Genomic DNA, 110,552 nt, shown 5'->3' on the forward strand with positions numbered 1-110,552 from the left:
TCGAACAGCCGGCATTGGTGGAAATCCCCGAGGCGCCCGCAGCGGCATAACGCTCGCGCTGAATGTCGCGGGCTCGCGCAACGCGTCTTGCGACATCCGCGCTCGTTTCCGCCGTTGTCGGCCGGATGAGGTCGGCGGCAGAAACGGCCGGCACGTCAATGCGGATATCGATGCGGTCCATCAATGGTCCGGAGATGCGGGCCTGATAGTCGGTCATGCAACGCGGCCCGCGGGCGCAGGTATGGCCAGGCTCGCCCGCCATGCCGCAACGGCACGGGTTCATGGCCGCAACGAGCTGAATGCGTGCCGGATAGGAGACGCGGTGATTGGCCCGCGCGATGATGCATTCGCCGCTCTCCAGCGGTTGGCGCAGAGCATCAAGCACCTGGGGCGCAAATTCCGGAAACTCGTCGAGGAAGAGCACGCCGTGGTGAGCAAGCGAGGCTTCGCCTGGTCGGGCACGCAGCCCGCCCCCGATGAGGGCTGCCATGGTCGCCGAATGGTGCGGTGTTCGAAACGGCCGGCGATCCGAGAGCTTGCCGCCGGACAGTTGGCCGGCGATGGATTGGATCATCGAGACTTCGAGTAACTCGGCTGCTGAAAGCGGCGGCAGGATAGACGGCAGCCTAGAGGCCAGCATCGACTTGCCGGAACCGGGCGGCCCAACCATCAGAAGATTATGGCCGCCGGCGGCGGCTACTTCGAGCGCCCGCTTCGCGCTTTCCTGTCCTTTGATCTCGGAAAGGTCGGGCAGGTTTGCCGCGTTGGGACGAATGGATGGTTCCGGACGCGAGAGGATCTGCGTACCGCGGAAATGATTGGCAAGCGCAATCAGGCTGCGCGGCGCCAGGATATCGACCTCAGGACCCGCCCAAGCGGCTTCCGCACCGCTTTCAGCTGGACAGATCAAGCCCTTTCCGGTGGCGTTCGCTCCAATGGCAGCCGGAAGCGCGCCAGCGATCGCGGCAATCGTGCCATCGAGATTGAGTTCGCCGACAACGACATAATCAGACAAGGCATCCGCTGGAATGGCGCCGAGTGCTGCCATCAGGCCGAGTGCGATGGCCAAATCGAAATGACTGCCTTCTTTTGGAAGATCGGCAGGCGCGAGATTGACTGTCACGCGCTTTGCTGGCAGTGCGAGACCCGAGGCATGCAAGGCTGCCTGTACCCGCTCGCGGCTTTCGGCCACCGCCTTGTCCGGCAGGCCGACGATCTGGATTCCCATTTTGCCGGGAGCAACCATCACCTGGACTTCGACCGGCACACCTTCAATACCCTGAAACGCCACCGTACTGACGCGCGCGACCATGCCCCTGCCCCGTATTATTTACACCCCGCCTATGAAGGCGGTCACAACTTGGCATGGAACTCAGAATAAAACAAGAACGATGAGCGAACGGATTCGCCTATCAACTGCAATCAAATTGCGACGGGTTGTAAAGTTGGAACGAAGGCGATCAAACGCGGAACGCCTTTTTCGGGCACAAACTGCTGTGCTCTGTTGCTTGAGTTTCCCTTTTTCGCGCAATTCCAAACACAAAATAGCTCGAGACTTTTGCCGGAATTGCTTCAGGCGCGCTTACGCTCGATGGCATCCCAAAGCAGGCTTGCGATATCGGCGCCGCCGAATTTTTTCACTTCGCGGATGCCGGTCGGAGACGTCACGTTAATCTCGGTCATGTAATCGCCGATCACATCGATGCCGACGAGCAGGAAGCCCCGTGCGCGGAGAGCCGGACCAATGCGCTCGCAGATTTCCTTCTCGCGCGCCGTCAGTTCGGTCGGCTCGGCGCGGCCGCCGACATGCATGTTGGAGCGGCTGTCATGCTCTGCCGGGACGCGGTTGATAGCGCCGGCAAATTCACCGTCGACAAGAATGATGCGTTTGTCGCCCTTGCGCACATCAGGCAGATACTGCTGGGCGATAAAGGGCTCGCGGAAGAGCTGGCCGAACATCTCGAGCAGCGAGGACAGGTTGCGGTCGTCCCTGGTGGAATGGAAAACGCCGGCGCCGCCATTGCCGTAGAGTGGCTTCAGGATGATATCGCCCAGTTCGTCGCGGAAGCGGCGGATCTCAGCGGGATCCTTGGTGATCAGCGTCTTCGGCATCAGGTCGGAAAATTCGGTGACGAAGATCTTTTCCGGCGAATTGCGCACCCAGGCCGGATCGTTGACGACGAGCGTCTTCGGATGGATGCGCTCCAGAAGATGAGTCGAGGTGATATAGGCCATGTCGAAGGGTGGGTCCTGGCGCAGCAGGACGACATCCATGGTCGACAGGTCGACACGCTCCGGCGCGCCCAGCTCATAGTGGTCGCCCTTTACATCGCGCAGCACCATCGGCTCGACGGACGCATAGAGCTTGCCGTCGCGGAAGCTCAGGCGCTCTGGCGTGTAATGGAAGAGTTTGTAGCCGCGCGCCTGCGCCTCAATACTCATGGCGAAGGTGGAATCGCCAGCGATATTGATGCCGGCGACATGGTCCATCTGGACCGCTACATTCTTGATCTTGGCCATTTCCATCCCTTGAGCTGATGCCGCCCAGATGTAGGTCGGTCAGGCATCAAACGCAACGGCAATCAAACGCCTCGGGAAACTTCAGCGCGCGCTATTTTCAGGCCGCGATGCCATTGCCGCCGTTGTTGCGCAAAAGGTTGCGCAGCCGGTAAGCGATGGCGAGCGGCTTCGGGAAAGGCTTGCGCAGGAAGGCGACCTTACGGACGTAATTGTCCACCCGCCAGCTCGCCCAGGTGCCACCGGCAAAGAAGGCGACATCGCCGGCCTGCAGCGTGCGCTCTATGCCGTCTTCGGTTGTGACATGCACCTCGCCTTCGAGGATCATCACGGTCTCGTCCCAGCCGAAACGCCAGCGGAATTCACCTGATGTGCAGTCCCAGATCGCCGTCAGCGATGCCTCGTCATGGCCGCGGGAATGTTCTGCGGTACGCGCCTGCGGATTGCCGCTGATGATCCAGTCGGGATTGATCGGCGTCGACTTCAGCACCATGCCGTCACTTGCCTGCGCGACGAAAGATTTGCCAGATGGCTTCAACGCGGCATAAGGCACCGACCGCGCAGCCGCAGCGGCGGCGGTTGCAAGCATCATCTTCCAGGCCATGGAACACCCCCAATTTGCTACCCCTAGCTGCGCCGTGGATAGCAAAAGAGTCGTAAAAGCCCGTTCAAGCAGACGCTAAAATCTTAATGAAAGCTGACTCATCCATGTGTTGGAGGGGCACGGTCACTGACGGCTTCATGCGCGCACCTAGAAAGCATCCGGGAAGTGCCGGGGGAGCTTTCCCGGTAATACCGCAACGATATCATACCGTTGAGAGAGAATGGCATAGTCGCGTTGGCGGGCGAGCCAGAGATCGCTGGCGGCCCTGATGCGATTTTGCGAGGCATAGGAGACGGCATTTACCGCGCCCATCTCGTCGGCGCGCGCCTTGACCTCAACGAAGACAGCAAGATCCCCCTTGCGGGCGATGATATCGACCTCGCCGAGCTTCGTTTTGTAGCGTAGGGCGAGGATGCGATAGCCCTTCAGCATCAAAAAAACGGCGGCGATATATTCCGCCGCCCAGCCGCGGCGCAGCGCCTTTCTCCTGCGGAACGTGACCTCGCCGTCAGCCATCCGCAGCCTTCATATCGAGAAGCTTCTGATAGAGCACCTTGCGCGGCAGGCCGGTCAGGCGCGCCGCCTCCGTCGCGGCCTTGGCCGTCGGCAGGGATTTTGAAAGATCCGCGAGAACCGCGTCGACATCCGCCTCGGTCGCCGGCTCGTCCTTTGACGGACCGATGACGAGCACGATCTCACCCTTCACATTGTCATGCTCTTTATAATAGCCGGCCAGTTCGGAGAGCGTGCCGCGGCGGAACTCCTCATAGGTCTTGGTCAGCTCGCGGCAGACAGATGCCTGGCGCGTACCGCCGAGCACATCGGCTGCGGCAAGCAGCGTCGCGCCGATGCGATGAGGCGATTCAAAGAAGATCAGCGTGGCCGGCGCACTCATGAATTCCGCGAGCCGGTCGCGGCGCGCCTTGTCCTTGGTCGGCAGGAAACCGGCAAAGAGAAAGGCGTCGTTCGGAAGGCCCGAGCCGACGAGGGCGGTAAGTGGCGCGGAGGCACCAGGAATGGGAATGACACGGTAGCCAGCCTCGATCGCCTGCTGTGCCAGACGATAGCCGGGGTCGGAGACGAGCGGTGTTCCGGCATCGGAGACCAGCGCCACCGACTTGCCGGCTTCAAGTGCCTGCAGGAGCCGCGGCCCGGCCTCATCGGCATTATGCTCGTGATAGGCGAAAGGGCGGTTCTGGATGCCGTAACGATCAAGCAAAACGCGGGTGACCCGCGTGTCCTCGCATGCCAGGACATCGGCACCCGCAAGCGTTTCCAGTGCGCGCAGGGTAATGTCGCCGAGATTGCCGATTGGTGTGGCGACGAGATAGAGAGCTTGTTCAAGCGGGCGCGCCGGCACCGCAATATTGTGCACGCGAAAGCCGCGCCGGGCGCCGGTTTCCGCTGTCGTCTCTTCCGTCATGTCACTCGCTTTCGTCCCGCCGGCCTCTTCTCTTTATGGGCGAGCGGCGCTGCTTCGACAAGGGGCCGCAATTTCTGTGAGCATTGCACTGCAAAACGGCATTTGCGGACCTGCGGGCAGCCATGCCTCTTGCAATCGCTGGCAAAGTTCTGCCATTTTGCCTGTCCACTCCCCTCTCCCAAGGGGAAAGCAGTGACGCGGCGCTTGCAGGCGCCCGGACAATGAAGGTCGAAAGCGGTAGCATCCCATGCGTATTACTATTGAGCGGTCAAACCTTTTGAAGTCGCTGAACCACGTCCACCGCGTGGTCGAACGCCGCAACACGATCCCGATCCTGTCCAACGTTCTCTTGAAGGCGGACGGCCAGAGCCTCGACATGAAGGCGACCGACCTCGATCTGGAAATCACCGAAGCGACGCCTGCCAATGTCGAGCAGGCTGGCGCCACGACCGTTCCCGCCCATCTTCTTTACGACATCGTGCGCAAGCTTCCCGATGGCGCGGAAGTGCTGCTCGCCACCACGCAGGATGGCGGCTCCATGAACGTGCAGTCGGGCCGTTCGAAATTCTCGCTGCAGTGCCTGCCAGAATCCGATTTCCCGGATCTGACCGCCGGTACCTTCACGCATTCCTTCAAGCTGAAGGCGAGCGACCTGAAGATGCTGATCGACCGCACGCAGTTTGCGATCTCGACCGAAGAAACCCGCTATTATCTGAACGGCATCTTCTTCCATACGATCGAAAGCGGCGGCGACCTGAAGCTGCGCGCCGTCGCTACCGACGGCCATCGCCTGGCCCGCGCCGATGTGGACGCACCCTCCGGGTCGGAAGGCATGCCGGGCATCATCATTCCGCGCAAGACGGTCGGCGAATTGCAAAAGCTCGTCGACGCGCCGGACGCGATCGTCACCGTCGAAGTCTCCGATGCCAAAATCCGCATCACCATCGGCTCTATCGTGATGACGTCGAAGCTGATCGACGGCACCTTCCCTGACTACCAGCGCGTCATTCCGACCAATAACGACAAGGAAATGCGCGTCGACTGCACAAGCTTCGCCCAGGCCGTCGACCGCGTCTCGACCATCTCGTCGGAACGTGGCCGCGCAGTGAAGCTCGCGCTATCCGATGGTCAGCTCCTCCTCACCGTCAACAATCCGGATTCCGGTAGCGCTACGGAAGAAGTTGCCGTCGGCTACGATACGGATCCGATGGAGATCGGCTTCAACGCCAAGTATCTGCTCGACATCACAGCGCAGCTTTCCGGCGACGAGGCGATCTTCCTGCTGGCCGATGCCGGCTCGCCGACACTCGTGCGCGACACCGCCGGCGACGACGCCCTCTACGTGCTGATGCCGATGCGCGTTTAAACGCGCGTCGTTTTTGGCTTCAAAACTTTCCTGATTGCGACGTCGCCTCTTGTTTTTGCTTCACCCTCCTGCAATTAAGGGCGGGGTGAACAGCAAGCATGGGAGGACGGCATGGCATTGCGGCTCAAGGAAAGGCTCGGCAGAAAGTTTGACGAAGAGATCCGCTTCTTCAAAGGCATGATGCAGGGGCCAAAGACAGTCGGTTCCATCGTTCCGACCTCCTCGATCACCGCCCGCAAGATGGCGAGCGTCGCAAATCCGTACTCCGATCTGCCCATTCTCGAGCTCGGCCCCGGCACCGGAGCCATCACCAAGGCGATCCTCGCCCATGGCGTGAAGCCGGAGAAGCTCGTTGCTGTCGAATATTCGACGGACTTTTACGAGCATCTCCTGCGCCTTTACCCGGGCGTGAATTTCATCAATGGCGACGCCTTCGATCTCGACAGGACGCTCGGGTCGTTCAAGGATCAAAAATTCGATTGCGTTGTCTCGGGCATACCGCTCCTGAACTTCCCGATGCAGGCGCGCATCGCACTGCTGGAAAATCTGCTGGACCGTATGCCGGCCGGGCGGCCGATGGTGCAGATCTCCTATGGCGCGGTCTCACCAATCATTGCCAATCCCGATCGTTACAGCATTCATCATTTTGATTTCATTGTGCGCAATATTCCGCCGGCTCAACTCTGGATCTATCGGCGCGGATAAATGTTTGGATTTTATATTACCCACCCGCAGGTCAAGATCGACCCTGCGGTTCCCGTTCCCCAATGGGGCCTTTCAGACGTTGGCGTCGAGCGCGCCCGTAAGGCTGCTGCGAGCGACTGGGCGAAGCGGCTCGCCCGCATCGTCTCCAGCGATGAGACAAAGGCGATCGAAACGGCGGAAATCCTTGCCGCGGCTACAGGCGTAAAAATCGAGATCATGCATGGCATGCATGAGAACGACCGCTCTGCTACAGGTTTCCTGCCGCCGGACAGGTTCGAAGAGGCCGTCAACTGGTTCTTCGCCCATCCGCAGGAGAGCTTCAAGGGCTGGGAGCGGGCCGCGGATGCGCAAGCTCGCATCGTCTCTGCGGTCGAAGCGATCCTCTGTTCGCACGATCCGAATGCACCGATTGCTTTCATCGGCCACGGCGGCGTCGGAACGCTGCTGAAATGCCATTTGATGGGCGCACCGATCGCGCGTGATCGTGACCAGCCGGTCGGTGGCGGCAATCTCTATGCTTTCGGCCTTGCGGATCGGCGCTTATCATGCGACTGGACACCCATCGAAGACTGGCGGGGGTGATTTGAGATGGACGCACGCGAGCGGTTGATCGTCGGACTGGATGTTCCAACGATTGGCGAAGCGGAAAGATTGGTTTCCACGCTCGGCGACGACATTCTCTTCTACAAGATCGGCTACCAGCTCGTCTTTGCGGGCGGGCTCGAATTTGCTCGCGACCTTGCCGCAAGCGGCAAGAAGATCTTTCTCGACATGAAGCTGCTCGACATCGACAACACGGTCGCGTCCGGCGTTGAAAACATCGCCAAGATGGGCATGTCGATGCTGACGCTGCATGCCTATCCGAAAGCGATGAAAGCGGCGGTAGAAGCTGCAAAGGGCTCCGGCCTCTGTCTGCTCGGCGTCACCGTACTGACATCCATGGATGCGGAAGACCTCATCGAGGCAGGCTACCAATATGATCCGAAGGCACTCGTCGCGCGCCGCGCCGAACAGGCGCATGCGGCCGGCATGGGCGGTATCGTCTGCTCGGCCGAGGAATCGACCAGCGTGCGCGAAATCATCGGGCCGGATATGGCGATCGTCACACCCGGGATCCGCCCGACCGGCGCCGAAAAGGGCGACCAGAAGCGGGTGATGACGCCTTCGGATGCGCTGAAGGCCGGCTCCACCCACCTCGTCGTCGCCCGCCCGATCGTCAAGGCGCCGGAACCGCGGGAAGCGGCACGGGCAATCCTCAATGAAATGGTCGCCGCGCTCTGGCCGGCAAACCGATGAAAGGGAGAGAATAATGGGCAAGGGATATTGGATCGCCCGCGTCGACGTGCGCGACCCAGAGCGTTACAAGGACTACGTGGCAACCGCAAAGCCCGCCTTCGAGAAATACGGTGCAAACTTCCTTGCCCGTGGCGGCGCATTCACCGAACTCGAAGGCAAGGCGCGCGCCCGCAATGTCGTCATCGAATTCCCCTCGATGCAGCATGCCGTCGACTGCTACAATTCGCCGGAATATCAAGCCGCCGCGAAAATCCGCCAGGAAGTAGCCGATGCCGAAATGGTTGTCGTCGAAGGTATCTAAGCCAGTTTCGACGGGTGAAAACTGCGGCGCGATGGCCCTTTTCGTCGCGCCGGGATTCGGCTAAGACGAAATCCATCACAGCATTCCAAAGCCTTTCGAGGAGCCTGCCATGACCCTTGCCAACCTGCCGCCGCTCGTCACCGTGTTCGGAGGGTCCGGCTTCATCGGCAGACACGTCGTGCGTGCGCTGGCAAAGCGCGGTTACCGCATCCGCGTTGCAGTGCGTCGCCCGGATCTCGCCGGCTTTCTGCAGCCGCTCGGCAATGTCGGTCAGATCTCCTTCGTTCAGGCCAACCTGCGCTACCGCAACTCGATCGATCGCGCCGTCGAAGGTGCTGACCACGTCATCAACTGCGTCGGCATCCTCTTCGAGAGCGGCCGAAACACGTTTGATGCCGTGCAGGAATTCGGCGGCCGTGCCGTGGCTGAAGCGGCCCGCAACGCCGGTGCGACGCTCACTCATATCTCCGCCATCGGCGCCAACTCCGGTTCCCATTCCAGTTACGGCCGCACCAAGGGCCGTGCGGAAGCCGCGATCTTGTCGATCAAGCCGGACGCGGTGATCTTCCGCCCGTCTATCGTCTTTGGCCCGGAAGACAGCTTTTTCAACAAGTTTGCCGACATGGCGCGCCTGTTCCCGGTTCTGCCGCTCGTCGGCGGCGGCAAGACGAAGTTTCAGCCTGTTTATGTCGAGGATATCGCCGAGGCCGTTGCCCGTGCCGTCGATGGCAAAGTCGAAGGCGGCAAGATCTACGAGCTTGGTGGCCCTGAAGTTCTGAGCTTCCGCGAATGTCTCGAGACAATGCTCAAGGTCACGGCCCGCAAGAACCGACTCGTTTCGCTGCCCTTCGGCATCGCATCACTGATCGGCAGCATTGCGTCGCTCGTGCCATTCATTGCACCGCCAATCACGCCGGATCAGGTCAAGCTGCTTAAGCAAGATAATGTCGTTTCGAAGGAGGCCGAAGCTGAAGGCCGTACCCTGAAAGGCCTTGGCATCACGCCGACGATGGTGACTTCGGTGCTCGGCTCCTATCTCGTGCAATACCGCCCGCACGGCCAATATACCGGATCCGGCAAGGCTGCCTGATAATCGATAGCCGACAGCGCAAGCGCCGCTCGTGAACCTTCGCGGGCGGCGCTTCTTTTTTGCAATGGTAAATCCGGCGCAAGTCTGGCGTGTTAAGACGCGTTCCATAGTGTGTGACGTTGCAGAAAAGACGCATAGGAAATTTAGTGGAATTAACATCAAATTTAGCAGGAACATTTATTGCTATTTGCCATTCCACTGACTAAACACCCCGCGCGTCTCCACAAAGACTCAAAGCGCCTCGCAGGCGTGCGGCAATCACTGTGAAAGGCTATTTCTGATGGGTAAGTCAATCGCGCTTCTTTTTGCGTGTGCGGCACTGGTAATCCTCGCAGGCTCCTTCATTGCGCCGGGCTCGGTCGCAGCGGTGAAGGGCGGTTGCTCGCCGGCTTACGGCGTCGATCCCTGCTCGACGGCCTCCATTACCCACTAAAGCGTTTGCGATATTTCAAATCCGCTTACGCTTCAAATCTTGTTCCACGCATGTCATTGTCGCCAAACCGCTGCATAGTTTTGCGCGATATGTTCTAAAAAAGCCGGTCCTTTCGAACCGGCTTTCATCTTTATCCTGGCGTGAGCGGCCCTATTCGAGCGCTCGGAGGTTCAGCGACCTCAGGCAATCATGCCGGCCATCGCCATGCCGAGCAGCACGACACCCAAAATGATGCGATAGATCGCAAAGACCGTGAAACGGTTGCTCCTGATATAGGCAAGCAGCCATTTGACGGCGATGAATGCGACAGCAGTGGAAACGACGAAGGCAATGCCGAGCGCGGTCCAATCCTCGTTTGCCGCACCACCATCCTTGAGGGTTTTCAGCAGCGAGAAGGCACTTGCCGCATACATGGTCGGAATGCCGACGAGAAAGGCGAATTCGGTCGCCGCAGCGCGGTTACCGGTGCCGGCCAGCATGGCGACGAAAATCGTGGCGCCGGAGCGGGATGTACCAGGGAAGACGCCGGCCACGATCTGGGCGATACCCACAAGAATGGCGACGAGCCAGGTGATGTGAGAGCTTGGCGGCCGGCGGGCGGCAGCCCATTCGGCAAAAATCATCCAGATACCGCCGATGATGAGCGCCCAGGCAACCGGTGTGGCGTTTTCAGGCAGTTCGAAACCGAGCTTCTTGACGATAAGCCCGAGAACCGCCGTGATCAGAAAGGCGCCGATCAGCTTGAAGGCGTAGTCCCGATTCTTGGGATCGCGCCAGCCGAGCAGCAGATCGAGCAGACGGCGCCAGTAGATGATCGTGACGGCGAGGATCGCGCCTGCCTGAATGACGATATTGAACGTCTCACTACGAGCGCCGAACCATTGTTCCGCAATGATCAAGTGGCCGGTGCTCGAGATCGGCAGGAACTCGGTAATCCCTTCTATAATGCCCAGAATTATAGAGCTTAGATAGTCCATAAAGTGTCTCCGGTTTGGGGTTCGGTCGGACTGGAATTGCGATCAGATTTATATTGCACTGCACCATCATCATTCGCCAGAGCGGGGAAAGAAAAGGCGAGCGGAAGTTGCGATGGTTCATGCAGCCGTGTTTTGTCCCTTGTTAGGCAGGTACGGCCCGATTCGCTTGTATTGGAGGGGCCAAGCTCCTATAGCTTCAACCAATGAGTCATGACTAGGGCGGTATAATCGGCGCGCCCTTTAGCCCATTTACCGCAATTAAAGTCCGAGTATCGATGCCCACGCTTTATCATCATCCCATGTCGTCCGCATCCCGCTTCGTCAGGCTCATCCTGGCGGAATACGGCTATCAGGCGGAACTGATCGAGGAACAGACTTGGGAGAAGCGCCGCGACTTCCTGGCGCTCAATCCGGCCGGCACGCTGCCTGTCTATGTCGATGACAGCATGCGAGCGCTTTGTGGCGCGACCGTCATTTCCGAATATCTCGACGAGACGCACGGCGTGCTGAAACGCGACCGCCGGTTGCTCGCCGAAGATCCGTTCCAGCGCGCGGAAATCCGCCGCCTGACGGAATGGTTCATGCAAAAGATGGAAAATGACGTTACCAAGCCGCTGGCGCGTGAACGCGTCTATAAGCTGCAGATGACGGCTGACCAGGGCGGCGGAGCCCCGGATTCCAAGATATTGCGCACGGCGCGCGCCAATATCCGCCAGCATATGCGTTATCTCACCTGGCTTGCGGGCTCGCGTCAGTGGCTCGCCGGCGACCGGATGAGCTATGCCGACCTTGCGGCGGCGGCCTCCATCTCGATCCTTGATTATCTTGGCGAGATCGACTGGTCGGAATCGCCGCTCGCAAAGGACTGGTACCAGCGGCTGAAATCGCGCCCCTCATTCCGCCCGCTTCTGACCGAGCGCGTACGCGGTCTGACGCCGGTGTCCCATTATGCCGATCTGGATTTCTGACGAGGGCTTTTCATGCCCGACGCAAGAACCGATGATATAAAAGAGCGCAAGCGCCGCGACAATTTGACCACCTTCCTGAAGGCGGAATCTGTCGCCCTCGGCTTTGATCTCTGCCGCATCACCCGTCCGGATTCCATTCCGGAGGCAAAGGAACGACTCGGCCAGTTCATCGATGCAGGCCGGCACGGGACGATGGAATGGATGGCGGAGACACAGGAGCGCCGCGGCGATCCGCGGACGCTTTGGAGCGACGTGCGCTCCGTCGCCGTCTTCGGCCTCAACTACGGGCCGGACGAGGATCCACGCAGCATTCTTGGCAAGAGGGACAAGGCGGCGATTTCCGTCTATGCCCGCAATCGTGATTATCATGATATCATCAAAGGCCGGCTGAAAGAGATTGCGACACGTTTTGCCGCCAAGGCCGGTGCGGATGTGAAGGTCTTCGTTGATACCGCACCCGTCATGGAAAAGCCGCTTGCGGCGGCGGCCGGTCTCGGCTGGCAGGGCAAACACACCAATCTCCTGAGCCGGGAGCATGGCTCCTGGCTGTTCCTCGGCTCCATGTTCACCACAGCCGATCTCAATATAGATATGCCGGAGGCGGATCATTGCGGCTCCTGCCGCGCCTGCCTCGATGCCTGCCCGACGGCTGCATTTCCGGCGCCATACCAGATCGATGCGCGGCGCTGCATCTCGTATCTGACCATAGAGCACAAGGGACCGATCGATCCCGAATTCCGGCCGTTGATCGGCAATCGCATCTATGGCTGCGATGATTGTCTTGCCGCCTGTCCGTGGAATAAGTTTGCAAGCGAAGCCTCGGAAATGAAGCTCAAAGCGCGCCAGGACCTGAAGGAGCCTTCCATCGCCTTCCTTCTAACGCTCGACGATCCGACTTTCCGTACCTTCTTCAGCGGCTCGCCGGTCAAGCGCATCGGCCGTGACCGCTTCATCCGTAACGTGCTGATCGCTGCCGGCAATTCCGGCGAACGAAACCTCATCGAGCGATGTCGCCTGCTCGCCGCCGATGCCTCGCCTATCGTTCGCGGCATGGCGGTCTGGGCATTGTCGCGACTCATGGAGGCTGGCGAATTTGGCATCTTTGCCGCACAAAGGGACAATGAGTCGGACGAGGACGTCCTCGGAGAATGGCGATTGGCGGGAGTAAGGTGATGCACGTGATGATCTTTGGCTGCGGCTATTCCGGCACTGCCATCGCCAAGGCCTTTGGCGAGAGCGGCACGCGCGTCTCCGGCACGACGCGGTCGCAGGAGAAAGCCGAAGAACTGCGTAACGCCGGGATCGAAGCCTCCATCTTCGATGGCGAGACCTTGAGCGATGAGCTGCAAGCGGCGATGGCAGACGTCACCCATCTCGTCCAGTCAATCGCGCCGCGCGATGTCGATCCGCTGCTTACATTACTCGGCCAGGATGGAACGTTCCTTCTGCCGAAGCTGCAATGGATCGGCTATCTTTCCACTGTCGGCGTTTATGGAGACCATAAGGGCGGCTGGGTGACGGAAGAAACTCGTTGCGTTCCGGTCTCGGGCCGCTCAAAGGAACGACTGGAGGCGGAGCAGGGCTGGCTGGCACTCGGACGCGCGCGCGGCGTGCCGGCGGCGATATTGCGTCTCTCGGGCATCTATGGGCCAGGACGCAATGCCTTCGTCAATCTGAACCGTGGCACGGCGCGTCGCATCATCAAGAAAGACCAGGTCTTCAACCGCATCCGCGTGGAGGATATCGGTGCTTCCGCCCGCTTCCTCTCAGAGCACGCGCTGAACGGCATCTATAATGTTACCGACGATCAGCCCGGCCCGGCGCAGGACGTCATCGTCGAAGCGGCCCGCCTGATGGGTGTCGAGCCGCCGCCGGAACAGGCTTTCGAAACGGCCGAGATGACGCCGATGGCTCGCTCCTTCTATGGTGAGAACAAGCGGGTTTCCAACGCAAAATTAAAGGCTGCAGGCTTTCATTTTGCCTTCCCGAATTATCCGATGTCGCTCGCCCAACTCTGGCAAAACGGCCGCTGGAAGGGCTGATGAAGCCCTCTCGTTCGGGTGAACGGGCTATAACCCGTAAAGAGTAGAAAATTCCTACTTTCTAATTTTCGCGAGCCGAATTTCGCTTCGTATTATGGTTAACGGCCCCTAAATTTGCGCAAATGTGGCGTCAAATATGACAGCATGAGTAAAAAATTTTTGTGATTTGTAGAAGCTATAGGATGTTTACCGTTTCTTCGAAAAAATCATTCGGATTTTAACTGATTTCATTAGGTTTTTTCCAAAAATCGCCGAAGCGGTGTTCTGCTACCGCAATGTTATTGGAATTACAATTATTACAGATTGTTACATTCCGTGATCAGCGTCGGCACTTTTTCGCCACTTTTCGGCGGATTTAAGCCCCGCCGCCCCAAAGGCGTGAGTTCAATAGTTGAGGGACAATCCGTTTTGAAGAAAATCTGCCGTTCTCTAATCACCGTCGTAGCGATTGCAGCCTGTTCTTCCATCCTTCCGGCGGAAGTATTTGCTGCAAACGGATGCGGCGGTGCTTCGTGGTACGCACTTCGCTCCAAAACTGCTTCCGGGGAACGCATGAACCCGGCCATCTATACTGCCGCACATCGCTCGCTGGCGTTCGGCACCAAGGTGAAGGTCACCAACCGCAACAACGGCCGCAGCGTCGTCGTTCGCATCAATGATCGTGGTCCGTTTATCCGCGGTCGCGTGCTCGATCTGTCGCGCGCTGCCGCACAGAACATCGGCATGGTCTCCACAGGCACTGCGAAGGTCTGCTACGAAGTCATCAGCTGAGGCCAGGTCCTCCGCGAAATCCCTGCGCCGGATGCGGCGCTTGCTCTTGCCGTCAATCGCGGGTAACCACGCGGTTGGGACTTGTGAACAATCCGCCCGGCCAATCAGCTTTGCTGGGGGTTCATTCTTGCGCGGATCGTTTACCAGCCAAGGCAACAGGAGAAGTTTGAATGCGTTTGGGCGGCCGCCTCGAAGGGGCGATTTCGGTTCTGGCTGATATCGACGCCCGCAAAAGGCCTGTCGCCGATGCGCTCAAGGACTGGGGTCTCGCCCACCGTTTTGCCGGCTCCGGCGACCGGGCGGCGATCGGCAACATCGTCTACGACGCTCTGCGCATGCGGCTCTCCCATGCCTATCTGATGGACGACGACAGCGCCGTCGCTATTGCGCATGCCGTCATGTTCCGCCAGTGGGGCTTCACGCCGGAAACGCTGGCCGCCGAACTTGCCGACGACAAGTTTGCGCCGACGCCACTCTCGACTGAAGCGCTTGCGGCTTTCACGAGCCGCTCACTTTCCGATGCGCCCCTACATGTGCAGGGCGACATTCCCGAATGGGTCCAATCCTCCTTCGAACAGGCTTTCGGCGAAAACTGGCTTCCCGAAGCGCAGGCGCTTGCCGGGCGCCCGACGCTCGATCTGCGGGCCAATATTTTGAAGGCCACTCGCGAAAAGGCCCTCAAGGCGCTGGAACGCACCGGCGCAAATGAGGCGAAGATCGCACGCTACGGCATCCGGATTCCCGCCGGCGAAGGAGCCTCACGTCTTCCGAACGTCACCGCCGAACTTTCGTTCCAAAAAGGCTGGTTTGAGGTTCAGGACGAGGGATCGCAGATCGTTGCCGACCTCGTTCTGCCGAATGATGGCGAACAGGTGCTGGATTACTGCGCCGGCGGTGGCGGCAAGACGCTCGCCATGGCGGCGGCCATGCACAATAAGGGTCAGGTCCACGCCTATGACGCCGATCGCAAGCGGCTTGCGCCGATCATCGAACGGCTGAGGCGCGCCGGTACACGCAATGTCCAGGTCCATGACGATGCCAGGAGCTTGTCCAATCTGCGCGACCGCTGCGACAAGGTTCTGGTCGATGCGCCCTGTACCGGTACGGGGACATGGCGTCGCCGGCCTGATACGAAATGGCGGCTGACCGCCAAGAACCTTGATGAGCGTACAGCCCAGCAGCAGGACGCACTAAAGCAGGCGAGTAGCTTCGTGCGCGCCGGCGGCGAGCTCATCTATATCACCTGCTCAGTGCTGCCGCAGGAGAATGAAGAACAGGTAAGGCGCTTTGTTGCGGACAACAGCGACTTCGAGATCGTCAGCGCCCTACCCGCCTGGGACAGCCTGTTCGGCAGGGAGGGAACGCGTCCGCGTTCTTCCGACGGCAAGACGATCACGCTGACACCGGCCTCGACGGATACGGACGGTTTCTTCTTCTGCCGTCTCAAGAGAAATGGCTGATCCACATCGTGCTCCGTCTCGCTGAAGGCGAGTGAAAGGTTAACAGCGCAGTCATCCTGGATTTGCGAACAAATGCATTTCAACCGGCAGGCTGATCTCGGAAATCTATCCTTAAAACAATTCCAAACTAGAGTGTTTGACACCAGTTTGCTTTTGCGCGAAGAGACGGCAGCCGGATTCAGACGGAAATCCGTCACAGGAGAGGATTATGAAGCTCAACCGCACATTCCGCGCAGCCGCACTGGCGATCGCCCCCGCCGCCCTGCTCGCCCTTCCCGCCCATGCGGAAACGGACGCAGCCGCTGTCGTAAAGCATTATGCCGAAATCGCTCACGCCAAATACGAGGACTCGCTGACGACAGCCAAGGCGCTCGATGTGGCCATCGACGCGTTTCTGAAGACGCCCAACGATACGACGCTGAAGGCTGCCAAAGATGCATGGATCAAGGCGCGCGTTCCCTATCAGCAGACGGAAGTCTATCGTTTCGGCAATCCGGTTGTCGACGACTGGGAAGGCAAGGTCAACGCATGGCCGCTCGATGAAGGCCTGATCGATTACGTCGATCCCTCCTACGGCACGGAAAGCGATGAGAACTCGCTTTATGTCGCCAACGTCATCGCTAATAAGACGATCAAGATCGACGGCAAGGACGTTGACGCTTCCAAGCTGACGCCGGAATTCCTCTCCGGCACGCTCGCTGAAGCCGGTGGTATCGAAGCCAATGTTGCAACCGGCTACCACGCCATCGAATTCCTGCTTTGGGGCCAGGATCTGCACGGCACCGGACCTGGCGCCGGCGAGCGTCCCGCCAGCGATTACGATCTCAAGAATTGCACGCACGGCAATTGCGACCGCCGCGCCGAATACCTGAAGTCGGCCTCCACGCTGCTCGTTTCCGATCTGCAGGAAATGACCGACAATTGGGCGGCGGATGGCGAAGCCACCAAGCATGTTGAAGCCGATCCGAAGGCTGGCCTCGTCGCCATCCTGACAGGCATGGGTTCGCTCTCCTACGGCGAGCTCGCCGGCGAACGCATGAAGCTCGGCCTGCTGCTGCACGATCCGGAAGAAGAGCATGATTGCTTCTCCGACAATACCTATAACTCGCACCTGAACGACGCGATCGGCATCGCGGCCGCCTATACGGGCGACTATACCCGGGTCGACGGCACCAAGATGACCGGCCCGTCGCTGCACGACCTCGTCGCAGCCAAGGACAAGGCTCTGGATGCCGAGATGACCGGCAAACTCAACACGACGCTGGACGCCATGCACGCCATGGCCAAGCGCGGTGAAACGGTCGAGAAGTATGACCAGATGATCGGCGAAGGCAACAAGGAAGGCAATGCTGTCGTCCAGGCAGCCATCGACGGCCTCATCGACCAGACGAAGTCGGTGCAGCGCGTTATTGCCGCACTCGACCTCGGCACTGTCGAGCTTGAAGGTTCCGACAGCCTGGATAATCCTAACGCCGTCTTTAAATGAGCAAAGGCGGGCCGCTCCGAAGCCGGAGCGGCCCGGACCCTTGAAATGTCGCATAACCCGGCCCGACGTCTTCTCATCAGTGCAGTCATCTGCGCTTCCGTTGCGGGGCTTCCTGTCGCCTTTGCCGGCGCCTTCAACCTTCCGAACAGACGGACCGATCTTTCTGAGGCCGACGTCAAGCGTGTCGCAGACATCGTCAGACCAACGCAGGATTTCAGCAAGGCTGAGCAATACGAGGCCATGCAGGCGGGTGCGGCGACCTCAATCGATTCGGTCACCGAAGACAGTTTCTCGCATATTTCTGCCAATATCCCCTTCGAAGAAGAGCAGAATTTCCGGCTTGGCAATGCGCTCTTCCGCAAGCTCTGGGTTTCCGCACCCTCCTCCACACAGGCGTCCGACGGGCTCGGCCCGCTTTTCAACGCCCGCTCCTGCATGAGCTGCCACCTCAACGATGGCCGTGGCAAACCTCCCGAGGGCGGACCGAGCGCCACCTCTATGTTCCTGCGCCTTGCCCGGGCCGCGAAGGCGCCGGAGGAAGAAAAGGCGCTCACCGATGCTGATATCGTCACTTTCCCCGATCCGGTTTACGGCTATCAGCTTCAGGATCTCGCCGTTCCCGGACTTGCCGCCGAGGGCAAGCTTACCGTTGCCTATAGCGAAGAGATCGCCCAGCTGGCCGACGGCGAGACGGTAAGGCTCCGTAAGCCTGTTTATACCGTCAAAGATCTCGCCTATGGCCCGCTCGACCCGGCGACGACGATTTCGGCGCGCGTCGCTCCGCCGATGATCGGCCTCGGTCTTATCCAGGCAATTCCCGAGGCCGATATTCTCGCACATGCCGATCCTGATGACCTCGACCACGACGGCATTTCCGGCAAGGCGGCCATCGTTCGCGACCACCGCACCGGCGAGATCAGTCTCGGTCGCTTCGGCTGGAAGGCGCAGAACGCCACTGTGCGCGACCAGAGCGCCGATGCCTTCTCTAACGATATCGGCATTTCGACACCGGACAGACCCGATGCCCATGGAGACTGCACCGCGACTGAGACAAAGTGCCTCGTCATGCCGGACGGGGTGCAAAAACGGCTCGGCAACGAGGAAGCGCCTGGCCCGGTTCTCGATCTCGTCACCTTCTATTCAGAGAACCTCGCGGTGCCGGCGCGCCGCAAGGCAAGCTTTACCGACACGTTGCGTGGCAAGCAGCTTTTCTACGACTCCGGCTGCATTTCCTGCCATGTTCCGAAGTTTGTCACCCGCCGCGATATTGCAGAGAAGGCGCAATCCTTTCAGCTTATCTGGCCTTATTCCGATTTTCTGCTGCATGACATGGGCGACGGTCTTGCAGACGGACAGCAAGTGGGACTCGCAAATGGACGTGAATGGCGCACGCCGCCGCTATGGGGTATAGGTCTGACCCGGATTGTCAGCGGGCGCAGCTTCTTTCTGCACGATGGCCGCGCCAGAAATCTCACCGAAGCAATCCTCTGGCATGGCGGCGAAGCTAAAAAAGCCCGCAACGCATTCTCCTCGCTGTCAAAAGACGATAGAGAAGCCCTGATTACATTCCTGGAGTCACTTTGATGCGCCCCTGGCACACCCTCCTTTGCCTCGCCTTGACCGGCCTTGCCACACCGGCTGCCGCCCAGAGCGCCGCGCCGCCCGCCGCGGGCCTCAACGAGGATGCTGTGCCTTCCGTCATGCAGCGCGCCGTCGACGAAGTCATTCGCCCCGGCTATCGCAATATGCAACAATCGGCCGCGCGTCTGACGACTGCCATGAACGATCTCTGCGCCGCGGGCACACAGCAGACGCTCGATCGCGCCAAGTCCGCTTTCGACGACACGATCCGCTATTGGTCGACGATCGAGATCGTGCAGACCGGGCCGGTCATCCAGGACAATCTCTTCGAGCACATCCTCTTCTATCCCGACCGCAAGGGTGTCGGCCTCAAGCAGGTGCAGGCGCTGATCGCTAAGGCGGATCCGAAGGACGCGACTGTCGACGCGATCGCCGGCAAGAGTGTCGCCCTGCAGGGACTGACTGCGCTCGAATATATTCTCTATGGTAGCGGCTCCGAAGACCTCATCAATCAAAAGGGCGGCTTCCGCTGCCTCTATGGCCAGGCGGTGGCGGGCAATATCCAGCGCGAGGCCGGCGAAGTGGTCGCCGCCTGGGAGAAGCCTGACGGCGTGCAGGCAAGCTGGAAGCATCCCGGGCCGCAAAGCAATGATTTCATGGACAACAAGGAAGCCGTTACCGCTCTGCTCGGCATCCTCGTTCATGGCGCGGAGAATGTCCGAGACCAGCGGCTCGAACAGTTCTACAAGGGTAAGGACACGCCTGCCCGTCCTCGCATGGCGATCTACTGGCGTTCGAAGAATACCTGGAAATCCATGGCCGCCAATCTCGAGGGCATCCGCACGCTCTGGCAGAAAGCCGGTATGGCCGAGCTGCTGCCGCCGGAAAAGAAGCAGGTTGCCGATGCGATCGATACCAAGCTGAAGACGATCATCGACAGTATCTCGAAGCTGAACCCGGATATGGAAGTTGCCATCAGTGACGCGGAAAAAGCAAAGCTTGATACGCTGCTGACGGAGACCCGCGATCTAATCACCACGATCAGCGACCAGTATGGCGCGGCAATCGGCCTTTCTGCCGGCTTCTCCTTCTCGGACGGAGATTGAGCCGATGTGGCGCAGTGCGGCCATCGACCGCCGAGGCTTCATCAAAGCTGCCGGCATCGGCTTTCTGGCAGCGTTGAAACCTGAGGCGCTGCTGGCTCTCGACCGCGCCGATGCCGTCTATGCCTCCGGTATCCGCACCGCCAACGGCTCCTTTGCCGTGGCGACAGTCACCGAACGCGGCGAGATCGTCGATAAGGTGGCGCTGCCTGCCCGCGCCCATGGTATGGCCTATAGCACTGCCACCGGCCGCACGGTCGCATTCGCCCGTCGCCCCGGCACGTTTGCGATGATCTTCGATCCTTGGAACAAGAGTGAACCTATCGTGATCGCCTCGCCGGAGGGCCGGCATTTCTATGGACATGGCGCCTTTTCGCCAAACGGCCGGCTGCTCTATGCCAGCGAGAACGACTTCGACAATAACCGAGGCATGATCGGCCTCTACGATGCGGCGAACCGTTTTGCCCGCATCGGCGAATATGAGACCTATGGCGTCGGCCCGCATGACATGACGGTCTCCGATGATGGCCGCATACTGATCATTGCCAATGGCGGCATCGAAACCCACCCGGATTTTGGCCGCACCAAGCTCAATCTCGGCAATATGCAGCCTTCTCTAACGCTTATCGATGCGGCAAGCGGCGCACTGATCGAAAAGCACACGCTGCCGCCGCGATGGTCATCGGTCTCGACACGGCATGTCGATCTCGATGCCAGCGGTCGCATCTGGTTTGCCTGCCAGTATGAAGGCCATCGCAGGGACCTGCCACCGCTCGTCGGCCATTTCCGCCGGGGTGACGATCTTGCTTTCATCGACCTGCCCGAGGAGACGACCCGGCGGCTTGCCAACTATGTCGGGGCGATCGCAGTCAACCGGAAGGAAGGGTTGGTCGGTGTCACCTCGCCGATCGGCGGCGCGTCTGTCACCATCGATGCGAAAACGGGCAAGGTGCTGCGCGAGAAAAGCGTGCGTGATGCCGCTGGTATAGCGCCTGCGTCTGGCGGCTTTGCCGTTTCTTCTTATGACGGCGACTTCCTGTCGAACCACAGCGATGTCGCCTGGGACCAGCATATCGTGCGGATCGCTCACCCGCCGCTGATACGATAATCCTTCCATTCCTTTTCAGTGAATTCGGCCGCCGCCTGTGCCGCCTCGTAGAGCCAATCCTCGCCGCGTGCGAGCAGATCGCTATGGATCGCCGCAACGGCTGCCGCATCGTCAGAGTGGCAGTTGGCGATCTCAAAACCCATCAGCTCCAGCATCGTGCCGTTCAACAGGGTCTTTGCATCCGTCTCGATTTCGATCTTGCGGCTGTTCGGCGAAAGCCGACGCACGAGGATGCGGCCCGTCACCGCGAAATGCGGATCGGGGCTGCGCATCCGACCCCCTGCAATGACAGCGGTTCTGATCACACGATCTGAGGACCTTGCCAGCGACCAGGCGGAAGGCACAAGCGCCTTGGCTTCGCGCAGCACGGGTCCGCCGCGCCATTCCTTCACATAGGCGATGAAACGCGGCCGCCCCAGGCTGCCCGTTCCCTTTTTCAGCACAGGTACGGGCGTAAAATTTCCCGAGCCCTTCGGCAGGGCGTTTCTCAGCGCGTCGACGAAACGGCCAGGAGCCGGCTTTTCACCGGGCTTGCGCTTGTCTGCCTTTCTCCAGAAATCTTCCCGCTCATCTTCCGAAAGGAGCAGCTTGTCGCGCAGCCAGGGATGATCGCGCTCCAGGATGATCGGCGTCGAATGTTCAAGGCCGCGTACATATCCAGCGAGAATGAGCTCGGCCATCGCCTTGCCGGAGATTCCCTTATCCGGCTGAGCCAGAATGGCGCTTGCCACGAGCCGCACGAGATCCAGCCCGTAGGGCATGATCGCCGCGTCGTCGAAATCGTTGGCGCCCCAGACGAGCCGCCCCTCGATATCCCGCCAAGTGCCGAAATTCTCCAGGTGCGTATCGCCGATCGAAAGCACTTGCGGCATCTCGGCAAGCTCCGGCTTGACGTTATAAATAACCTCGGCCCAGCGCCAATAGGTGGCACGCAGGAAGGAGAAAGCCTCCTCGCGCATCTTCCGGTGCTTTTCGTCGATGCCCTCCTGCACGAGCTCGCCTTGCAACTCATGGGCCAACCACGCCTCGTAATCGCTCATAGATTGAGAAAATGCCTTCATTGGCTCGCCTCAGGTTTGATTGATCATAATCCTGTTAAGCGTTGTTCAGAAGAGAACCCGTGGCAAAACAAGCAAAAGCAATTCTCAACCGCGAGGAATTGCAGGGACAAACACCCGAAGGCCCCGTGATCGAAAAGCCTTGGTTCAAGACAAAAACATCGTGAGCCGGATTGCAACTTGTCGAATCCGGCCGGCCATGCCACTTTCGCGGTCGCGAGAGGGCTGCGATGAACGAGACCAATAGAGGCGATTTCCGGGAGCGGATCCGCCAGAATTTTGCACGACAGGCGGCCATGCACACGATCGGCGCGGAGCTGACGCGTGTCGAGCACGGCATGGTGGAAATCGAGCTTCCCTTCGACGTCAAACTGACACAGCAGCACGGCATTTTGCACGCGGGCATCATTTCCGCAGCGCTCGATTCGGCCTGTGGTTTTGCCGCCTACAGCGTTATCGATGCCGAAGCCTCGATCCTCACGATCGAGTTCAAGGTCAACCTCATGTCGCCTGGGCGGGGCGAGCGCTTCCTCTTCAGGGGCGAGATCACCAAGCCCGGCTCCAACATCATCGTTGCCGATGGGCGAGGTTATGCGATCAGCGACGGGCCGGCCAAGCTCATCGCGTCCATGACCGGGACGATGATGGTTATCCGCGGAAGAGAGGGAATTACGGGATGAAATTCGAACTGAAATCGGTTGCAGGCAAGTCCATCCTGTTCGTCATGGCCGCGGAGGCCGAGTATGGCCCCTTTCTGCGCTCGCGCATCGAACCGCTGATGACCGGCGTCGGCCCGGTCGAGGCAGCGATCGCGCTTACCAAGTCCCTCTCTCGTCTCGATGGCTCCGACGATCTGCCCGATCTCGTCGTCTCGCTCGGCTCGGCCGGCTCGGCGCGCCTGCAACAGACCGAAGTCTATCAGGTGACCTCCGTTTCCTATCGTGACATGGATGCCTCGCCGCTCGGGTTCGAAAGAGGCAAGACGCCTTTCCTCGACCTGCCGGCCGATCTTGAACTGCCGCTGCGTATTCCGGGCATTCCCGAAGCCACGCTTTCGACAGGCGGCAATGTCGTCTCGGGTGCTGCCTATGCCAATATCACAGCCGATATGGTCGATATGGAAACCTATGCGGTGCTGCGCGCCTGCCAAGGCTACAAGCTGCCGCTGATCGGCCTCCGCGGCATTTCGGATGGTGCTGTCGAGCTGCAGCATATTTCAGGCTGGACGGAATATCTGCATATCGTCGACCGCAAGCTTTCCTACGCCGTCGACAGCCTGTTTACGGCTCTGGAGGATGGCGTTTTCTGGTTCTGAGGGCTTGGAAACAGGGACAATCGGGACAATAAAAGCCTGCTGCAGCTGAATTCCCGGATTGCAAGAAGAGGCGCTTTTCATTAAAGGCTCGCCATGACCCAGACAGCACATCCCGACAGCGTTCTCATCGTCGATTTCGGCAGCCAGGTGACCCAGCTCATCGCACGTCGCGTGCGCGAAGCCGGCGTCTATTGCGAGATCGTTCCCTTCCAGTCCGCCGAAGAAGGCTTCAGGCGCCTTCAGCCGAAAGCCGTGATCCTATCCGGCAGCCCGGCCTCGACGGTCGATGAGGGTTCGCCCCGAGCGCCGCAGGTCATCTTCGACAGCGGCCTTCCGGTCTTCGGTATCTGCTACGGCCAGCAGACAATGTGCATGCAGCTCGGCGGCCTGGTGGAAAGCGGTCATCACCGCGAATTCGGCCGTGCCTTCCTGGAGGTCGACGAGGACTGCGCCCTGTTCGAAGGCCTCTGGTCCAAGGGATCGCGCCATCAGGTCTGGATGAGCCATGGCGACCGCGTTACGAAATTGCCGGAAGGTTTCGAGGTCGTTGCGACCTCCTCCAACGCGCCCTACGCCTTCATCGCCGACGAAAAGCGCAAATACTACGGCGTGCAGTTCCATCCGGAAGTGGTGCATACGCCCGACGGCGCCAAGCTGATCGCAAACTTCATCCACAACATCGCCGGCATCCAGGGCGATTGGACAATGTCCGCCTACCGCCAAAAGGCGGTCGAAGACATCCGCAAGCAGGTGGGCGACAAGCGCGTCATCTGTGCGCTGTCTGGCGGCGTGGATTCGTCTGTCGCGGCCCTGCTCATCCATGAGGCCGTCGGTGACCAGCTTACCTGCATCCTCGTCGATCACGGCCTGATGCGCAAGGACGAGGCGGCCGGCGTCGTTGCCATGTTCCGGGAGCATTACAATCTGCACCTAATCCACGTGGACGCCTCCGACCGGTTCATCGGCGAACTCGAAGGGGTTTCCGACCCGGAAACCAAGCGCAAGATCATCGGTCGCCTGTTCATCGAGACCTTCGAGGACGAGGCCAAGAAGCTTGGCGGTGCCGATTTCCTCGGCCAAGGCACACTTTATCCCGATGTGATCGAGTCGGTCTCCTTCACCGGCGGCCCCTCCGTCACCATCAAGTCGCACCACAATGTCGGCGGCCTGCCGGAGCGCATGAAGATGCAGCTCGTCGAGCCGCTGCGCGAACTCTTCAAGGATGAGGTTCGTGTCCTCGGCAAGGAGCTCGGCCTGCCGGACAGTTTCATCGGCCGCCATCCCTTCCCGGGCCCGGGCCTCGCCATCCGCTGCCCCGGCGGCATTACCCGCGAAAAGCTCGACATCCTGCGCGAGGCTGATGCGATCTATCTCGACGAGATCCGCAAGGCCGGCCTCTATGACGCAATCTGGCAGGCTTTCGCCGTGCTGCTGCCGGTCCAGACCGTCGGCGTCATGGGCGACGGCCGCACCTACGAGTTCGTTTGCGCGCTACGCGCCGTCACCTCGGTCGACGGCATGACTGCGGATTTCTACCATTACGACATGGAATTCCTTGGCCGCGCCGCGACCCGTATCATCAACGAAGTCCGCGGCATCAACCGTGTGGTCTACGATGTGACGAGCAAGCCCCCCGGCACGATCGAGTGGGAGTGAGCTTGGCTTTGGACTGTGGTGGCTGCGTCGCGGCCGCCGCGCAAGGCCGGCGAAGGCGTGCCAGCGACACCAGAACAACTCGCCTCGGCCTGACCGGCTGCGCGAATGCGCCGCGGCTGGAAGGGAGTTCGATCCGGCCGAGATTGCGCACTGCCGCGCCGAGGCGGCGCCGCTAATCTGGGTCGCGGTGTTGCCGCTTGCCGTGGTTGTTCTCGTGAATCTCAGCATGTCACTCTTGACGTCTCCCGAGCCTCGGCAACGGCGAACGCGCCTTATTCTCTGAGTGCCGAAAGCTGATCCGTGTCATACCGCGCACGCAGATCGGCGATTTTCGTCGGGTCCGCTGCGCCACCGCGTGCGACAATGTCTGCGAGCTCTTCAAAGTAATGCTCGTGGCCGGGCGGAGAGACCGTCATCAGCACGCGCGCCGGCTTTTCGCTGGCGTTGCCGATATTGTGCGGCACGCCGGGCGGCAGGAACAGGTAGGTGCCCGGTGTTGCGTGTATGCGCTCATCCCCGACCTGCCATTCGCACTCGCCTTCAAGCACATAGAAGGTCTCTTCCTGCGTCCGGTGCACGTGTAACCCGGTGGAGAAGCCGGCAGGAATTGTCCATTCGAACATCGAGGTGTGGCGCGTGTTGTCGCCAGTGACGAGAAACGCCATTGGCTGGCCACCGAGGTGCACTTTTTTGCCTTCGCCGGGCATTCGGATGATTGCCTTTGCGATCATTTGAAATCTCCGTAACACGAGGAATGTCTAACGCTTCCACCCTGCCCTTCCGATGGCCGAAAGTCGCAAATCCGATCCGAAATTGTTGCGAAATATCGCCGACAAGGCAGAATGCGTGGCATGTCAGAGATATTCAGATTTGGCCATTTTGCGCTCGATGCTGGCTCGGGCATGCTGTTCGATGGCAGCGAGCCGACGCTGCTTGGCCGGCGCGGCGTTGCCTTGCTGCGCTTGCTGCTCGAGCGCGCCGGATTGCCTGTCGGCAAAGACGCGCTGATTGAGGCGGCGTGGCCGGGGCTCGCGATTGAGGACAGCAATCTTACGGTGCAGATTGCAGCGTTACGCCGCGTACTCGAGCGGGGTAATGGTGTTGGCTGGATCGAGACGCTGCCGCGCCGCGGCTATCGCTATATCGGCCCACCGGTGGCACGCGCGAACGAAGCGGCACCGTCGATCGCCTTGCCGGTTCCCGAGAAACCGTCGATCGCTGTGCTGCCATTCTCGAATTTGAGCGGTGAGCCGGAACAGGACTATTTCATCGATGGGATGGTCGATGACATCATTACCGGCTTGTCGCGCATCAACTGGCTATTTGTCATCGCGCGAAACTCAAGTTTTGCCTACAAAGGTCGGATGGTGGACGTGAAGCAGGTCGGGCGCGAGCTCGGCGTGCGCTACGTGCTCGAAGGCAGCGCCCGTAAGCTGCTTGATCGTGTGCGCATCACCGGCCAGTTGATCGATGCGTCAACAGGAGCGCATGTGTGGGCCGAGCGATATGACCATAGGTCTGATGACATTTTCGCCCTTCAGGATGAAGTCGCCTTGTCGGTTGTCGGCGCCATAGCGCCGAGCCTGCGTCGTGCCGAAGTCAACAGGGTCAAGCGGAAACGGCCCGATAGCCTCGATGCCTACGACCTGGTGCTTCGGGCTCAGCCCGACGTCGATTCAGGGATGCCGGATCAGGTCACGCAGGCGCTCTCGCTACTCGAACGCGCCATCGATCTCGATCCCGCTTATGCGCTGGCGCATGGCAACGCGGCGATGTGCCACCACTGCCTCTTCCTTCGCGCCGGCTTGCAGGAGATCAACCGTGCCGCTTCAATCCGCCACGCGCGCTTGGCCATTATTCATGGACAGGACGACGCGCTTGCATTGACCTGGGCCGGATTTTCCATCGGCATGGATGGGCACGATCGCACCGCCGCATTCATAGCATTGGAAGCTGCACTCGCCATCAGTCCGTCATCCGCGCTGACGTACATCCTCGGCAGCGTCATCCTCGGGTGGGGCGGAGAAGCCGAGCGCGCGATAGAATGGAGCGAGCGGGGTGTACGGCTCAGCCCGTTCGATTCTTGGGCCTGGGCCGCTTTTGACGCACAGGCGATGGGTCATTTCCGCTGCGGCCGCTACGAAGAAGCGGCGCGTGCGGCTTATCGGTCGGTTCAGGCCAATCCTGCGCATAGCATCACTTATGTGCAGTTGAGTGCGGCGCTCGTCAAACTTGGGCGGCTTGAGGAGGCCAGGTCGGCAGCGGCCAGGGTGCTGGAACTGCACCCCGCGTTTCGCTACAGCCGCCAATTTCTGGGCGTGAACTGTGCTCCTGAGCTTGCGGCACCTCTTGGCGATGCTCTGCGAGCAGCCGGTTTGCCGGAGTAGCTGGGATTGAACCGGTCCGAGGGACCCTACCGCCCGCCAATTAATTGCACACAAAAATCAACCTCGGACATCGGGCTAAAACAGCGCCACGCAAGGTTGCTGTTTGACCTTTTCGCCTCATCACTGCGAAAGACGCCGTTCCTTAAAGCTCGAGACGCGCCTCTTGCAGGATGACCGCCGCCAAACACTTCAACCCGAGGTAATCGATGCCAACACTTACATTTGCGAATACGAAAGGAGGGGCCGGCAAGACGACGGTCGCTCTCGTTCTTGCCACAGAATTGGCTCGCCGTGGCCATCGCGTTTCCGTTCTGGACGCGGATCCGCAGCAGTGGGCCAGCCGCTGGCATCGTCTGTCCGGTGAAGCAGCCGAATTCGCCGTCATCAACAATGTCGCAGAAGAGACGATCGAACAGCAGATCAAGGACCTCAAGAAGCACAGCGGTTATATCATCGTCGATCTGCCGGCAGGCATGAGCCCGCTGATGGCGAAGGCTATCGGCTTTTCCGATCACGTGATGGTTCCGGTGCAGGGTTGCGCAATGGATGCCGTCGGCGGCGCCCAAGTGTTGGAGATCATGAAGCAGCTTGCTGCTCAGCATAATATCCGCATCCCGCACTCAGTCGTGCTGACCCGCATCAGCTCGATCATCACCACCCGCGCGCTGCTCGCCGTCAGGGGCTTGCTGGCGCAGCAGCAGGTGAACGTGGTCAACACGGCACTGGTCGAGCGCGCCGCGTATCGCGACATGTTCGTTTCCGGCGGCAGCCTCTATACGATGGATCCATCCCGCGTCAGCAATCTCGACAAGGCGCAGGAGAATGCCCGCATGCTGACAGATGACATTCTTCGTCTCGTGCCGCCGAAGGCAGCACGCGCCAGGTCAGCCAAGAAGGTGACTGAAGCCGTCAAGGATGCTGCTTGAGGCGCGCATTCATCGGTTGATGCGAAGTCAGCAACGGCTGCCTCTGGGCAGCCGTTGCTGTTCTAATCGTAACTTTCATGACTAATGTTCCTGTTTTGTTCTTGACGAGAATTGCAACTCTGATAAGCTCCTCCTTGTAAAACAAGGAGGCGGGCGATGTAGTCCGTAGTTCGAATGCCTCACTTTCCACTCGATCCGAATGGCTCAGATCCCCGGAAGAAATCCAGCCCAGCCGGCGAACCTCACCACAGGCTTTTCTTCATGCTTCGCCCGACTACTGAAGCTGCAGACGAAGCGCTGGAGATCGCTCAAACCTACCGAACAATCCATTCCCTGATCAGCCCAATCCGGCCTCGTGAGCTGCTCCACATAACGCTCAATGGCGTTGGCGCCTATCGAAAGCTTCCACAGGATATCGTGTTCGGCGCGGAACAGATCGCTGCGACAGTGTGCGCCCGGCCGTTCGATCTTGTGCTCGATGAAGTCATGAGCTTCCGCCACCAGGGCAAATCGCAAGCCTTCGTCATCTGCAGCAGGCAGGAAAACGAGGAGCTGACGGACCTTCGCCGCCAGATCCAGGAAGGCTTGTACCAGGCTGGATTGCCCTACAACCTCGGCGGCCACCTGACGCCGCACATGACGCTGCTCTATGATCGCAAGACCATTCTGCCCGAAAAGCTCAGCCGGCCGGTGCAGTGGAATATCCGGGAGTTCCTGCTGATCCACAGTATCTATGGAAAGAGCGAGCATAATGTACTTGGCCGCTGGCCGCTGCTAGGCTGATCCAAGCTTGCGCCGCGGGTGGGGAGTCGCATAAAACTCCCACCCAATATGCAATGCGGAGCAAGACAGTGGACGTTTCAGAGATCATCATCCCCGGCGATACGCCCGGCATCGAATGGCGGTTACCGGTCATCCGTTTCAAGGGGAGCGATCCTGCTGCCCCCAAAGTCTATATCCAGGCCGCATTGCACGCCAACGAGTTGCCGGGGACGGCGCTGGCGCATTTTTTCTGCGGCAAGTTACGGCAAGCCGAGAGCGAGGGCCGGATCGCCGGTGATATCACGGTCGTGCCGCAGGCAAATCCAATCGGAGCGGCGCAATCGCATTTCGGCGAGCTGCAAGGCAGGTTCGATCTCGGTTCGAGGACCAATTTCAACCGCGACTTTCCGCTGATTGCCGTCGGTGATCGCGCAGAGCTGGTCGACGAACTTGATAAGTGCTCAGCCGCCAATCGTCTGAAGCGGCAGCTGATCCACATGGCATTAGGCGCCGATCTGGTGCTCGACCTGCATTGTGACGATGAATCGTTGCAATATGCCTATATCGACGAAGCCTTCTGGCCGGAAGCGGCAGACCTTGCGACCGCGCTCGACATGGAGGCGGTGCTGCTTTCGGATGGCGAAAGCTCCGCCTTCGAGGAAGCTGTCGGCTTTGCCTGGAAGTACGAGGTACCGGGCGAGCGCAAAGCCAAGCTTCCGGGCAAGCTGTCGGTGACGGTGGAACTGCGCGGCCGGCGCGATGTCTATCCCGACATGGCCGCGAAAGATGCCGAAGGCCTGCTGCAGTTCCTGATAGGACGCGGTGTCGTCGGTGGCAGGGCGGCGGGAGATGCGGCCTTCTCCGGGCCGGCCGTACCGCTCGACAATGTTGAAATCATACGCGCGCCGGAGGGCGGCACCGTGCTCTTCCATCGCAATATCGGCGAGCATGTCGCGGAAGGAGACCTTCTGGCGACGATCGTTACCCGACCCGGGTTTGTGGAAGGCGATATCGACATCAGGGCGCCGCAGGACGGGTTGCTGCTGACCCGCATTTCCGACCGGCTCGTGCGCCGGCGCGGCGACCTGATGAAGATTGCGGCCGACCGGCCAAGCAAGGCAGCGCGAAAGGCCGGTACGCTGGAAGACTGAACCGGCGTTCTTTTCTACACGCGAATGTAAGGCTCCGCGCAACTGTCACACAGGCTTCAAGAAAATCCGCCAAGCCGTTGCAGACATGTTGCGAAGGAGCTTTCATGGCGCATTACGATATTGCGATTGTCGGCGCGGGCATTGTCGGGCTGGCGCATGCGCTGGCGGCGGCAAAACGCAGCAAGCGCGTAGTGGTCATCGACCGTGACGCACAGGCAAACGGTGCTTCGGTGCGCAATTTCGGCTTTGTGACTGTGACCGGCCAGCAAGCCGGTGACTGCTGGGACAAGGCACGGCGCGCTTGCGATATCTGGGCCGAGATTGTCGACGATGCCGGCATCGATGTCCTGCAGCGCGGACTGCTACTTGCAGCAAGGCTCGACGAATCCGAAGCTGTGATCGACGCGTTCCTGCGCACCGCGATGGGCGAGAGTTGCGAAAGACTAACAGTCGACGAGGCACGGCGGCTGGTGCCGGCGCTGCGGCCGGAGGCGGCGCGTTTCACGCTTTACAGCCCGCATGAGCTGCGCGTGGAATCCCGCACGGCCATTCCGCTGCTCGCTCGCTATCTCGAAGCCAAATATGGCATCGAGTTCCGCCGCTCGACGGCGGTGAGCGCCGCGGAACCACCGCGGATCGAGACTTCAGCCGGCCTGATCGAAGCAGAGACTGTGGTTGTCTGCCCCGGCGATGATTTCAAGAGCCTATTTGCTGACCGGATTGCTGCCTATAACCTGACACGCTGCAAGCTGCAGATGATGCGTGTCGTGCCGGCTCAGCGGGTCTCGCTCAGCACGGCCGTCATGTCCGATCTCGGGCTCGGGCGTTATCTCGGTTATGCTGAACTACCTGAAGCGACAGCATTGAAGGCGCGGCTCGACCGTGAGTTCAAGCCGGAGCGGGAAAATGGCATCCACCTCATCGTTACGCAATCGGAGGATGGCTCGCTGATCGTCGGCGACAGCCACCATTATTCCGAAACGCCCGACCCATTCGGTCTCGAGCGGGTCGACCGGCTGACCCTTGACGAGATGGACGCCGTGCTCAATCTGCCGGGACGCTTCATTACCGAGCGCTGGATCGGCACGTATGCCTCTGCACCGGACCGCTGGCGCTTCACGGACAAGCCTTCCGACGCATTGCGCATCGTCGTCGTCACGGCTGGCTGCGGTGCTTCGACCGCTTTCGGCATCGGCGAGGAAACCATCGAGGATCTTTTCGGGAGCGCAGCATGACTCAATTCAAGGCAGTGGTCTTCGACTGGGCCGGAACGATGATCGACTTCGGCTCTTTCGCGCCGATGGGCGCTTTTGTTGAAACGTTCGCCAAATTTGGCGTCGAGGTGACGATCGCCGATGCGCGCAAGCCAATGGGGCTTCCGAAGCGCGCGCATATTGCCGCGATGCTCGCCGAGCCGCATATCGCCGCCTGCTGGCAGGCGGCACAGGGTGCGCTTCCCGACGAGGCAGCAATCGATAAAGTGTATGAGCTCTTCGTGCCGCTGAACGAGTCTGTCGTGGCCGATTACTGCACGCTCGTGCCTGGCGCGATCAAGACGATCGAGTATCTGCGTGAGCGGCAGATGAGGATCGGCTCGACCACCGGTTACACGCGCTCGATCATGGAACGGGTATTGCCGCTCGCCGCCGCGCAGGGTTACGCGCCTGACAATCTCATCTGCGCCGACGACCTACCACTCGGCCGGCCTACACCGATCGGCATGTATAAGTGCTTCCTCGACCTGATGGTCTATCCGGCTTCCGCCGTCATCAAGGTTGATGACACCGAGCCCGGCATTGCCGAAGGCGCTGCCGCCGGCTGCGTCACAGTTGGCCTGACGCTCTCCGGCAACGAGGCCGGCCTGACGCCTGATGAGGTGGATGCGCTTTCGCCTGAGGCACGCGCCGAGCTGCACAAGCGGATCGGCGATAAGCTGATTGCAGTCGGGGCCGACTACATAATCGAGACGGTAGCCGATCTGCCGGCGCTCATCGAAGAGCTCGAGGGATAAGAACCAGACGGCGTTTGCAGCGCTCATCCGGCGTGTTATCTCGCTGACCAAACAGGGAGACTCACCGGCATGGCCGTTACCATTTACGGTATCAAGAACTGCGACACGATGAAGAAGGCCCGTAGCTGGCTGGATGGCCACGACGTCGCTTATGATTTTCACGATTACAAGGCGGTCGGCATTGACCGTGCGCATCTGGAACGCTGGATCGACGAGGCCGGGTGGGAAACAGTGCTGAACCGCGCTGGCACCACGTTCCGCAATCTGTCGGATGCGGCGCGCGAAGATCTCGATCGGGAAAAGGCAATCGCCCTGATGCTCGACCAGCCGTCGATGATCAGGCGGCCGGTGCTGGAAACCGGCGGCAAGCTGCTGATCGGCTTCAAGCCCGAAATTTACGCACAGACGTTCAAGGGCTGAGCCATGTCCAAAACCACGCGCGCGACCCAGGTTCTTGCACAGACGGGCGTCATCTTTACGCTTCATACCTATGATTATGATCCGAACGCCGAGCGTGTCGGGCTGCAGGCGGCGGAGGCGCTCGGTGAGGATCCGCATCGCGTGCTCAAGACGCTGATGGCGGAGGTGGATGGAAAGCCGGTCTGCGTTGTCGTGCCGTCTGACCGCGAGGTCAGCATGAAGAAACTCGCCAGTGCCTTTCGCGGCAAATCCGCCAATATGATGAAGCCAGCCGATGCCGAGCGGCTGACGGGCTATCATGTCGGTGGCATCAGCCCATTCGGACAGAAGAAGATCGTGCCGACGGCGATCGAGGAAACCGCACTCGCCGAGCCGCTGGTCTACATCAATGGCGGGCAGCGCGGATTGCAGGTTCGGCTCGATCCGAAAGAGGCGTTGAAGGCACTGAAGGCCACTACTGCGCCACTGATCGCCTGATCAGAGGAAGCGATCCAAAAGGCCGGCAAGCATCTTCGCCTCGCCTTCGGCAAGCTTGCAGCCGACGTGTGTTTCGATCGCTTTGCCATAGACGGTCCACATTCGCTCCCGAAGCTGCCGCCCAGCATCAGTGATCACCACCCAGCGGCCGCGCCCATCCTGTTCAAAGACCTCGCGACCGACCAGACCCTCTTTTTCCAGCCGATCGATCAAGCGGGAAAGATTATACTGTGCCAACAGCGTCCGCTCCTCGATCTCATAGGGGCGCAGCCTGCCGGATTGCGAGCGCGCCAGTTCCCAAAGCACGTCATACCATGCAAGCGGCGGCATGCCGGCCGCCTTCAGATCGGCTTCGATCAGGCCAAGCAGCCGCTCGCGGGCGCGCATGAGGCGCGTCCAGGCAGAGACAACGGCGTCGTTCGGCTTCGGAATATTCTCAGGCATAAATGTAATTACATCTACCTTGAATCCTATCGCAAGCGATATTATATGCATTTGCATACACGCCAACCGACCAATCCCTTGCGAACCACTCGGAGACTTTCATGAGCAGGCTCACCCTCATCAGTCATCATCTCTGCCCCTACGTGCAGCGCGCAGCGATCACACTCCTCGAAAAGGGCGTGCCGTTCGAACGCATCAATATCGATCTTGCCGACAAGCCGGATTGGTTCCGAAAAATTTCGCCCCTCGGCAAGGTGCCCTTGCTCCGGATACAGGAGGACGATGGCCGCGAAGAGGTGTTATTCGAAAGCAGCGTCATCTGCGAATATCTGGAGGAAACGCAGGCGGGTGCTGCCCTACATCCAACCGATGCTTTGAGCCGCGCCCGCCATCGCGGATGGATGGAATTCGGCTCTTCGGTGCTTTCCGATCTCTGGGGCTACGAGACGGCACAGGATGCTGCGCAACTGGAAGTCAAGCACAAGGCACTTGTCGCCAAATTCACAACGATCGAGGGCGCGCTGACGGATGGACCCTATTTCGCCGGGGCCGGCTTCAGCCTCGTCGACGCGGTCTTTGGTCCAATCTTTCGGTACTTCGATCTCTTCGATACCCTCGGTGATAGCCCGATCTTCGACGGGCTCGAGCGGGTCAAACGCTGGCGCAAAGCGTTGTCCGAGCGAGCAAGCGTTCGGGACGCCGTTGGCGAAGACTATGCGCAACGCCTGATGGAATTCCTCGATAAGCATAACTCGATACTGCTTAAACTGCCCGCCGCCGCTTGACTCGCAAAGGCGGCCGGATATGCATTCGGCCGCCCTTCAAATCGAATGCGGACGCTTCAATTTCGCCTTAAAGGGGTCTAAATCTCTACCCGTCGCAGATTATAGAAGGCAGGTTGACCCATGACGTTCATGCCCCAGAGCCACAGCGCCGTTGATCCCGTCAAACTCGAGAAGCTCGCGGAAGTCGCCATCAAGGTGGGCCTGCGGCTTCGGCAGGGGCAGGATCTCGTCATTACCGCTCCTGTCGTGGCACTGCCGCTGGTTCGGCTCATCACCAAACACGCTTACCTCGCCGGCGCCGGACTGGTTTCTACCTTCTACTCCGACGAGGAGACGACACTGGCGCGCTATCAATATGGCAGCGACGAGAGCTTTGACCGGGCTTCCGGCTGGCTATACGATGGGATGGCGAAGGCTTATGAGAACGGTGCCGCCCGTCTGGCCGTCGCCGGCGACAACCCCATGCTGCTGGCGGAGCAGGATCCGAGCAAGGTCGGCCGCGCCAACCGCGCCAACTCCACGGCCTATAAGCCGGCTCTGGAGAAGATCTCCAACTTCGACATCAACTGGAACATCGTCTCCTATCCCAACCCTTCCTGGGCAAAGGTTGTATTTCCCGATGACCCGGAAGCGATCGCCGTTGCCAGGCTCGCCAAGGCGATCTTTGCGGCCTCGCGCGTCGATCTCGACGACCCGATCGCAGCTTGGGCCGAGTACAATGCCAATCTTGCCAAGCGTTCGTCCTGGCTGAACGGCGAGCGTTTCGCCGCGCTGCATTTCACCGGACCGGGCACGGATCTCACTGTCGGCCTGGCAGACGGCCATGAATGGCATGGTGGTGCCTCCACGGCCAAGAACGGCATCACCTGCAATCCGAATATCCCGACCGAGGAGGTCTTCACCACGCCGCATGCGTTGCGCGTCGAGGGCCATGTGTCGAGCACCAAGCCGCTCTCGCATCAGGGCACACTGATCGACAATATCAGGGTTCGTTTCGAGGATGGCCGCATCGTCGAAGCCAAAGCCTCGCGCGGCGAGGAGGTCCTGAATAAGGTGCTGGATACGGATGAAGGTGCACGCCGGCTCGGCGAAGTGGCGCTGGTGCCGCATTCCTCGCCGATCTCGGCAAGCGGCATCCTCTTCTACAACACTCTGTTCGACGAGAACGCCTCGTGCCATATCGCGCTCGGCCAGTGCTATTCGAAGTGCTTCCTCGATGGCGCTTCGCTGAGCCAGGAGAAGATCAAGGCGCAAGGCGGCAATTCCAGCCTGATCCATATCGACTGGATGATCGGCTCCGACAAGGTCGATATCGACGGCATCAAACCTGACGGATCGCGGGTGCCGGTGATGCGCCATGGGGAATGGGCGTAACAACACCCGCCTTCGGCATCAGGTTGTGCTGGCTCAGCCAGACGCTGACAAGAACCATGGCAAATCCGGCAAGCTGCGTCGGCGTCAGGCTCTGGCCGAGCGCCAGCCATCCGAGCAGGGTTGCGACGACGGGGCTTAGAAAACCGAGCGATGCTGCGGCGGAAGGCTCGATTCGTGACAGGCCGCGAAACCAGAGCAGATAGGTGAAAGCCGCGCCGACAAGTCCGAGCCAGGCGATGCCGAGAATATTGGCCATTGTCGGCACCGGAAACGCTGGCTCCAGGAAAAGGGCCACAGGTACGAGCAGGATGCCGCCTGCAGTCAATTGCCATGAGGTAAACGTCAGGCTGGAGACCGGCGGCTGCCAGCGGCGGGTCAATACCGTGCCGAAGGCCATCGACACTGCACCGGCGAGACCTGCGGCGACACCAACGGGATCAAGCGCCGCGCTCGGCGTCAGCACTAGAAGCCCGACCCCCGCCATGCCGATCAGGCCTGCAATGACGGCGAGGGAGCGGATCGGCTTGCCAAGGACAAGGCGCGACAGTGCAATAACGATCAATGGCTGGACGGCGCCGACCGTGGCGGCAACACCGCCTGGCAGGCGATAGGCCGACACGAAGAGCATTGCCCAGAAGAGCGAGAAGTTCAGTGCGCCGAGAATGAAGGCACGGCCCCACCAGATGCCCGTGGGCAGTTTCCGGACAATCAGCAGCAGAAGCAGGCCGGCTGGTAACGCGCGCAGCATGGCAACCGTCAGCGGATACCCCGGCGGCAGGAAAGATGTCGTGACGAAATAGGTGCTGCCCCATATTGCAGGGGCGATCGCGGTTGTCAGCACATCGGCCACATAGCGGGAATTTTTCTTCATATCAAGAATCTCTACATCAAGATAAATCCAGAATAACACATTTTATCTTGACGTCAAGAGATCTGCTGATATCGATGCAGCATGAGCAAAACCAACGAAGATCACGTAGACAGGATCTTGGCGCAATGGCGGCGCGAACGGCCGGAGCTGGATGTCGAACCCATGGGCATCTTCGGCCGGCTGAAACGGCTGACGACGCATATCAGCCGCGAGGTGGAGGCGGTGCTTCTCCAGCACGGTCTGTCGACCTCCGCCTTCGATGTGCTGGCAACGCTTCGCCGCTCCGGCGCCCCCTATCGGCTGTCACCCGGAGAATTGCTCGGCATGACCATGGTCAGTTCCGGCACGATGACAAACCGGATCGATCAGTTGGAAAAGGCCGGATTCGTGGAGCGTCTGTTCAACCCAGAAGACCGACGCAGTGTGCTGATCGCGCTGACGGACAAGGGGCTTGCGACTGTGGAAGCAGCAGTCGGCGCTCATGTTGCTAACCAGCAGCGGCTGGCGCGCAATCTGTCGACCGATGAGAAGGCGGAGCTCAACCGGCTGCTTAAGAAATTCCTATCGGATTTCGAATAATTAGATGGCAGCGAGCGCTTTGCGGATACGCTCCAGATGCGCCTTGCGCCTAGCTTCAGAAGCACGATCCATATCGTGCAAACTCATCATGCGAAAGATCAGCTTTTTCGAGCAAAAATTGGCGATGCCGCGCTTCAGCAGGCGACGAACCGGATTGCCCATATACACATGCACCAGCCACCAGGGCGAACCTGTCGTCGTCAGTGCATAGAGCAACCGGATATTGGTGAGCTGCGGTACGATGCGACCGCCGGCGGCATCATGAGTGAAGGCCACACCCGGCGTAAAAATGCGATCGAAGAAGCCCTTCAGGATGGCCGGAAAATTGAACCACCATTGCGGAAAGACCAGGACAAGCCCCTCGGCCGCCTTCAGCCGATCGACGAAGCCGGCAACGGCTGACGTATCGTAGGGCGTGTCAAAATAACCGCGTCGCTCCGCTTCCGACAGGCGCGGATCGAAATCCTCGACATAGAGATCAAGCAGATCGACGACATGGCCTGAGGCTTCCAGCGCTTCGCGGGCGGTGCGCGCCACCGCGGTGGCAAAGCTTTCCGGTAGCGGATGGGCAAGCACGAGCAGGATTCGCATCGCTAGAACAGGCTTCCCTGTTTCGGAGGCGGCTCGCTGGCTTTGGTCGCGCGCTTCTTCGATCCGGTCGGCGGCGCGCTGCCTTCCGTCGTTACGGCGCCGACGCGGCCATCTGCGAATTCGATAGCAATGCCCATGCCGGCGGAAAGTGCGGCGGCTTGCGAGACAGGCCTGTTATCCTCGTCGCGGATGACGGCGTAGCCGCGCTTCAACACGTTCTTGTAAGACAGCGATTGCAGCACGCGGTCCTGTGCGGAAAGTTCTGCACGTGCGCGGGTCAGTTGATGACGGATTGCCGTATCGGCATGGCGCGAGAGATTGCCGAGACGCTCTCGGCTGCGGTCGGTCTGGGTCTTCAACCGCGCAGGCAAAGAGGCAAGGATCGCCTCGGCGCGCTCGATACGGGACTTCGACTGGTCGAGCAGGCGCTCGACCCTGCGTTCCGCGCGGGCCATGCGCTCGCTGAGAAGCTGGCGACGCTCGGTGATGCGATTGGACAGTACGTCTGGGCGCAGATGCGACGCGACGCGCTCGAAGCCACGGCGTTTGTTGATCGTGTTGAGCTCCAGCCCGCGGCCAAGGCCAGCAGCTGCCTCATCATAGCGGCGGCGAGGCAGTGCCAGCAGCTGGTCGAGCGAAGGCAAGGCGCGCATCAGGGAGCGGACGGACTGACGGCGTTGGTCCATCTGGCGGCTCATGCAGCCCTGCAGGCGGGCAGTAAGCGCGGCGACCTGCGCTTCCAGCTCGGCCTTGACCGGCACAGCCATTTCGGCGGCACCCGTCGGCGTTGGCGCGCGGACATCGGCGGCGTAATCGATCAGCGTCCAATCCGTTTCGTGGCCGACGGCAGAGATCAATGGAATCCGGCTATCGGCTGCAGCACGCACGACGATTTCGTCGTTGAAGCTCCAGAGATCTTCGAGGCTGCCGCCACCGCGGGCAACGATCAACACATCCGGACGCGGGATCTCCCCTGTGGGTTCCAGGGCATTGAAGCCTTTGATGGCGTTCGCCACCTCCTCGCCGGAGCCCTCCCCCTGCACCTTAACCGGCCAGACGATGACATGGACAGGGAAACGATCGGAGATGCGATGCAGGATATCGCGGATGACGGCGCCGGTGGGCGAGGTGACGACACCGATCACAGCAGGCATGAAGGGCAGGCGCTTCTTGCGGGCGGGATCGAAGAGGCCCTCCGCGCCGAGCCTGCGCTTGCGCTCCTCGATCAATGCCATCAGCGCGCCGGCGCCGGCAGGCTCCAGCGTCTCGATAACGATCTGGTATTTGGAAGAGCCGGGGAAGGTCGTGACCTTGCCAGTCGCGATCACTTCCATGCCCTCCTCCGGGCGGAATTTCAGGCGGGAAAAGGTGCCCTTCCAGATGACCGCATCGATGCGAGCCCGGTCGTCCTTCAGCGAGAAGTAGGCATGGCCGGAAGAATGGGGACCCCGGTAGCCGGAAATCTCGCCGCGCACGCGCACCTGGTCGAACGCCGTCTCGACGGTCCGCTTGATGGAACCGGACAGCTCAGAGACCGAATATTCCGCAAGATTGGTGGGCGAATCGCCATCAAAGACATTGCTCATCTCCTCTTTCTATTTTGATAGCCCCCAAACGGGAAGGTCGAGGCCGGCGAAGGGTGAATTTTTATCCAAAAATCGGTGGAGGACCCAAGAAATAGGGATATCGCAACTTGTAAAAAAAACTTAGTATTACTCATGTTCGTAGGGAGTGGCGAACACCCGACCCGAAAAATGAGCATGCTTGGCAGTGAAAATTCCCCACCGATGAACGGTGTGGGAACAGTCTCTTTTATTACCGTCGCTATGCTCAATACCCTTTAGAGGGTTTCGGCTCGCTCTCTTTCCGAACAACCAGTCGATCAGGCATCGATCGAATTGTCAGCATGACGCTGCTTCGTCTCAACGCTGTGGCCCAGCTGGAAAGTTCCGTTTACGTAAGAGAAATAGTCACGGAACTTTTCAGCCTGTAACAGAGTTGACCTGGATCGAAACATATACCCGGCGCAAGCCGGGGGAAATGCCGTCAGGTGAACGCATCCGTAACCATGGCTGCAATTCAAGCTTTCATGGAGGATGCCCAATAAACTTTTGTTAGCGGAGGGCCCCTAGGCTCCTGCAAACGACCTGAAGAAGAGGTGACGACATGATCATCCTGACAGCAACCACACTGGGCCTCACCGTGGGCCTGATGCGCTCGGCCGGCGCTATTGCACTGGTCGCCATGTTCATCGGCTTGACTTTTGCCCTCGCCGCGATCGCCTCCGGCGGCGCGGTATCATTCCTGGCGCTTCTCTACACGATCATCGGTTACAATGCCGGTCTGCTGCTTTATCTCGGCGGTCTCTTTGCCACCGATCGTCTACGTGCGGTCCTCGCCCATTCCTGAAAGATAGGGGGTCAGTCCGACGTCGGCCAGTAACGGAAGAACTGGACGCCGCTGTCGGCGGCCTTCGGCAGCGGATCGAGATAGGGCGGAATATTACCCTTGCGGAGCTGCGCATAGAGCCCGTCGGGCTTCAATCTGGCGATTTCACTCGTCTGCAGATCATCGGGGCAAAACGCAAACGTCGTAACGCCCGCTCCTCTTAGAAATGCTTCGGCCTCCTTTGGCTCGGCCAGACCGATGTGCATTTCGGTCAGCATGCCACCCTGGTTACGGTGATAGGGCGCCGACAGGACACGATTGGATGTGTAGCGCAAGATCGGCACGCCCATTTCCGACGGCGCCGAGATCATGCCGGGCGGCAGAGCGGCAAGCGGAGCGAGCGCCTGCTTCGATGAGCAGGAGAGCCGGTCTGGGTTCCTCGCATTCTTCGTCTTGTTGACTTGCATTTCGACAAGTGCGCCACCAACCGCCCACACCGCCGGCACACTTGCCAGAACCGTCAGGATATAGACAAGAGCTGCCGCGGCATTCTCGCTATCGCCATTCGATATGCGGCGCACTTCGATGATCAGCAAGGTGAGCGGCAGGATAGACAGCAGATTTGCAAAGACAGCGCCCCGAACCTGAACCAGGGCGACGGCCCAGCTGACACTCAAAAGCGCCAAAAGCACGAGATGGACCTGCACGCGATCACCTCTAACCGAGCGGAAGATGCAGACGGCTATCGCGAGCAGGCCAGGCGCGTAGAATGCCCCGATGGAAAAGGGATCTGTCCGGCTGAGCGCGAGAATGGACTGCGCTTCCGAGACATTGCGCAGCCAGAGCTCGACCAACATCGGATCAAGATTACCGAGCGGATTGCCCAGGCATTGCGGCGCGATGGCCAATGCCGAAGCAAGGACGGCGGCGCCGACGGCCGCGAGCGCGGCAAAACGCAGACCACGGCCGAGACGGCTGGCAAAGACCGCGGAAACCAACAGCAGGCCACCCCCAATAGTTGCAAGGCTATAAAAGCCGAGCGAGAGGTTGTCGCAGGTGACCGCCGAATATTGCCATGGCGGCACCGTTGCGAAGAAGAAGATGCTGATCGTGACAGCGAGGCTGAGGCCGAAAGCCTTGGTAGCGGCCTCGAACGGTTCGCCCTCCCAGGCCCAAAGCAGGGCCACCACCAAGCAATAGGTCGCGACGAAGGGCGTGGTTTCAGCGCCGATCGCGATCGCCAATGCAGCTGTTGCCCCGGCAACGACATAGTTCCAGACACGCTGTTTTTCATCGAAGAGCATCGCGGTCATGATTGCGACAAGCCCGAGCTGGACATTGTGATGATCGATGGCGCCAGGCGCGAAGCGATTGCCGGTATAGATTGCCATGCCGGCAAAACAGAAGGACAGGTGCATGCCGGCAAGGCCGCCGACACGCTGACCCGCGAGACCCATGGCAAACATGGGGGGAAAGACAAGCGACAGGGGCCAGACGACGAGTGCGGCGGCCTCCGCGGCGTCATGGCTAAGGAAGAGGCCGAATAAACGGATCAAACCGGCAATCGGAAGGTCGATCAGCCGCGACCAGTGCATAAGCGTACCCTCGCCGAGGCCGAGTCGATACTGCATCAGGTCGAACCAGCCCTGCCCGCTCAGGAAATCTCTGATTTCCACGAGGCGCATGCCGTCGTCATTATCGGGGCCGACATAATCGACCGGACCGCCGGCATATTTCATGACGGTGATGATGCCGATCAGGATAATGGTGTAGATGAGGGCCGATGGCAGCAGCTGTGTCAGCAGCTGCCGGATTCCGCTAATGAATCCAGTCCTGGCTGATGCTGATTGCGCCTTGGCGATCGGCTGCACTGCGTTCATCATCGTAGCCAGGTCGTTGCGTGATGGGCAAACCTTAGCCCTGGCTTATCAAGAAAGTGTAAACCACAGGAGATGCCTCTTTCATTTCCTCATAGGGGCTTGTTAACGCTGGATGCGGTAAATTCGCCCCGGTTTCTTTGTAATGAGTGTAACCCTATGGAGCGATCGCTCAGCGAAAGTCCTGATATTGCCGTTCTGCTTCCCTGCTATAACGAAGCGGCAACGATCGGCCCTGTCGTCAAGGGCTTCCGGGCGGCGCTGCCCGATGCGCATATCCACGTCTACGACAATAATTCCACCGACGGCACGGCGCTGCATGCCATGCTTGCCGGCGCGCATGTCGTGCGCGAGCGGCGGCAAGGCAAGGGCCACGTCGTGCGTCGAATGTTCGCCGACATCGATGCAGATATCTATATCATCGCCGACGGCGACGGAACCTATGCGCCTGAGGATGCCGAGGAGCTGGTACGTACACTGCTGACAGAGCGGGCCGATATGGTGGTCGGCACGCGGCGCGGCGTGCGTGACGACGCCGGCCGGCAGGGACATGCCCTCGGCAACCGGCTGTTCAACATACTCTATCGCATCATCTTCGGATCTGACTTCACCGACATCTTCTCCGGCTACCGGGCCTTCTCGCGCCGTTTCGTCAAGAGCTTCCCGGCGGTTTCCGGCGGCTTCGAGATCGAGACGGAAATGTCGGTGCACGCTTCGCGGCTGAAGCTGCCGGTAAGCGAACTGGAACTGCACTACGGCAGACGCCCGGAAGGATCGCACTCGAAGCTTTCAACCTTCGGCGACGGCGGCAAGATCCTCTGGATGTTCGCCATGCTGATGAAGGAGACGCGGCCCTTTGCCTTCTTCGGCACGATCAGCGCGCTTTTCATGCTGACAAGCTTCGGCTTCATGGGGCCGGTGCTGGCGGAATATTTCGAAACAGGACTCGTCAGCCGCATGCCGACCTGGGTGCTCGCGACAGCGCTCGCGATGATCTCCATCATGCTGTTTACGGCCGGCGTCATTCTCGATTCCGTCGCGCGGGCGCGGGCAGAGCAGTTGCGCATCCATTACATGAGCCTGGCAGCGCCGGTCTCCGCAAAGGACAAGACCTTGCCCACAACGCTTGATGGCAAAAAGGCGGACGCGGCATGAAGAAGCTCATTCGCTTCGCGATCGCCGGTGGGCTTGGCTTCGTCGTCGACGCGAGCGTACTTGCGCTGCTGCTGCAGCTGACGCCACTCGGTCCCTTCATTGCCCGGCTGATTGCCATTGCGCTCGCGATGGCAACGACGTGGGCATTCAACCGGACTTTCACTTTCGACCGCTCCGGCCACTCGCTAGCGGCGGAAGGTTTTCGCTACGGCTCCGTCGGCGTGACGGCCGCCCTTGTCAACTATGGGCTTTATTCGGCGCTGCTACTGTCACTACCGGCGCTGCAGCCGTTTGCAGCGATGGTGCTCGCGACCGCAGCGTCGATGTTCTTCAGCTTCTTCGGTTATTCCCGCTTCGTCTTTCGAGGAAACGCCGGGTAAGCATCAAACGGCTTCCCAGCCATCCTGTTCGCTGGCGCGGTAGATGGCATCGATGACCTTCTGATTGAGTTTGGAATCTTCCAGCGTGACGATCTCTTCCTTTTCCCCTGACGCAGCGCGTGCAAAGGCTTCAGCCTGGCATTTGTACTGACGGCTATCCTGGAAACGATAAATATAGGATTCGGAGTGGCCGCGATTGGTCACTTCGATCTCTTCGGGTCCCCAACGGTTGGCGTTGAAAGGCGACTTGACCTCGATATAGCCTTCGGTGCCGTGGAAGACCATGATCTGGCGCCCGGCCATCTGGGTGGAGATGTAGAAACTCAGCTCGAACTCGCCGAAATCCGCCTTCACGCTGGAATAGAAATCGGTGCCGAATTCCGGATCACGTTCTGTGGTCGCCTGGATCCTGAACGGTTCCTTGCCAGTGGAGAAGCGCGTGCTGATGACTGGATAGACGCCGATATCGGGCAGGCCGCCGCCGCCGAGCTCAGGAATGTTGCGCATGTTGCCGGGGTCGCGATTGAAATAGGTAAAGGCGCCCTGCACATGACGGAGTTCGCCGACCGCACCCTCCTGCAGCAACGAGCGAACCTTCCGCCAGACCGGCGAATAGGTCACCATGAAGGCTTCGCTGATGATGACATTGTTGCGGTCGCGGGCGGCAGTGAGATCGTCGATCTCGGATGCCTTGAGCGCGATCGGCTTTTCGCAGAGCACGTGCTTGCCGGCATCGGCGGCCTTGATCGACCATTCGACATGCTGGGAGGTTGGCAGCGGTATATAGACGGCGTCGATCGTATCGGACGCCAGCATCTCTTCATAGGAGCCGAAGGCGTGCGGCACGGAGAACCGGTCTGCCATGTCGCGGGCGCGGGCAAAATCGCGGCTGGCGATCGCTGTAATGACGCAGTTTTCTGCGTCCTGAATGGCGGGAACAACATTGTCGCGGCCGATCTTGGCCGTTGAAAGAATACCGAAACGCAACATGAGAAGTCCTCCTTAAATCGATTGGGCGCACCTTATTCAGCCCACTCATGTGGCGCAATGGCGCGACGGGTGATCACGGAAGTTTGGTTTCCTTCGAGGGTACTCCGCGCTAGGTTATTTGCGGACGGCGTTCTGCCGCTTCGCAGATTTCAATCACTTCAGCATTTTGGGAGAGCGCCATGGAAATGCGCCGGCTTGGAAAAACAGGTCTTTCGGTCTCGCCGATCGTCTTCGGCGGCAATGTATTCGGCTGGACGGCCGATGAGAAAACATCCTTCGACATTCTCGACGCATTTTTCGACGCTGGCCTCAACACCATCGATACGGCCGACGTCTATTCCGCCTGGGTGCCGGGCAACAAGGGCGGCGATTCCGAAGAGATCATCGGCAGGTGGCTGAAGAAGGGGAAGGTCTCCCGCGACAAGGCAATCATCATCACCAAGGTCGGCTCAGACATGGGCCAAGGCAAGACGCTGAAGGCGAACTATATCCTGAAGGCGGTCGAGGATTCACTGCGCCGCCTGCAGACCGACTATATCGACCTCTATCTTTCGCACTGGCCGGATGCCGATACGCCGCATGAGGAATCGCTTGGTGCCTATGCCAAGCTTCTCGAACAGGGCAAGATCCGCTCCGTCGGCTGCTCGAATTTTGATGCAAGCCAGTTGCAGGCCTCCTTTGACGCCGCAGACAAGACGGGCTTACCGCGCTATCAGGCGCTGCAGCCGGAATATAATCTCTATGCACGTTCGAGCTTCGAAGGCCCGCTTGCCGACCTCTGCCTGAAGGAAGATATCGGCGTTATCACCTATTTCAGCCTGGCAGCCGGCTTCCTTTCAGGCAAGTACCGCAGCAAGGCGGATACGGAGGGGCGCGCACGCGAGGGCCGGGTCGCGCAGTATCTCGATGACAAGGGCATGCGTATTCTTGCCGCCCTCGACAAGATCGCGGCGGAGACTGGCGCCAAGCCAGCAGAAATCTCGCTTGCCTGGCTCCTGCGCAAGAAGGGCGTGACGGCGCCGATCGCCAGTGCTACGAGCCTTTCCCAGCTTGAGAGCCTGGTGAAAGCCGCAACGCTCAAGCTTTCCGACGAGGCGATGGCGCTGCTTGATCAGGCAGGCGCCTGAAACGAGGTGACGGGATGACTGTGACGATCCGCGATGCGAAGCCTGAAGACGAGATGCGCTGGCGTGCGCTCTGGGCCGACTATCTCGCTTTCTACGAGGTCACCGTCGGTGCCGACATCACCGATTCCACCTGGCGCCGGGTTTTTGATCCGGCGTCGGCTATCTTCATGCGGGTGGCGGAACTCGACGGAGCGGTCGTCGGCTTCACGCTCTGCCTGACGCATGAGGGCACCTGGATCCGTGGCAAGGACTGCTATCTGGAAGACCTGTTCGTGTCGAGGGAAGCGCGCGGCAGGGGCGTCGGCCGGGCGCTGATGGACGACCTCGTCGATCTCTGCAAGAAGAATGGCTGGTCGCGGCTTTACTGGCATACGAGCGAGCAGAACAAGACAGCCCGCACGCTCTATGACTCCTATGTCGAAAGCGACGGACACATCCGCTATCGCATCAATTTCTGAGCGGCGGAAAGCCTTCATACCATTGCGAATGGTCGCCTTCCCAGTTTTCCATACCTGGCTTGGTGAGGATGCCGCGCGGGCGCACGTAACTCTGGATCACCCGTTTCGGCCGCTCATGCCACTGGATATTGAAGGCCCATAGTTTCGGGAAGAAGCAGAGCGACGCGTAAGGCAGATGGTCGTGGATCCACCATGCAAGCCTTTGCCAATCGCTTTCATCGCTGTAGCGATCGACAACCCAAGGCACGGCGATACAGACAGCGGCCCCCATGCAGCCCTCAAGGTCGAGCATATCCCAGATGTGATGAGCGGCTGTAGCAGCGTTGGTCGAACAGTTCAGCTTGTTCTCGTTGCCAAAACGGTTGACCGGCGGCGAACGGTAGCCGGAACGGATATGCAGGCGCCCGAAGGTTGCCTCCAACGGTTCCAGCAATTCCTCGCACAGGTGCCTGCCCGTCTCGATGGCGAGGTCGGGATCTTCGGGGATATTCGGGATGCGATAAAAATCGGCGATCTCGGAATGGAGAAAATCTCGGAAGAAGAAGTTCTTCGACAGACGTACCCGGCCAAGATCCTCAAGCCCCTTCATCGACCCCGGTCTCTTCATGCGCTCTCTCCTCGATTCTTTCTGACATCATCGCCCGGACGGCGATGCCGTTCCACCCGAAATACGGAGGGAACAATTAGCGCCGAGCACACTTTACGGAGTGTCGCCGCAAGCGCGTAAACTCCCAAACAAGGAACGGAAACAATGGCCAAGGAAAAGACGCTGGAAGATCTGTTTTACGATACGCTCAAGGACATTTACTATGCCGAACGCCAGATTGTGCGCGCTCTGCCGAAAATGGCGCGCGCTGCCCAGTCACAGGAGCTGAAGGCGGGGTTTGAGAAGCATCTTGAAGAAACTCAAGGCCATGTGGAACGGCTGCAGCAGGTCTTCGAGATCATCGGCAAGCGCGCCCAGGGCAAAACCTGCGAGGCAATCCAGGGCATCATCGCCGAAGGCGAGGAAATCATCGAGGAATTCAACGGCACGCCCGCGATCGACGCCGGTCTGATCTCCTCGGCCCAGGCCGTCGAGCACTACGAGATCGCCCGCTATGGCACGCTGAAGACCTGGGCGCAGACGCTCGGCTTCAAGCAAGCCGTCACGCTTCTCGACCAGACGCTGCAGGAAGAAGGCAAGACCGACCAGCTCCTGACCAAACTCGCGACGACTGCTGCAAACCAGAAGGCTTCGCGAGCAGCCTGATGTTGGATAGAAGAGCAGTCGTCACTGGCTGCTCTTCCTCCTCCGACCTTGTCTTCGCTCGCCACCCCGCTATCATCTCATTGGGAACATGGGCGAGGTGTCGATATGGCCGACAGGCAGGCAATCGAAGCAACGGTTCATCTCTACGTGGAGGGTATGGCCTTCGCCAACGAGGCGGCCCTGAAGAAAGCGTTCCACCCGAAGAGCTCAATCATCGGGCACTATCAGAATGCGGTTGAATGGCTTTCTCGTGATGAATTTATTGCCGCAATAATCGAGGAGGGGGCAGCACCGCCCGGCACCCAGCCCTACATGGATATCGGCAGCATCGATATATCAGGCGATGCGGCGACGGTGAAAGTCACCGACGAATTTGCCGGCATGCGCTTTACCGATTATCTTTCTTTGCTGAAGATTGAGGGCCGCTGGACCATCGTCAGCAAGCTCTATCACCTTCATATATGAGAAGACCGGCAGCTAACGCCGCCGGTCATCGATATCATGCCTGTAGCCGGCTCAGCTTCTCAGAACGCCGCCGGTGAACTTGGCAACGCTGGCGACGATCTTTTGGGTCAGCGCTTCGAAGTCCTCGTCGGTCAGCGTACGGTCAGCCGGCTGAATCTGGACTTCGATCGCGACCGACTTCTTGCCCTCGCCGACCGAGGCGCCCTCGAAGATATCGAAGACGTTCACGCCCGTGATAAGCTTGCGGTCGACACCAGCTGCCGCCTTGATGATGGCACCGGCTTCCACCGTCTTGTCGACGACGAAGGCGAAGTCGCGCTTGACAGCCTGGAAGGGCGAGAGGTCGAGGGCCGGCTTGGTGCGGGTTGCCTTCTTCTTCGGCTCTGCCATGGCGTCGAGATAAACTTCGAAGCCGCAGAGCGCGCCGGAGACATCGAGTTTTTCAAGCGTGGTCGGATGGAACTCGCCGAAATAGCCAAGGATCACCTTCGGACCCATCTTGATCGTGCCGGAGCGGCCGGGGTGATACCATTCGGGACCACCCGGCTCGATCTGGATGTTGGCCGTTGGCAGACCGCAAGCTTCGATAATGGCGAGTGCATCGGCTTTGGCGTCGAAAACATCGACCGGCTTGCCGCCGCCTTTTGAGGCGTTCGACCACATGCGGCCAGCACCGGCGAGCGACGCCGTGCCACGGCGGATGCCCCCGGCCACACGGCGTTGGCCCTCCGGCGTATCGTTCTCATACGTGCCCGAGACTTCGAAGATCGCGACGTCGCCATAGCCCTTGTCGGCATTACGCTGGGCAGCCGTCAGCAGGCCCGGCAGAAGCGAAGGCCGCATATCGGACATTTCGGCGGCGATCGGATTGGCGAGCTTGAGGGCTGCGGACCCGCCGCCGAAGAGTTTTGCCTGGTCTTCCGGAATGAAGGACCAGGTGACAGCTTCCAGCATACCACGCGAGGCGAGCGCGCGCTTGGCGGCGCGGGTGCGGATCTGCAGCACCGTCAGGATACGGCCGTTGACGGCGGCATGGCTTTCGAGCGGCGCCGGCTTGATCTTATCGACGCCATGGATGCGCATGATCTCTTCGACGAGATCGGCCTTGCCATCGATGTCAGGACGCCAGGAGGGAACGGAGACGGAAACGCGTTCGCCGGAGCCCGAAACCCTGAAGCCGAGACGGGTCAGGATCATATTGCTTTCCTCCGTCGAGACTTCGAGGCCGGTCAGTCGCTTGACCTCCGAATAGGGGAAGTCGACGACCCTCGGCTCGTAGCCTTTGTAACCGACAATCTCGGCCTTGGCCGGCATGCCGCCGCAAAGCTCGAGCACGAGTTCCGTCGTGCGCTCGAGCCCCGGAACCATATATTCCGGATCGACGCCGCGTTCGAAGCGGTAGCGGGCATCGGTGATGATGCCGAGCGTGCGACCGGACTTGGCGATGTTCATCGGATCCCAGAGAGCGGATTCGATCAGCACATCGACGGTGTTTTCGTCGCAGCCGGAATGTTCGCCGCCCATGATGCCGCCGATCGATTCAACGCCGTCCTCATCTGCGATGACGACGTTGTTCGGGCCGAGTTTGTACTCGCGCTGGTCGAGCGCCAGCACAGTTTCGCCTTCCCTTGCGCGGCGGACGGTCAGGTTGCCTCTGACCTTGGCGGCGTCGAAGACGTGCATCGGCCGCCCCTGATCGAAGGTCATGTAGTTTGTGATGTCGACCAGCGCATTGATCGGCCGCAGGCCGATGGCAAGAAGCCGCTGCTGCATCCAGCGCGGGCTCGGACCGTTCTTGACGCCGCGCACCAGCCTGAGGCCGAAGCCCGGGCAGAGCTTCGGATCGTCAAGATCGAGCGTCAGCTTGACCGGTGTTTCACCTTCGACGGTGAAGGAGGGAGCGGGGCGCGTCTTAAGGGTGCCGAGGCCAGAGGCTGCGAGATCGCGGGCAATGCCGTAGATCGAGGTGCAGTCCGGACGGTTCGGCGTCAGGTTGATCTCGATGACCGGGTCGTCGAGATGGGCGTAAGTGGCGTAGCTCGTGCCGACAGGCGCATCGTCAGGCAGATCGATGATGCCATCGTGATTGTCGGAAATCTGCAGTTCCTTTTCCGAGCACATCATGCCGCGGCTTTCGACACCGCGGATATTGCCGACCGACAGCGTTACGTCGATGCCGGGAACATAGGTGCCGGGCGCCGCAAATGCGCCGACGAGGCCAGCGCGCGCATTGGGTGCGCCGCAGACGACCTGCACCGGAGCGCCCTGGCCGATATCCACCATGAGCACCTTGAGGCGATCGGCCTGCGGATGCTTTTCAGCCGAGAGAACCTTGGCAATGACGAAGGGCTTGAAGGTGGCTTTGTCATCGACATCTTCCACTTCCAGTCCGATCTCGGTCAGCCGAGCGCAGATTTCATCAAGCGTGGCGTCCGTTTCCAGATGATCTTTAAGCCAGGAGAGCGTGAATTTCATAGTTCCAATCCTCCCTTAAACGCTGAGGCCGCCGAACAGCGTCGGCATGTCGAGCGGGCGGAAGCCGTAGTGGTTCATCCAACGGACATCGGCGTTGAAGAAGTCGCGCAGGTCCGGCATGCCGTATTTCAGCATGGCGATGCGGTCGAGGCCCATGCCCCAGGCAAAGCCCTGATACTCGTCCGGATCGAGACCGCCATAACGCAGCACGTTGGGGTGAACCATGCCGCAGCCAAGGATCTCCATCCAATCCGTGCCTTCGCCGAACTTGACGATCGGGCCGGAGCGATCGCACTGGATATCGACCTCGAAAGAGGGCTCGGTGAAGGGGAAGAAGGACGGGCGGAAACGCATCGTCACGCTGTCGACCTCGAAGAAGGCCTTGCAGAATTCTTCCAGCACCCAGCGGATATTGGCGACATTGGCCTTCTTGTCGATGACCAGACCTTCGACCTGATGGAACATCGGCGAATGCGTGGCATCGGAATCCTGGCGATAGGTCTTGCCGGGAATGATGATGCGGATCGGCGGCTTCTGCGATTCCATCGTGCGGATCTGCACCGGCGAGGTATGCGTGCGCAAAACTTTGCGCTCACTCTTCTCATCCGGATTGAAGAAGAAGGTGTCGTGCATTTCGCGGGCCGGGTGGCCCTCCGGGAAATTCAGAGCCGTAAAATTGTAGTAATCGGTCTCGATATCGGGACCTTCTGCAATCGAGAAGCCCATGTCGCCGAAGATCGCGGTGATCTCGTCGACGATCTGGCTGATCGGATGGATGCGGCCGCGCTCGGCCGGCGAGGAGCGTACCGGCAGGCTGACGTCGACGGTTTCGGCCTTGAGACGGGCGTTGACCGCCGCTTCCTTCAACACCGATTTGCGGTTGGCAAGGGCGTCGGTCACTTCGTTCTTCAGGGCATTGATCGCGGCACCACGGGTCTGCCGCTCTTCCGGAGTCATAGCACCGAGCGTCTTCAGGAGCTCGGAAATCGAGCCCTTCTTGCCGAGCGCGGAGACACGGACGGCTTCGAGCGCAGGCTCATCATTGGCGGCGGCAATTTCGGCAAGCAAGGAGGATTTGAGCTGGTCGATATCTGACATTGTCTTCTTTTCGTCCGGATCAGGCGGCGTTCGAAAGGCGGGCTCGGCAAGGCCGCGCCAGCACTATAGAGAAAGAAAAACCCGCGCTAGCCCAAACCAGCGCGGGTTTCCCAAAATTCAAAAAAGCGTCAAGCTTGGGAAGCGCTGGTTACCGAACCGCGCCTTCAAACTCGTTAGCCGTGCCGGTTTCCTTGAGGTACTCAAGGGCCTTCTTGGCCGCAGCAACCAGCGCGCCGAATGCTTCCGGCTCATGGATTGCCATGTCGGAGAGAACCTTGCGGTCGACTTCGATGCCAGCCTTGTTCAGACCGTCGATGAAGCGGCCATAGGTCAGGCCGAATTCGCGGACGGCAGCGTTGATACGCTGGATCCAGAGGGCGCGGAAATTGCGCTTGTTAACCTTGCGGTCGCGATATGCGTACTGCTTGGCGCGATCGACGGCAGCCTTGGCGGTACGGATGGTGTTCTTGCGGCGGCCATAGAAACCCTTGGCCTGCTTCAGAACCTTCTTGTGCTTGGCGTGGGCGGTGACGCCTCTCTTTACACGTGCCATTTCATGATCTCCTTAATCTAACGCGTTACCGGAATAGTCTCAGAGACCGTTCGGCAGATAGTTCTTCACGACCTTGCGGCCATCGGGTTCTGCCAGAACCATGGTGCCGCGTGCATCGCGAATGAACTTGTTCGTGCGCTTGATCATGCCATGGCGCTTGCCAGCGGCAGCCGCCTTGACCTTGCCGGAGGCGGTGATCTTGAACCGCTTCTTGGCAGAGGACTTCGTCTTCATCTTGGGCATTTTGCTACTCCATTCTGAGAGCTCCTCACCCGCTTCGTTAAAAGAAGCCCTTCTGCGAAAGCCCGGTATCCGGTCTTCGCCAAAGGCGCGCGGGAGCGTTTGTTGTTGATCTGCGGGTCCAGTGACGAAACCTGCCCGCAAGCATTCGAAACTGCCACGGCATGCCCTGCCGGTCAGTTCGGACGCGCGCTTATAACCGCAGCGCCATGAAAGTGCAACGGGGCGAATGACGAATCTTGCCGCCCCGGGAAACACAAAAGCCGCCCTGTCGGACGGCTTTGAGCGAAAGGATGCGGGCACCGGTTCACTTCGGCGCCAGCACCATCATCATCTGGCGGCCTTCGAGCTTGGGCTCGGCCTCAACCTTGGCGATCTCGAGCGTGTCCGCCTTGACCTGCTGGAGAAGCTTCATGCCGAGTTCCTGGTGGGCCATTTCGCGGCCACGGAACTTCAGCGTTACCTTCACCTTGTCGCCTTCGTCAAAGAAGCGGCCCATCGCCTTCATCTTCACCTCATAATCATGGGTGTCGATGTTCGGACGCATCTTGATTTCTTTGACTTCGACAATCTTCTGCTTCTTGCGCGCTTCGGCAGCCTTCTTCTGGTTGGCATATTTCAGCTTGCCCAGATCGAGAATCTTGCACACCGGCGGTTCGGCATTGGGGGAAATTTCGACGAGGTCGAGGCCGGCTTCTTCCGCCATTCTCAAGGCCTGGTCGGTGGGCACGATGCCCATATTCTGTCCGTCAGCCGCAATCAGCTGAACTTTGGGAATGCGGATCTCCCGGTTCGAGCGCGGCCCATCCTTTACGGGCGCGTCGGCTTTAAAGGGTCTGCGAATGGTCGTATTCTCCTCGCGTTGATCGGAACGTTGCAGCTTCGTGTCCCTAATCCAATGGGGGCACAAACGGGTCACGTCATCACTGCAACGGATTCAATAACATCCTTTAGCGGAAAAATCACCCGCTGTCAGCCCGTCAAGAATCTGTTTTATAGGCCAAAACAACAGGAGTTGAGCCCGATGTCCGATCAGATGCCCGTCCCCGAGCCCGAGTTCCTCGATGTCGGCGAACGCGAGCTTGCACGGCGGATCGCCATGCTGGTGCGTCCAGCTCAGGATGATACCGATCTTCCTGCGCTCGTTTGGCTATCCGGCTACCGATCGGACATGAGCGGCAGCAAGGCGGTCGAAATCGATCGGCTGGCCGCGGAACTGGGCGCAGCCTGCATCCGCCTCGATTATTCCGGCCACGGGCTTTCCGGTGGGGCCTTCACGGACGGTACGATTTCGCGCTGGCTGGAGGAAGCGCTCGCGGTGATCCGCCATAACACGCCGAAACGGATGATCCTGATCGGCTCTTCGATGGGTGGCTGGATTGCACTTCGGGTGGCGCAGGAGCTTGCCAAGCACGGCGGCCCGAAGCTTGAAGGCATGGTCCTGATCGCACCGGCGCCTGATTTCACTTCCGATCTCATCGAGCCGAACCTCAAGAAGAAGGAACGCACCTCTCTCGAACAGCGCGGCTATTTCGAAGAGCGCTCGCAATATAGTCCTGAGCCCAATATCTATACCCGGGCACTCATCGAAGACGGGCGCGAGAACCGGGTGCTGACGGGCATTATCGAAACGGGCTGTCCAATCCATATTCTACAGGGCATGAAGGACGCCGACGTTCCCTATCTGCACGCAATGAAGCTGGTCGAACATCTTCCTGCCGACGATGTGGTGCTGACCTTCATCCGCGATGGCGACCATAGGCTTTCACGTCCGCAGGATATCGAACGATTGCGCAACGTCGTTAAAAGCCTCATCCGTTAGGCGAAGGCCGACTGCTATAAAGTAATATGCAACCATCCGAACATAGGGAGGCGGTTGCACAGGTCATATGCAACTATCCTCAGGGTTACGTTGCATTTTAACCATGTCTACGAGTTGCAAAGCCCTCCCAAGAAGTAACGATTGACTCCTTTCCGCCCTCTCCGTTAACTGTTTGTTAATAAATAAAGGGCGATGCAGGGAAGTAGGGCGTGCGGATCAAGGGTTTCGTCGTGGCCATGATGGCCGTGTTTGCAATGGCGCCGGCCGCTATTCCGGCTCCGAGCAAGAATGCATCTATGGTAACCGGGAGTGCGACATCGCAACCGATCGGTCATTACGATTTCTGTCAGACGCATCGCGCAGAATGCGGTTCCAACCGCAATAGCGGTCCAGTGGCCATGACCGGCGCGAAATGGGCTACGGTTCGTACGGTAAACGCGACCGTCAATCGCACCATCACGCCGATGACCGACAAGGAAATTTACGGCAAGGACGAGGTCTGGGCCTATCCAACCACGGCCGGCGACTGCGAGGATTTCGCGCTCCTGAAGCGCCGTATCCTCATCCAGCGGGGCTTCTCGCCTGCCGACCTGCTGATGACCGTCGTGCGCAAGCCTGACGGTGAAGGCCACGCGGTGCTGACGCTGCGCACGGCCGAGGGGGACTTCGTGCTCGACAACCTCGCGACCGAGGTCAAGCCGTGGTTCTCGACGCCCTATACGTTCATCAAGCGCCAGTCGAGCTTCAATGCCGGCCGCTGGGTTACCATCGAGAATGGCCGCGACGTTCTGGTCGGCGCTTTGAAATAAAGAGTTTTGAGGGGGAGTGTGAAAAAGCCGGCTAAAGCCGGTTTTTTCATTTTCAGTATTCAGTATTTACCGCACCCGCGTCCGGCCCTTCGCTTTGGGCTCAGGGCGTTCGTCGCTGCAATCGATCCACCGGATCGATTGCTCGGATGCGCCGACCGCTCCTCACCCATTCCCGATCAGGATACCTGCCGCCAGCACGAGACTGCCGCCGACGACTACCTGGAAGGCGGCGCGCAGAAACGGGGTCTCCATGTATTTATTCTGGATAAAGGCGATCGCCCACAGTTCGAAGAAAACGATGATGGCAGCGGTGATGGTCGCGGTCCAGAACTGCGGGATGAGGTAGGGCAGCGCATGACCAAGGCCCCCGAGCGCCGTCATGATACCGCAAGCAAGGCCGCGCTTGATCGGTGAGCCCCGGCCGGAGATCTTGCCGTCGTCATGGGCGGCTTCCGTGAAACCCATCGAGATGCCGGCGCCGACCGAGGCCGAAAGTCCGACGAGGAAGGTTTGCCAGGTATCCTGCGTGGCAAAGGCGGCGGCAAAAATCGGCGCCAGCGTCGAGACGGAGCCATCCATGAGGCCGGCAAGGCCCGGCTGCACATAGGTCAGGACGAACTGTCGCCGCGCCGTCTCATCCTCCTCCTTCTTCACTTGTTCAGGCGTGTGCTTGTCGCCGAGCATACGGGCGATGTCCTCATGACCCTGTTCGGCAAGCGCGAGATCACCGAGCAGCTTGCGGGTCGAGGCATCGGAGGTCTGCTTAATCGCTTCGACATAGAAGCGGTAGGCCTGTGCTTCCATCTCTTCGGCTTCTTGCCTGATCGCATCGAGAGAGAGGTTGGCGCGCAGCCAGTCGGGTTTGCGCTCGTAAAAGCCTTCGACATGTTCTCGGCGGATCAGGGGAATGCGCTCGCCGAAGCGCTGGCGATGAATTTCGATCAGTGACTTGCGGTGCGTGTCTTCTACCTCAGCCATATCTTCGAATACTTTGGCGGAGGCCGGAAACTCGTGTCGCAGATGTTCCGCGTAAGCGAGATAGATACGGGCATCATCCTCTTCCGAGGCGATGGCGAGCGCCAGAATTTCCTGCTCGGAGAGGGAACGGAAGGAACGTTTTGGTGATCTGAAAAACCGGGCCAGCATAGATATGCTCCAATAATTTTAGAATTATTCTAAATTTAAAGAGACAAGCTGCACGGGTCAAGGTCAAAGCCCGGCCGGATTGACAGAATGCCGCGATCAGCCGATCGCCCTTTGCTGAAATGGCGCATCAACCTATATGAGGGCTGCTAGCTGCAAGCAGCACCGGGGTTAAAGATGAATAGCGAGATACAGGGGCGGGCCGCGCATGTTGCCGCGATCCGCGAAAAAGCCGAGGCCGAGATGAAAGAGATCGGTGTGAACGAGGCCTTCATTTCGAAGCTGGTGGAGACTTTCTATGGGCGGGTGCTCGCGCATCCCGAGCTTGGGCCGGTTTTCGATGCTCGGCTTTCCGGACGCTGGCCGGAACATATGGACAAAATGAAAAGTTTCTGGTCGGCCGTTGCCTTCCGCAGCGGCGCCTATGGCGGCAAGCCGGTGCAGGCGCATCTCGGCGTCGCGAACATGACGCCGGAGCTTTTTCCAAAGTGGCTTTCACTGTTTTCGCAAACGCTCGACGATGTGGCACCCACACCGGATGCCAAGGACTGGTTCATGGCGACGGCGGAGCGGATCGCCAAGAGCCTGACCCTATCTCTCTTCTACAATCCGGCGCTCGACGATCCCACGAAGAAGACGGGCTGATGCTCACTGCCCTGCCGAAAAGGTCGCACCGACACTTGCGGCAACGACCAGCGCGGTTCCGGCCATCTGCAAGGGAGTCATGGGCTGAGACAGAATGAGGAAACCTGCGAGCGCTGCGATGGCGGGTTCCAGACTCATGAGAATGCCGAAAGAGGATGTCGGCATACACCGCAGGGCGATCAGCTCCAGTGTGTAGGGCAGCAGCAGCACGAGAATGGCAAGGCCTGCCATTTCAATCAGGCCGAAGACATCAAGCTTCGGCACGGCGCCGGCAAAACCGAAGGGCGTCGCGACCACGGCAGCCACCATGAGCGACATGGAAAGCCCCTCCAGCCCCTTAAAGCTCGCGCCGATCTTCTTCGTGAGAACGATATAGATCGCCCAGCCGGTTCCCGCGCCGAATGCAAAGAGAACGCCCAAGGCATCGCCAACCCAGCCTTCGCCGTCATGCGCCAGAGCCAGAACACCGAGCGCGGCAACGAGCGGCCAGACTAGCCGCCGGCCGAATCCGTAGCCGATGGTTGCTACAGTGAGCGGACCGAGAAAATCGATCGCCACGGCAAGACCGAGCGGAATGCGCTCGATCGCCGAGAAGAAGCTCATGGTCATCAACGCGGTTGTCGTGCCGAGGACCAAAGCACTTGTCCATTGGGCACGGCTGTAGCTTGACATGCGCGGGCGCACGGCGATCGCCAGGATAATGGCGGCAAAGGCGAGGCGCAGCCAGGTGGCACCCACCGGCCCAAAGGTGGCAATGGCCGAAGAGGAAAGTGCTGCCCCGAACTGGATCGATGACATGGACATCACGCACATCAGCCCGCCAGCCGCGGCGCCGCCGAATGCCGTTGATGGCTGAGCGGTCAGCGTGCCCGCGCCGGCATTCGTCTTGTCTTCCATTGAAGTCTCCGATTGCGTGCTCTTCATACGAAGGCAAAGCGCGAGCGACAAATTCAAACTTCTGATCGGGCCAGCAAGAGCCTTGATGCGATATCAGAGACGACCGGCAAGGATGAGTTCTTCGGCATCTTCGAAACTCATCTCGAAGATCGTCTTGCCGATATCAAAGCTAAAGCCGTTGCGGGCGAAGGCGGAGAGCTCCTTTGCCTTTCGCTTTTCATCCAGCTCGACGCGGCGGAAGGGGCCGAAGGCACGTTTGCGGGCGAAGATCGCCGCGGCATAAAGATCGTCGGCCTCTTCCAGCGCAGCCTCGACCTTGTCGCTCGATACGCCCTTGACGGCAAGCTTCCGGGCGATGGCGCGCTTCGACTTGCCGCTGCGCACGGCAGAACGCGCGCGGATCTCGGCATAGGCGCCATCATCGATCGCCTTGTTGTCATAGGCGAATTTGACGGCGAAATCGGCAACGGCCTTTAGCTGTGCAGCACTGATATCCTCGAACTTCTCCTTCGCCTTGCGGGTAATGGCATTGAAGAGCTGCTTTTCCGTCATCATGCGCCGCTCGAGACGATAGATCGTGGAGTTGCGCGCCCAGCTTAGCATGCGGGGCGTCGGGATATCGGATGGAACGGTCTCGTCGGTCATGTGCAGCGATCAGGCTTCCAGGCCCTTGAGCACATTGGCGACGTTGAGGCCGATTTCCGGCACGCCGTAGCCACCTTCCATGCAGGTAACGACGGGCAGGCCGGCAGCGGAGATCATTTCACCCATACGGATGAAATCCTCCGATTTCAGCCTGAAGAAGGAGATCGGATCGCGTTCAAACGTATCGACGCCGAGGGCGACGACGATCGCTTCCGCGCCGAATGCCCTGATCCGCGAGAGCGCATCGGCAAGGGCTGCCGACCAGACCTCGAAACCGGTTCCGCGCGCCATCGGGTAATTGCGATTGACGCCCTCGCCCTTTCCTTCGCCGACTTCATCCGCATGGCCGAGGAAATAGGGAAAGGCGTGGACGGGATCGCCATGCAGCGACGCGGTAAAGACATCGCCGCGGCGATAGAAGAGGTCCTGCGTGCCATTGCCGTGATGAAAATCGACATCGAGCACGGCAACCTTTTTCGCACCGTGATCCAGAAGGCGCTGGGCAGCAACGCCGGAATTGTTGATAAAGCAATAGCCGCCGAAGAGATCGACGCCGGCATGATGGCCGGGCGGGCGACAGAGGGCGAAAGCGAAACGGCTGCCTGCGTTCAGCCAGTCCGCGCCCGTCACCGCACAACGCATCGAGGCAATAGCTGCCTCGTAGGACCCTTTGCTGATCGAGGTATCGGCCGCATTGGCATAATGGCCAATCGCGCCGACGATGTTTTCGGGCACACGCTGGCTTGTGCGGCGGACCGGAAAGGAATTGGCGATCGCCTCGCCCTTGTATCCCGCCGCCACCCAGCGATCCCAGACCGTCGCCAGGAACTCCAGGTAAGCCGGATCATGCACCTTGCATGCCGTTTCGAGGCCATGAGCTTCTGGCGCGACAACATCCGAGAAACCCGCCTCCTGCACTGCGGCGAGAATCCACTCCGCGCGGAAGGGCGCCTCGAAGGGCGTCACGAGCTGACCGTCATGCAGCTCCGTTTTCGCATCACGCAGCTTGTGGTCCTCGGAATAGATGACGCGCACAGTGTCCTCCGCAAATCAGCCTGTCATACTCAAGCCTTACACAGGCCGGCGCGAAGAAAAAAGCGCTGAACACGCCTTGATCGCTGCTGCTGATGACGCCACGTTCAAACCGATTTCAGAATGCGTCCCTTTTCCTCACGAGATTAAACCCATGAAAATCCTGATGGTCGATGTCGATGATGTGCTGGTTCACGGACGACCGACGGACGGTCTGCCTCACTTTACCTATCTCGAGCGTGATCTCGGCCTCTCCGCACCGTTGCTTCAGCAAGAGTTTTTCAAACCCTATTGGGCAGGGATCATCACGGGGAAGGAACCAATCGAACCTCGTTTGACGGACGTTCTCGACCGGATCGCGCCGCATCTTAGCGCCCAAACGCTGCTCGACTACTGGTTTGAAAACGACTCACGCCTGGACCGGCAGTTGCTTGCCGATCTGGCCCGCCTGAAGGACGAAGGCACGCTTCTTTACCTTCCCACCAATCAGGAGCATCGGCGCGCCGCCTATTTGCGTGACGTGCTTGAACTCGGGGCGCTTTTCGAGGGCATCTTCTATTCCGCAGCGCTTGGTACTCGGAAGCCCGAAAGCCATTTCTTTCGCCTTGTGACAGATGGCGTCGATGTGGCGCCGCATGAGATCGGCTTCATCGACGATGTCGAAGAGAATATTGCGGCCGCCACGCAATTCGGCTGGAAGGCATTGCATTGGACGCCGGCATCAGCGCTTGCCGATGCCATCGCCGCATTTACGGTGAATGCTCAGGCTACCCGCTTGTAGAAGAAGGTGGTGGCGCAAAGCCCACCTTCCGGCCACAGCGCGTAATCAGGGATAACGCCGACGCGCTCCCAGCCGAGCCGCGGGTAGATCGCTTCGGCATCGCTGCCGGTCGCGGTGTCCAACACGAGGATCGTCTTGCCGCGACGAGCCGCTTCCTGTTCGGCCATCTCCATCAGCAGACGCGCCAGGCCACGGCCGCGAGCGGAGCGATGGACGAGCAGCTTCTTCAAATCACCGCGATGCGGCTGGTTCGGCATCTGGGCCGCGCCGACCTGTACGGTGCCGACAATTTTGCCGTCGACTTCGGCGACCAGGAGCAGCGTGGCGTCATCTGCCACGGCTTCGGCGACGCTACGCCAGTAGGGTTCGGCATCTGCCAGCGTATACGGCTGCATAAAGCCGACCGAGGCGCCGCCGTTGACGCAATCGGCAAGCACCTCGCAAAGATCGGGAATGGCCGCGCGAGCTTCGGCGGCGGAGAGGCGGCGGATGGTCGGCATAAATATTCCCCTGATAGATAAGCGCGTGAACTAGCGGCCACCGTGATCCAGCACGACGCAATAGCGTGCCGGCACGTGACCTGGATTGTGAAAGGCATGGCCATCGCCAACCGGCATGAAGAGGCAATCGCCGGGCTTGAGGCGGTGAACGGTTTCGCCGACGGTCATTTCCAGCTCGCCATCGAAGAGCCAGACATGCTGGGTCATGCCGCGACTTGCGGCATGCGGCGGAAAGCTGACGCGGGCACCAGCGGGAAACTCGACATCGACGATATCGACATCGGAAGCCGTACCCGGCGGCGAGACGGCGCGGCGCATATAGCCCGTTTCGGGATCCCTCCAGACCTGCTGGTCCTGACGACGAGAAAGGGGCGAGGCCGCCTGCCCTTCGTCAGCGAAGAATTCCGACAATGACAGGCCGAGTGCGGCGCAGACCCTTGCCAGAAGCGAAGCCGTCGGGCTCGCCTCTGCGCGTTCGATACGGGAGATCATGGCGCGGCTCACACCGGAGGCAGTAGCGAGATCATCCAGCGTGAGGCCTTTTTCCAGCCGCAGCGTGCGGATGCGGATACCGATTGCCTGTTCGAGTTCCTGTTCCATTTTTCAATCCGTGATTCTACTATAAGAGAAATACACGATCTAATGATGGAATCAAGCCCTCGTGAGCAGCCTTGCTTTCACCACAGCGTCGTCGATATATGGCAGCGGCATTCAAGATCGGAGAGCAGCATGGACGGCATCACGCAGGGCACTGAGACGGTGGGAGGCTTTACGACTGCCGCCTGGGACCGGATCAAGCCCATCATGGCCGAGATCGAGCGATTGCCACTGCTGGAACGGCTCTCCGACGGCACGCTGCCGCCGGAAATCTTCCGTCACTACATCCTGCAGGACGCGATCTATCTGAAGCACTATGCCCGGTGCCTTGCCATCGTCGCCGCCAAAGCACCCGACAATGTGCAGGTGCTGCGCTTCCTCGGCTCAGCGCAGAAGGCGATCACCGTCGAGCAGGGCTTACATGCCGGCTTTCTCACGCAGTTCGGCATTTCAAGCGCGGACGTGACGGCTGCCGAGCCCTCGCCCTCCTGCTTCGCCTATACGAATTTCCTGCTGGCGACAGCCTATCACAGCTCCTACGCGGTTGCCCTTTCGGCCATCCTGCCCTGCTTCTGGATCTACTGGCATGTTGGCGAAGGCATCAAGAGCAGGCCGGCGATCGAGGGCAATGTGTTCCAGGCCTGGATCAACACCTATGGCGATCCGCAATTTGCGGCCGGCGCCCGCGAAGTGATCGCGCTGACGGATATCGCCGCCCGCGCCGCCTCGGCGACAGAGCGTCAGCAGATGATGGACGCCTTCGTGCGCGCCTCCCAATATGAATGGATGTTTTGGGATTCGGCCTGGCGGCTGGAGAAGTGGCCGGTCTGAGGACAGCTCGGCAGTCGGTGAAATAGGGTAAACCCCGGTATAATTACCGCTTTGCGGGCGATCTGCGCGCTGCTATATGGCGCGCATGAGCACCAATTCGACGACTCCGCTATCCCATATCCGCAACTTCTCGATCGTGGCCCACATCGACCACGGCAAATCGACACTTGCCGACCGCCTCATCCAGACGACCGGCGGCCTTGCCGAGCGCGAGATGTCCGAGCAGGTGCTCGACAATATGGATATCGAGCGTGAGCGCGGCATCACCATCAAGGCACAGACCGTGCGCCTTCACTACAAAGCGAAGGACGGCGAAACCTATGTACTGAACCTGATCGACACGCCCGGACACGTCGACTTCGCCTATGAAGTGTCGCGGTCGCTCTCGGCCTGCGAAGGTTCGCTGCTCGTCGTTGATGCGTCGCAGGGCGTTGAAGCCCAGACGCTGGCCAACGTCTATCAGGCGATCGACAACAATCACGAGCTCGTCACCGTTCTCAACAAGATCGACCTGCCGGCGGCCGAACCCGACCGCATCAAGGAACAGATCGAAGAAGTGATCGGCATCGATGCGTCCGAAGCGGTGCTGATCTCGGCCAAAACCGGTCTTGGCATCCCCGACGTGCTGGAAGCGATCGTCCACAAGCTGCCGGCGCCGAAAAGCCCCGGCGGCGAAAAGGCGCCGTTGAAGGCGCTGCTCGTCGACAGCTGGTACGACACCTATCTCGGCGTCATGGTTCTGGTGCGCGTCATCGATGGCGTACTGTCCAAGGGCCAGACGATCCGCATGATGGGCACGGATGCCAAGTATCAGGTGGAGCGCGTCGGCGTGCTGACGCCAAAGATGGTCAATGTGGACAGCCTCGGCCCAGGTGAGATCGGCTTCATCACCGCCTCGATCAAGGAAGTGGCCGATACGCGCGTCGGCGATACGATCACAGAAGACAAGCGCCCGACGACCGAGGCCCTGCCGGGCTTCAAGCCGGCGCAGCCCGTCGTCTTCTGCGGCCTGTTCCCGGTCGATGCGGCCGATTTCGAAGACCTGCGTGCGGCGATGGGCAAGCTACGCCTCAACGATGCATCCTTCTCCTTCGAAATGGAATCGTCGGCCGCTCTCGGCTTCGGCTTCCGCTGTGGCTTCCTCGGCCTCCTGCATCTCGAAATCATCCAGGAGCGCCTCGAGCGCGAATTCGACCTCGATCTAATCGCAACCGCTCCTTCCGTCGTGTATCAGCTGACGATGACCGACGGCAGCGAGCGTGAACTGCACAATCCGGCTGACATGCCGGATGTCGTCAAGATCGCCGAAATCCGCGAACCGTGGATCAAGGCCACGATCATGACGCCGGACGATTATCTTGGTGGCATTCTGAAACTCTGCCAGGACCGGCGCGGCATTCAGACCGAGCTGACCTATGTCGGCACCCGCGCTATGGTGACCTATGAGCTGCCGCTCAACGAAGTCGTCTTCGACTTCTATGATCGCCTGAAGTCGATCTCGAAGGGCTATGCTTCCTTTGACTATCACCTCGAAGGCTACCGCGAAGGCAATCTCGTGAAGATGTCGATCCTCGTCAACGGCGAGCCGGTCGACGCGCTTTCGATGCTTGTCCACCGCGCTGCGGCTGAAAAGCGCGGCCGCGACATGTGCGAGCGGCTGAAGGAACTGATCCCGAAGCACATGTTCAAGATCCCGATTCAGGCAGCGATCGGCAGCAACGTCATTGCCCGCGAAACCATCTCGGCGCTGCGCAAGGATGTGACGGCCAAGTGCTACGGCGGCGACGCCACCCGCAAGCGCAAACTTCTCGAAAAGCAGAAGGAAGGCAAGAAGCGCATGCGCCAGTTCGGCAAGGTGGAGATCCCGCAGGAAGCCTTCATCGCCGCGCTCAAAATGGGCGACGAGTAAACCGGGAGATCCGGAACTCCAGCATAGAATATGAAAGAAAAGGCTGGCCGCTGAGCCGGCCTTTTCCTTTTAGAGCCCGGCCACCCAGCGGTGCCATTCTTCCTCGCTGCCACGGAAGACATTGAGGTCGATGCGGCCTTCGACACCGTGCGAGAGGCCGGAGCCGGAATATTGCCAGAAGAGCCACTTGCGGTTCGGATAGACCTTCGAAGGATGCTGCGCGACCGCACGCAGCCAGAAGTGATGGTTCGGGAAGGCGCCTTCGAGATTGTCGGCATAGAAATCCGGAGCCGTGTAGATGATCGGACGCTTGCCATAGTAGCGCTCGATCTTGTCCATGAAGACCTGCATCTTTTCGAGCACGCGGGCGCGCGAAAGCTTGACCTTGCAGCTCGATTCGCCGTTCCATTCCACATCGATCACCGGCGGCAATGCGTCCGCATCGCGGGGGACGTTGCGGATGAACCAGTCGGCCTGTTCACCGGCTGTGCGGCACCAGTAGAAGAAGTGATAGGCGCCGCGCTTGATGCCGGCCTCCTTGGCGCCCCGCCAATTGGTCTTGAACATCGGATCCAGATGGTCGCCGCCATCCGTGGCCTTGATGAAGGCGAAATTCGCACCGCGGGTTCTGAGCGTTTCCCAATCGATGTTACCCTGCCAGCGGGAAACATCGACGCCGTGAACGGCGAGCTTACGCGGCGAGATCTTGCCGAAATTGATCGGCTTGGCATCGCGGAAACCATAGCCATAGACACGCGAGCGTCCGCGAGTCGGCGACTCGATGGCGGGTGCCGCCGCCATTGCGAGTTCGACAGGGCGTTCGCTCGGAACCGGCATTCCGGGCTGCGAAACAACTGAAGGCGTCATCGCCGAAAAGGCACGCGGCTCCGGCACGGGCGCTTCCCAGGCAAGGCTCGCCTGCGGTACCGCATCATCTCCATCAACCGCGGCGACGGTAGCCTGCGGCACAGGGGCCGGCGGCGGGGTGACGGAAGCCGTGATTTCCTTCGAAGGCTTCGGTGTGACGCCAGTGGCGAGGCTTTCCGGACCGGAAGCCGACGAGCAACCCGCCAGAGCGAGGCAGGCAACGAGGATCGCTGGGACAGCCGTGGAACGCATGAGCACCCGTACGCAAAATATGAACTAGGTGCTTCAGCCATTCCGTGAAAACACCAATCCGGAATAGCTAACGGAAAATTATCAAAAAAGACTGAATCCGAACTTTCGGTCCGCTGATTCGGCGTCAGCGGATTGCGGGGCCTCTCGCGAGTCCCTAGATCCCTTGAAAAAAGGAGCCTCCCATGACCGAGAAAGCCCGCGTCACCATCCTCTACTGCACCCAGTGCAACTGGCTGCTCCGCGCCGCCTGGATGGCCCAGGAACTGCTACAGACGTTCACTGATAGCCTTGGCGAGGTGGCCCTCATTCCCGGTACCGGCGGCAATTTCGAAATCCGCGTCAATGCCGATCTCGTCTGGGAGCGCAAGCGGGATGGCGGTTTTCCGGGGCCGAAGGAACTCAAACAGCGCGTGCGCGACATCATCGAGCCCAACCGCGATCTCGGCCATACCGACCGTGCCTCACTGGAAAGCTGACAGTCAGTTATAAGGCGAGTTGCAGGTCTTGTAGATGCCTTCATAGGTCAGGAAACGATCCGTACGCGGATTGTAGGAGCGATATTCGTTCCGGCACCATTGCTGATGGCGGGTCTGATTGTCAGCCGAAGGCTGCACCCGCTGCACCGGCGGCGGGTCGTAGGTCAGTCTCGGCGGCGGTGTGCCGGGCGGCTGATAATATTTCGGACCGACGGCATTCGGCGGGCGATAGTTCGGCTGGACATAGGCCGGGCGATGCCATTGTTGCGGACCGAAACCAAAACAGCCTCGATAATCGCAGATCGTTGATCGCGTATCGACTGGCCCAAGCGACGGCGAGGCGGCCCCGGCCTCAGCAACAGGCACCGCGGCAAGTAGACCGACAAGAAGAGCAGAGCGAAGGTCGAACATGACATGTTCCTTTCCGATATCTCTTATATAGGTCGGAGAAACAGGCCGCGCCATCCGCAGGGCACGCTGCCGATAAGAGACCTCATGAAGCTTTTTCACCCACTGTCAGCAAAACTTCAAAAACACTGTTGACAGCAAAGAGCCACCCCCTTACATGGCTCTCCGTCGCCCAGATGGCGGAATTGGTAGACGCGCAGGTTTCAGGTACCTGTGCCGCGAGGCGTGGAGGTTCGAGTCCTCTTCTGGGCACCATTTCCTTTCGAAATAGCTTGTTTTAAAATAGCTTTTGTCATGAAGCTGGCCAGAGCGGCCCGCTTCAACATTGCCACATATATGCCAATATGCTCCATTTCTATGGCTCCATGCGGATTCAGGTCTACATCATCGCCTTTCTTCTGAGCGCCATCATGTGGGGCGTGACGTTCGATGCTGCGCGCGACGCGTATCGCGCTGCGCATACGGCCGGGCTCATGCCCAATCTGCAAATCAAGCGTATGCTATTCTAGTCTCCAGTGCGATCCTAACTGCCATTCTTCAACAATTCGCCGTCCGTCCGTTCCACGCGGTGGTTTTGGCTTCATGGCGCGGGCATACTATAAGCGCGATATCTAATTAGGCTTATTGATTCGGGCACTCGCTCGATCAAGGTCTCTGGAACTGGTGCATGACATCCGCTTCCCGGTAGGGTCACGCGTTTGCGGCTACACGCCAAATCGGAGCCTTGTGGAAGGTGAGACGCTAAGGGCAGCTCTGAGTGAACCTCTCGATGATCTCATCCATCCAAAACATCTCTCGCCTGAGAGATAGCCTCTCGCTCCATGCGGACCGTATCCTGTTTCACTGCGATGATGGAACAAACCTCTCCTATTCGAGCCAAAACCACCTGAACGAAAATTCCGCATTTCGCGACACCCGTCGTCGGCTCGTGTTTTGCATGTGCGATAACGAGCCGGGTGGATTGTCGGGTTATCTCAGCCTGCTGTCCGTCGATGCTGTTCCGCTCATGCTCGGGACAAATCTAGCGCCTGCACTATTCCAGAACCTAGTATCAGCCTATCGCCCGGCTTTTGCGTGGCTTCCGGAGAAGCGCGTCAGTGAATTTGTCGATGGAAGGGTGTTGCTCTCTCATTTGGGATACAGCCTCGTCGCCTCCGCAGAGGATGAGACCTATCCCATGGATGAATCCCTGGCATTGCTGCTCAGCACGTCGGGCAGCACCGGCACACCGAAATTCGTCCGACTTTCGCACGACAACATGCTCAGCAATGCCGCTGCAATCGGGCGATATCTCGATATCACGGCCGACGAACGTCCGATCACGACGCTGCCGCCCAGCTATTCTTTTGGCCTTTCGATTCTGCATAGCCACATACTGGCGGGCAGCACGATCGCGCTGACAAACAGGACCTTTTTTGATCGAGGCTTTTGGGACTTCCTGAAGTCGGCCGGGGCAACCAGCTTCGGCGGTGTGCCCTATCACTTTGAAATGCTAAAGAAATTGCGCTTCCACTTGATGGATCTGCCAAGCCTTAAGACATTGACGCAAGCCGGTGCGCGCATGGAGCCGGAACTGACGCGGGAGTTTGCTGAACACTGCGAGCGCAAGGGTATCCGTTATTTCAGCATGTATGGACAAACGGAGGCGACTGCCCGCATGTCCTATCTGTTGCCCGAGAAAACGCAGGCAAAAGCCGGCAGCATTGGACAACCGATCCCAGGCGGTGAGTTCTGGCTGGAAAACGAAGACGGAGAAATAATCGAAGGTCCGGGCGTGGCTGGCGAGCTCGTCTATCGGGGCCGCAATGTTTCAATGGGGTATGCCGAAGGATATCAAGACCTTGCGCTCGGCGATCAGCGCGATGGTGTTTTGCGCACCGGAGACGTTGCTTGCAGAGATTCAGACGGAGATTATTACATCGTTGGCCGTTTGAAGCGCTTCCTCAAGATGTTCGGTCATCGGATCAACCTGCAGGATGTCGAGGCGCAATTGCTGGCTGCCGGTCACACCGTTATTTGCGCCGGCCAGGACGATATGCTTGAGGTGTATATTCCTCAAGGTTCAGGCGAGGCAGGCAAGCTAATCAAGAGCAAAGTCGCCTCGGATTTCGGAATCAATCCAAAGGCAGTCAGCGTCTATGCGATCGCCGAAGTGCCACGAAGTGATGCCGGAAAAATTCTATATAGCCAGCTCAAGCTGCTCGCAGGAAACGCGCTCATATGAGTGGACCAGATCATTCTCACTGGCTTAATCTCGAGCCCTATTCGTTGAATGCTGCTGAAAAATCCCATTCGTTCACGCAGGCAATGCGCGATCTGACCGAATGGCATCGCGGTCGCTGTGGGGAATACAGCCGTATCCTCGATATCGTCTACGATGGGCAAGAGCAGGTGGACGAGCCGGAAGACGTTCCGTTCATACCGGTCCGCCTGTTCAAAGAACTCGATCTGATGAGTATCGAGAAGGACCAGATTTTCAAGACGATGACATCGTCGGGCACGTCCGGCCAACAGGTATCGCGTATCTATCTCGACAAGGAGACAGCGGCGCTGCAGAGCAAGGTGCTCTCCCGGCTGATGGCCGAGCTCCTTGGCAAGAAGCGCTTGCCGATGCTGGTCATCGATTCACCGAGCGTTCTGCGCAACAGAAACGCCTTTTCGGCCCGCGGCGCCGGCATACTCGGCTTTTCCTTTTTCGGCCAGGACGTGACCTATGCGCTCAACGATGAGATGCAGCTCGATCTACCGGCCATCGAAGCCTTTCTCGAACGCCACCCGAATCAGCCAATTTTTCTGTTCGGCTTTACCTTCATGATCTGGCAGCATTTCTACGCGCCGTTGAAAGCCTTAGGAAAACGCCTTGCGCTCGACAATGGCATCGTACTGCATGGCGGTGGATGGAAGAAGCTGCAGGATCAGGCCGTCGGCAATAGGGAGTTCCGGGCGGCCATTTCCGAATGTACGGGCATCGACAGGATCGTAAATTATTACGGGATGGTCGAGCAAACCGGGTCGATCTTTCTCGAATGCGAGGAAGGTCATCTCCACGCGCCGATCTACGCCGATGTCATTATTCGCGATCCCACCGACTTTCAGCCATTGGAAGCCGGAAGCAACGGCTTGATTGAGGTGATGTCCCTCATCCCCCGCAGCTATCCCGGACATGCGCTGCTGACGGAGGATATCGGCCGGATCGAAGGCGAGGATAACTGCCCATGCGGCCGACTCGGCAAATATTTCTCTGTGGCCGGTCGCGTCGCCAAGGCCGAGGTCAGAGGCTGCAGCGACACATATGAAGCAAATTCCTGAACTACCCGTCACGCTTCGCGTTGGTGATGCCTTAAGTGTGCTGGAATGCAGACCGCTGCCACCCTATTCGGAGCAGGCGGTGAACTTCCTATCGGCTCTTTCAAAAGCGCTGCTGGCTTTGCCTGCAAGCCGCCAATATCCCGATATCGCGACATTCGCCTATTGGTGCAGGTCGGCAAATCTCGCAAGGATGTCTCGCGATTTCGGCAAGCAATATCCGCGCCTTGGCCGCGGCCTGGTGTTGCACATCGCACCCGCCAACGTTCCCGTCAATTTTGCCTTTTCCTTTGCCTTCGGACTGCTCGCCGGCAACGCCAATATCGTGCGCATTCCGGAAGCCGACTTTCCGCAGGTCGAGATCATCTGCGATGAGATCAACAGGCTTTTCGCCATGTCGGAGCATAGCAGGATCGGCGCAATGAACCGCCTGATTCGCTATCCGCGCAGCGACGAGATTACCGGAATCCTTTCGGCCCATTGCCAGGCGCGTCTGCTATGGGGGGGCGATGCGACGATAACCCATCTGCGGAAACTTCCCACGCATCCGCGCGGCGTCGATATTGCCTTTGCCGACCGCTATTCATTCTGCCTGATGAACCCTGCGGCTGTTGTCGACGCGGATGACCGGGAGATAACCGAACTTACCAGAGGTTTCTTCAACGATACGTTCCTTCTCGATCAGAATGCCTGCTCATCTCCGCATCTCGTCATCTGGCAGGGAAATGAAGCGCAGGCCGAACGAGCCAAGGATCGATTCTGGTCGGCCATGGCCGAGTATCTGCAAGAGCGCTACAACATTGCACCCGTCCACGCCGTCGACAAGTTCGTCAATCTTTGCCGGGCGGCCAATACGCTGTCGGAAGCAACCGGCAGCAGGCGGCACGACAACCTGATCTATCGCGTCAGCCTGAACGCGCTGCCTGCCGATATCGAACGCCACCGTGGCCAGTACGGCTTCTTCTACGAATATATCACCGAGGATTTAAGCTGCTTGTCCGAGATCGTCGGTGAACGCTACCAGACGCTGACAAGCTTCGGTGTCGACCGGGATGGCCTGGTTCAGCAAATTATCGAACAGGGATTGACGGGTATCGATCGTATCGTGCCGGTCGGCAAGGCACTGGACATGGGTGTCATCTGGGACGGCTACAATCTCGTTCAGGAACTGTCGCGGATCGTCAGTACAGCCTAGCGCAAGGCAGGCGCGACATAGTCGGTCTGAACGTTCAGATCTCCGATGTGATCCGAACGCCTTTGAGCGAGGAAATCAGACTATGAGCAACCGCGAGAAATATCAGGCGGCTTTCACCGAAACCTTCATGCTGGAGCCCGGAAACCTGGGAAATCTGAGATATCAAGAGACCGCAGCCTGGGACAGTGTCGGCCACATGGCTCTGATGGCGGCGCTTGAGGAGACTTTCGGCATCGAGATGGACATCGATGATATCATCGAATTCTCCAGCTACGAGACCGGTCAGGTAATTCTCGCCAAATACGACGTCATCATCGAGCAGGCGGCATGAGCGGCGAACCGAGTTCGATCGCCTTCGACATCAACGGCATCATCCGCCACCAACGGAACCGCTATCCGGTCCTTCTGATCGATCGCGTCACCGCGGTCGATCCGGGCAAGAGCGCCTCCGCCGTGAAGTGCTACACCTACAATGAATGGTTCTTCCCCGGTCACTTTGACGATGAGCCGAACGTACCGGGCTTCGTGCAGATCGAGTCGTTGACGCAAACATTCATCATGACCTTCCTCTGCATGGAGGAATATAAGGGCATGAAAACGAACTTCGTCTCGGTCAACAACGTGAAGTTCAAGCGCAAGATCGTTCCTGGCGATGTGCTGAAGATCGACGCGACGCTGAATTCCTTCAAACGCGGCCTTGCCATGGGCTCTGTCCAAAGCTTCGTCGATGGCGAACCTGCCTGCAGTGCAGATCTAGTCGTCGCCATTCCGGAAATCCTGGACCGGTTCAAGCCCCGCACCGCCTGAGATGTTTTGATACGATGAGAGTTGCCGATTACATAATGCAGCGCCTCTCGCAAGCGGGGATCGGGTATGTCTTCCTTGTCACCGGGCGCGGAGCACTCTTCCTGACTGATGCGCTGGCAAAGCATACCGAGATCAACGCGGTTTCCGTACACCACGAACAGTCTGCTGCCTTCGCAGCGGTCGCCTATGCACACGAGACTCACGGCATCGGCGCCTGCCTCGTGTCAACTGGCTGTGCCTCGACCAACACGCTGACCGGCGTTCTCTCGGCGTGGCAGGATGGCATTCCCTGTATCTTCATCTCTGGCCAGAACATCCTGAAAGAGACAAGCCGTTACACCGGCATTCCGTTGCGCACTTTCGGACAGCAGGAAGCCGACATCATCTCGATCGTGCAGCCGATCACCAAATATGCCCGCATGATCACCTCCGGCGAGGAGATCGTCGAGGCCATGGAGACGGCGCTGGCACTTGCGAATTCCGGCCGCAAAGGCCCAGTCTGGATCGATGTGCCGCTCGACCTGCAGAGCGCACAGATCGATCCGGAGAAAATTCCGCTGCCCGATCTGACGCAGGTCCTTCCAACCGCATCGACCGACGATATCGAAAACGTGACGGCCGCACTTGCCGAGGCGAAGCGCCCAGTCGTCTTAATCGGCAGCGGCGTACGCTCCAGCGGCGCGGAGGCGGAATTCCGACAATTCGTCGAAAGCCGCAACATTCCAGTGACATTCGCGGCCTCGGCACCTGACACCTACGGCAGCGCCAATGTGCTTTCGATCGGATCGGTCGGCTCGATGGGCTGTTCGCGCGCAGGCAACTTTACCGTACAGAACGCCGATCTGCTGCTCGTGCTGGGATGCCGCCTGACATCACTGACGACAGGGCCGGATTTTTCCAAATTCGCCCGCGCCGCAAAGGTCATCGTGGTCGATATCGATGCCGTCGAGCACGACAAGGAAACGGTCCGAATCGACCGGTTCATCAACGGAGAGCTCGCTGATTTCCTGAAGCGGCTGAATGAGACACAAGGCACATCCGCCGACCCGGTCTGGATCGCCAAATGCCAGCACTGGAAGGCCATATTTTCAAGTGTCGAGCCGGCTTTTACCGATTCCGAACGCGTCGACCTCTACGAACTTGCGGCCTGCCTGACCGAGCTTATGCCGAAACCATCGACACTGGTCACCGATTCCGGACTGAACGAAGTCATTCTGCCAACCAACATGCAATTCTCTGATGGGATGACCTGTGTGCACCCTGCAATGCAAGGCGCGATGGGCTTTGCGCTGCCTGCCGCAATCGGCGCCTACTATGCCAGTGGCCAACCAGTAATCGCCGTGATCGGCGACGGCTCGATCATGATGAACCTGCAGGAACTGGAGACGATCCGCTACAACAAGCTGCCGATCAAGATCATCGTCATCAACAACAACGTCTATTCGATCATCAGGCGGCGCCAGCGGGATCTCTTCCGCAAGCGTGTAATCGGAACCGACCCGGCTAACGGCGTCAGCTGCCCCGAATTCTCAAAGGTCGCAGACTGCTTCGATCTCGACTACATCCGCATCGAGAGCCCGCAAGAGCTCCATGTCGGCATCAGAGACCTACTGCAGCGAGATCGGCCGGTACTCTGCGAGATTATGGGTCGCGACGATCAGGAATATATCGAGCTTGGCCAGACGCGCAGCGAAGTGGACAAGCGTTTTGTCCGCCGCCCGCTGGAGGATCAAATTCCATTCCTCGACCGCGACCTCTTCCTCTCAGAAATGGTCATTGATCCCATCGACCAGTAAGCAGCGAGCACATCATGGCAACGATCACCCTTCGCAGCGGCCGCGTCATTGGCGACTATCTCGCCCCCTATGTCATTGCCGAACTGAATACCAGCCATTTCGGCGACCTGACGATCGCACGATCAATGATCGACCATGCTAAGGAAGCCGGCTGCGACTGCGTAAAGTTCCAATCGTGGAGCACCGATTCGCTTTATGCCAGCAGCTACTATCGCGAAAACGCGATTGCAAAGCGCATCGTCAACAAGTTTGCGCTGACTGACGAGAAGCTCGCCGAACTTGCCGAATATGCTGGCAAGATTAGCATCGATTTTGCCTCGACCCCCTACTCGCGCGCCGAGGCTGCTTTCCTAGTTGAAACATGCAAGGTGCCCTTCATCAAGATCGCCTCGATGGAGTTGAATAACCTGTCTTATCTCACCTATCTTGGCAGCTTGGGAACACCGTTGATCCTGTCGACGGGGATGGGTACGCTTGAGGAGATTGTCAGCGCGGTTGCTGCTATCGAAGCAACCGGCAACAGACAGATCATCATCTTACATTGCACATCGGTTTATCCGGCCCCGCCGGAAACGATCCGGCTACAGAACATCCTCGGCTTGCGCAGCGAATTCCCAAACTATCCGATCGGCTATTCCGACCACAGCGTCGGTATCGAGATTCCAGCCGCTTCAATCGCGCTCGGCGCCTGCGCGATCGAGAAGCACTTTACTCTGGATAGCTCGCGCATTGGCATGGACAACCAGATGGCCACCGAACCTGATGAAATGAAGCGGATGATCGAGGCGTGCCGCTCGGTACATGCGGCGCTTGGAGGAACTGGTCGCATTCTTAATCCTTCGGAAAAGGACCAGATTCCAAAGATGCGTCGCAGCGTCATCAGTGCGCGCGCGCTCAAGATGGGCGAAGTGCTCACCGCCGACGATCTCGACGCCAAGCGACCGGGCACCGGCATTGCTCCTACCGAACTGCACACACTCATTGGCAAGCGGATGAAGACCGATCTCGCGGCAGACGAGGTCATCCTGCCGGACCATTTTGAATAGGGGCAGCCGGATGAACGAGACCCAGCAGTATATCCACGACATCGTGCACAATAAGATCACGGCCGTCATCGACCTGAAGGACGAGGCAGGAGAGGTGATCGGCAAGCTCGTGCCACTGACTATCCGGCATCTCGACGATCACGATGTCATCGAAAAGATGACGGAATGGCGCAATGCGAACATGGGTTTCTTCCTGACGCATTTCACAGCGACGGCGGAGCGCACACGTAACTGGCTCGCCAATGTCGTCTTTAAGAACCCGACACAGCTGATGTTCCTGATTTATTCACAAGACCAATTGATCGGCCATTTCGGCTTCAAGGATCTTAGGGATGACGAGGTGCTGCTCGACAACGCCATGCGCGGCGAACGTGGCGGACATCCGAAACTGCTGCCTGTCGCCGGCAGAACGCTGATCGACTGGCTCTTCGAGAAAACGAAGGTCAGTACGGTCTACGGCTACGTGCTGACGACCAATGCCGCCGCGATCATGCTGAACCGCGCAATGGGTTTCGGCCTATGGGAGAAATACCCACTGATCAAGTCCGACCACAATGGGGAAGCGCGTTGGGACATCGGGAAAAAGGGCGAGGTCAGCAACGACAATTCCTATTGCTACAGGGTCGAAGCCACCCGCAAGGGCTGAGGCACGAAGTCACCCGAGATATTCGCTATCCAAGCAACTGGTCGATCTGTTGCGCGCAAAGTAAAGACGACGATTACCCCACGTCAACCAAAGTCCCGGCAAGGCTCGCACAAGATGAATGGCCGATACCGGAATGAACTCGAACAGGTTGCTTTGATGAAACCTATTGCCCCATTTTTCGGAGTTTTCTCTCGATGAAAGTCGTCATTCTCGCGGGCGGCCTCGGTTCGCGGCTTTCGGAAGAGACCACTATTCGCCCAAAGCCACTTGTCGAAATCGGCGGCATGCCGATCCTTTGGCATATCATGAATATCTATGCTCATCACGGGCTGAATGATTTCATTATCTGTGCCGGCTATAAGGGTTATATGCTCAAGGAATACTTCGTAAACCTTGTGCTGCACCATAGCGATATCACCGTCGATCTCGCCTCCAACGCGATCGAATATCACGAAGGCAAGAAGCCGAACTGGCGCGTGACGGTCGTTGACACCGGCATGCATTCTATGACTGGCGGTCGCGTCGGTCGCGTGCGTAAATATCTGACCCCGGGCGAGCCGTTCTGCATGACCTACGGTGATGGCGTCGGCGATATCGATATCGCGGCCGAAGTCGCATTCCATCGCCAGCACGGCCTGAAGGCCACGATGTGCGCCGTGACTCCGCCCGGACGTTTTGGCGCGACAAATATCGAAGGCGAGCTCATCACCTCCTTCTTCGAAAAGCCGCGCGGCGACGGCCAACGTATCAACGGTGGCTTCTTCGTGCTCGACCACTCTGTGCTCGACCTCATTCCGAGCGACGACACGATCTTCGAAGCCGATCCCCTCGAATGGCTCGCGGCCAATCACCAGCTCGCCGCCTTCAAGCATGATGGCTTTTGGCAGCCGATGGATACGTTGCGCGAGCGCAATCATCTCGAAGAGCTCTGGAGCAACGGAAAAGCACCGTGGAAGGTGTGGAAGTGAACGAATTCTGGCAGGGGCGGCGGGTTTTTCTTACCGGGCAAACGGGTTTCAAGGGTTCCTGGCTCTCGCTATGGCTTGAGAAGCTCGGCGCAGAGATTGCCGCCATCGCCCTTGAGCCAGAAACAAGCCCTTCCCTTTACAGTCGTCTCTCGCCTTGGGATAAGCAACGCCACCACATTGCCGACATCAGAGATGCGGTCACATTCAAGCAACACCTCATCGATTTCAGGCCCGAAATCGTCATCCACATGGCAGCGCAGGCGCTGGTGCGGCGCTCCTATGCAAATCCGACCGAGACCTTCGCGACCAATGTGTTGGGAACTGCAAACGTTCTGGACGCGGTGCGCGATGCACCCTCCGTCAGGACAGTCCTCGTCATCACCTCCGACAAGGTCTACGCCAATAACGGTAGCGGCATTCCCTTTATCGAAAGCGATACGCTCGGCGGCAAGGACCCCTACTCCAATTCCAAGGCTTGCACCGAACTCGTCGTTCAGAGTTATCGCGACAGCTTCTTTAGGGAACGCGACATCAATATCGCGACCGTGCGTGCCGGCAATGTCATCGGCGGCGGCGACTGGTCGAAAGACAGGCTGATCCCAGATTTCATCCGCGCGTTTGAAAGCAATCAACCGATCCAGCTTCGTTACCCGCAAGCGATCCGGCCCTGGCAACATGTGCTGGAGCCACTCGGCGGCTACCTCGCTTTCGCCGAGGCGCTGACGCTTTCGGATGAAAATGAGCTGCCCGAGGCGCTCAATTTCGGACCGGACCCACAGAGTTTCGCGACCGTTGCCGAACTTGCCGAAGCGCTCGGCCTCGCCCATGGCGTCAACGATGTCTGGAAGCAAGCACCGGGAATGCATCTGCCGGAAGCTCCTGCCCTGACATTGAGTTCGGATTTGGCGCTTTCGGCTATCGGCTGGCGACCGCGCCTCACCCTGCAGCAGACAATCGACTGGACAGCCGCCTGGTACAAGGCCAACCGCGAAGGAGCCGACATGCGCGCCTTCTCGCTCGGTCAGATCGTGGCCTATGAGGAAGCAATATCATGACAGCGCATAATTGCCGGTTCTGCGGCGCTCCCTTGAAGCATCGTTTCGTCGATCTGGGCTCGACACCGCTTGCCAACGCCTATCTGACGGAAGAGCAGCTCAAGCAGCCGGAACCATCCTATCCGCTGCGCGCCTTCGTCTGCTCCGAATGCTGGCTGGTACAGGCCGATGCCTTCGTACCGCCGGAAGATATCTTCAGCCATTACGCCTATTTCTCATCCTACAGCGACAGCTGGGTGGAGCATGCCCGCCAATTTACCATCGTGGCCCGCAAGCGCTTCGGCCTTAATGAAAAATCGCAGGTTATCGAAGTGGCGAGCAATGATGGCTACCTGCTGAAGCATTTCGTCGAGGCGGGTGTGCCGGTGCTCGGTATCGAACCGGCCGAAAACGTCGCTGAGGTCGCCCGGCAAATCGGCGTGCCGACGGAAGCCCGCTTCTTCGGCAAGGAAACGGCTGCCGATCTCGTCTCGCGCGGCCTTGCTGCCGACATCGTCATCGGCAACAACGTGCTGGCGCATGTTCCTGATATCAACGACTTCGTCGGCGGGCTCTCTGCCGTTCTGAAGCCGGACGGTGTCGTCAGCGTCGAATTCCCGCACCTGTTGCGGCTGATGGAAAACATTCAGTTCGATACCGTCTATCACGAGCATTTCTATTATCTGTCGCTGCTGGCCGTCGAGAAGGTGTTTGCGGCGCACGGGCTCACGGTGTTCGACGTGGAAGAGCTGCCGACGCATGGCGGCAGCCTGCGCGTGCTCGCCTGCCGCGCGACGTCCAAGGCTCATGAGACTGGCCCAGGAGTTGCCAAGGTGCGCGCCGACGAGGCAGCTGCCGGCTTCGACAAGGTCGCGACCTATGAGGCCTTCCAGAGCCGCGTCGCACCCATCAAGGACGGGCTGCTCAGCTTCCTCACCGACGCCAAGCGCAATGGCAAGACGGTCGCTGCATACGGTGCTGCCGCCAAGGGCAACACGCTTCTGAATTTCTGTGGCATCGGCACCGACCTCATCGACTATGTCGTCGACCGTAATCCGCACAAGCAGGGCCACTTCCTGCCGGGCAGCAAACTGCCGATCTATGCGCCGGAAAAGATGGACGAGACGCAGCCGGACTATATTCTGATCCTGCCCTGGAACATCAAGAACGAAGTCGTTGCAGCCAATAGCAGGGTCGGCGCCTGGGGTGGACGCTTCGCCGTCGCCGTGCCGGAACTGACGGTGATCGGATGAAATTCGTTCCCACCGCGGTTTCCGGTGCATTTGTGGTGGAAGTCGATGCTCGTTCCGACGAGCGCGGGCTGTTCGCGCGGACCTTCGACGCCAAGAGCTTTGCCGACCACGGTCTCGTGCCTGTTTACCCGCAGTGCAACATTTCGCAAAACCACAAGCGCGGGACGTTGCGCGGCATGCATTATCAGGCCGCGCCGCGGCCGGAGGTCAAGCTGGTACGCGTGACGCGTGGCAGGGTCTTCGACGTGGCGCTGGATTTGAGACGTGATTCGCCGACTTATCTCAAATGGGCGGCCGTTGAACTCGATGCCACGCGATACAACGCCTTCTACATACCGGCCGGCTGCGCACACGGCTTCCTGACGCTCGAGGACGACTGCGAGCTCTTCTACCAGATGTCGGAAGTCTATGTGCCGGAGCTTGCCCGCGGCGTCCGCTGGGACGATCCCGCCTTTTCCATCGCCTGGCCCTTCACGCCGAGCGTCATCAGCGAGCGCGACGCCGCGCTTGCAAGCTACAGCCAGGAGACAGGTCTTTGAGCGGCATCAAACTCAGCATCTGCATTCCGACCTACAATCGCGAGCTCTTCTTGCGCAACACGTTGGGCTACTGCGAACGCGATTACAAGGCCTTCGACTTCCCGTACGAAATCGTCATTTGCGACAATGCATCCACCGATAGGACTCAGCAGGTGGCCGAGGAGTTCATCGCGCGGGGCCTGCCGATCCGCTACTTCAAGCGCGAAGAAAATGCTGGCGGCGGACCGAATTTCGCCAGCGCATTCCGTCTCGGCAAAGGCGAATATCTCATCTATCTCGCCGACGACGACATATTGATCGCAGATGCTGTGGCAGAGACCGTCCGATACATGGATAACAACTCCGATGTCGTCGCTGCGCAGGCGCCCTGGCTCCTCCATGACGAAGTCGCATCCAGAGATCTGGGGCAGTTTTTCGAACTCGACCAGGACTTCAAGTTTCCGCTGGGCAGCTTCGCCGAAGTGTTCAAGCTGCTATACGAACGGCATATTTTCCCCGAGATCGCGCTCTATCGCGCTTCGGCCCTTCGCTCGGCTTGGGTGCCCAGGGAGTTTTGCTTCTACCCCTTCTCGTTTCTCGCCCATTTCCTCGATCAAGGGGCCGTCAGTTTCCTCAAGAAGCCGTTTTATCGCTCCGTTACCAATCCAAGAACCGCCCGTGATCGTCCCCAGGCAGGCACCGACGAGGTGATGACGAGCTGGGATCGCTATCGCGCCGGTCTCGAATACTTCCTCTTCACCGGTGCCAAGCGTGGCGCGTTGAACCTCACCGGGGAAACGCGCTTTCTGTACGAGGAAATGTGCAAGATTTTCACCCTCAATCGCATGGCGGTCGCCTTCCGATTCTGGATCCAGCACAAGAACTTCCTCAAGGCATATGAACTCTACACCCGGATCGTCTGGGGAGGCATTGCCGACCATCCTGAGATCCGGCCATATAAAGAGAAACTGCCCCTCATGGTGGCAGTGCAAACGCTTGTCCGTGAGGTCAATTCTACGATCGGCGTCAATACGCTCCTGCTCTCGGGCTTTCCTGAAACATCCGGCCTCGAGAGACTGATGCGAGACGTAGGGCTGAAGCCGAACGTGAAGGTTACGACCGAAATCGGATCCGATCCCGTTGAGACAACTGCAGTCTTCATCGCCGAGAGCGGCAACCGAGAGGTTTTCGTTTCACGGGGCTACCTGCCTGGGATCACATTCCACGAGCATGATCTCACCCGTCACGTGATTATGTAAAGCCTGGCCTGCTTAACGCACGAGCTCGATCTGCCTGCCACGATTTTCAGTTTCCATCACGAAGAAGTCAGCGCCATGAACAACAGGATCTTCTACACAAAACCGTCGATCACCGAGCTTGAGACACGTTACGCAGCCGATGCTGCGGCGAATGGCTGGGGCGCGCGCTGCTACGACTATATCATCCGCTTCGAAAAAGAATTCGCGGCCTATCTCGGCAGCAACCATGCGATCGCGACATCGAGTTGTACGGGCGCCATGCATATGGGCCTGGCAGCGCTCGGCATCGGTGCGGGCGACGAAGTGATCCTGGCGGACACCAACTGGATCGCAACCGCTGCGCCGATCCAGCATCTTGGAGCCGAGCCCATCTTCGTCGATGTGCTGCCCGATAGCTGGTGCATAGACCCGGCTGAGGTCGAGCGTCATATCACACCGCGCACGCGCGCCATCATCGCCACCCATATCTACGGCAATCTCTGCGACATGGATGCGCTGCTCGATATCAGTCGCCGCACCGGCGTCCCTGTCATCGAGGATGCAGCTGAGGCCATCGGCTCCGTCTGGCATGGCCGTCGCACAGGCTCGATGGGCATTTTCGGCACCTTCTCCTTCCACGGCACGAAGACGCTGACGACCGGCGAAGGCGGTATGTTCGTGACAAGCGATGCCGACCTCTACGAAAAGGTGCTGACGCTCAGCAATCACGGTCGCGCCCGCGGCCAGACGAAGCAATTTTGGCCGGACGAGGTCGGATTCAAATACAAGATGTCGAATATTCAGGCGGCAATCGGCTGCGCGCAGCTGGAGCGCATTGAGGAACTGGTATCTCGCAAACGGGAAATCCTTGCCGCCTATATGGTACGCCTATCACACCTGAACGGCATTAGTATGAATCCCGAATACACGGGCACGGTCAACGGCGCCTGGATGCCCACAGCCGTTTTCCACCCTGCGATTGGCATCACCCGTGAAATGCTGCAGCAGGCTTTCGAAGCCGCCAATGTCGATGCCCGCGTTTTCTTCCATCCGCTTTCCAGTCTCCCCATGTTTGAGGAAAGGCCGGCCAACATCAACGCCTGGAGTATTCCGGAACGAGCGATCAACCTGCCAAGCTACCATGACATGAGTGAAGCCGACATTGAACGCGTGGCAAACGTTTTGATCGAGGTCGTCTCGGAGAAATTGGATCACGGTCGCGCGACTTTGTCCCGCTCCGCCTGAATGCGAACCCATCGGTCGGCTTTCACCGCACCGGCTGGTAATGGCCGCGCAGTGGTACCCGGCTGTCCATCGACACCACGCCGTCACGTTCGCAGACATACATCAGCGTCGGCATACCGCCGGAGCGGAAGATCTCGTCGTGACGGCGCCGGATCGGCACGGTTTCGGTGTGACAGGCATAGGATTCTTCCTCCTTCTTATCCGGCTGGGCCTTCACGCCCGGAAGATCCTTGTAGGGATACAGCGGCTGCACGGCCTGCTTGCCGGAACTCTGCCAGTCAATAGCAAAGGCGGGCGCGGCGGCAGCGCCGGCAGCAAGCGACAGCAGGAGAACCGCAACAAACCGCATTACAACCTCTTTTCCGGACATCATCCGTTCGTTGCCCGCTCCTGGGATGTAGGAAGATTGGAGGCCGCCATCAAGCGGACGTGCGGGCAGGCTTGCGGAAATAACTTCTGATGACCGGATGAGAGAAGAGGCCTGTGAGGATCGCAAAGCCTGCGCCGACAACAAAGCCGGCGAGCAGGCCGCCGATGATGCCTGCGACGAAGACGATTTTCTTGCTCGGCCCGTCCGGCTTTACCGGGACGTCGGCTGGCGAGACAACGCGGATATTGCTCTGAGTAAGGCTCTGTTCCTCACTGGTCTGGCCGGAGCGTTTCAGCACGGCCTCATAAAGTTCGCGGGTGGCTGTCGCCTTGCGTTGCAATTCGTTGAGCTGCACCTGCTTGTCCGAGGTGGTTGCCTGCAGCGCCTTTTGCACTGCCAGCTCCTTGGCAATATCGTCTTCAGCCTTCTTGGCCTGTTCGTAGTCCGCCCTTGCCGAGGTCGCGACGCGTTGCAGCTCATCCTTGATTTCCGCGCCGATGCTGCTCAGCGAAGAGCGGGCGGATTGAAGGCGTGGATGGCGGGCGCCCATCTGACTCTGCAGGCTGCCGACGACCGCCGCCTGCGCGGCATATTGCTGTCGCAGGCTGACAAGCGGCGATGTGCCGCCGGCCCCGTCCGTCTGACTGCCGGCAACGACATCTTCGACACGCAGGTTTGCCGCGGCATCGGCGCGAGCCTTGGCTTGAATGGTCTTTTCCTGAGCGGTAACGAGCAACGTGTTCAGCGAGGCAAGGCGCTGATCCGAGATCAGATTTCCTTCCGTCGCGGCCATATCATTGTCGGCGCGGAAGGTTTCAACTGCCTGCTCGGCATCCTGCACCTTCTGGCGCAGGTCATTCAGGCGGCTGTCGAGCGTCGATGACGTGCTTTCGTAAAGGCCGTTTGAAGCGCTGTTTTCCTCCTGCATGAAGGAGGTGACGACCTGATTTGCGAGCCTGGCCGATTTTTCCGGATCATGGGTCGTCGCCGCAAGCGAGACGACGTAGGTATTGTTCTCGCGGGTGATCAGCAGAGCTTTCTGAAGCGCGCCGATGACGGCGGCGCCGTCCGTCCTGCCTGCTGTAAATTCCGGATCCTGGTCGAGCTTCATGGCGTCGGCCACGCGGCGCAGCACATTGCCCGAGGTCAGGATTTGCACCTGGCTGTCGATCAGCGTCGAAATCATCTCCGGCGAGGGCGCTGCGTTCTGCGTGCCGCCGTCAGCGAGGCCGATCTGGCGCGGATCGAAATAAAGGGCGGCAACGGCGGTGAATTTCTGCGGTATGCGGGGCGCGATGACCGCGCCTGCGACAGCGCCGAGTACACATAGGCCGGCCACGGCGATGCGCCTGCTCCAGATGGCAGCAACTGCGGATCGTATGTCCAGGAGCGGCACGGCGGCGACCGGCGCCTCCGCGATAGCGGGTGCGGTTTGCGCCGGCACGACAACCGGGGGAACCATGCCGTGCGGCGGCGGAGCCTGCTCGGCGGGACGGCTTTCACGCATTGCCGAACGCACCCGAACGGGTTCGGGTTCAGGCGGCGGGGGAGGAACGAAATCGGTCGGCCGAATGATTGGGCTGCGCGCACGGGCGCCCTCAAGCGCAGGCTGAGACGACTCATAACTGCGCCAGGCAGGCAGACGGCTTACCCTGTTCCGGTCATTCTGATTCATAAACACCGCATCCGCCCGGCGAGAAAGCATGACCGGGACACGGCGACTTTAGAAATTCTTAGCTAACGGACCGTTAAGATGCCGCTATCGAAGCCGACGTGGCAACCTGCCGCGCCCTCGCAAGGACGGTCCATGAAACGGAAAAGACTGCTGCAAAGGCTGCTGCTTGCCGCCGTCACGGCCATTTCGTCCGCCGTCCATGCCGCCGACGGGCCACTCTGTTATTACGGCGTCAATCTCTCCGGCGCAGAATATGGCGAGCGCGGCGGCGTCTATGGCACGAATTACACCTACCCGAGTGAGGAAACGATCAGCTATTTCGCCCGGAAGGGCATGACGATCATCCGATTGCCCTTCCGTTGGGAGCGGCTGCAGCCGAGGCTTGGCACTAGGTTCGACGATGATGAACTGCAGCGCTTGAAGGATACGGTAGCGCTGGTCCGCAAGCACAAGATGAACGTACTGCTGGATCCGCACAATTTCGGCTATTACGACAAGGATCAGGTTGGTAAGCCACCCGCGACGAATGCAGCCTTTGCCGATTTCTGGGCTCGGCTTTCGCTAGAGTTTGCCAATCAGGACGGCGTGCTCTTCGGACTGATGAATGAGCCGCATGATATTCCCGCCAACGATTGGCTGAAAGCCGCCAATGCCGCGATCCGCGGCATTCGGGCTGTCGGCGCCCGCAATCTCATCCTGGTTCCGGGCACGGCCTGGAGCGGAGCGGCGAGCTGGGAACAGGATGTGATCGGCGGCGCGAACGGCACCGTCATGCTCGGCGTGCACGATCCGCTCAATTTCTACGCCTATGAATTTCATCAGTATCTCGATGCGGATTCCTCCGGCACGCACGATACATGCGAAGGCGCGAAGGCTGCGGCCGATGCCATCACCCGTGTGACCGCATGGCTGAAGAGAAACGGCAAGCGCGGTTTTCTCGGCGAATTCGGCGCATCCGCAAATGCGCATTGCCTCGACGGGCTGAAGACGATGCTGACGACCATGTCCGACAACAGCGATGCATGGATCGGCTTCTCCTATTGGGCGGCGGGGGAATGGTGGCCGGCCAACGAACCGTTCAATATACAGCCGCGTGATACCGACGAGCGCCCACAAATGCGTCTGCTCGAGCAGATGGTAGCCAAACATGCGCCCGTCTGCCTCGCGGTAAAACCTGTGGGGACATGACGTGGCAACAATCGGGGAGACCAGCGCGAGATTCGAATCGGCCGCAGATGCGGTCAGCCCGGCTTCGCGTCTCGATTACCCGATCCTGACTCTCGGGCTGCTCTCGGTTCTCTACAACGGCATCCTGGCCTTCATAAACCACAATGTCGTGCCGCTTTCGCTGACGCATGTGGCGGCCAGCGAAGGCCTGATCATGGCGAGCGCGATCATCTACATCCTGCACAAGGGCATCTACGAGGAGGACCTCCCAGCGTTCCTGTTCATGCTCTTCACGCTGATCGTGACGATCTATGTGAGCGTGCTCAACAAGATGGCCTTTATCGACCATTTCCGTAACGTGCTCATCATCTTCTGCTTCACCGGGCTTGGAAGCTGGTGCAACGAAAGAACGATGAAGCTGATCTTCCGGCTGGCCTGCTTCACGGTACTGCTCTTCCTGATCTTCGAAATCATCAGCGTACCCTTCTATGTCAGCATCGTGCATCCCTCCGACTATTTCGCCAATACGCGCGGGCTGTTCCCGCTCAGCTACAATAAGACCGGTCTGTTTCAGAATGCGCTCGGCTTCGAGGGCCGCTTCTCCTTCGGCTTGATCGACCATCGGTCTTCGTCGATCTTCCTGGAACAGGTGTCGCTTGCCAATTTTTGCGGCGTGATCGCTGTCTATCTTATTTCGCTGTGGAGCCGGATTTCCGTGCTGGATCGGGTGCTGGCGATCTCAACCGCCGTGCTGATCCTCACCACCAACGATACACGCACGATGCTCATCTTCTCCGGCTGCTGCATCATCGGCTATTTCATCTTTCCGAAAATCCCGAAAGTCTTCAATCTGGCGCTGATGCCGCTTATCGTTTGCGCCGGCTTCCTGGTTTACATGAAAGATCCTAATGCAGTCGGCGACAATTTCACCGGCCGCATCAATCTGACGATGAAGAAGCTGTTCGACCTCGATCCGCTTGCGGTCGTCGGGCTCTCCGTCGATCGCGTCGCAGAGTTCGCCGACAGCGGTTATGTCTATCTGATCTATGGTGCGACGATTTTTGGCGTCATCGCCTTCTGGCTTTTCGTCTGCCTCTTTCCGGCAGGGCGCACTCCGGCCCAATTGCGTTGCGCTCATTCACTTTCTCTTTTCATTTTTCTGAATATGATGATTGGCGGAACGGCGATTTTCTCCATGAAGATCGCCGGCCTTCTGTGGCTTATTATCGGGCACATGCGTTACTGCGACACGCCACGCGTCCGGCAGGGCCGTCCGGCAAATGTAGAGAGTTGACGAAGCGGCACGCCCGAGGCGGTTCCGCGAAAGCCCGTGGGAGCAAGGCGCCCGATGCTTGTCCAGCTGCAATACCTGCGCGCGTTTGCTGCGCTTATGGTCGTCTATTTCCATGCGATATTGCAGCTGCCGAAAATCAATCCCTCCATCGACGCGACCTCGTTCCTCTATGGCGAAACCGGCGTCGATATCTTCTTCGTGCTCAGCGGCTTCGTGATGTGGCTGACGACGAGTGGACGGGAAACGACACCAATCGACTTCGCCCGCAAGCGTATCCGCAGGATCGTACCGCTTTATTGGCTGGCAACGCTGTTTTCTGCAGTCGTTGCGCTCGTCGCGCCATCCGTTCTGAAGTCGACAATTTTCGACCTACCACATCTCCTCGCTTCGATGCTGTTCCTGCCGTGGGTCAACCCGGCCGATCCAACGACGATCACGCCGGTCGTTGTGCCCGGCTGGACGCTGAACTACGAGATGTTCTTCTATTTCGTCTTCGCGATGCTCCTGCCGATGCGTGAAGACTATCGCCTGCCTGCTCTGTTCGGCACCTTCGCGGCCATTCTCATTGTCTGCCATCTGCTGCCGGAAACGACGGCAACGACATTCTACGGCGAGCCGATCATTCTGGAATTTGCTGCCGGCACTTTTCTTGGCTGGCTCTATCTCCAGAAACTCCTGCTGCCGCAGCGCTGGGCCTGGCTTCTGCTTCTTGTCGGCTTCGCTTTTCTCTTCATCAACGAAAGTCTGGTACCGCCTGAAAACCGCTATTATGGCTGGGGCATACCGGCGATCTTCATCGTCTACAGCGCCATTTCCATCGACTTCTCGCGATTGCCTTTCGTCGGCGGGCTAAATTATCTCGGCGATGCTTCCTATGAGATCTACATCACCCACGCCTTCACGCTGGCACTCCTCAGAACAATCGCCAATCGCTTCCCCATCGGTGCACTTCAGCATCCTGTTATCTTCGTGATCCTCTGCCTCGTGCTCTCCTCCATCGTCGGGGCGATCATTCATGAAATCATCACGCCGCGCAAAAAAGTCCGGGTTGCCAGCCGGCCGACCGGTTGACGCCAAAAATACCGGAAGGCGAAGACGGAATTTCCGACGGCGCAGGCAGAACGGAATCCTGCACGGCCTGTCATAAGCTTGGCGCCATGAAAGCAAATGCCACAGGCATGAAAGTTCGGCTTGCAATTTATTGCAGAAATGAAAGCGTGCCGGCCTGTTCGTGGCCGCGGCTTTGATCTAAGCACTGCGCGGCGGCCGCAAGGAGGGCAGAGGACATGACGGACTATGTATTGACGGTAACCTGCAAGTCGACGCGCGGCGTCGTGGCGGCGATTTCGACCTATCTCGCCGAAAAGGGTTGCAACATCATCGACAGTTCGCAGTTCGACGACCTCGATACCGGCAAATTCTTCATGCGAGTGAGCTTCATCTCCGAAGAGGGCGCCACCCTTGCGGAGATTAAGGAAGGCTTCAAGCCGATCTACGAGAAATTCGGCATGGATGCGGAGGTGCACGACGGAAGCGAGCGCCTGAAGGTGCTCTTGATGGTCTCCCGATTCGGTCACTGTCTCAACGACCTGCTTTACCGCTGGAAGATCGGCGCGCTGCCGATCGATATTGTCGGCGTCGTGTCCAACCATTTCGACTACCAAAAGGTGGTCGTGAACCACGACATTCCCTTCCACCACATCAAGGTGACGAAGGAAAACAAGCCCCAGGCCGAAGCGCAGCTGATGGACCTAGTCGAGCAGACCGGTACGGAACTCGTCGTTCTCGCCCGCTACATGCAGGTACTGTCGGATGCCATGTGCCGGAAAATGTCGGGCCGCATCATCAACATCCACCATTCCTTCCTGCCGAGCTTCAAAGGCGCCAATCCCTACAAGCAGGCCTATGAACGCGGCGTGAAACTGATTGGTGCTACGGCCCACTACGTGACGGCCGATCTCGACGAAGGCCCGATCATCGAACAGGATACAGCGCGCATCACCCACGCGCAGAGCGCCGAGGACTATGTCTCGATCGGCCGCGATGTCGAAAGCCAGGTGCTGGCGCGTGCTATTCACGCCCATATTCACCGCCGTGTCTTCCTCAACGGCAATCGCACCATCGTCTTCCCCGCCAGCCCCGGGAGCTACGCCTCCGAACGCATGGGTTGAGGCGGACAACCCGTTTCCGCCAGATCCGCGGCTGGAGCGTCGTGCGTCCATTCGCACGCACGACGCTCTAAGTCTTTGAACCTACGCGTGAGGCTTTCCGAAAATCGGTTGCGATTTTCGGGCCGATGCCGTCGTGCAATCTTCCGTTGCTTGTCGGCAAGTGCCTGATTATCTGTTTTAATAGATAATCGAATCATGCCGCGGAGGGGGTGCCATGACCGAGGAAGCGCTTGTGGACCGCATGGCGCTGCCGCGCCCCGACATTACCACTTCCGAAGCCGCGGATATCCTGCTTTCACATTACGGGCTTTCCGGCACGTTGTCGGAGCTTGGCAGCCAGCAGGACCGCAACTACCGGCTCGATACCGACGACGGGCGTTATGTGCTGAAGATCTGCCATGCCGTCTACGAGGCCGAAGAACTCAAAGCGCAGAATGCGGCGATTCATCATTTACGCGCTAAGCCGGATGCGCCGCGTGTCCCAAATGTGATGACTTCCAGTGAGGGGCAGGAGATCGTTTCCGTCAGCGTACGGGAGCAGGATTATCAGGTCCGCTTGCTGGAATATCTCGAAGGCGAAGGCTTGACACATCGTGCCTATCTGGCGCCCGCCTCGGTCGCAGCGCTCGGCGCGCTCTGCGCGCGGCTGGCTCAGGCGCTTGCCGATTTTACGCATCCCGGACTCGACCGCAGCCTGCAATGGGACCTGCGCCGTGCGGGACCGGTGGCCGTGCAACTCCTTTCCTCCATTACCGACAGCGCCGCCCGCGACAGGATCGCCAAGACGATGGTCATGGCTGTGCGCCGGATCCAGCCGCTTGCGCCGTCGCTGCGGCTCCAGGCGGTTCATCACGATGTGACGGGCGACAATGTCGTCGGCCGGCCCGACGCGTATGGGCGGCCTCTGCCTGACGGAGTGATCGATTTCGGCGACATCATCCGCGGCTGGCTGGTCGGCGACCTTGCCGTGACCTGCGCCTCGCTGCTACATCAGGCAAACGGCGATCCCTTCTATATTCTGCCAGCGGTGAAGGCCTATCACGAGATCTATCCGCTGATCGAGGAAGAGCTGAAGGCGCTCTGGCCGCTCATCGTGGCGCGCGCCGTCATTCTCGTCGCCAGCAGCGAACAGCAGATCGCAATCGATCCGGATAACGCCTACGTCAGAGGCAATCTGGAGGGCGAAAGGCGGATCTTCGATACGGCGATATCCGTGCCGTTCGAATTGATGGAAGCGGCCATCCTGCAAACGGCCGGTCTCGATGTTGCCAGTGTCAAGATGGAAGACTGGCAGTCTCTCCTGCCGCAAGTTGATCCTGCATCCATCGCCTATGTCGATCTCGGCGTGCAGAGCCCGCATTTTTCTGATGGTAACTGGCTGGCGACCGACATGGATTGGCGGCTTCTCGCCCGCGCGGCAGCGGAAAAGGGAGCAGCAGCGACGCGCTACGGCGAATATCGCCTGTCTCGCACCGGCCTGCACCATGCAAAAGCCCAGGCGACCTATGCCCTGCATATGGATATTTGCCTTGCGGCGGGCAGTACCGTTGCCGCGCCCTTTGACGGCCGGATCACCTGGTACGACCAGCATTTGGTCCTCACCGGCACCGATGTAAAGCTGCATCTCGACGGTATCGAATTGTCCGTCGATGACGGCAGCGAAGTTGCTGCCGGTCAAGAACTCGGCACCGTCTCCGGCGAGATGTCGTCACTCGGCGGATTGCGCCTGCAGCTTTGCAGCATCACTGGCTTCGAGCCGCCGCTCTTTGCGACACCGCGACAAGCCGCGGCGTGGTCCGCGCTCTGCCCGTCGCCTTCTGCGCTGCTCGGACCGGGCGCCGATGCGCCGAAACCTGAAACGGCAGCACTTCTCGAGCTGCGGCAGGCGCATTTCGCCAGTCCGCAGAAGAACTATTACGCGCACCCGCCGCAGATCGAGCGCGGCTGGAAGGAGCATCTCTTCGATGTCGAAGGGCGCGCCTATCTCGATATGGTCAACAATGTCACGATCCTCGGCCATGGCCATCCGCGCATGGCGGATGCGGTCAGGCAGCAGTGGCTGATGCTGAACACCAATTCACGCTTCCATTATGCCGCCGTCGCTGAGTTTTCCGAGAGCCTTGCATCGCTGGCGCCCGACGGCCTGGATGCGGTGTTCCTCGTCAACAGCGGCTCGGAAGCCAACGATCTGGCGCTGCGGCTTGCCCGGGCGCATAGCGGCCGACGCAACATGCTTTGCCTGCTGGAGGGCTATCACGGCTGGTCGGTGGCAAGCGACGCAGTCTCCACCTCGATCGCCGACAATCCGCAGGCTCTGACGACAAGGCCGGACTGGGTTCATTCGGTTATCTCTCCGAACACCTATCGTGGTCGGTTCCGCGGGCCGGAGTCGACTGCGGATTATCTCGGCGCCGTTATGCCGGTGCTGGAGGCCATCGATGCTAAGGGCGAAGGTCTGGCCGGCTTCATTGCGGAATCGGTCTATGGCAATGCCGGAGGCATTCCGCTGCCCGACGGCTATCTGACGGAGGTCTACCGGCAGGTGCGGGAACGCGGCGGCCTCTGCATTGCCGACGAGGTGCAGGTGGGCTATGGGCGGCTTGGCCATTATTTCTGGGGCTTCGAGCAGCAGGGCGTCGTGCCCGATATCATCACCATCGCCAAGGGCATGGGCAATGGCCACCCGCTCGGCGCCGTCATCACAACGAAAGAGATCGCCGCTTCGCTGGAGAAGGAAGGCTATTTCTTCTCGTCGGCCGGCGGCAGCCCGGTCAGTTGCGTTGCCGGCATGACTGTTCTCGACGTGATGGCCGAGGAGCGCTTGCAGGAGAACGCCCGCATGACAGGCGACCATTTGAAGGCGCGGCTGGCGGCACTCATCGACAGCTACCCGATCGTCGGCGCCGTGCACGGCATGGGTCTCTATCTCGGCCTCGAATTCGTGCGCGACAGAGTGACGCTGGAGCCGGCAACCGAAGAGACGGCGGCAATCTGCGACCGGCTCTTAGAACTCGGGGTCGTCATGCAGCCGACGGGCGATCACCTGAATGTGCTGAAGATCAAGCCACCGCTCTGCCTGACGGAACAGAGCGCCGATTTCTTCGTCGACATGCTGGAAAAGGTGCTGCGGGAAGGATGGTAGGCAGCGGTTTTTGCCGTTAGCGGATTTGAGTCTTTTCGGGACATTTCGATTTTTGACGAAACACCCATTGCCGGAATCAGATCGACTTCCTATGTCTGCCTCGATGATGACGAGAGCTCTCGCACCGTCACATGGATTGCACGAAGGCGTGATAGAATTCTTTCTGTAGATCGAAATGTGATGGAATGAAATTTTTCGGATCGTCGATATTTTGACATGTTTCGGAATATGTTTCTTATAGACGACCAGCTATTCTCTAGTAAGATTGTAGATTATAGAAATGGTCTTTCACCGGCCCGGGCTTTTCCGGGACCTCGCAAGTGCAACGCCAACGCAAGGAACGAGACATGATTGATTTCGCAATTCTCGCCGTACTGCCGGGGCGATCTGTGCTTGGCAATGACCGTCCGGGCGCCCTCTCCCGCCCGAACTGTCGAATGTGACCTTCGTCCCCCTTTCAACGGTACCAGACAAGTCAATTCGCCATAGCCAGCGCACCCGCGCGGCAGGAGTTCTATGCATGAAGAAAGAAGTTATCGAATATGCAGGCGTTCCCGTTGGGATCGTCGTTCCGGATGAAGATCGGCTGAAGTTTATCGCCGTCAAATTCCATGTCCATGATCTCGACGAGCAGCATTTCAGCTCACCCGCCGAGGTGAAGCTGGCCATTCACGATCTGATGACCCGTCGCGACCCGAAGCCCCTCCATGCCTGACGCGGAACGCGGCTTTGATACGACACGAGGATTTTCGACCGGCCCGGCAAGACGGGCCGGTCTTGTTTTTGCCCGTCTTGTCTTTTAACGGCATTTGACTTCCAATCGGCGCGCCTCCCTTTTCATGACAGGAATCCGCGCTTGTCCGATCTTCTCAATCTCCTCACCGATATCGACGGCGTTGCGGTCGGCCATGCGACCGATCCATCGCTCGGCTCCGGCGTCACGGCCATCGTCTTCGATGACCCGGCCATCGCGTCCGGCATCGTGCTCGGCGGCGCGCCGGGCGGACGCGATACCGCATTGCTTGATCCCTCCATGGTGGTCGATGCTGTCGACGCCTTCGTGCTGTCGGGCGGTTCGGCCTTCGGCCTCGATGCTGCAGGCGGCGTACAGGCGGGACTGCGGGAGATGGGGCGCGGATTCCAGGTCGGCCCTATACGGATTCCGATCGTACCGCAGGCGATCCTGATGGATCTGTTGAACGGCGGCGACAAGGATTGGGGCGTGCATTCGCCTTATCGCGAGATGGGATATGAAGCCGCCAAGGCGGCCAGCAAGGGGGGCTTCGCTCTCGGCACCGTCGGCGCCGGCACGGGCGCCACGACTGCGACCTTCAAGGGTGGACTCGGTTCGGCAAGCGCCATCAGTAGCGCTGGGTACCGCATCGCGGCCATCGTCGCCGTCAATGCCGTCGGTTCGGTGACAATCGGTGAAGGCCCGCATTTCTGGGCAGCCCCTTTCGAACAGGATGGAGAATTCGGCGGGTACGGCATGCCCGGAGAGATCGATTACCAGCTACGACTCAAGAGTGTGAAGACAACAGCCACGACGATCGGCGCTGTTGTCACCGACGCATCGCTCGTCAAGGCAGAGGCACACCGGCTTTCCATCGCCGCCCATGATGGGTTGGCACGCGCGGTGCTGCCCGCTCACCTGCCGCTTGACGGCGATACGATTTTTGCAGCTTCCACCGGCAAACGGAAGCGCGACGATATGGCAAGCCTGATGGAATTGTGCCATCTGGCCGGGATCGTCATGGCGCGGGCCATCGCACGTGGCGTCTATGAGGCGACGGCGCTTCCGGTGCCAGGCGCACAGATGGCGTGGCGCGACCGCTATGCGGTCGGGCGCTGATTACCTAGACTATCGTGAATTGCCTGACGGCGGAGAACGGGTGAATGCAGATTCGGGCGCTGATGTATTTCGACGAGCTGGTGCGAACCAACTCCATGCGCCAGGCGGCCGAAAACCTGAATGTCGCACCAACAGCGATCAGCCGGCAGATCGAGAATCTCGAATACCATTTCGGCGCGCCCCTCGTGGAACGCAGCGCCCGCGGCGTAAAGCTGACGGCTGCCGGCGAGCTCCTGGCGGCACGCGCCGGCCGTACGCTGCGCGAGCTCGACCATGTGCAGCAGCTGATCGAGGACCTGAAGGGCCTGCAACGCGGCCGAGTCAACATCTATGCGAACGGTGCGACCGTTGCCAATCTGCTTGCACCGGCGCTCGCCGAATTCAGCCTGAAATATCCGAAGCTGCGCTTTGCCGTGACGATTACCAGCGCACGAGCGGCCATCGATGCCGTCAACAGCGCCGAAGCCGATATTGCGGTGACCCTGTTTGCGCCACCGATGTCCGGCACCAAAGTGCGGCTGCGCTCGGAAATCGCCTATGATCTCATCACCTCGCCACGCCATCCGGCAGCGGCGCTTCCGGAGATTTCGCTTGGGGAACTGGCCGACTTTGCCCTGGCCCTGCCCGATCAATCCTTTGGTTTTCGCCAGGCCTTTGACGCGCTCTTCGAGAAGGAAGGGTTAAGCCTCGATCCGGTTTTCGTCACGAGTTCGCTGGAGATGCTCAAGGAACTGGTGTTGAGCGGCGCGGCAGTGACACTGCTGCCGGCGCTGACCGTCCGCCGCGAGATCGAGGCTGGACAGCTCTCGGCCATTCCCCTTGCCGGCAAGACCGGTATCCGCACGCATGTCGATCTCTGCGTGGCGCCCGATCGCCAGCTTTCCTTTGCCGCAGCGAAGCTTCTCGATTTCATCGAACGGTTCATGCGCGAGCGGTCGAACAGCAAGGCCGACACCAAAGAGTAGAATTCACGGACTTGCATTGGGGCAAAAATTGGTGTGTAGCCATTTCGGCTACACCGAGCACACAAAATCGTCATTGTGTGTGCACTGGCGTGGTGTCAATTTAACGTAAAAGGGTCCCGCCAGGCAGCGGAACCGGACAGGGGAACAGGATGATCAAGGTTTCGCTCGCGCCAACGGTGCGTCTTGCGCGGCATCTTTCCATGGGCGCGGCTCTTTCTGCAGGCATCATGATGCTGGCGCTGACACCCGCTGCAGCCGCCAAGACCACTCTCAATCTCGGCATGAGCGTCGAGCCAACCGGCCTCGACCCCACGATCGCCGCTCCCGTGGCCATCGGCCAGGTCACCTGGCAGAACGTCTTCGAAGGCCTGGTCAGGATCGACGAGGCCGGCAAGGTGCAGCCGCAGCTCGCAAAGAGTTGGGAGATTTCTCCAGATGGATTGACCTATACGTTCAAACTGCAGGGCGGTGTGAAATTCCATGACGGCGAGGCCTTTGATTCCTCTGCCGCCAAATTTGCCCTCGACCGCGCCCGCGGCAAGGATTCCGTCAACCCGCAGAAGCGCTTCTTCGCATCGATCGCATCGATCGACACGCCGGATGCCGAAACACTGGTGCTGCATCTTTCCAGCCCGACCGGAAGCCTGATCTATTGGCTTGGCTGGCCGGCTTCGGTCATGGTAGGACCGGCGTCTGCCGCAGACGACAAGACGACGCCGGTCGGTACCGGACCGTTCAAATTCTCCACCTGGGCCAAGGGCGATCATGTGGAACTGGTGAAGAATGCCGACTACTGGAACAAGGATGGCGCGGCAAAGCTCGACAAGGTCACCTTCCGCTTCATCAACGATCCGCAGGCACAGGCCGCCGCACTGAAATCCGGCGATCTCGATGCCTTTCCGGAATTTGCTGCACCGGAGCTGATGAGCTCCTTCGATGGCGATGCTCGTCTGGCAACCAGGATCGGCAACACCGAACTCAAAGTCGTGGCCGGCATGAACAATGCGCGCAAGCCCTTCGACGACAAGCGTGTGCGCCAGGCCCTGATGATGGCGATCGACCGCCAGACGGTGATCGACGGCGCCTGGTCCGGCCTCGGCACCGCGATCGGCAGCCATTACACGCCGAACGATCCCGGCTATCAGGACATGACCGGCGTCCTGCCCTACAATGTCGAGAAGGCGAAGGCGCTGCTTGCCGAGGCCGGCTATCCCAACGGTTTCACTTTCACGATCAAATCGCCCCAGATGGCCTATGCACCGCGCAGCGCGCAGGTGATGCAGGCCATGTTTGCGGAAATCGGCGTGACTGTTAACATTGAGCCCACGGAATTTCCGGCGAAATGGGTCAAGGATATCATGACCAGCCGCGATTACGACATGACGATCGTCGCCCATGCGGAACCGATGGACATCGACATCTATTCGCGCGATCCCTATTATTTCAACTATAAGAACCCCGCCTTCAACGACCTGATGAAGAAGGCGCAGGAAACCGCCGATCCGGCCGAACAGGCAAAGATCTATGGCGAAGCGCAGAAGATTCTCGCCGAGGACGTGCCGGCGCTCTACCTCTTTGTCATGCCCAAACTCGGCGTCTGGGACAAGAAGCTGAAGGGACTGTGGGAGAACGAGCCAATTCCCTCCAACGTCCTCAGCAACGTTTCCTGGGAAGAGTAGATATCGGATGCAGGCGACGGCTGACAGGGTGATGAACACGAAATGATCGCACTGCTTTCCCGCCGCCTCGCCGGCCTTGTCATTACTCTTCTCGTCGTATCGCTTGTCATTTTCGCCGTTATGGACCTGCTGCCCGGCGATCCCGCCTCGATCATGCTCGGCACGTCAGCCAGTCCCGAAACACTGGCGGCGCTGCGCCATGAGCTTGGCCTCGACCAGCCGCTTCTGTTTCGTTACGGCCAATGGCTTGCCGGCGTCTTCTCCGGCAATCTCGGGCAATCCTATACCTATGGAGTCCCCGTTGCGGGGCTGATCGTCGAGCGGCTGGCGGTGACGCTGCCGCTCGCTCTGATCGCCATCGTGCTTTCGGTGCTGATTGCGCTGCCGCTCGGCGTGCTGGCAGCAGCGCGGCGCAGCGGGATCATCGATGCGATCGCCACGGTCTTCTCGCAGATCAGCATCGCCGTGCCGGCCTTCTGGGTGGCGCTACTGCTGATCATGCTGTTTTCCACCACACTCGGACTGATGCCGGCAGGCGGATTCCCGGGGTGGGGCGCAGGGCTCTTGCCAGCACTGCAGGCGCTGCTGATGCCGGCTGTGGCGTTGGCGTTGCCGCAGGCCGGCGTTCTCACACGTGTGGCGCGGTCGGCGGTGCTCGACACCATGCACGAGGATTTCGCGCGCACCGCCGTCGCCAAAGGGTTGTCGCGCAACACGGTGCTCTGGCGGCATATCGTGCCGAACGCGCTGGTGCCGATCCTGACCATCCTCGGGCTGCAGTTCACCTTCCTCGTTGCCGGTGCCGTGCTGGTCGAAAACATCTTTAACCTGCCGGGTCTCGGACGGCTTGCATTCCAGGCGCTGTCGCAGCGCGACATTATCGTCATGCAGGATGTCGTACTGTTCTTCGCTTCACTGGTCATCGTCATGAATTTCATCGTCGACCTCTCCTATCTCGCGATCGATCCGCGCATGCGAAAGGCGGCGTGATGGCACCTATCGTCTCTTCCGCCATCATATCGCACCGCCGAAGCTTCAGGCTTAGCCGGCGAATGAACCTGATCAGCGGGACTATCGTCATTGGTTTTCTGGCAGCGGTTGCTCTGCTTTCGCTTTTCTGGACGCCATTGCCGCCGGCAAAGATGCAGATCATTCACAAGCTGCAGCCGCCGCTTGCGTTCGGCCTGCTCGGCACGGACCAATTCGGCCGCGATGTGCTCTCCATGCTGATGGCCGGATGCTGGAATTCTCTGTCGATCGCCATCAGCGCTGTCGCCATCGGCGGGATGCTCGGCTCGGTTGCCGGCATCTCCGCGGCTGCCATCCGTGGCCCTTACGAGGCGCTCCTGATGCGCGCCTGCGATGTGGTGTTTGCGCTGCCGCCAATCCTCTCGGCCATGATCCTCGGCGCATTTCTGGGATCGGGGCGCTTTACCGCAATCACAGCAATCGCAGTCTTCATGGTGCCCGTCTTTGCGCGCGTGACGCTCGCCACGTCTTTACAGGCCTGGAGCCGCGATTACGTTCTGGCGGCGCAGGCGCTCGGCAACAGCCGTTTTGGGATTTCGGTGCGGCATGTGCTGCCGAACATCCTGAGCCAGATCATCGTGCATGCAGCGATCCAGCTCGGTCTTGCGATCCTCACCGAAGCCGGCCTCTCCTTCCTCGGTCTCGGCATGGCGCCGCCGGCGCCGACTTGGGGACGAATGCTGGCGGATGCACAGACATTCCTGTCCCTCGCGCCATGGCTGGCGATCCTGCCCGGCCTTGCGATCGCGCTGACCGTCTTCGGCTTCAACATGCTGGGCGACGGGTTGCGTGACCTTTTAGATCCGCGCGAATCAAGCCGGTGATGTCCTCCCAAGGCAAATGTGCGAAAGATCAGCCTATGACCGAAACCGATTTCACCATCCCAGAACTCCGACGACGCTTCGCTGACAAAAGCCTCTCCCCGCTCGACTACTGGCTCGCCCTGGAAAAGCACATCGAGGCCTGGGAGCCATCGATCGCGGCCCTCTATCTCTACGACCCTGAGTCGGCGCGCGCGCAGGCGAATGCCTCGTCCGCGCGCTGGATGAAGGGCGAGACGCTTGGGCCGCTGGACGGTATCCCGGTCACGCTGAAGGAGCTGATCGCCACGAAGGGTCAGCCGGTGCCGCTCGGCACGAAGGCCGTCGAGCTGACGCCTGCGGACGCGGATGCGCCGGCAGCAGCACGGCTGCGCGAGGATGGCGCGATCATGTTTGCCAAGACGACCTGCCCCGATTACGGCATGCTTTCGTCCGGCCTTTCTAGCTTTCATCATCTCAGCCGCAATCCCTGGGACATCACGAAAAACCCCGGCGGTTCGAGTGCCGGAGCTGCGGCCGCTGCGGCGGCCGGCTACGGCCCGCTGCACATCGGCACCGATATCGGGGGCTCCGTACGCCTGCCGGCCGGCTGGACGGGCGTCTTCGGCTTCAAGCCAAGCCATGGGCGAATTCCGGTCGATCCCTATTATGTCGGACGCTGCGCCGGGCCGATGACCCGCACCGTGGAAGATGCCGCCTGGTCGATGGCGACGCTTTCGCGCCCCGACTGGCGCGACGGCACCAGCCTGCCGCCGAATGATTTCGACTGGATGGATCTCGACATCGATCTCGGCGGCATGCGGATTGGGCTGATGCTCGATGCCGGTTGCGGTCTTGCGGTCGATGAGGATGTGAGGATAGCCGTCGAAGAGGCTGCAAAGCTCTTCGAGAAAGCGGGCGCGACGATCGTTCCAGTTGCGCCCGTGCTGACGCGCGCCATGCTGGATGGGCTCGACAATTTCTGGCGCTCGCGTTTCTGGGGAGATATTGCCGGGCTCAGCGAGGAACGCCGGCAAGAGATCCTGCCCTATATTTACGAATGGGCGAGGGGTGGAGCCGATATCAGCGGCGTGGATGCCGTCAAGGGCTTCAACCAGACGATCGAGATGCGCAAGGCCTGCGGCCGGCTTTTCACCGAAGTCGATGCGGTGCTGTCACCGACCAACCCGATTGTTTCCTATCCGGCCGAATGGGCCTCGCCAACCAACGATCCGAAGCTGCCCTTCGAACATATCGCCTTCACGGTGCCGTGGAACATGTCGGAGCAGCCGGCTTCATCCATCAATTGCGGTTTCTCGAAGGGCATGCCGATCGGTTTGCAGATCGTCGGGCCGCGCTTCGACGATATGCGCGTACTGAGGCTCTCAAAGGCTTACGAGGATTGGACGGGCGGCGTGAAGGACTGGCCCAAGCCGCCAACCTGACGCTGTCAGGTGGCGTTAGAAGGGGCGACGATAGCCTGTCGGCTGCTCGTAGAGCCAGCCGATGCGCTCGACGGCAGCCTCGAAATTTTCGCGCGCGACTGTCATCGTATGACCGTTGGCATGAATGATGGTCTTCGGATCTTCGAAAACGGCAACGTGCCCCTTCCAGAAGACCAGATCGCCGCGGCGCAGGTCCGAACGGTCGATCGGCTCGCCAAGGCCTTCCGCCTGCATGTCGGTATCACGCGGCGCGTTTCTGCCGGTCATGAGCAGCGCAAGCTGGATGAGACCGGAGCAGTCGATGCCAAGGCCCGAGCGGCCGCCCCAGAGATAGGGCGTTTCCAGAAAATGAGAGGCGATATCGACATAATCGTGGCCGTCCAGCGCCCCAAGCGGCTGGAGGTGTTTCGCGAAGATCGCGGTACCGTCGCCGAGCACGAGATAGTGATTGCCCCGCGCCTCTACCTCACCGGTTATATGGACGCGGCTGCCCATGGAAAGCACCGCCTTGTAGGGCTTGCGAAGCTCCGGCTCCGGATAGAGGAAGGTGCGCTGCGGAACGACGATATGGGTCGGAGCGGGCGTTGCTTCCGCGATCGCTTGTTCGGGCAGGTAGCCGACATAGCCGTCGGATGCGGCCTTGACCCAGCACCAGCCGTCAGCGCGATCGAAGACCGTCACCTCCTCGCCGAAGAGCAGTTCCGTATCGATGCCGCGGGCAAGGACCGGCTGCGCGCGCAAGGCAATGACCGGGACGCAGACGCGGGCCGGCGTGCCGCTCACAAAGCGCATCGCCTCCACCTTGCCTTCTAGGCCGGCTTCCGCGAGATCCGGGCGGTAGGCATGGAGGCGGCGGTCGAGCATCGTCATGAGATTCCTTTCAATCGAGGCCTTTCAGACCGGAAGCTTGCGGCCCTGCTCGCGCACGAGGTCGCCAAGCTTTTCGAGATAGAGCGCGCCGCTGACGGTGCGCTTGATGATAACGTTTCGCCTGTCGGAATCGTCGCGAACGCGGTCGACGAGGCCCATTTGACCCATCGTATCCAGTGCGCGAGTGATGACCGGTTTCGTCACGTTGAGGGTCGCAGCCAGCCCGCGCACGGTATGCGGCGGCGGCACCAGATAGATATGCAGCAGGATCGCCATCTGGCGCAACGTCAAATCTCTGTTGTCGTGACGGACCAGATTGAGCGCCACCCCGTGCCAGAGGCCAAGCGCCTGCGAGGCAGTCAGTTCGATCGGCACGGCCCCTCCGGAAAGTCGTTACGCTGGCGTTTCATTTTCCGGTAGTTACAGTGCACAAGCAAGAGGCGGCACAGAATGCCGCCCCGCAAGGTGAATAAAATTTTAACGATTGCCTCAGCAAAGGCCTTGGCGGCTCAGCGGATGCTGTTGCGGATGTGATGATAGAGGGCGCGGATCGCTTGCGCCTCGCCGCCTCCCGGCGAATGGGCTCGCTCGTTCGGCGCCCAACCGAAAATGTCGAAATGGACCCAGCTTTTTGCCTTATTGACGAAGCGTTTCAGGAAGAGTGCTGCGGTGATCGCGCCCGCCATGCTGCCTGCCGGAGCATTGGTGATATCGGCGAACTTGGCGCGGATATCCTTCTCGTAGCCGGCGTAAAGCGGCAGGCGCCAAAGCGGATCGTCCGTCTCCAGGCTTGCCTCCATCAGATCGTGCGCGAGGTTCGCATCATCGGTGAAGAAGGGCGGCAGATCGGGGCCAAGGGCGACGCGGGCGGCGCCTGTCAGGGTCGCCATGTCGATAAGCAAATCCGGTTCTTCCTCGTCCGCATATGCAAGCGCATCGGCGAGAATCAGGCGGCCTTCGGCATCGGTATTGTCGATCTGGACTGTCAGGCCCTTGCGGCTCTTGTATATGTCACCGGGGCGGAAGGCATTCGACGAGATGGAATTCTCGACGACGGGGATGATGACGCGAAGATCGACCTTCAGCTTGGCGTCCATGATCATGAGCGCGAGGCCCATGACGTTTGCGGCACCGCCCATATCCTTCTTCATCAGCAGCATGGAGGATGCGGGCTTGATGTCGAGACCGCCGGTATCGAAGCAGACGCCCTTGCCGACCAGCGTTACCTTGCGATGGCCCTTCTTGCCCCAGCGCAGCTCCAAGAGACGCGGCGCGTCGGCGCTGGCGCGGCCAACGGTGTGGACCAGCGGGAAGTTTTCCTTGAGCAGGTCGTCACCAATGATGACCGACATCTCGGCCTTATAATGGGTGGCAAGGCTTCGGAAGGCGGCTTCAAGTTGCTCCGGACCCATGTCGTTGGTCGGCGTGTTGATGAGGTCGCGGGCGAGGAAGACGCCGGCAAGCTGGCGCTTGATCTCGTTGGCGTCGGCGTCGCGCGGGATCATCAGCGTCGCGGTCGGAGATTTTTCGGACTTGTAACGATCGAATCGATAGCTGCCGAGGCCGAAGCCGAGCGACAGGCGGTTTGCCGTCAACGGAGCGGTCTCGATGTGCCAGTCACCGGCCGGAAGCGCGCGGGCGAGCTTGCCGGTGATGTAGGGCTGCTCCGATGGATTCGTGCCGAGACCGAAAAGCGCGCCGCCGAGATGGCCGTCAGCTGTCGGGATCAGAAGCAGCGAGGCGCTTTCCGCCTTGTAGCCGGCTTTGCGAGCCCAATCGAGAGCGATCGGATCGATGGTGCCGGTTTCGATATGGGCGGGTGTGACAGCGAAGATCGGCAGCGTCGATCCACCCTTGGTGTTGAAAGGAGTCGATCTCTCGATGAACTGGAAGGGAGCCATGATTGTCCTTGGAGGCGGGGGGCGGAATCAATTCTTAACTGTCTGTTAGGGTTAACAGACTATTGCTGGAGCGAAGATTGCGTCAAACCTTTCCCTGTTCCGCTTTGAGGTCAGGCGCCGATTTCATTCAGGATCGCGCAATGCCCGTCTCGTCTTTCACTCCTCTCAAGAAGCGTATTTCGCAGGGAACCGCGGCTGCCCTCGTCATGCTGGCGCTTGCCGGCTGCTCGACGACGGCGAAGGACCGGATGACCACGGGCTCGATACCGAAGCTCGACAAGCCGGTAGAGCAGATGGACGCCAACGAATTGAGGGCTGCAACGGACCGCGTCGGCCAGGCCTATGGGAAAAACCCGCGCGATCCCGTCAACGGCGTCAATTACGCCAATCTGCTGCGCATGAATGGGCGCGATGCGCAGGCGCTTGCCGTCATGCAGCAGGTCGCCATCGCCAATCCTCAAGATCGCAACGTGCTTGCAGCCTATGGCAAGGCGCAGGCAGCTGCAGGACAGCTCCAGCAGGCGCTGGACACGATCGGTAGGGCGCAGACGCCAGACCGTCCCGACTGGCGGCTGATCTCGGCGGAAGGCGCGATTCTCGACCAGATGGGCCGGCCGAACGATGCGCGCCAGCGGTACCGCGATGCGCTCGACATCCAGCCGAACGAACCGTCGATCCTTTCCAATCTCGGCATGTCCTATCTCCTCACGGGGGATTTGCGCACGGCGGAAACCTACCTTCGTTCGGCGGCAGGCCAGCCTTCCGCCGACAGCCGCGTGCGCCAGAACCTCGCCCTCGTCGTTGGGCTGCAGGGCCGTTTTGCGGAGGCCGAGCAGATTGCGCGGCGCGAGCTTTCGCCGCAGCAAGCCGATGCCAACGTCGCCTATCTGCGCGGTATGCTTTCCCAGCAGAATTCCTGGCAGAAGCTTGCTGCGAAGGACGCGGCGTCGCCCGCCAGCAATACCAACTGACCTATTTGCTGCTCAATCCGGACAGGATGAGACGAAGGCCAGCCATGACCGCGCCCGCGGCCCTGTCAATCCAGGCTTTGGCGGCAAGATAGGCTCTGCGCGGCTGCTGGGCCGAAAAGGCGAGCGCTACGATCGCATACCATCCCGCTTCAACCAGGAAGACTCCGACGGGCAGCGCCAGCAAAAGCTCCACAGGCACGGTCTTCGGCAGCAGTGCCGCGAAGATACTGGCGTAGACGACGATTGCCTTGGGATTGCTCAGCTGCGTCAGCATTGCTGCCGTAAAACTGCGCGCCGGCATGCTCTTACCGGCGACATCGCCCGACAGCGCGAGCGGTTCGCTCGCACCCTTCCAGATCGCGAATGCTATGTAGATCAGATAGGCGCCACCGGCGATCTTCAGCACGATATAGAGCCACTCGAATTGGGACAGCAGCGCCGTCAGGCCGGCAAGAGCGAGCACGGCGAAGGTCACGCCACCAACACCCATACCGAGCGCCGCGGCAAGCCCATCAATGCGGGATCGGGAAATGGCGATGCGCGAGACGACCACAAAACTCGGACCGGGGCTCATGGCACCGATCATCAAGGCTGAAATGATGCTGATAAAAATTCCGAGAGAAGACATGGCTGACCTACGTTTTCATGCAATTCCGGACGCAAAATCGCTAAACACTTTTGCTGGCATTGTTCAGGCGATCGCGGATTGCCCTGGCAAGTCGTGAAAATTCGCACCTCGCCAGTCATGCAGGGTGCAAGCTAGCCGGATTCCGTTATAGCGGCAAGCGTCAGAACCGGTCGGCAACCTGGATGCCGGCGGGGCCAAGGATGACGGCGATCAGGACCGGCAGGAAGAAGAGGATCATCGGCACGGTCAGCTTTGGCGGCAGGGCGGCAGCCTTCTTTTCCGCTTCGTTCATGCGCTCGTCGCGACCCTCCTGCGCCAGCACACGCAGCGCCGTCGCAATCGGCGTGCCGTAGCGGTCTGCCTGAATGAGCGCCTGGGTGACCGATCGGACGAGATCGATCTGGGTGCGGGTCGCGAGATTCTCAAGCGCCACGCGCCGATCCGGCAGGAAGGACAGCTCAGCGGTCGTCAGCACCATTTCTTCGGCGAGCGGCGGCGACTGTTCGCCGAGTTCTTCGGAAACACGGCGCATGGCCGCTTCGATCGAAATGCCCGATTCGACGCAAATCAGCATCATGTCCAGCGCGTCCGGCCAGGCGCGCTTGATGGACTGCTGACGCTTGGTCATACGGTTGGAGATATAAATGTTCGGGGCATAGAAGCCGATATAGGCGATACCGATGACGATAAAGAGCCGTATTGGCAAACCCTTGCCGACAAGGTTGCCGAGGCCGAACATCCAGAAAGCGGCAACAGCAAGGAAGAGAAATGGCAGAAGAAAGCGTGCAACAAGGAAGGTGTTCAACGCATTTTCCGAGCGAAACCCGGCTGCACGCAGCTTGTTCATCGTGTTGTCGTCGACGAGCGCCTTGCGTAGGTTGAAACGCTCGACGATATGGCGGACGGGCCGGTTATTCTGGCTTCTGAGCGTGGCTTTGGCGCCAGCATCGGTATTCAGACGGGCGCGTTCGCGGGCACGGATCTGCTCGCGCTCCGTGGAGACTGCCTTCATGCGCTTGTTGAGATCGCCGCGCTCGAAAAAGGGAACCGCAAGCGTGTAGAAGGTGGCAAAGACGGCGATGGCGACCAGCACCGCCACGATGTTAGCGGGATCGGTCAAGCTTGCGGCGAGTTCCTGGGACATGCTGCTTTCTCTCGCTAGATATCGAAGTTGATCATGTTGCGCATCACGAAGATGCCGATCGACATCCAGACGGCCGAAAAGCCCAGAATGAAGTGGCCGCGCGGATCGGAAAACAGGACCATCATGTACTGCGGCGAGGTCAGATAGACGAGCAGGGCGACGATGAATGGAAGGGCGCCAATGATCACGGCAGATGCCTTGGCTTCCATGGACAGTGCCTGGACTTTGGCCTTCATTTTCTTGCGGTCGCGCAGCACCTTGGAAAGATTGCCGATCGCCTCCGACAAGTTGCCACCGGCCTGTGACTGGATGGCGATGACGATAGCGAAGAAATTGACTTCCTGCAGCGGCATCTGATTGGTCATGCGGGCACAGGCTTCGGGCACACTGAGACCGACCTGCTGCGATTCGACGATACGGCGAAATTCGCTCTTGACGGGCTCGACCCCTTCGGTCGCGACGAGACGGATCGCGTCGTTCAGCGGGAGGCCGGACCGGATGGAGCGGACGATGACGTCGAGCGCATTCGGAAATTCATCGAGGAACTTGTTCTGACGGCGTGAGACCAGGAAGCCAAGCACCCAGCGCGGCAGGCCAAGCCCTGCGGCCACGGGAATACCAAGCATGATCGGCGTCGATGCACCGGCGAGGAAAAGCACGACCAGCAGCACAAACGCGAAGAGCGCGCTGAACAGATAGAAGCGGGCCGGCGTGATCGGCAGTCCCGCCTGCACCAGGCGGGATTTGAGCGATAGCGTTTTCTTGGTCTTTTCGTGCTGTCGCTTTTCAAGATCCTTCAGGCTGTCCTGCACCGATTTGCGGCGCTTCGACAATTCCTGCACGCGGTCGCGAGCGGCCTTGACCTTGGTGCGATCAACTTCGGCCGATTTGACGCGATTGATGCGGGTTGCCGATTTCTTGTCGCTCTCGATCCGCGAGAACAATACGGCATAGCTCACCGCGGCGGCCGCAACAGCTGCAAGAACGATGATTGCCAACACTGTCGGATCGATGCCGAACATCTCAATCCTTCGATTTCGATTCCATCTCGTCGAGCGCAGCGGCGAGGCGTTTTTCTTCGTTATAATAGCGGGCGCGATCCCAGAAATGCGGCTTGCCAATACCAGTCGACATATGACGGCCAATCAGGCGTCCGCTCGCGTCCTCGCCCTCGATTTCGTAGCGCATCAGGTCCTGAGTGATGATGACGTCACCTTCCATGCCGACCACCTCGGTGATCTGGGTAATGCGACGCGAACCGTCGCGCAGGCGCTGTGCCTGAATGATGACGTCGATCGAGGAGGAGATGATCTCGCGCACGGTCTTTGCCGGCAAGGTGAAGCCGCCCATGGCGATCATCGATTCCATGCGGCTCAGGCATTCGCGCGGGTTGTTGGCGTGGATGGTGCCCATGGAACCGTCGTGGCCGGTGTTCATGGCCTGCAGGAGGTCGAAGACTTCCGGTCCGCGCACTTCGCCGACGATGATGCGTTCGGGACGCATACGCAGGCAGTTCTTGACCAGGTCGCGCATGGTAATCTCGCCCTCGCCTTCAATATTGGGCGGTCGGGTTTCGAGGCGCACGACATGCGGCTGCTGAAGCTGCAATTCGGCCGTATCCTCGCAGGTGATGACGCGCTCGTCGCGGTCGATATAGTTCGTCAGGCAGTTCAGGAGCGTCGTTTTACCCGAACCCGTACCGCCCGAGATGATGACGTTGCAGCGGACGCGGCCGATGATCTGCAGCACGGTCGCGCCTTCGGGCGTGATGGCGCCGAAGCGCACCAGCTGATCGAGCGTCAGCTTGTCCTTCTTGAATTTGCGGATGGTGAGTGCCGGGCCATCGATGGCGAGCGGCGGCGCGATGACGTTGACACGCGAGCCATCAGGCAGGCGCGCGTCGCAGATCGGGCTCGATTCATCGACGCGGCGGCCGACCTGGCTGACAATGCGCTGGCAGATCGACAGAAGCTGCGAATTGTCCCGGAAGCGGATTTCGGATTCGATCGTCTTGCCGCCGACTTCGATGAAGGTCTGGCCTGCGCCGTTGACCATGATATCGGCGATTTCGTCACGCGCCAGCAGCGGCTCGAGCGGACCATAACCCAGGACGTCGTTGCAGATATCCTCGAGCAGCTCTTCCTGCTCGGAGATCGACATCGCGAAATTCTTGATGGTGATGATATCGTTGACGATATCACGGATTTCCTCTCGCGCGCTTTCGCCATCCAGCTTGGAAAGCTGCGAGAGGTCGATCGTATCGATCAACGCGGAAAAGACCTGCGCCTTGGTGTCGTAATATTCGTCGGTGCGGGCCGGGCGCCTGCGCTGCGGCGTCTGCATCGGCGGCGGCGCCACCTGCTGGCGAACGGGTTCACGCGACGGCTCAACCAGCACCGAAGGGCCGGACGACGCTACCGAAGCGGCAATCGGCATCGGCGGCGGGGGAGCGGCGGCGATGCCGCCGACACCGGCCTTTCCGAAACCATCATTTCCGCGTTTTCCGAACATGGAACCGATCCAATTCTACTCGTTCACTTGCGCTTCAGAAGGCCGAGCAGGCCGCCCTTGCGGGATTTCTTCACTGCCACGCGACCCGTCACGATGTGCGAGATCTGCGAAAAGGTCTCCGATGTCGGCGACTTCGGATCGACCTCCGAGATCATCCGGCCGCTATTGGCGGCGTTTCCGAAGAGGCCGATATCGAAGGGAATGATGGCAATCGGCTCGACTTCCAGCGGCTCGCAGAAATCGGAAATCGAGATTTCCGGCCGTTTCGGCATGCCGACCTGATTGAGAATGAGGTGCGGTAGCTTGTCATTCGGGCGTATCTTGCGAAGCGCATCGAGCATGTTTTTGGTGTTGCGCAGGTTGGCGAGATCGGGAACCGCGCAGATCACCACTTCGTCTGCGTTCGACAGTACCGAGCGGGTCCAGTCCGACCAGGCATGTGGAACGTCGAGCACCGAGACCGGCGCGCTGCGCTGCAAGACATCCATGACAGGCTGGAAGGCCTGACCGTCGAAATCATAGGCGCGATCGAGAAGCGAGGGGGCGGCCAGCAGCGAAAGGTGATCTGAGCATTTCGTCAGCAGGCGATCGAGGAAAACCTCGTCGAGCCGTTCCGGTGCGAAGACGGCCTCGGCAATGCCCTGGGCCGGATCCTGATCGAAATCGATGTTCGCCGTGCCATAGGGCAGGTCGAGATCGGCCAAAATCGTTTCGGTCGAGAAGAGGTTCGAGATGCCGAAGGCGCAATTATGAGCGATGGTCGACGCGCCGACGCCACCCTTGGCACCGATAAAGGCAATGCTGCGGCCGAGCGGCTCGGCTTCCGGATCGACGAAAATCGCCGCCATCGCGCCCATGATGTCGGGCATGGCGAGGGGCTGAACGAGATATTCGGAAATGCCGTTGCGGATCAGATCGCGATAGAGGCCGATATCGTTGTAATAGCCGACGATGATGACCTTGGTCGAGGGATCGCAGACGGCAGCGAGCGGGGCGAGCTCGGCAAGCAGGTTGGCCGGGTTCGCCCTGGTTTCCAAGATGATCAGGTTCGGTGTCGGTGCGTTCGAGAACATGTTTGCGGCAGCAGCCGTGCCGCCGCTGGTGATGCGCATCGTGACTTTCGACAGGCGCCGATCACTGGCGCAGCGCTCCATGACCCGTTGCAATCCTTCGCTTTCGCAGAAGGCGTGAACGGAGATGCGCGGCAGCGGCCGCATGTTTTCCAATTCGCCCATACGCACTGCCTCCTCGGCCTGCCGGAGCTCGCTGGTGTTCTTGATCTCGTATTCGACGGTGCTCATCGTTTCATTCCGCCTGATCAGAAACCGGTCTGACCGGAATCGACATCTTCGATCGTGCTGGTGGTCGTCCGGTATTCCTGGATCGCCTCGTTACGCCGCTCTGCGTCGATCGGAGTCATGCCGCGCGGAGCGATGAAATCTTCCGGATTGGCGACCTGAGCGGCTAGGTTGTTCTGCGAGGCGCAGCCGAAATTATAGTAATTCTGGTTTGTGAAATCGGCGGCAATATCCCGCGGCCACTGGCCGCACTGGGTCGTCACCGCGGTCGTGCCGGTAAAGCTCAGTCGCAGCGGTGCAGAATCCAAAACGCCCGTTGCCGCATAGGATGTATTGATGATCTTGTTGCTGGCGATGCCGCGCGAGGCAAGTTCGGCACGGACCTGGCTGCGCAAGGCGCGGGCGGCTCCCGCATTCGGCGAGCCTTCCGGAGACAGGATATAGACCGGGCCGGATGCCCGCGACAGGTAGTTCTGCGCAAAGCCGCGGATCATCTCGCGCTGGGCAATAGAGAGGCGGCGATCGGTAGAGGCGACGGGGATGTCTACGGTTTGCTCGGCTTCGGTAACGACGATCGGATGACGCTCCCGGTAGTCGTCGGGAATCCCGCCGGTCGTCAGCTGATCGCGCGGTCCGGCGCAGCCGGAAAGCATTGCAACGGCTATGGATGCGGCCACCAGCAGAGGTTTTGCAGCGCAGAAATGTCTCGCATTCAGATGGACCATCGCCTGATCTCTGTTCTTTCTCATCGGTTCAGACTGCGCCCCGCTCATTTGTAGATAAATCCGATGGAACCGTGGAACTGCGCGTCGGCGATCGGCGCCTGGGGGCTGCCGTAAACCTTGTTGACGCGATTCATGAAGAAGGCGGACGCATCATTCGTCGGGCTGAAATTATCGTCCGGCCGATTGAGTTGATTGCGGGCCACCGGACGCACCAGGTAGGGCGTCGCAATGATGACGAGCTCTGTTTCCTGGCGTTCAACTCCCTTCTGGCGGAAGAGCGTGCCGAGAAGCGGTAACTTCGAGACGCCGGGCGTGCCGTTCATCGTCTGGGAAATGTTGTCGCGGATGAGGCCTGCAAGAGCGATCGAACCGCCGGAGGGAAGTTCGACCGAAGTTTCGGCCGACCGGCGCTGATAGGTTGGCGCAGCGCCCGATACCGAGGGCGCCGGTTCGGAAACATTGGTCTTGATCTGAAGGCTGATGCGACCGGAAGACAGGACCACCGGCTTGAAGGCCAGATTGATACCGTAATTATAGGGAACGACCGTGACGTTGCCCTGATTGTCCGTCGTCGAATAGAGAACCTGACCGCCGGAATTGAACGTCGCAGCTTGACCGGAGATCGCCGTCAACGTGGGTTCAGCCAGCGTGCGCACGACCTTCCCCTGCTCCAGTGCATTCAAGTAGGTCGATATATCGTACTTGCCGATCGAATTCTTGAAGAGCGCGGCAAGGCCCCCACCGACGACGGATGTGGCGCTATCAGCAGATGGGCTGCCGAGCTGTGCGACCGTCATGCCCGAGGAGTTGGTGACGAGATTGTCGAAGCCTAGCTGCTTCAGCACTTCGCGGCGAACCTCGGCGATCGTCACCTTGAGCGTAACCTGGTCTTCGCCCTGGATCTGCAGGAGATTGACGACCTGAGAGACCTGGCGGTTTTCGGCAAACAGTGCAACGGCGCTATCGCCCCCCGTACCGGAGGCCGTCTCCGTGCGCGTCGTGGCTTCGCCGCCTTTCAGGAAGGCTTCGGCAAGCGAGGCTGCCTGGGTCGCATCCTGCGGCGTGCGGACGGTGCCTGTCAGAACGATATTGTCGGAGACGATCTCGACCTTGATAGCGGAGTCCGGAATGAAGCGGCGCAGATTGGCTTCGAGACCGGAGACATCGCGCTCAATCTCGATGTCGAGGCTGACGACCTCCTCGCCGCTCGCGCCGAAGACAAAGATATTCGTCTGCCCGACCTTCTTGCCGAACAGATATATGCGCCGCGAGGTGCGTGTCACGGCATCCGCCATGCTCGGATCGGAAACGAGAATGTCATGTGCGTCTTCCGGCAGGTCGACGACCAGAGCCTTGTTGAGGCCGAGTTTCAGACGACGATGTGCGCCCGGGCCACTTTGAGAAATGCGGATGAGGCTTTCCGAGCCGGCGTTGGCCTGCTCCACGCCAAAGGGCGCATGAATGGAGATCGGCGCGACACCCGTCGCAGCCATTGCCAGCGAAAGGCAGCCCGTCAGGAAAAGCCTGGTGCGCTGTTTTGAGTTGCCCATCTGCATTTCCCTTACTCCGGCTTCACTGAGCCGGTGGCATCCGTGACGATGGAGCCGGATTTGATGACCTGAATGATTGCGCTGCCGTTATCGCCGCTCAGCAGATAGTCTGCCGCGCTGGTGTCCTGCTCCTGCGCATCGGCAACCGAGCGCAAGGCGAGCGACAGGCGATCCGCCATTTGTTGGGCAACGGCCAGAACCTT

The 110,552-nt window shown here is 59.7% G+C and carries 114 protein-coding genes and 1 tRNA gene (2 of these 115 only partly in view); 73 read left to right on the forward strand and 42 right to left on the reverse strand.

The genetic code is table 11. The annotated features are described in order from the left end of the window. The 5 genes from EV281_RS10030 to rsmI form a co-directional block, all read right to left on the reverse strand. Positions 1-1,312 carry the 5' portion of a YifB family Mg chelatase-like AAA ATPase gene (locus EV281_RS10030; protein ID WP_132652928.1) on the reverse strand. The gene continues 221 nt to the left of window position 1, outside the view, so 1,312 of the gene's 1,533 nt are visible here — the first part of the coding sequence; it begins with the start codon at positions 1,310-1,312; its stop codon lies off the left edge, out of view. Positions 1,313-1,572: 260 nt separating this feature from the next. Next, positions 1,573-2,520 (reverse strand): glutathione synthase, encoded by a 948-nt coding sequence (gshB, locus tag EV281_RS10035; RefSeq protein WP_132652929.1) that lies wholly within the window; start codon positions 2,518-2,520, stop codon positions 1,573-1,575. 97 nt (positions 2,521-2,617) lie between these two features. Further along, positions 2,618-3,121 (reverse strand): cupin domain-containing protein, encoded by a 504-nt coding sequence (locus EV281_RS10040; protein WP_132652930.1) that lies wholly within the window; start codon positions 3,119-3,121, stop codon positions 2,618-2,620. A 147-nt stretch (positions 3,122-3,268) separates the two neighbouring features. Further along, on the reverse strand, positions 3,269-3,637 hold the full coding sequence (locus EV281_RS10045) for a YraN family protein (protein WP_132652931.1): 369 nt from the start codon (positions 3,635-3,637) through the stop codon (positions 3,269-3,271). Then, complete coding sequence (gene rsmI, locus EV281_RS10050) at positions 3,630-4,544, reverse strand: 16S rRNA (cytidine(1402)-2'-O)-methyltransferase (RefSeq protein ID WP_132652932.1); 915 nt, start codon at positions 4,542-4,544, stop codon at positions 3,630-3,632. The genes EV281_RS10045 and rsmI overlap by 8 nt, the downstream gene beginning before the upstream one ends. 247 nt (positions 4,545-4,791) lie before the next feature. Here rsmI and dnaN point away from each other — a divergent pair, with 247 nt between their 5' ends. The 7 genes from dnaN (at position 4,792) to EV281_RS31085 (ending at position 9,735) form a co-directional block, all read left to right on the forward strand. Further along, on the forward strand, positions 4,792-5,910 hold the full coding sequence (dnaN, locus tag EV281_RS10055; RefSeq protein WP_132652933.1) for a DNA polymerase III subunit beta: 1,119 nt from the start codon (positions 4,792-4,794) through the stop codon (positions 5,908-5,910). A 111-nt stretch (positions 5,911-6,021) separates the two neighbouring features. After that, positions 6,022-6,615 (forward strand): phospholipid N-methyltransferase PmtA, encoded by a 594-nt coding sequence (pmtA, locus tag EV281_RS10060; RefSeq protein ID WP_132652934.1) that lies wholly within the window; start codon positions 6,022-6,024, stop codon positions 6,613-6,615. Continuing rightward, the gene (locus EV281_RS10065; RefSeq protein ID WP_132652935.1) at positions 6,616-7,197 is read left to right on the forward strand and encodes a histidine phosphatase family protein; all 582 of its coding nucleotides are present in this window, start codon (positions 6,616-6,618) and stop codon (positions 7,195-7,197) included. Positions 7,198-7,203: 6 nt separating this feature from the next. Then, entirely contained in the window at positions 7,204-7,911 is a 708-nt protein-coding gene (pyrF, locus tag EV281_RS10070) for an orotidine-5'-phosphate decarboxylase (protein ID WP_132652936.1), read from the forward strand. A gap of 13 nt (positions 7,912-7,924) precedes the next feature. Next, complete coding sequence (locus EV281_RS10075) at positions 7,925-8,212, forward strand: DUF1330 domain-containing protein (RefSeq protein ID WP_132652937.1); 288 nt, start codon at positions 7,925-7,927, stop codon at positions 8,210-8,212. Positions 8,213-8,321: 109 nt separating this feature from the next. Further along, complete coding sequence (locus EV281_RS10080; RefSeq protein WP_132652938.1) at positions 8,322-9,302, forward strand: complex I NDUFA9 subunit family protein; 981 nt, start codon at positions 8,322-8,324, stop codon at positions 9,300-9,302. Positions 9,303-9,582: 280 nt separating this feature from the next. After that, entirely contained in the window at positions 9,583-9,735 is a 153-nt protein-coding gene (locus EV281_RS31085; RefSeq protein ID WP_165911864.1) for a hypothetical protein, read from the forward strand. 179 nt (positions 9,736-9,914) lie between these two features. Here the strand turns inward: EV281_RS31085 and EV281_RS10085 are convergent, their stop codons facing one another. Further along, positions 9,915-10,712, reverse strand: coding sequence for an undecaprenyl-diphosphate phosphatase (locus EV281_RS10085; RefSeq protein ID WP_132652939.1), 798 nt, complete (start codon positions 10,710-10,712; stop codon positions 9,915-9,917). Between the two features lie 275 nt (positions 10,713-10,987). On the opposite strand from EV281_RS10085, the gene EV281_RS10090 reads away from it, so the two are divergent. From EV281_RS10090 to EV281_RS10100, 3 genes are read left to right on the forward strand one after another with little or no spacing between them, the layout of a single operon-like run. Next, positions 10,988-11,680, forward strand: coding sequence for a glutathione S-transferase family protein (locus tag EV281_RS10090; protein ID WP_132652940.1), 693 nt, complete (start codon positions 10,988-10,990; stop codon positions 11,678-11,680). Positions 11,681-11,692: 12 nt separating this feature from the next. Further along, entirely contained in the window at positions 11,693-12,853 is a 1,161-nt protein-coding gene (queG, locus tag EV281_RS10095) for a tRNA epoxyqueuosine(34) reductase QueG (RefSeq protein WP_132652941.1), read from the forward strand. Continuing rightward, positions 12,853-13,722 carry an SDR family oxidoreductase gene (locus EV281_RS10100; protein WP_132652942.1) on the forward strand — a complete coding sequence of 290 codons (870 nt, stop codon included), beginning with the start codon at positions 12,853-12,855 and terminating at the stop codon, positions 13,720-13,722. The genes queG and EV281_RS10100 overlap by 1 nt, the downstream gene beginning before the upstream one ends. A gap of 296 nt (positions 13,723-14,018) precedes the next feature. On the opposite strand, the gene EV281_RS31585 is transcribed toward EV281_RS10100, so the two are convergent. Further along, positions 14,019-14,288: a hypothetical protein gene (locus EV281_RS31585; protein WP_245508256.1), complete on the reverse strand. Its 270-nt coding sequence runs from the start codon at positions 14,286-14,288 to the stop codon at positions 14,019-14,021. Here EV281_RS31585 and EV281_RS10105 point away from each other — a divergent pair. The 6 genes from EV281_RS10105 to EV281_RS10130 all read left to right on the forward strand — a co-directional run bounded on the left by EV281_RS10105 (position 14,170) and on the right by EV281_RS10130 (position 21,231). Beyond that, positions 14,170-14,493 (forward strand): septal ring lytic transglycosylase RlpA family protein, encoded by a 324-nt coding sequence (locus EV281_RS10105; RefSeq protein ID WP_245508254.1) that lies wholly within the window; start codon positions 14,170-14,172, stop codon positions 14,491-14,493. The genes EV281_RS31585 and EV281_RS10105 overlap by 119 nt on opposite strands. Positions 14,494-14,663: 170 nt before the next feature. Then, positions 14,664-15,953: an RsmB/NOP family class I SAM-dependent RNA methyltransferase gene (locus EV281_RS10110; protein WP_132652943.1), complete on the forward strand. Its 1,290-nt coding sequence runs from the start codon at positions 14,664-14,666 to the stop codon at positions 15,951-15,953. 208 nt (positions 15,954-16,161) lie between these two features. Continuing rightward, entirely contained in the window at positions 16,162-17,439 is a 1,278-nt protein-coding gene (locus EV281_RS10115) for an imelysin family protein (protein WP_132652944.1), read from the forward strand. A 45-nt stretch (positions 17,440-17,484) separates the two neighbouring features. After that, positions 17,485-19,023 (forward strand): di-heme oxidoredictase family protein, encoded by a 1,539-nt coding sequence (locus tag EV281_RS10120; protein WP_132652945.1) that lies wholly within the window; start codon positions 17,485-17,487, stop codon positions 19,021-19,023. Continuing rightward, positions 19,023-20,126: an imelysin family protein gene (locus EV281_RS10125; RefSeq protein ID WP_132652946.1), complete on the forward strand. Its 1,104-nt coding sequence runs from the start codon at positions 19,023-19,025 to the stop codon at positions 20,124-20,126. The genes EV281_RS10120 and EV281_RS10125 overlap by 1 nt, the downstream gene beginning before the upstream one ends. 4 nt (positions 20,127-20,130) lie before the next feature. Next, entirely contained in the window at positions 20,131-21,231 is a 1,101-nt protein-coding gene (locus EV281_RS10130) for a DUF1513 domain-containing protein (RefSeq protein ID WP_132652947.1), read from the forward strand. On the opposite strand, the gene EV281_RS10135 is transcribed toward EV281_RS10130, so the two are convergent. Continuing rightward, entirely contained in the window at positions 21,210-22,292 is a 1,083-nt protein-coding gene (locus EV281_RS10135; protein WP_132652948.1) for a DUF2252 family protein, read from the reverse strand. The genes EV281_RS10130 and EV281_RS10135 overlap by 22 nt on opposite strands. A gap of 227 nt (positions 22,293-22,519) precedes the next feature. Here EV281_RS10135 and EV281_RS10140 point away from each other — a divergent pair, with 227 nt between their 5' ends. The 3 genes from EV281_RS10140 to guaA all read left to right on the forward strand — a co-directional run bounded on the left by EV281_RS10140 (position 22,520) and on the right by guaA (position 25,260). Continuing rightward, positions 22,520-22,969: a PaaI family thioesterase gene (locus tag EV281_RS10140; RefSeq protein WP_132652949.1), complete on the forward strand. Its 450-nt coding sequence runs from the start codon at positions 22,520-22,522 to the stop codon at positions 22,967-22,969. Then, complete coding sequence (locus EV281_RS10145; protein ID WP_132652950.1) at positions 22,966-23,604, forward strand: 5'-methylthioadenosine/S-adenosylhomocysteine nucleosidase; 639 nt, start codon at positions 22,966-22,968, stop codon at positions 23,602-23,604. Before EV281_RS10140 ends, EV281_RS10145 begins: the two co-directional genes overlap by 4 nt. Before the next feature lie 93 nt (positions 23,605-23,697). After that, the gene (gene guaA / locus EV281_RS10150) at positions 23,698-25,260 is read left to right on the forward strand and encodes a glutamine-hydrolyzing GMP synthase (RefSeq protein ID WP_132652951.1); all 1,563 of its coding nucleotides are present in this window, start codon (positions 23,698-23,700) and stop codon (positions 25,258-25,260) included. 272 nt (positions 25,261-25,532) lie between these two features. On the opposite strand, the gene EV281_RS10155 is transcribed toward guaA, so the two are convergent. Continuing rightward, on the reverse strand, positions 25,533-25,991 hold the full coding sequence (locus EV281_RS10155; protein WP_132652952.1) for a cupin domain-containing protein: 459 nt from the start codon (positions 25,989-25,991) through the stop codon (positions 25,533-25,535). A gap of 120 nt (positions 25,992-26,111) precedes the next feature. Here EV281_RS10155 and EV281_RS10160 point away from each other — a divergent pair, with 120 nt between their 5' ends. From EV281_RS10160 to ybaK, 8 genes are all read left to right on the forward strand, one after another. Beyond that, entirely contained in the window at positions 26,112-27,647 is a 1,536-nt protein-coding gene (locus EV281_RS10160; protein WP_132652953.1) for a winged helix-turn-helix domain-containing protein, read from the forward strand. A gap of 206 nt (positions 27,648-27,853) precedes the next feature. Then, positions 27,854-28,573, forward strand: coding sequence for a ParA family protein (locus tag EV281_RS10165; protein WP_132652954.1), 720 nt, complete (start codon positions 27,854-27,856; stop codon positions 28,571-28,573). A gap of 261 nt (positions 28,574-28,834) precedes the next feature. Further along, on the forward strand, positions 28,835-29,356 hold the full coding sequence (locus tag EV281_RS10170; protein WP_165911865.1) for a 2'-5' RNA ligase family protein: 522 nt from the start codon (positions 28,835-28,837) through the stop codon (positions 29,354-29,356). 68 nt (positions 29,357-29,424) lie between these two features. Then, positions 29,425-30,486 carry a succinylglutamate desuccinylase/aspartoacylase family protein gene (locus EV281_RS10175; RefSeq protein ID WP_132652956.1) on the forward strand — a complete coding sequence of 354 codons (1,062 nt, stop codon included), beginning with the start codon at positions 29,425-29,427 and terminating at the stop codon, positions 30,484-30,486. Between the two features lie 104 nt (positions 30,487-30,590). Continuing rightward, positions 30,591-31,721, forward strand: coding sequence for a TIGR03364 family FAD-dependent oxidoreductase (locus EV281_RS10180; RefSeq protein WP_132652957.1), 1,131 nt, complete (start codon positions 30,591-30,593; stop codon positions 31,719-31,721). Then, complete coding sequence (gene phnX, locus EV281_RS10185) at positions 31,718-32,497, forward strand: phosphonoacetaldehyde hydrolase (protein WP_132652958.1); 780 nt, start codon at positions 31,718-31,720, stop codon at positions 32,495-32,497. The genes EV281_RS10180 and phnX overlap by 4 nt, the downstream gene beginning before the upstream one ends. A 69-nt stretch (positions 32,498-32,566) precedes the next feature. Further along, on the forward strand, positions 32,567-32,917 hold the full coding sequence (locus EV281_RS10190; protein ID WP_132652959.1) for an ArsC family reductase: 351 nt from the start codon (positions 32,567-32,569) through the stop codon (positions 32,915-32,917). 3 nt (positions 32,918-32,920) lie between these two features. Next, the gene (gene ybaK / locus EV281_RS10195; RefSeq protein WP_132652960.1) at positions 32,921-33,394 is read left to right on the forward strand and encodes a Cys-tRNA(Pro) deacylase; all 474 of its coding nucleotides are present in this window, start codon (positions 32,921-32,923) and stop codon (positions 33,392-33,394) included. Here the strand turns inward: ybaK and EV281_RS10200 are convergent, their stop codons facing one another. Then, the gene (locus tag EV281_RS10200) at positions 33,395-33,838 is read right to left on the reverse strand and encodes a MarR family transcriptional regulator (protein ID WP_132652961.1); all 444 of its coding nucleotides are present in this window, start codon (positions 33,836-33,838) and stop codon (positions 33,395-33,397) included. 101 nt (positions 33,839-33,939) lie between these two features. On the opposite strand from EV281_RS10200, the gene EV281_RS10205 reads away from it, so the two are divergent. Next, the gene (locus tag EV281_RS10205) at positions 33,940-34,623 is read left to right on the forward strand and encodes a glutathione S-transferase family protein (protein WP_132652962.1); all 684 of its coding nucleotides are present in this window, start codon (positions 33,940-33,942) and stop codon (positions 34,621-34,623) included. Positions 34,624-34,743: 120 nt separating this feature from the next. Further along, positions 34,744-35,997 (forward strand): aminopeptidase, encoded by a 1,254-nt coding sequence (locus EV281_RS10210; protein ID WP_132652963.1) that lies wholly within the window; start codon positions 34,744-34,746, stop codon positions 35,995-35,997. On the opposite strand, the gene EV281_RS10215 is transcribed toward EV281_RS10210, so the two are convergent. Next, entirely contained in the window at positions 35,945-36,868 is a 924-nt protein-coding gene (locus EV281_RS10215; protein WP_132652964.1) for an EamA family transporter, read from the reverse strand. The two genes, EV281_RS10210 and EV281_RS10215, sit on opposite strands and share 53 nt — an antisense overlap. Positions 36,869-36,949: 81 nt before the next feature. Between EV281_RS10215 and EV281_RS10220 the strand changes: the two genes are divergently transcribed. Beyond that, complete coding sequence (locus EV281_RS10220) at positions 36,950-37,447, forward strand: MarR family transcriptional regulator (protein WP_132652965.1); 498 nt, start codon at positions 36,950-36,952, stop codon at positions 37,445-37,447. Here EV281_RS10220 and EV281_RS10225 read toward each other — a convergent pair whose 3' ends face one another. Together EV281_RS10225 and xseA are read right to left on the reverse strand one after the other, a co-directional pair. Further along, the gene (locus tag EV281_RS10225) at positions 37,448-38,038 is read right to left on the reverse strand and encodes an NAD(P)H-dependent oxidoreductase (protein WP_132652966.1); all 591 of its coding nucleotides are present in this window, start codon (positions 38,036-38,038) and stop codon (positions 37,448-37,450) included. A gap of 2 nt (positions 38,039-38,040) precedes the next feature. Then, positions 38,041-39,624, reverse strand: coding sequence for an exodeoxyribonuclease VII large subunit (gene xseA, locus EV281_RS10230; protein WP_132652967.1), 1,584 nt, complete (start codon positions 39,622-39,624; stop codon positions 38,041-38,043). A 580-nt stretch (positions 39,625-40,204) separates the two neighbouring features. Between xseA and EV281_RS10235 the strand changes: the two genes are divergently transcribed. Further along, entirely contained in the window at positions 40,205-40,447 is a 243-nt protein-coding gene (locus EV281_RS10235; RefSeq protein WP_132652968.1) for a hypothetical protein, read from the forward strand. Between the two features lie 11 nt (positions 40,448-40,458). Here the strand turns inward: EV281_RS10235 and EV281_RS10240 are convergent, their stop codons facing one another. Continuing rightward, positions 40,459-42,306, reverse strand: a complete 1,848-nt coding sequence (locus EV281_RS10240; protein WP_132653230.1) for a hypothetical protein — start codon at positions 42,304-42,306, stop codon at positions 40,459-40,461. Between the two features lie 156 nt (positions 42,307-42,462). Between EV281_RS10240 and EV281_RS10245 the strand changes: the two genes are divergently transcribed. Together EV281_RS10245 and EV281_RS10250 are read left to right on the forward strand one after the other, a co-directional pair. Then, positions 42,463-43,458 carry a glycosyltransferase gene (locus tag EV281_RS10245; protein WP_132652969.1) on the forward strand — a complete coding sequence of 332 codons (996 nt, stop codon included), beginning with the start codon at positions 42,463-42,465 and terminating at the stop codon, positions 43,456-43,458. Continuing rightward, entirely contained in the window at positions 43,455-43,838 is a 384-nt protein-coding gene (locus tag EV281_RS10250) for a GtrA family protein (protein WP_132652970.1), read from the forward strand. Before EV281_RS10245 ends, EV281_RS10250 begins: the two co-directional genes overlap by 4 nt. 3 nt (positions 43,839-43,841) lie before the next feature. Here the strand turns inward: EV281_RS10250 and EV281_RS10255 are convergent, their stop codons facing one another. Beyond that, positions 43,842-44,828, reverse strand: coding sequence for a Gfo/Idh/MocA family oxidoreductase (locus EV281_RS10255; protein ID WP_132652971.1), 987 nt, complete (start codon positions 44,826-44,828; stop codon positions 43,842-43,844). Positions 44,829-45,007: 179 nt separating this feature from the next. On the opposite strand from EV281_RS10255, the gene EV281_RS10260 reads away from it, so the two are divergent. Together EV281_RS10260 and EV281_RS10265 are read left to right on the forward strand one after the other, a co-directional pair. Beyond that, on the forward strand, positions 45,008-45,955 hold the full coding sequence (locus EV281_RS10260) for an aldo/keto reductase (protein ID WP_132652972.1): 948 nt from the start codon (positions 45,008-45,010) through the stop codon (positions 45,953-45,955). Between the two features lie 14 nt (positions 45,956-45,969). Further along, positions 45,970-46,413 (forward strand): GNAT family N-acetyltransferase, encoded by a 444-nt coding sequence (locus tag EV281_RS10265; protein WP_132652973.1) that lies wholly within the window; start codon positions 45,970-45,972, stop codon positions 46,411-46,413. Here EV281_RS10265 and EV281_RS10270 read toward each other — a convergent pair. Beyond that, a complete protein-coding gene (locus EV281_RS10270) occupies positions 46,403-47,020 on the reverse strand; it encodes a hypothetical protein (RefSeq protein ID WP_132652974.1) in 618 nt (205 codons plus the stop codon). The genes EV281_RS10265 and EV281_RS10270 overlap by 11 nt on opposite strands. A gap of 144 nt (positions 47,021-47,164) precedes the next feature. Between EV281_RS10270 and EV281_RS10275 the strand changes: the two genes are divergently transcribed. Further along, positions 47,165-47,665: a ferritin-like domain-containing protein gene (locus EV281_RS10275; RefSeq protein ID WP_132652975.1), complete on the forward strand. Its 501-nt coding sequence runs from the start codon at positions 47,165-47,167 to the stop codon at positions 47,663-47,665. 105 nt (positions 47,666-47,770) lie between these two features. Further along, complete coding sequence (locus tag EV281_RS10280; protein WP_132652976.1) at positions 47,771-48,130, forward strand: nuclear transport factor 2 family protein; 360 nt, start codon at positions 47,771-47,773, stop codon at positions 48,128-48,130. Between the two features lie 51 nt (positions 48,131-48,181). On the opposite strand, the gene pheT is transcribed toward EV281_RS10280, so the two are convergent. The 5 genes from pheT to infC all read right to left on the reverse strand — a co-directional run bounded on the left by pheT (position 48,182) and on the right by infC (position 53,340). Continuing rightward, a complete protein-coding gene (pheT, locus tag EV281_RS10285) occupies positions 48,182-50,605 on the reverse strand; it encodes a phenylalanine--tRNA ligase subunit beta (RefSeq protein ID WP_132652977.1) in 2,424 nt (807 codons plus the stop codon). 15 nt (positions 50,606-50,620) lie between these two features. Beyond that, positions 50,621-51,703, reverse strand: coding sequence for a phenylalanine--tRNA ligase subunit alpha (gene pheS, locus EV281_RS10290; protein WP_132652978.1), 1,083 nt, complete (start codon positions 51,701-51,703; stop codon positions 50,621-50,623). Positions 51,704-51,851: 148 nt separating this feature from the next. Further along, positions 51,852-52,256, reverse strand: a complete 405-nt coding sequence (gene rplT, locus EV281_RS10295) for a 50S ribosomal protein L20 (RefSeq protein WP_007813309.1) — start codon at positions 52,254-52,256, stop codon at positions 51,852-51,854. 39 nt (positions 52,257-52,295) lie between these two features. Continuing rightward, complete coding sequence (gene rpmI / locus EV281_RS10300) at positions 52,296-52,499, reverse strand: 50S ribosomal protein L35 (protein ID WP_028750884.1); 204 nt, start codon at positions 52,497-52,499, stop codon at positions 52,296-52,298. Between the two features lie 304 nt (positions 52,500-52,803). After that, positions 52,804-53,340, reverse strand: a complete 537-nt coding sequence (gene infC / locus EV281_RS10305; RefSeq protein WP_132653231.1) for a translation initiation factor IF-3 — start codon at positions 53,338-53,340, stop codon at positions 52,804-52,806. Positions 53,341-53,520: 180 nt separating this feature from the next. Here infC and EV281_RS10310 point away from each other — a divergent pair, with 180 nt between their 5' ends. Together EV281_RS10310 and EV281_RS10315 are read left to right on the forward strand one after the other, a co-directional pair. Then, entirely contained in the window at positions 53,521-54,318 is a 798-nt protein-coding gene (locus EV281_RS10310; protein ID WP_132652979.1) for an alpha/beta hydrolase, read from the forward strand. A 209-nt stretch (positions 54,319-54,527) separates the two neighbouring features. Further along, the gene (locus EV281_RS10315) at positions 54,528-55,127 is read left to right on the forward strand and encodes a transglutaminase-like cysteine peptidase (RefSeq protein WP_132652980.1); all 600 of its coding nucleotides are present in this window, start codon (positions 54,528-54,530) and stop codon (positions 55,125-55,127) included. Between the two features lie 162 nt (positions 55,128-55,289). Here EV281_RS10315 and mbfA read toward each other — a convergent pair whose 3' ends face one another. Continuing rightward, positions 55,290-56,273: an iron exporter MbfA gene (mbfA, locus tag EV281_RS10320; protein ID WP_132652981.1), complete on the reverse strand. Its 984-nt coding sequence runs from the start codon at positions 56,271-56,273 to the stop codon at positions 55,290-55,292. 174 nt (positions 56,274-56,447) lie between these two features. Between mbfA and EV281_RS10325 the strand changes: the two genes are divergently transcribed. Further along, positions 56,448-56,915, forward strand: coding sequence for a truncated hemoglobin (locus EV281_RS10325; protein ID WP_132652982.1), 468 nt, complete (start codon positions 56,448-56,450; stop codon positions 56,913-56,915). A gap of 3 nt (positions 56,916-56,918) precedes the next feature. Here the strand turns inward: EV281_RS10325 and EV281_RS10330 are convergent, their stop codons facing one another. From EV281_RS10330 to EV281_RS10340, 3 genes are all read right to left on the reverse strand, one after another. Next, entirely contained in the window at positions 56,919-57,812 is an 894-nt protein-coding gene (locus EV281_RS10330) for an EamA family transporter (protein ID WP_132652983.1), read from the reverse strand. A gap of 93 nt (positions 57,813-57,905) precedes the next feature. Beyond that, entirely contained in the window at positions 57,906-58,457 is a 552-nt protein-coding gene (gene recX, locus EV281_RS10335) for a recombination regulator RecX (RefSeq protein ID WP_132652984.1), read from the reverse strand. Between the two features lie 9 nt (positions 58,458-58,466). Then, complete coding sequence (locus EV281_RS10340; RefSeq protein ID WP_132652985.1) at positions 58,467-59,492, reverse strand: histone deacetylase family protein; 1,026 nt, start codon at positions 59,490-59,492, stop codon at positions 58,467-58,469. A gap of 151 nt (positions 59,493-59,643) precedes the next feature. Here EV281_RS10340 and EV281_RS10345 point away from each other — a divergent pair, with 151 nt between their 5' ends. Continuing rightward, complete coding sequence (locus tag EV281_RS10345; protein WP_132652986.1) at positions 59,644-60,270, forward strand: HAD-IA family hydrolase; 627 nt, start codon at positions 59,644-59,646, stop codon at positions 60,268-60,270. Here the strand turns inward: EV281_RS10345 and EV281_RS10350 are convergent. Both EV281_RS10350 and EV281_RS10355 read right to left on the reverse strand, forming a co-directional pair. Then, positions 60,252-60,770 carry a GNAT family N-acetyltransferase gene (locus EV281_RS10350; protein ID WP_132652987.1) on the reverse strand — a complete coding sequence of 173 codons (519 nt, stop codon included), beginning with the start codon at positions 60,768-60,770 and terminating at the stop codon, positions 60,252-60,254. The two genes, EV281_RS10345 and EV281_RS10350, sit on opposite strands and share 19 nt — an antisense overlap. Before the next feature lie 30 nt (positions 60,771-60,800). Next, positions 60,801-61,370: an XRE family transcriptional regulator gene (locus tag EV281_RS10355; protein WP_132652988.1), complete on the reverse strand. Its 570-nt coding sequence runs from the start codon at positions 61,368-61,370 to the stop codon at positions 60,801-60,803. 129 nt (positions 61,371-61,499) lie between these two features. Between EV281_RS10355 and tenA the strand changes: the two genes are divergently transcribed. Further along, complete coding sequence (gene tenA / locus EV281_RS10360; RefSeq protein ID WP_132652989.1) at positions 61,500-62,198, forward strand: thiaminase II; 699 nt, start codon at positions 61,500-61,502, stop codon at positions 62,196-62,198. A 76-nt stretch (positions 62,199-62,274) separates the two neighbouring features. After that, complete coding sequence (gene lepA / locus EV281_RS10365; protein ID WP_132652990.1) at positions 62,275-64,107, forward strand: translation elongation factor 4; 1,833 nt, start codon at positions 62,275-62,277, stop codon at positions 64,105-64,107. A 69-nt stretch (positions 64,108-64,176) separates the two neighbouring features. On the opposite strand, the gene EV281_RS10370 is transcribed toward lepA, so the two are convergent. Beyond that, complete coding sequence (locus EV281_RS10370; RefSeq protein WP_132652991.1) at positions 64,177-65,226, reverse strand: GH25 family lysozyme; 1,050 nt, start codon at positions 65,224-65,226, stop codon at positions 64,177-64,179. A gap of 182 nt (positions 65,227-65,408) precedes the next feature. Here EV281_RS10370 and EV281_RS10375 point away from each other — a divergent pair, with 182 nt between their 5' ends. After that, positions 65,409-65,702 (forward strand): SelT/SelW/SelH family protein, encoded by a 294-nt coding sequence (locus EV281_RS10375; protein ID WP_132652992.1) that lies wholly within the window; start codon positions 65,409-65,411, stop codon positions 65,700-65,702. Positions 65,703-65,705: 3 nt separating this feature from the next. Here EV281_RS10375 and EV281_RS10380 read toward each other — a convergent pair whose 3' ends face one another. After that, the gene (locus tag EV281_RS10380; RefSeq protein WP_132652993.1) at positions 65,706-66,113 is read right to left on the reverse strand and encodes a BA14K family protein; all 408 of its coding nucleotides are present in this window, start codon (positions 66,111-66,113) and stop codon (positions 65,706-65,708) included. Positions 66,114-66,280: 167 nt separating this feature from the next. Here EV281_RS10380 and EV281_RS10385 point away from each other — a divergent pair. The 15 genes from EV281_RS10385 (at position 66,281) to EV281_RS10455 (ending at position 81,162) form a co-directional block, all read left to right on the forward strand. Next, a tRNA-Leu gene (locus EV281_RS10385) sits at positions 66,281-66,365 on the forward strand. Positions 66,366-66,879: 514 nt separating this feature from the next. Further along, complete coding sequence (locus tag EV281_RS10390) at positions 66,880-68,334, forward strand: AMP-binding protein (protein ID WP_132652994.1); 1,455 nt, start codon at positions 66,880-66,882, stop codon at positions 68,332-68,334. After that, positions 68,331-69,419: an acyl-protein synthetase gene (locus EV281_RS10395; protein ID WP_132652995.1), complete on the forward strand. Its 1,089-nt coding sequence runs from the start codon at positions 68,331-68,333 to the stop codon at positions 69,417-69,419. Before EV281_RS10390 ends, EV281_RS10395 begins: the two co-directional genes overlap by 4 nt. Further along, positions 69,403-70,611: an acyl-CoA reductase gene (locus tag EV281_RS10400; RefSeq protein WP_132652996.1), complete on the forward strand. Its 1,209-nt coding sequence runs from the start codon at positions 69,403-69,405 to the stop codon at positions 70,609-70,611. Before EV281_RS10395 ends, EV281_RS10400 begins: the two co-directional genes overlap by 17 nt. Before the next feature lie 82 nt (positions 70,612-70,693). After that, a complete protein-coding gene (locus EV281_RS10405) occupies positions 70,694-70,942 on the forward strand; it encodes an acyl carrier protein (RefSeq protein ID WP_132652997.1) in 249 nt (82 codons plus the stop codon). After that, positions 70,939-71,418, forward strand: coding sequence for a 3-hydroxyacyl-ACP dehydratase FabZ (fabZ, locus tag EV281_RS10410; protein ID WP_132652998.1), 480 nt, complete (start codon positions 70,939-70,941; stop codon positions 71,416-71,418). Before EV281_RS10405 ends, fabZ begins: the two co-directional genes overlap by 4 nt. A gap of 14 nt (positions 71,419-71,432) precedes the next feature. Further along, positions 71,433-73,214, forward strand: a complete 1,782-nt coding sequence (locus EV281_RS10415; RefSeq protein ID WP_132652999.1) for a thiamine pyrophosphate-binding protein — start codon at positions 71,433-71,435, stop codon at positions 73,212-73,214. Positions 73,215-73,228: 14 nt separating this feature from the next. Further along, positions 73,229-74,260 (forward strand): N-acetylneuraminate synthase family protein, encoded by a 1,032-nt coding sequence (locus tag EV281_RS10420; RefSeq protein ID WP_132653000.1) that lies wholly within the window; start codon positions 73,229-73,231, stop codon positions 74,258-74,260. A 10-nt stretch (positions 74,261-74,270) separates the two neighbouring features. Beyond that, complete coding sequence (locus EV281_RS10425) at positions 74,271-74,906, forward strand: GNAT family N-acetyltransferase (protein WP_132653001.1); 636 nt, start codon at positions 74,271-74,273, stop codon at positions 74,904-74,906. A 194-nt stretch (positions 74,907-75,100) separates the two neighbouring features. Then, positions 75,101-75,874 carry a glucose-1-phosphate cytidylyltransferase gene (gene rfbF / locus EV281_RS10430; protein WP_132653002.1) on the forward strand — a complete coding sequence of 258 codons (774 nt, stop codon included), beginning with the start codon at positions 75,101-75,103 and terminating at the stop codon, positions 75,872-75,874. Continuing rightward, entirely contained in the window at positions 75,865-76,929 is a 1,065-nt protein-coding gene (rfbG, locus tag EV281_RS10435; RefSeq protein WP_132653232.1) for a CDP-glucose 4,6-dehydratase, read from the forward strand. The genes rfbF and rfbG overlap by 10 nt, the downstream gene beginning before the upstream one ends. Beyond that, on the forward strand, positions 76,926-78,161 hold the full coding sequence (locus tag EV281_RS10440) for a class I SAM-dependent methyltransferase (RefSeq protein WP_132653003.1): 1,236 nt from the start codon (positions 76,926-76,928) through the stop codon (positions 78,159-78,161). The genes rfbG and EV281_RS10440 overlap by 4 nt, the downstream gene beginning before the upstream one ends. Further along, positions 78,158-78,700, forward strand: coding sequence for a dTDP-4-dehydrorhamnose 3,5-epimerase (rfbC, locus tag EV281_RS10445; protein WP_132653004.1), 543 nt, complete (start codon positions 78,158-78,160; stop codon positions 78,698-78,700). Before EV281_RS10440 ends, rfbC begins: the two co-directional genes overlap by 4 nt. Beyond that, positions 78,697-79,938 carry a glycosyltransferase family 2 protein gene (locus EV281_RS10450; RefSeq protein WP_132653005.1) on the forward strand — a complete coding sequence of 414 codons (1,242 nt, stop codon included), beginning with the start codon at positions 78,697-78,699 and terminating at the stop codon, positions 79,936-79,938. The genes rfbC and EV281_RS10450 overlap by 4 nt, the downstream gene beginning before the upstream one ends. Positions 79,939-80,013: 75 nt before the next feature. Beyond that, complete coding sequence (locus EV281_RS10455; protein WP_132653006.1) at positions 80,014-81,162, forward strand: DegT/DnrJ/EryC1/StrS family aminotransferase; 1,149 nt, start codon at positions 80,014-80,016, stop codon at positions 81,160-81,162. 22 nt (positions 81,163-81,184) lie between these two features. On the opposite strand, the gene EV281_RS10460 is transcribed toward EV281_RS10455, so the two are convergent. Next, on the reverse strand, positions 81,185-81,511 hold the full coding sequence (locus EV281_RS10460; protein WP_132653007.1) for a hypothetical protein: 327 nt from the start codon (positions 81,509-81,511) through the stop codon (positions 81,185-81,187). A gap of 70 nt (positions 81,512-81,581) precedes the next feature. Continuing rightward, positions 81,582-83,207 carry a GumC family protein gene (locus EV281_RS10465; protein WP_132653008.1) on the reverse strand — a complete coding sequence of 542 codons (1,626 nt, stop codon included), beginning with the start codon at positions 83,205-83,207 and terminating at the stop codon, positions 81,582-81,584. Between the two features lie 132 nt (positions 83,208-83,339). Here EV281_RS10465 and EV281_RS10470 point away from each other — a divergent pair, with 132 nt between their 5' ends. The 12 genes from EV281_RS10470 (at position 83,340) to EV281_RS10525 (ending at position 98,751) form a co-directional block, all read left to right on the forward strand. Beyond that, complete coding sequence (locus tag EV281_RS10470; protein WP_132653009.1) at positions 83,340-84,395, forward strand: glycoside hydrolase family 5 protein; 1,056 nt, start codon at positions 83,340-83,342, stop codon at positions 84,393-84,395. Between the two features lies 1 nt (position 84,396). Beyond that, positions 84,397-85,668: a hypothetical protein gene (locus EV281_RS10475; RefSeq protein WP_132653010.1), complete on the forward strand. Its 1,272-nt coding sequence runs from the start codon at positions 84,397-84,399 to the stop codon at positions 85,666-85,668. Positions 85,669-85,722: 54 nt separating this feature from the next. Beyond that, the gene (locus EV281_RS10480; protein ID WP_132653011.1) at positions 85,723-86,739 is read left to right on the forward strand and encodes an acyltransferase; all 1,017 of its coding nucleotides are present in this window, start codon (positions 85,723-85,725) and stop codon (positions 86,737-86,739) included. A gap of 215 nt (positions 86,740-86,954) precedes the next feature. Continuing rightward, entirely contained in the window at positions 86,955-87,839 is an 885-nt protein-coding gene (purU, locus tag EV281_RS10485; protein WP_132653012.1) for a formyltetrahydrofolate deformylase, read from the forward strand. A 214-nt stretch (positions 87,840-88,053) separates the two neighbouring features. Beyond that, positions 88,054-90,981, forward strand: coding sequence for an aminotransferase (locus EV281_RS10490; protein WP_132653013.1), 2,928 nt, complete (start codon positions 88,054-88,056; stop codon positions 90,979-90,981). Between the two features lie 520 nt (positions 90,982-91,501). After that, the gene (locus EV281_RS10495; protein ID WP_132653014.1) at positions 91,502-91,696 is read left to right on the forward strand and encodes a hypothetical protein; all 195 of its coding nucleotides are present in this window, start codon (positions 91,502-91,504) and stop codon (positions 91,694-91,696) included. A gap of 141 nt (positions 91,697-91,837) precedes the next feature. Continuing rightward, the gene (locus EV281_RS10500) at positions 91,838-92,833 is read left to right on the forward strand and encodes a P1 family peptidase (RefSeq protein ID WP_132653015.1); all 996 of its coding nucleotides are present in this window, start codon (positions 91,838-91,840) and stop codon (positions 92,831-92,833) included. A gap of 44 nt (positions 92,834-92,877) precedes the next feature. Next, positions 92,878-93,798, forward strand: coding sequence for a LysR family transcriptional regulator (locus EV281_RS10505; RefSeq protein ID WP_132653016.1), 921 nt, complete (start codon positions 92,878-92,880; stop codon positions 93,796-93,798). A gap of 149 nt (positions 93,799-93,947) precedes the next feature. Further along, entirely contained in the window at positions 93,948-95,477 is a 1,530-nt protein-coding gene (locus EV281_RS10510; protein WP_132653017.1) for an ABC transporter substrate-binding protein, read from the forward strand. 42 nt (positions 95,478-95,519) lie between these two features. Then, positions 95,520-96,467 carry an ABC transporter permease gene (locus EV281_RS10515; RefSeq protein ID WP_132653018.1) on the forward strand — a complete coding sequence of 316 codons (948 nt, stop codon included), beginning with the start codon at positions 95,520-95,522 and terminating at the stop codon, positions 96,465-96,467. Next, complete coding sequence (locus EV281_RS10520) at positions 96,467-97,330, forward strand: ABC transporter permease (protein ID WP_132653019.1); 864 nt, start codon at positions 96,467-96,469, stop codon at positions 97,328-97,330. The genes EV281_RS10515 and EV281_RS10520 overlap by 1 nt, the downstream gene beginning before the upstream one ends. 35 nt (positions 97,331-97,365) lie before the next feature. Beyond that, positions 97,366-98,751, forward strand: coding sequence for an amidase (locus EV281_RS10525; RefSeq protein WP_132653020.1), 1,386 nt, complete (start codon positions 97,366-97,368; stop codon positions 98,749-98,751). Positions 98,752-98,766: 15 nt separating this feature from the next. Here EV281_RS10525 and EV281_RS10530 read toward each other — a convergent pair whose 3' ends face one another. The 3 genes from EV281_RS10530 to EV281_RS10540 all read right to left on the reverse strand — a co-directional run bounded on the left by EV281_RS10530 (position 98,767) and on the right by EV281_RS10540 (position 101,522). Beyond that, positions 98,767-99,621, reverse strand: coding sequence for an NlpC/P60 family protein (locus tag EV281_RS10530; RefSeq protein WP_132653021.1), 855 nt, complete (start codon positions 99,619-99,621; stop codon positions 98,767-98,769). A gap of 24 nt (positions 99,622-99,645) precedes the next feature. Then, positions 99,646-99,996, reverse strand: a complete 351-nt coding sequence (locus EV281_RS10535) for a MarR family winged helix-turn-helix transcriptional regulator (protein WP_132653022.1) — start codon at positions 99,994-99,996, stop codon at positions 99,646-99,648. A gap of 134 nt (positions 99,997-100,130) precedes the next feature. Continuing rightward, the gene (locus EV281_RS10540) at positions 100,131-101,522 is read right to left on the reverse strand and encodes a M17 family metallopeptidase (protein WP_132653023.1); all 1,392 of its coding nucleotides are present in this window, start codon (positions 101,520-101,522) and stop codon (positions 100,131-100,133) included. A 140-nt stretch (positions 101,523-101,662) separates the two neighbouring features. Between EV281_RS10540 and EV281_RS10545 the strand changes: the two genes are divergently transcribed. Continuing rightward, positions 101,663-102,493, forward strand: coding sequence for a tetratricopeptide repeat protein (locus tag EV281_RS10545; protein WP_132653024.1), 831 nt, complete (start codon positions 101,663-101,665; stop codon positions 102,491-102,493). A gap of 1 nt (position 102,494) precedes the next feature. Here EV281_RS10545 and EV281_RS10550 read toward each other — a convergent pair whose 3' ends face one another. Next, positions 102,495-103,121, reverse strand: a complete 627-nt coding sequence (locus tag EV281_RS10550; protein ID WP_132653025.1) for a LysE family transporter — start codon at positions 103,119-103,121, stop codon at positions 102,495-102,497. Here EV281_RS10550 and EV281_RS31090 point away from each other — a divergent pair. Next, positions 103,066-103,218, forward strand: a complete 153-nt coding sequence (locus EV281_RS31090; protein WP_165911852.1) for a hypothetical protein — start codon at positions 103,066-103,068, stop codon at positions 103,216-103,218. The two genes, EV281_RS10550 and EV281_RS31090, sit on opposite strands and share 56 nt — an antisense overlap. A gap of 63 nt (positions 103,219-103,281) precedes the next feature. Here the strand turns inward: EV281_RS31090 and EV281_RS10555 are convergent, their stop codons facing one another. The 7 genes in view from EV281_RS10555 to cpaB are tightly spaced (at most 23 nt apart) and all read right to left on the reverse strand, a layout consistent with a single transcriptional unit that may run on beyond the window. Further along, positions 103,282-104,265, reverse strand: coding sequence for a type II secretion system F family protein (locus EV281_RS10555; protein ID WP_132653026.1), 984 nt, complete (start codon positions 104,263-104,265; stop codon positions 103,282-103,284). A gap of 14 nt (positions 104,266-104,279) precedes the next feature. Further along, the gene (locus tag EV281_RS10560) at positions 104,280-105,287 is read right to left on the reverse strand and encodes a type II secretion system F family protein (RefSeq protein WP_132653027.1); all 1,008 of its coding nucleotides are present in this window, start codon (positions 105,285-105,287) and stop codon (positions 104,280-104,282) included. A gap of 1 nt (position 105,288) precedes the next feature. Then, positions 105,289-106,776 (reverse strand): CpaF family protein, encoded by a 1,488-nt coding sequence (locus tag EV281_RS10565; protein WP_132653028.1) that lies wholly within the window; start codon positions 106,774-106,776, stop codon positions 105,289-105,291. Between the two features lie 23 nt (positions 106,777-106,799). Next, positions 106,800-108,077, reverse strand: a complete 1,278-nt coding sequence (locus EV281_RS10570) for a CpaE family protein (RefSeq protein ID WP_132653029.1) — start codon at positions 108,075-108,077, stop codon at positions 106,800-106,802. Positions 108,078-108,094: 17 nt separating this feature from the next. Then, positions 108,095-108,847: a CpaD family pilus assembly protein gene (locus tag EV281_RS10575; protein WP_132653030.1), complete on the reverse strand. Its 753-nt coding sequence runs from the start codon at positions 108,845-108,847 to the stop codon at positions 108,095-108,097. Next, positions 108,844-110,349: a type II and III secretion system protein family protein gene (locus EV281_RS10580; protein ID WP_132653031.1), complete on the reverse strand. Its 1,506-nt coding sequence runs from the start codon at positions 110,347-110,349 to the stop codon at positions 108,844-108,846. Before EV281_RS10580 ends, EV281_RS10575 begins: the two co-directional genes overlap by 4 nt. Positions 110,350-110,360: 11 nt before the next feature. Then, positions 110,361-110,552, reverse strand: partial view of a Flp pilus assembly protein CpaB gene (gene cpaB / locus EV281_RS10585; protein ID WP_132653032.1) — the 3' portion only. The gene runs 624 nt beyond the window's last position; the window shows 192 of its 816 coding nt (coding positions 625-816); its start codon lies off the right edge, out of view — the gene reads right to left on this strand; its stop codon occupies positions 110,361-110,363.

Source organism: Rhizobium sp. BK418 (assembly GCF_004341105.1).
Taxonomy (GTDB): domain Bacteria; phylum Pseudomonadota; class Alphaproteobacteria; order Rhizobiales; family Rhizobiaceae; genus Rhizobium.

What these genes read in the sequence shown, in the direction of transcription:
- gshB (WP_132652929.1), bottom strand. Translation starts at nt 2,520, where the DNA reads ATGGCCAAGATCAAGAATGTAGCGGTCCAGATGGACCATGTCGCCGGC.
- EV281_RS10040 (WP_132652930.1), bottom strand. Translation starts at nt 3,121, where the DNA reads ATGGCCTGGAAGATGATGCTTGCAACCGCCGCCGCTGCGGCTGCGCGG.
- EV281_RS10045 (WP_132652931.1), bottom strand. Translation starts at nt 3,637, where the DNA reads ATGGCTGACGGCGAGGTCACGTTCCGCAGGAGAAAGGCGCTGCGCCGC.
- rsmI (WP_132652932.1), bottom strand. Translation starts at nt 4,544, where the DNA reads ATGACGGAAGAGACGACAGCGGAAACCGGCGCCCGGCGCGGCTTTCGC.
- dnaN (WP_132652933.1), top strand. Translation starts at nt 4,792, where the DNA reads ATGCGTATTACTATTGAGCGGTCAAACCTTTTGAAGTCGCTGAACCAC.
- pmtA (WP_132652934.1), top strand. Translation starts at nt 6,022, where the DNA reads ATGGCATTGCGGCTCAAGGAAAGGCTCGGCAGAAAGTTTGACGAAGAG.
- EV281_RS10065 (WP_132652935.1), top strand. Translation starts at nt 6,616, where the DNA reads ATGTTTGGATTTTATATTACCCACCCGCAGGTCAAGATCGACCCTGCG.
- pyrF (WP_132652936.1), top strand. Translation starts at nt 7,204, where the DNA reads ATGGACGCACGCGAGCGGTTGATCGTCGGACTGGATGTTCCAACGATT.
- EV281_RS10075 (WP_132652937.1), top strand. Translation starts at nt 7,925, where the DNA reads ATGGGCAAGGGATATTGGATCGCCCGCGTCGACGTGCGCGACCCAGAG.
- EV281_RS10080 (WP_132652938.1), top strand. Translation starts at nt 8,322, where the DNA reads ATGACCCTTGCCAACCTGCCGCCGCTCGTCACCGTGTTCGGAGGGTCC.
- EV281_RS31085 (WP_165911864.1), top strand. Translation starts at nt 9,583, where the DNA reads ATGGGTAAGTCAATCGCGCTTCTTTTTGCGTGTGCGGCACTGGTAATC.
- EV281_RS10085 (WP_132652939.1), bottom strand. Translation starts at nt 10,712, where the DNA reads ATGGACTATCTAAGCTCTATAATTCTGGGCATTATAGAAGGGATTACC.
- EV281_RS10090 (WP_132652940.1), top strand. Translation starts at nt 10,988, where the DNA reads ATGCCCACGCTTTATCATCATCCCATGTCGTCCGCATCCCGCTTCGTC.
- queG (WP_132652941.1), top strand. Translation starts at nt 11,693, where the DNA reads ATGCCCGACGCAAGAACCGATGATATAAAAGAGCGCAAGCGCCGCGAC.
- EV281_RS10100 (WP_132652942.1), top strand. Translation starts at nt 12,853, where the DNA reads ATGCACGTGATGATCTTTGGCTGCGGCTATTCCGGCACTGCCATCGCC.
- EV281_RS31585 (WP_245508256.1), bottom strand. Translation starts at nt 14,288, where the DNA reads ATGGCCGGGTTCATGCGTTCCCCGGAAGCAGTTTTGGAGCGAAGTGCG.
- EV281_RS10110 (WP_132652943.1), top strand. Translation starts at nt 14,664, where the DNA reads ATGCGTTTGGGCGGCCGCCTCGAAGGGGCGATTTCGGTTCTGGCTGAT.
- EV281_RS10115 (WP_132652944.1), top strand. Translation starts at nt 16,162, where the DNA reads ATGAAGCTCAACCGCACATTCCGCGCAGCCGCACTGGCGATCGCCCCC.
- EV281_RS10120 (WP_132652945.1), top strand. Translation starts at nt 17,485, where the DNA reads ATGTCGCATAACCCGGCCCGACGTCTTCTCATCAGTGCAGTCATCTGC.
- EV281_RS10125 (WP_132652946.1), top strand. Translation starts at nt 19,023, where the DNA reads ATGCGCCCCTGGCACACCCTCCTTTGCCTCGCCTTGACCGGCCTTGCC.
- EV281_RS10130 (WP_132652947.1), top strand. Translation starts at nt 20,131, where the DNA reads ATGTGGCGCAGTGCGGCCATCGACCGCCGAGGCTTCATCAAAGCTGCC.
- EV281_RS10135 (WP_132652948.1), bottom strand. Translation starts at nt 22,292, where the DNA reads ATGAAGGCATTTTCTCAATCTATGAGCGATTACGAGGCGTGGTTGGCC.
- EV281_RS10140 (WP_132652949.1), top strand. Translation starts at nt 22,520, where the DNA reads ATGAACGAGACCAATAGAGGCGATTTCCGGGAGCGGATCCGCCAGAAT.
- EV281_RS10145 (WP_132652950.1), top strand. Translation starts at nt 22,966, where the DNA reads ATGAAATTCGAACTGAAATCGGTTGCAGGCAAGTCCATCCTGTTCGTC.
- guaA (WP_132652951.1), top strand. Translation starts at nt 23,698, where the DNA reads ATGACCCAGACAGCACATCCCGACAGCGTTCTCATCGTCGATTTCGGC.
- EV281_RS10155 (WP_132652952.1), bottom strand. Translation starts at nt 25,991, where the DNA reads ATGATCGCAAAGGCAATCATCCGAATGCCCGGCGAAGGCAAAAAAGTG.
- EV281_RS10160 (WP_132652953.1), top strand. Translation starts at nt 26,112, where the DNA reads ATGTCAGAGATATTCAGATTTGGCCATTTTGCGCTCGATGCTGGCTCG.
- EV281_RS10165 (WP_132652954.1), top strand. Translation starts at nt 27,854, where the DNA reads ATGCCAACACTTACATTTGCGAATACGAAAGGAGGGGCCGGCAAGACG.
- EV281_RS10170 (WP_165911865.1), top strand. Translation starts at nt 28,835, where the DNA reads ATGCTTCGCCCGACTACTGAAGCTGCAGACGAAGCGCTGGAGATCGCT.
- EV281_RS10180 (WP_132652957.1), top strand. Translation starts at nt 30,591, where the DNA reads ATGGCGCATTACGATATTGCGATTGTCGGCGCGGGCATTGTCGGGCTG.
- phnX (WP_132652958.1), top strand. Translation starts at nt 31,718, where the DNA reads ATGACTCAATTCAAGGCAGTGGTCTTCGACTGGGCCGGAACGATGATC.
- EV281_RS10190 (WP_132652959.1), top strand. Translation starts at nt 32,567, where the DNA reads ATGGCCGTTACCATTTACGGTATCAAGAACTGCGACACGATGAAGAAG.
- ybaK (WP_132652960.1), top strand. Translation starts at nt 32,921, where the DNA reads ATGTCCAAAACCACGCGCGCGACCCAGGTTCTTGCACAGACGGGCGTC.
- EV281_RS10200 (WP_132652961.1), bottom strand. Translation starts at nt 33,838, where the DNA reads ATGCCTGAGAATATTCCGAAGCCGAACGACGCCGTTGTCTCTGCCTGG.
- EV281_RS10205 (WP_132652962.1), top strand. Translation starts at nt 33,940, where the DNA reads ATGAGCAGGCTCACCCTCATCAGTCATCATCTCTGCCCCTACGTGCAG.
- EV281_RS10210 (WP_132652963.1), top strand. Translation starts at nt 34,744, where the DNA reads ATGACGTTCATGCCCCAGAGCCACAGCGCCGTTGATCCCGTCAAACTC.
- EV281_RS10215 (WP_132652964.1), bottom strand. Translation starts at nt 36,868, where the DNA reads ATGAAGAAAAATTCCCGCTATGTGGCCGATGTGCTGACAACCGCGATC.
- EV281_RS10220 (WP_132652965.1), top strand. Translation starts at nt 36,950, where the DNA reads ATGAGCAAAACCAACGAAGATCACGTAGACAGGATCTTGGCGCAATGG.
- EV281_RS10225 (WP_132652966.1), bottom strand. Translation starts at nt 38,038, where the DNA reads ATGCGAATCCTGCTCGTGCTTGCCCATCCGCTACCGGAAAGCTTTGCC.
- xseA (WP_132652967.1), bottom strand. Translation starts at nt 39,624, where the DNA reads ATGAGCAATGTCTTTGATGGCGATTCGCCCACCAATCTTGCGGAATAT.
- EV281_RS10235 (WP_132652968.1), top strand. Translation starts at nt 40,205, where the DNA reads ATGATCATCCTGACAGCAACCACACTGGGCCTCACCGTGGGCCTGATG.
- EV281_RS10240 (WP_132653230.1), bottom strand. Translation starts at nt 42,306, where the DNA reads ATGAACGCAGTGCAGCCGATCGCCAAGGCGCAATCAGCATCAGCCAGG.
- EV281_RS10245 (WP_132652969.1), top strand. Translation starts at nt 42,463, where the DNA reads ATGGAGCGATCGCTCAGCGAAAGTCCTGATATTGCCGTTCTGCTTCCC.
- EV281_RS10250 (WP_132652970.1), top strand. Translation starts at nt 43,455, where the DNA reads ATGAAGAAGCTCATTCGCTTCGCGATCGCCGGTGGGCTTGGCTTCGTC.
- EV281_RS10255 (WP_132652971.1), bottom strand. Translation starts at nt 44,828, where the DNA reads ATGTTGCGTTTCGGTATTCTTTCAACGGCCAAGATCGGCCGCGACAAT.
- EV281_RS10260 (WP_132652972.1), top strand. Translation starts at nt 45,008, where the DNA reads ATGGAAATGCGCCGGCTTGGAAAAACAGGTCTTTCGGTCTCGCCGATC.
- EV281_RS10265 (WP_132652973.1), top strand. Translation starts at nt 45,970, where the DNA reads ATGACTGTGACGATCCGCGATGCGAAGCCTGAAGACGAGATGCGCTGG.
- EV281_RS10270 (WP_132652974.1), bottom strand. Translation starts at nt 47,020, where the DNA reads ATGAAGAGACCGGGGTCGATGAAGGGGCTTGAGGATCTTGGCCGGGTA.
- EV281_RS10275 (WP_132652975.1), top strand. Translation starts at nt 47,165, where the DNA reads ATGGCCAAGGAAAAGACGCTGGAAGATCTGTTTTACGATACGCTCAAG.
- EV281_RS10280 (WP_132652976.1), top strand. Translation starts at nt 47,771, where the DNA reads ATGGCCGACAGGCAGGCAATCGAAGCAACGGTTCATCTCTACGTGGAG.
- pheT (WP_132652977.1), bottom strand. Translation starts at nt 50,605, where the DNA reads ATGAAATTCACGCTCTCCTGGCTTAAAGATCATCTGGAAACGGACGCC.
- pheS (WP_132652978.1), bottom strand. Translation starts at nt 51,703, where the DNA reads ATGTCAGATATCGACCAGCTCAAATCCTCCTTGCTTGCCGAAATTGCC.
- rplT (WP_007813309.1), bottom strand. Translation starts at nt 52,256, where the DNA reads ATGGCACGTGTAAAGAGAGGCGTCACCGCCCACGCCAAGCACAAGAAG.
- rpmI (WP_028750884.1), bottom strand. Translation starts at nt 52,499, where the DNA reads ATGCCCAAGATGAAGACGAAGTCCTCTGCCAAGAAGCGGTTCAAGATC.
- EV281_RS10310 (WP_132652979.1), top strand. Translation starts at nt 53,521, where the DNA reads ATGTCCGATCAGATGCCCGTCCCCGAGCCCGAGTTCCTCGATGTCGGC.
- mbfA (WP_132652981.1), bottom strand. Translation starts at nt 56,273, where the DNA reads ATGCTGGCCCGGTTTTTCAGATCACCAAAACGTTCCTTCCGTTCCCTC.
- EV281_RS10325 (WP_132652982.1), top strand. Translation starts at nt 56,448, where the DNA reads ATGAATAGCGAGATACAGGGGCGGGCCGCGCATGTTGCCGCGATCCGC.
- EV281_RS10330 (WP_132652983.1), bottom strand. Translation starts at nt 57,812, where the DNA reads ATGGAAGACAAGACGAATGCCGGCGCGGGCACGCTGACCGCTCAGCCA.
- recX (WP_132652984.1), bottom strand. Translation starts at nt 58,457, where the DNA reads ATGACCGACGAGACCGTTCCATCCGATATCCCGACGCCCCGCATGCTA.
- EV281_RS10345 (WP_132652986.1), top strand. Translation starts at nt 59,644, where the DNA reads ATGAAAATCCTGATGGTCGATGTCGATGATGTGCTGGTTCACGGACGA.
- EV281_RS10350 (WP_132652987.1), bottom strand. Translation starts at nt 60,770, where the DNA reads ATGCCGACCATCCGCCGCCTCTCCGCCGCCGAAGCTCGCGCGGCCATT.
- EV281_RS10355 (WP_132652988.1), bottom strand. Translation starts at nt 61,370, where the DNA reads ATGGAACAGGAACTCGAACAGGCAATCGGTATCCGCATCCGCACGCTG.
- tenA (WP_132652989.1), top strand. Translation starts at nt 61,500, where the DNA reads ATGGACGGCATCACGCAGGGCACTGAGACGGTGGGAGGCTTTACGACT.
- lepA (WP_132652990.1), top strand. Translation starts at nt 62,275, where the DNA reads ATGGCGCGCATGAGCACCAATTCGACGACTCCGCTATCCCATATCCGC.
- EV281_RS10370 (WP_132652991.1), bottom strand. Translation starts at nt 65,226, where the DNA reads ATGCGTTCCACGGCTGTCCCAGCGATCCTCGTTGCCTGCCTCGCTCTG.
- EV281_RS10375 (WP_132652992.1), top strand. Translation starts at nt 65,409, where the DNA reads ATGACCGAGAAAGCCCGCGTCACCATCCTCTACTGCACCCAGTGCAAC.
- EV281_RS10380 (WP_132652993.1), bottom strand. Translation starts at nt 66,113, where the DNA reads ATGTTCGACCTTCGCTCTGCTCTTCTTGTCGGTCTACTTGCCGCGGTG.
- EV281_RS10390 (WP_132652994.1), top strand. Translation starts at nt 66,880, where the DNA reads ATGATCTCATCCATCCAAAACATCTCTCGCCTGAGAGATAGCCTCTCG.
- EV281_RS10395 (WP_132652995.1), top strand. Translation starts at nt 68,331, where the DNA reads ATGAGTGGACCAGATCATTCTCACTGGCTTAATCTCGAGCCCTATTCG.
- EV281_RS10400 (WP_132652996.1), top strand. Translation starts at nt 69,403, where the DNA reads ATGAAGCAAATTCCTGAACTACCCGTCACGCTTCGCGTTGGTGATGCC.
- EV281_RS10405 (WP_132652997.1), top strand. Translation starts at nt 70,694, where the DNA reads ATGAGCAACCGCGAGAAATATCAGGCGGCTTTCACCGAAACCTTCATG.
- fabZ (WP_132652998.1), top strand. Translation starts at nt 70,939, where the DNA reads ATGAGCGGCGAACCGAGTTCGATCGCCTTCGACATCAACGGCATCATC.
- EV281_RS10415 (WP_132652999.1), top strand. Translation starts at nt 71,433, where the DNA reads ATGAGAGTTGCCGATTACATAATGCAGCGCCTCTCGCAAGCGGGGATC.
- EV281_RS10420 (WP_132653000.1), top strand. Translation starts at nt 73,229, where the DNA reads ATGGCAACGATCACCCTTCGCAGCGGCCGCGTCATTGGCGACTATCTC.
- EV281_RS10425 (WP_132653001.1), top strand. Translation starts at nt 74,271, where the DNA reads ATGAACGAGACCCAGCAGTATATCCACGACATCGTGCACAATAAGATC.
- rfbF (WP_132653002.1), top strand. Translation starts at nt 75,101, where the DNA reads ATGAAAGTCGTCATTCTCGCGGGCGGCCTCGGTTCGCGGCTTTCGGAA.
- EV281_RS10440 (WP_132653003.1), top strand. Translation starts at nt 76,926, where the DNA reads ATGACAGCGCATAATTGCCGGTTCTGCGGCGCTCCCTTGAAGCATCGT.
- rfbC (WP_132653004.1), top strand. Translation starts at nt 78,158, where the DNA reads ATGAAATTCGTTCCCACCGCGGTTTCCGGTGCATTTGTGGTGGAAGTC.
- EV281_RS10455 (WP_132653006.1), top strand. Translation starts at nt 80,014, where the DNA reads ATGAACAACAGGATCTTCTACACAAAACCGTCGATCACCGAGCTTGAG.
- EV281_RS10460 (WP_132653007.1), bottom strand. Translation starts at nt 81,511, where the DNA reads ATGCGGTTTGTTGCGGTTCTCCTGCTGTCGCTTGCTGCCGGCGCTGCC.
- EV281_RS10465 (WP_132653008.1), bottom strand. Translation starts at nt 83,207, where the DNA reads ATGAATCAGAATGACCGGAACAGGGTAAGCCGTCTGCCTGCCTGGCGC.
- EV281_RS10470 (WP_132653009.1), top strand. Translation starts at nt 83,340, where the DNA reads ATGAAACGGAAAAGACTGCTGCAAAGGCTGCTGCTTGCCGCCGTCACG.
- EV281_RS10480 (WP_132653011.1), top strand. Translation starts at nt 85,723, where the DNA reads ATGCTTGTCCAGCTGCAATACCTGCGCGCGTTTGCTGCGCTTATGGTC.
- purU (WP_132653012.1), top strand. Translation starts at nt 86,955, where the DNA reads ATGACGGACTATGTATTGACGGTAACCTGCAAGTCGACGCGCGGCGTC.
- EV281_RS10490 (WP_132653013.1), top strand. Translation starts at nt 88,054, where the DNA reads ATGACCGAGGAAGCGCTTGTGGACCGCATGGCGCTGCCGCGCCCCGAC.
- EV281_RS10495 (WP_132653014.1), top strand. Translation starts at nt 91,502, where the DNA reads ATGAAGAAAGAAGTTATCGAATATGCAGGCGTTCCCGTTGGGATCGTC.
- EV281_RS10505 (WP_132653016.1), top strand. Translation starts at nt 92,878, where the DNA reads ATGCAGATTCGGGCGCTGATGTATTTCGACGAGCTGGTGCGAACCAAC.
- EV281_RS10510 (WP_132653017.1), top strand. Translation starts at nt 93,948, where the DNA reads ATGATCAAGGTTTCGCTCGCGCCAACGGTGCGTCTTGCGCGGCATCTT.
- EV281_RS10515 (WP_132653018.1), top strand. Translation starts at nt 95,520, where the DNA reads ATGATCGCACTGCTTTCCCGCCGCCTCGCCGGCCTTGTCATTACTCTT.
- EV281_RS10520 (WP_132653019.1), top strand. Translation starts at nt 96,467, where the DNA reads ATGGCACCTATCGTCTCTTCCGCCATCATATCGCACCGCCGAAGCTTC.
- EV281_RS10525 (WP_132653020.1), top strand. Translation starts at nt 97,366, where the DNA reads ATGACCGAAACCGATTTCACCATCCCAGAACTCCGACGACGCTTCGCT.
- EV281_RS10530 (WP_132653021.1), bottom strand. Translation starts at nt 99,621, where the DNA reads ATGACGATGCTCGACCGCCGCCTCCATGCCTACCGCCCGGATCTCGCG.
- EV281_RS10540 (WP_132653023.1), bottom strand. Translation starts at nt 101,522, where the DNA reads ATGGCTCCCTTCCAGTTCATCGAGAGATCGACTCCTTTCAACACCAAG.
- EV281_RS10545 (WP_132653024.1), top strand. Translation starts at nt 101,663, where the DNA reads ATGCCCGTCTCGTCTTTCACTCCTCTCAAGAAGCGTATTTCGCAGGGA.
- EV281_RS31090 (WP_165911852.1), top strand. Translation starts at nt 103,066, where the DNA reads ATGGCACCGATCATCAAGGCTGAAATGATGCTGATAAAAATTCCGAGA.
- EV281_RS10550 (WP_132653025.1), bottom strand. Translation starts at nt 103,121, where the DNA reads ATGTCTTCTCTCGGAATTTTTATCAGCATCATTTCAGCCTTGATGATC.
- EV281_RS10555 (WP_132653026.1), bottom strand. Translation starts at nt 104,265, where the DNA reads ATGTCCCAGGAACTCGCCGCAAGCTTGACCGATCCCGCTAACATCGTG.
- EV281_RS10560 (WP_132653027.1), bottom strand. Translation starts at nt 105,287, where the DNA reads ATGTTCGGCATCGATCCGACAGTGTTGGCAATCATCGTTCTTGCAGCT.
- EV281_RS10565 (WP_132653028.1), bottom strand. Translation starts at nt 106,776, where the DNA reads ATGTTCGGAAAACGCGGAAATGATGGTTTCGGAAAGGCCGGTGTCGGC.
- EV281_RS10570 (WP_132653029.1), bottom strand. Translation starts at nt 108,077, where the DNA reads ATGAGCACCGTCGAATACGAGATCAAGAACACCAGCGAGCTCCGGCAG.
- EV281_RS10575 (WP_132653030.1), bottom strand. Translation starts at nt 108,847, where the DNA reads ATGAGCGGGGCGCAGTCTGAACCGATGAGAAAGAACAGAGATCAGGCG.
- EV281_RS10580 (WP_132653031.1), bottom strand. Translation starts at nt 110,349, where the DNA reads ATGGGCAACTCAAAACAGCGCACCAGGCTTTTCCTGACGGGCTGCCTT.